103 protein-coding genes, 2 tRNA genes and 1 other RNA gene (1 of these 106 cut by a window edge) are annotated in these 113452 nt (G+C 70.1%); 59 read left to right on the forward strand and 47 right to left on the reverse strand.

Annotation, left to right across the window (positions count from 1 at the left end):
• Window positions 1-56 precede the first annotated feature (56 nt).
• Window positions 57-728, forward strand: coding sequence for a response regulator transcription factor (locus tag LXM50_RS03885; protein ID WP_233309954.1), 672 nt, complete (start codon window positions 57-59; stop codon window positions 726-728).
• A 35-nt stretch (window positions 729-763) separates the two neighbouring features.
• Here LXM50_RS03885 and LXM50_RS03890 read toward each other — a convergent pair whose 3' ends face one another.
• Window positions 764-1249: a Dps family protein gene (locus LXM50_RS03890; protein ID WP_233309955.1), complete on the reverse strand. Its 486-nt coding sequence runs from the start codon at window positions 1247-1249 to the stop codon at window positions 764-766.
• A 206-nt stretch (window positions 1250-1455) separates the two neighbouring features.
• Between LXM50_RS03890 and LXM50_RS03895 the strand changes: the two genes are divergently transcribed.
• The 3 genes from LXM50_RS03895 to LXM50_RS03905 all read left to right on the forward strand — a co-directional run bounded on the left by LXM50_RS03895 (window position 1456) and on the right by LXM50_RS03905 (window position 4253).
• Window positions 1456-3561 carry an acyltransferase family protein gene (locus tag LXM50_RS03895; protein ID WP_233309956.1) on the forward strand — a complete coding sequence of 702 codons (2106 nt, stop codon included), beginning with the start codon at window positions 1456-1458 and terminating at the stop codon, window positions 3559-3561.
• A 40-nt stretch (window positions 3562-3601) separates the two neighbouring features.
• Window positions 3602-4132, forward strand: coding sequence for a gamma carbonic anhydrase family protein (locus LXM50_RS03900; RefSeq protein ID WP_233309957.1), 531 nt, complete (start codon window positions 3602-3604; stop codon window positions 4130-4132).
• A 47-nt stretch (window positions 4133-4179) separates the two neighbouring features.
• A tRNA-Ile gene (locus LXM50_RS03905) sits at window positions 4180-4253 on the forward strand.
• A gap of 41 nt (window positions 4254-4294) precedes the next feature.
• Here LXM50_RS03905 and LXM50_RS03910 read toward each other — a convergent pair.
• Window positions 4295-4501, reverse strand: coding sequence for a CsbD family protein (locus LXM50_RS03910; RefSeq protein ID WP_233309958.1), 207 nt, complete (start codon window positions 4499-4501; stop codon window positions 4295-4297).
• A 152-nt stretch (window positions 4502-4653) separates the two neighbouring features.
• Between LXM50_RS03910 and LXM50_RS03915 the strand changes: the two genes are divergently transcribed.
• Window positions 4654-4971: a helix-turn-helix transcriptional regulator gene (locus tag LXM50_RS03915; protein ID WP_233309959.1), complete on the forward strand. Its 318-nt coding sequence runs from the start codon at window positions 4654-4656 to the stop codon at window positions 4969-4971.
• Window positions 4968-5492, forward strand: a complete 525-nt coding sequence (locus LXM50_RS03920; protein ID WP_233309960.1) for an SRPBCC domain-containing protein — start codon at window positions 4968-4970, stop codon at window positions 5490-5492. The genes LXM50_RS03915 and LXM50_RS03920 overlap by 4 nt, the downstream gene beginning before the upstream one ends.
• 39 nt (window positions 5493-5531) lie before the next feature.
• Here the strand turns inward: LXM50_RS03920 and LXM50_RS03925 are convergent, their stop codons facing one another.
• Together LXM50_RS03925 and LXM50_RS03930 are read right to left on the reverse strand one after the other, a co-directional pair.
• Window positions 5532-6809 (reverse strand): alpha/beta fold hydrolase, encoded by a 1278-nt coding sequence (locus tag LXM50_RS03925; protein WP_233309961.1) that lies wholly within the window; start codon window positions 6807-6809, stop codon window positions 5532-5534.
• Window positions 6809-8809 carry a DUF262 domain-containing protein gene (locus LXM50_RS03930; RefSeq protein WP_233309962.1) on the reverse strand — a complete coding sequence of 667 codons (2001 nt, stop codon included), beginning with the start codon at window positions 8807-8809 and terminating at the stop codon, window positions 6809-6811. Before LXM50_RS03930 ends, LXM50_RS03925 begins: the two co-directional genes overlap by 1 nt.
• Before the next feature lie 174 nt (window positions 8810-8983).
• On the opposite strand from LXM50_RS03930, the gene LXM50_RS03935 reads away from it, so the two are divergent.
• Entirely contained in the window at window positions 8984-9757 is a 774-nt protein-coding gene (locus LXM50_RS03935) for a hypothetical protein (protein ID WP_233309963.1), read from the forward strand.
• 188 nt (window positions 9758-9945) lie between these two features.
• Entirely contained in the window at window positions 9946-10449 is a 504-nt protein-coding gene (locus tag LXM50_RS03940; protein ID WP_233309964.1) for a DUF3145 domain-containing protein, read from the forward strand.
• A gap of 264 nt (window positions 10450-10713) precedes the next feature.
• Here LXM50_RS03940 and LXM50_RS03945 read toward each other — a convergent pair whose 3' ends face one another.
• The 8 genes from LXM50_RS03945 to LXM50_RS03980 all read right to left on the reverse strand — a co-directional run bounded on the left by LXM50_RS03945 (window position 10714) and on the right by LXM50_RS03980 (window position 20726).
• Entirely contained in the window at window positions 10714-11955 is a 1242-nt protein-coding gene (locus LXM50_RS03945) for a beta-ketoacyl synthase (protein WP_233309965.1), read from the reverse strand.
• Window positions 11956-12076: 121 nt separating this feature from the next.
• Window positions 12077-12325, reverse strand: coding sequence for an acyl carrier protein (locus LXM50_RS03950; RefSeq protein WP_045270633.1), 249 nt, complete (start codon window positions 12323-12325; stop codon window positions 12077-12079).
• Between the two features lie 62 nt (window positions 12326-12387).
• A complete protein-coding gene (locus tag LXM50_RS03955) occupies window positions 12388-13386 on the reverse strand; it encodes a beta-ketoacyl-ACP synthase III (protein ID WP_233309966.1) in 999 nt (332 codons plus the stop codon).
• On the reverse strand, window positions 13383-14318 hold the full coding sequence (locus LXM50_RS03960) for an ACP S-malonyltransferase (protein WP_233309967.1): 936 nt from the start codon (window positions 14316-14318) through the stop codon (window positions 13383-13385). Before LXM50_RS03960 ends, LXM50_RS03955 begins: the two co-directional genes overlap by 4 nt.
• Before the next feature lie 112 nt (window positions 14319-14430).
• Window positions 14431-15657, reverse strand: coding sequence for a CdaR family transcriptional regulator (locus tag LXM50_RS03965; protein ID WP_233309968.1), 1227 nt, complete (start codon window positions 15655-15657; stop codon window positions 14431-14433).
• A gap of 13 nt (window positions 15658-15670) precedes the next feature.
• Window positions 15671-18394: a pyruvate dehydrogenase (acetyl-transferring), homodimeric type gene (gene aceE / locus LXM50_RS03970; RefSeq protein WP_233309969.1), complete on the reverse strand. Its 2724-nt coding sequence runs from the start codon at window positions 18392-18394 to the stop codon at window positions 15671-15673.
• Between the two features lie 122 nt (window positions 18395-18516).
• On the reverse strand, window positions 18517-19278 hold the full coding sequence (locus LXM50_RS03975) for an IclR family transcriptional regulator (RefSeq protein ID WP_233309970.1): 762 nt from the start codon (window positions 19276-19278) through the stop codon (window positions 18517-18519).
• A 14-nt stretch (window positions 19279-19292) separates the two neighbouring features.
• Window positions 19293-20726, reverse strand: a complete 1434-nt coding sequence (locus LXM50_RS03980; protein WP_233309971.1) for an aromatic amino acid lyase — start codon at window positions 20724-20726, stop codon at window positions 19293-19295.
• A gap of 122 nt (window positions 20727-20848) precedes the next feature.
• On the opposite strand from LXM50_RS03980, the gene LXM50_RS03985 reads away from it, so the two are divergent.
• Window positions 20849-22177 (forward strand): MFS transporter, encoded by a 1329-nt coding sequence (locus LXM50_RS03985; protein WP_233309972.1) that lies wholly within the window; start codon window positions 20849-20851, stop codon window positions 22175-22177.
• A gap of 36 nt (window positions 22178-22213) precedes the next feature.
• Here LXM50_RS03985 and LXM50_RS03990 read toward each other — a convergent pair.
• Window positions 22214-22286, reverse strand: a tRNA-Val gene (locus LXM50_RS03990).
• A gap of 41 nt (window positions 22287-22327) precedes the next feature.
• Here LXM50_RS03990 and LXM50_RS03995 point away from each other — a divergent pair.
• Window positions 22328-23458, forward strand: coding sequence for an aminotransferase class V-fold PLP-dependent enzyme (locus LXM50_RS03995; protein WP_233309973.1), 1131 nt, complete (start codon window positions 22328-22330; stop codon window positions 23456-23458).
• A 27-nt stretch (window positions 23459-23485) separates the two neighbouring features.
• On the opposite strand, the gene LXM50_RS04000 is transcribed toward LXM50_RS03995, so the two are convergent.
• Window positions 23486-25720, reverse strand: coding sequence for a heavy metal translocating P-type ATPase (locus tag LXM50_RS04000; protein WP_374107797.1), 2235 nt, complete (start codon window positions 25718-25720; stop codon window positions 23486-23488).
• A gap of 55 nt (window positions 25721-25775) precedes the next feature.
• Between LXM50_RS04000 and LXM50_RS04005 the strand changes: the two genes are divergently transcribed.
• On the forward strand, window positions 25776-26180 hold the full coding sequence (locus tag LXM50_RS04005; RefSeq protein ID WP_233309974.1) for a YchJ family protein: 405 nt from the start codon (window positions 25776-25778) through the stop codon (window positions 26178-26180).
• A gap of 49 nt (window positions 26181-26229) precedes the next feature.
• Window positions 26230-26982, forward strand: a complete 753-nt coding sequence (locus LXM50_RS04010; protein WP_233309975.1) for a zinc ribbon domain-containing protein — start codon at window positions 26230-26232, stop codon at window positions 26980-26982.
• A gap of 29 nt (window positions 26983-27011) precedes the next feature.
• On the opposite strand, the gene LXM50_RS04015 is transcribed toward LXM50_RS04010, so the two are convergent.
• Entirely contained in the window at window positions 27012-27851 is an 840-nt protein-coding gene (locus LXM50_RS04015) for an aldo/keto reductase (protein WP_233309976.1), read from the reverse strand.
• A gap of 145 nt (window positions 27852-27996) precedes the next feature.
• Here LXM50_RS04015 and LXM50_RS04020 point away from each other — a divergent pair, with 145 nt between their 5' ends.
• Window positions 27997-29727 (forward strand): bifunctional 3'-5' exonuclease/DNA polymerase, encoded by a 1731-nt coding sequence (locus LXM50_RS04020; protein WP_233309977.1) that lies wholly within the window; start codon window positions 27997-27999, stop codon window positions 29725-29727.
• Window positions 29728-29739: 12 nt separating this feature from the next.
• Window positions 29740-30111, forward strand: an RNA gene (rnpB, locus tag LXM50_RS04025) — RNase P RNA component class A.
• Between the two features lie 61 nt (window positions 30112-30172).
• On the opposite strand, the gene ppgK is transcribed toward rnpB, so the two are convergent.
• Window positions 30173-30916 (reverse strand): polyphosphate--glucose phosphotransferase, encoded by a 744-nt coding sequence (ppgK, locus tag LXM50_RS04030; protein WP_233309978.1) that lies wholly within the window; start codon window positions 30914-30916, stop codon window positions 30173-30175.
• 65 nt (window positions 30917-30981) lie between these two features.
• On the opposite strand from ppgK, the gene LXM50_RS04035 reads away from it, so the two are divergent.
• Genes LXM50_RS04035 through LXM50_RS04050 form a run of 4 tightly spaced genes read left to right on the forward strand, consistent with a single transcriptional unit; the run spans window position 30982 to window position 36493 of the window.
• The gene (locus LXM50_RS04035; protein WP_233309979.1) at window positions 30982-31185 is read left to right on the forward strand and encodes an SPOR domain-containing protein; all 204 of its coding nucleotides are present in this window, start codon (window positions 30982-30984) and stop codon (window positions 31183-31185) included.
• Between the two features lie 5 nt (window positions 31186-31190).
• Entirely contained in the window at window positions 31191-32528 is a 1338-nt protein-coding gene (locus LXM50_RS04040) for a glutamine synthetase family protein (protein ID WP_233309980.1), read from the forward strand.
• Window positions 32529-32540: 12 nt separating this feature from the next.
• A complete protein-coding gene (locus LXM50_RS04045; RefSeq protein WP_233309981.1) occupies window positions 32541-35522 on the forward strand; it encodes a bifunctional [glutamine synthetase] adenylyltransferase/[glutamine synthetase]-adenylyl-L-tyrosine phosphorylase in 2982 nt (993 codons plus the stop codon).
• A gap of 47 nt (window positions 35523-35569) precedes the next feature.
• A complete protein-coding gene (locus LXM50_RS04050; protein WP_233309982.1) occupies window positions 35570-36493 on the forward strand; it encodes a diacylglycerol kinase family protein in 924 nt (307 codons plus the stop codon).
• A gap of 56 nt (window positions 36494-36549) precedes the next feature.
• Here LXM50_RS04050 and LXM50_RS04055 read toward each other — a convergent pair whose 3' ends face one another.
• Window positions 36550-37155 (reverse strand): TetR/AcrR family transcriptional regulator, encoded by a 606-nt coding sequence (locus tag LXM50_RS04055; RefSeq protein ID WP_233309983.1) that lies wholly within the window; start codon window positions 37153-37155, stop codon window positions 36550-36552.
• 120 nt (window positions 37156-37275) lie between these two features.
• Between LXM50_RS04055 and LXM50_RS04060 the strand changes: the two genes are divergently transcribed.
• Genes LXM50_RS04060 through LXM50_RS04070 form a run of 3 tightly spaced genes read left to right on the forward strand, consistent with a single transcriptional unit; the run spans window position 37276 to window position 42088 of the window.
• Entirely contained in the window at window positions 37276-38745 is a 1470-nt protein-coding gene (locus LXM50_RS04060; RefSeq protein WP_233309984.1) for an MFS transporter, read from the forward strand.
• Entirely contained in the window at window positions 38742-39683 is a 942-nt protein-coding gene (locus LXM50_RS04065) for an alpha/beta hydrolase (RefSeq protein ID WP_233309985.1), read from the forward strand. The genes LXM50_RS04060 and LXM50_RS04065 overlap by 4 nt, the downstream gene beginning before the upstream one ends.
• Before the next feature lie 59 nt (window positions 39684-39742).
• Complete coding sequence (locus LXM50_RS04070; RefSeq protein ID WP_233309986.1) at window positions 39743-42088, forward strand: alpha-L-rhamnosidase; 2346 nt, start codon at window positions 39743-39745, stop codon at window positions 42086-42088.
• Here the strand turns inward: LXM50_RS04070 and LXM50_RS04075 are convergent.
• Together LXM50_RS04075 and glnA are read right to left on the reverse strand one after the other, a co-directional pair.
• On the reverse strand, window positions 42085-42285 hold the full coding sequence (locus LXM50_RS04075; protein WP_233309987.1) for a hypothetical protein: 201 nt from the start codon (window positions 42283-42285) through the stop codon (window positions 42085-42087). The genes LXM50_RS04070 and LXM50_RS04075 overlap by 4 nt on opposite strands.
• Window positions 42286-42340: 55 nt before the next feature.
• Window positions 42341-43765, reverse strand: coding sequence for a type I glutamate--ammonia ligase (glnA, locus tag LXM50_RS04080; protein WP_233309988.1), 1425 nt, complete (start codon window positions 43763-43765; stop codon window positions 42341-42343).
• Window positions 43766-43931: 166 nt separating this feature from the next.
• Here glnA and LXM50_RS04085 point away from each other — a divergent pair, with 166 nt between their 5' ends.
• A complete protein-coding gene (locus LXM50_RS04085; RefSeq protein WP_233309989.1) occupies window positions 43932-44360 on the forward strand; it encodes an RDD family protein in 429 nt (142 codons plus the stop codon).
• Between the two features lie 37 nt (window positions 44361-44397).
• Window positions 44398-44874: a GNAT family N-acetyltransferase gene (locus tag LXM50_RS04090; RefSeq protein WP_233309990.1), complete on the forward strand. Its 477-nt coding sequence runs from the start codon at window positions 44398-44400 to the stop codon at window positions 44872-44874.
• Window positions 44875-44879: 5 nt separating this feature from the next.
• Here the strand turns inward: LXM50_RS04090 and LXM50_RS04095 are convergent, their stop codons facing one another.
• Complete coding sequence (locus tag LXM50_RS04095) at window positions 44880-45371, reverse strand: RimK/LysX family protein (RefSeq protein WP_267920543.1); 492 nt, start codon at window positions 45369-45371, stop codon at window positions 44880-44882.
• A 17-nt stretch (window positions 45372-45388) separates the two neighbouring features.
• Here LXM50_RS04095 and LXM50_RS04100 point away from each other — a divergent pair, with 17 nt between their 5' ends.
• Window positions 45389-46585, forward strand: a complete 1197-nt coding sequence (locus LXM50_RS04100; RefSeq protein WP_233309992.1) for a RimK family alpha-L-glutamate ligase — start codon at window positions 45389-45391, stop codon at window positions 46583-46585.
• Between the two features lie 69 nt (window positions 46586-46654).
• On the opposite strand, the gene LXM50_RS04105 is transcribed toward LXM50_RS04100, so the two are convergent.
• Window positions 46655-47365: a DUF4191 domain-containing protein gene (locus LXM50_RS04105; protein WP_233309993.1), complete on the reverse strand. Its 711-nt coding sequence runs from the start codon at window positions 47363-47365 to the stop codon at window positions 46655-46657.
• Window positions 47366-47521: 156 nt separating this feature from the next.
• Here LXM50_RS04105 and LXM50_RS04110 point away from each other — a divergent pair, with 156 nt between their 5' ends.
• Window positions 47522-49150, forward strand: coding sequence for a hypothetical protein (locus tag LXM50_RS04110; protein WP_233309994.1), 1629 nt, complete (start codon window positions 47522-47524; stop codon window positions 49148-49150).
• 6 nt (window positions 49151-49156) lie between these two features.
• Here LXM50_RS04110 and sucB read toward each other — a convergent pair whose 3' ends face one another.
• The 3 genes from sucB to LXM50_RS04125 form a co-directional block, all read right to left on the reverse strand.
• Complete coding sequence (gene sucB / locus LXM50_RS04115) at window positions 49157-50467, reverse strand: 2-oxoglutarate dehydrogenase, E2 component, dihydrolipoamide succinyltransferase (protein ID WP_233309995.1); 1311 nt, start codon at window positions 50465-50467, stop codon at window positions 49157-49159.
• A gap of 97 nt (window positions 50468-50564) precedes the next feature.
• Window positions 50565-51938, reverse strand: coding sequence for a dihydrolipoyl dehydrogenase (lpdA, locus tag LXM50_RS04120; protein ID WP_233309996.1), 1374 nt, complete (start codon window positions 51936-51938; stop codon window positions 50565-50567).
• Window positions 51935-53413: a leucyl aminopeptidase gene (locus LXM50_RS04125; RefSeq protein ID WP_233309997.1), complete on the reverse strand. Its 1479-nt coding sequence runs from the start codon at window positions 53411-53413 to the stop codon at window positions 51935-51937. The genes lpdA and LXM50_RS04125 overlap by 4 nt, the downstream gene beginning before the upstream one ends.
• A gap of 110 nt (window positions 53414-53523) precedes the next feature.
• Between LXM50_RS04125 and LXM50_RS04130 the strand changes: the two genes are divergently transcribed.
• From LXM50_RS04130 to LXM50_RS04140, 3 genes are all read left to right on the forward strand, one after another.
• The gene (locus tag LXM50_RS04130; protein WP_233309998.1) at window positions 53524-54459 is read left to right on the forward strand and encodes a proteasome assembly chaperone family protein; all 936 of its coding nucleotides are present in this window, start codon (window positions 53524-53526) and stop codon (window positions 54457-54459) included.
• A gap of 226 nt (window positions 54460-54685) precedes the next feature.
• Window positions 54686-55924, forward strand: a complete 1239-nt coding sequence (locus tag LXM50_RS04135) for an RNA polymerase sigma factor (RefSeq protein ID WP_233309999.1) — start codon at window positions 54686-54688, stop codon at window positions 55922-55924.
• A complete protein-coding gene (locus tag LXM50_RS04140; RefSeq protein ID WP_233310000.1) occupies window positions 55921-56625 on the forward strand; it encodes a coenzyme F420-0:L-glutamate ligase in 705 nt (234 codons plus the stop codon). The genes LXM50_RS04135 and LXM50_RS04140 overlap by 4 nt, the downstream gene beginning before the upstream one ends.
• Window positions 56626-56692: 67 nt before the next feature.
• On the opposite strand, the gene LXM50_RS04145 is transcribed toward LXM50_RS04140, so the two are convergent.
• The gene (locus LXM50_RS04145; RefSeq protein WP_233310001.1) at window positions 56693-57715 is read right to left on the reverse strand and encodes a sugar-transfer associated ATP-grasp domain-containing protein; all 1023 of its coding nucleotides are present in this window, start codon (window positions 57713-57715) and stop codon (window positions 56693-56695) included.
• A 117-nt stretch (window positions 57716-57832) separates the two neighbouring features.
• On the opposite strand from LXM50_RS04145, the gene LXM50_RS04150 reads away from it, so the two are divergent.
• Both LXM50_RS04150 and LXM50_RS04155 read left to right on the forward strand, forming a co-directional pair.
• Window positions 57833-58555: an alanine racemase gene (locus LXM50_RS04150; RefSeq protein WP_233310002.1), complete on the forward strand. Its 723-nt coding sequence runs from the start codon at window positions 57833-57835 to the stop codon at window positions 58553-58555.
• Entirely contained in the window at window positions 58543-59592 is a 1050-nt protein-coding gene (locus LXM50_RS04155) for an alanine racemase (RefSeq protein ID WP_233310003.1), read from the forward strand. The genes LXM50_RS04150 and LXM50_RS04155 overlap by 13 nt, the downstream gene beginning before the upstream one ends.
• A gap of 83 nt (window positions 59593-59675) precedes the next feature.
• On the opposite strand, the gene LXM50_RS04160 is transcribed toward LXM50_RS04155, so the two are convergent.
• Window positions 59676-59888 (reverse strand): hypothetical protein, encoded by a 213-nt coding sequence (locus LXM50_RS04160; RefSeq protein ID WP_233310004.1) that lies wholly within the window; start codon window positions 59886-59888, stop codon window positions 59676-59678.
• A 182-nt stretch (window positions 59889-60070) separates the two neighbouring features.
• Here LXM50_RS04160 and LXM50_RS04165 point away from each other — a divergent pair, with 182 nt between their 5' ends.
• Genes LXM50_RS04165 through LXM50_RS04175 form a run of 3 tightly spaced genes read left to right on the forward strand, consistent with a single transcriptional unit; the run spans window position 60071 to window position 63606 of the window.
• The gene (locus LXM50_RS04165; protein WP_374107798.1) at window positions 60071-62206 is read left to right on the forward strand and encodes a type IIA DNA topoisomerase subunit B; all 2136 of its coding nucleotides are present in this window, start codon (window positions 60071-60073) and stop codon (window positions 62204-62206) included.
• Entirely contained in the window at window positions 62206-62682 is a 477-nt protein-coding gene (locus tag LXM50_RS04170; RefSeq protein WP_233310005.1) for a GNAT family N-acetyltransferase, read from the forward strand. Before LXM50_RS04165 ends, LXM50_RS04170 begins: the two co-directional genes overlap by 1 nt.
• A gap of 12 nt (window positions 62683-62694) precedes the next feature.
• On the forward strand, window positions 62695-63606 hold the full coding sequence (locus LXM50_RS04175; RefSeq protein ID WP_233310006.1) for an arginase family protein: 912 nt from the start codon (window positions 62695-62697) through the stop codon (window positions 63604-63606).
• Window positions 63607-63609: 3 nt separating this feature from the next.
• Here LXM50_RS04175 and LXM50_RS04180 read toward each other — a convergent pair whose 3' ends face one another.
• Complete coding sequence (locus LXM50_RS04180) at window positions 63610-64839, reverse strand: glycosyltransferase (protein WP_233310007.1); 1230 nt, start codon at window positions 64837-64839, stop codon at window positions 63610-63612.
• 84 nt (window positions 64840-64923) lie between these two features.
• On the opposite strand from LXM50_RS04180, the gene LXM50_RS04185 reads away from it, so the two are divergent.
• From LXM50_RS04185 to LXM50_RS04200, 4 genes are read left to right on the forward strand one after another with little or no spacing between them, the layout of a single operon-like run.
• A complete protein-coding gene (locus tag LXM50_RS04185) occupies window positions 64924-65931 on the forward strand; it encodes an NAD(P)-dependent oxidoreductase (RefSeq protein ID WP_233310008.1) in 1008 nt (335 codons plus the stop codon).
• Window positions 65928-66728, forward strand: a complete 801-nt coding sequence (locus LXM50_RS04190) for an MBL fold metallo-hydrolase (protein WP_233310009.1) — start codon at window positions 65928-65930, stop codon at window positions 66726-66728. The genes LXM50_RS04185 and LXM50_RS04190 overlap by 4 nt, the downstream gene beginning before the upstream one ends.
• Complete coding sequence (locus tag LXM50_RS04195) at window positions 66725-68047, forward strand: F390 synthetase-related protein (protein WP_233310010.1); 1323 nt, start codon at window positions 66725-66727, stop codon at window positions 68045-68047. Before LXM50_RS04190 ends, LXM50_RS04195 begins: the two co-directional genes overlap by 4 nt.
• Window positions 68034-68966 (forward strand): 3-oxoacyl-ACP synthase III family protein, encoded by a 933-nt coding sequence (locus LXM50_RS04200; RefSeq protein ID WP_233310011.1) that lies wholly within the window; start codon window positions 68034-68036, stop codon window positions 68964-68966. Before LXM50_RS04195 ends, LXM50_RS04200 begins: the two co-directional genes overlap by 14 nt.
• A gap of 19 nt (window positions 68967-68985) precedes the next feature.
• Here the strand turns inward: LXM50_RS04200 and LXM50_RS04205 are convergent, their stop codons facing one another.
• Window positions 68986-71433: a DNA topoisomerase (ATP-hydrolyzing) subunit A gene (locus LXM50_RS04205; RefSeq protein ID WP_233310012.1), complete on the reverse strand. Its 2448-nt coding sequence runs from the start codon at window positions 71431-71433 to the stop codon at window positions 68986-68988.
• Between the two features lie 81 nt (window positions 71434-71514).
• Here LXM50_RS04205 and LXM50_RS04210 point away from each other — a divergent pair, with 81 nt between their 5' ends.
• A complete protein-coding gene (locus LXM50_RS04210; protein ID WP_233310013.1) occupies window positions 71515-72642 on the forward strand; it encodes an alkaline phosphatase family protein in 1128 nt (375 codons plus the stop codon).
• A gap of 35 nt (window positions 72643-72677) precedes the next feature.
• On the opposite strand, the gene sepH is transcribed toward LXM50_RS04210, so the two are convergent.
• On the reverse strand, window positions 72678-73742 hold the full coding sequence (gene sepH / locus LXM50_RS04215) for a septation protein SepH (protein WP_233310014.1): 1065 nt from the start codon (window positions 73740-73742) through the stop codon (window positions 72678-72680).
• 197 nt (window positions 73743-73939) lie between these two features.
• On the opposite strand from sepH, the gene LXM50_RS04220 reads away from it, so the two are divergent.
• Complete coding sequence (locus LXM50_RS04220) at window positions 73940-74233, forward strand: DUF4193 domain-containing protein (RefSeq protein ID WP_233310015.1); 294 nt, start codon at window positions 73940-73942, stop codon at window positions 74231-74233.
• Window positions 74234-74293: 60 nt separating this feature from the next.
• Here LXM50_RS04220 and LXM50_RS04225 read toward each other — a convergent pair whose 3' ends face one another.
• Window positions 74294-74791, reverse strand: coding sequence for a DUF3093 domain-containing protein (locus LXM50_RS04225; protein WP_233310016.1), 498 nt, complete (start codon window positions 74789-74791; stop codon window positions 74294-74296).
• Window positions 74792-74803: 12 nt separating this feature from the next.
• Between LXM50_RS04225 and dut the strand changes: the two genes are divergently transcribed.
• The 4 genes from dut to acnA all read left to right on the forward strand — a co-directional run bounded on the left by dut (window position 74804) and on the right by acnA (window position 79632).
• A complete protein-coding gene (dut, locus tag LXM50_RS04230) occupies window positions 74804-75259 on the forward strand; it encodes a dUTP diphosphatase (protein WP_233310017.1) in 456 nt (151 codons plus the stop codon).
• Window positions 75256-75864 carry a DUF3710 domain-containing protein gene (locus LXM50_RS04235; RefSeq protein ID WP_233310018.1) on the forward strand — a complete coding sequence of 203 codons (609 nt, stop codon included), beginning with the start codon at window positions 75256-75258 and terminating at the stop codon, window positions 75862-75864. The genes dut and LXM50_RS04235 overlap by 4 nt, the downstream gene beginning before the upstream one ends.
• Window positions 75861-76637 (forward strand): DUF3159 domain-containing protein, encoded by a 777-nt coding sequence (locus LXM50_RS04240; RefSeq protein WP_233310019.1) that lies wholly within the window; start codon window positions 75861-75863, stop codon window positions 76635-76637. The genes LXM50_RS04235 and LXM50_RS04240 overlap by 4 nt, the downstream gene beginning before the upstream one ends.
• Before the next feature lie 175 nt (window positions 76638-76812).
• On the forward strand, window positions 76813-79632 hold the full coding sequence (gene acnA, locus LXM50_RS04245; protein WP_308192505.1) for an aconitate hydratase AcnA: 2820 nt from the start codon (window positions 76813-76815) through the stop codon (window positions 79630-79632).
• A 188-nt stretch (window positions 79633-79820) separates the two neighbouring features.
• Here acnA and LXM50_RS04250 read toward each other — a convergent pair whose 3' ends face one another.
• Together LXM50_RS04250 and LXM50_RS04255 are read right to left on the reverse strand one after the other, a co-directional pair.
• The gene (locus LXM50_RS04250) at window positions 79821-81116 is read right to left on the reverse strand and encodes a serine hydrolase (protein ID WP_233310021.1); all 1296 of its coding nucleotides are present in this window, start codon (window positions 81114-81116) and stop codon (window positions 79821-79823) included.
• A gap of 141 nt (window positions 81117-81257) precedes the next feature.
• Window positions 81258-82427 carry a citrate synthase gene (locus LXM50_RS04255; RefSeq protein WP_233310022.1) on the reverse strand — a complete coding sequence of 390 codons (1170 nt, stop codon included), beginning with the start codon at window positions 82425-82427 and terminating at the stop codon, window positions 81258-81260.
• Between the two features lie 102 nt (window positions 82428-82529).
• Between LXM50_RS04255 and LXM50_RS04260 the strand changes: the two genes are divergently transcribed.
• Both LXM50_RS04260 and dxs read left to right on the forward strand, forming a co-directional pair.
• Window positions 82530-83840, forward strand: a complete 1311-nt coding sequence (locus LXM50_RS04260) for a citrate/2-methylcitrate synthase (RefSeq protein ID WP_233310023.1) — start codon at window positions 82530-82532, stop codon at window positions 83838-83840.
• Between the two features lie 61 nt (window positions 83841-83901).
• Complete coding sequence (gene dxs / locus LXM50_RS04265) at window positions 83902-85884, forward strand: 1-deoxy-D-xylulose-5-phosphate synthase (RefSeq protein ID WP_233310024.1); 1983 nt, start codon at window positions 83902-83904, stop codon at window positions 85882-85884.
• Here the strand turns inward: dxs and LXM50_RS04270 are convergent.
• The 7 genes from LXM50_RS04270 to LXM50_RS04300 all read right to left on the reverse strand — a co-directional run bounded on the left by LXM50_RS04270 (window position 85881) and on the right by LXM50_RS04300 (window position 91816).
• Window positions 85881-86450, reverse strand: a complete 570-nt coding sequence (locus LXM50_RS04270; protein ID WP_233310025.1) for a hypothetical protein — start codon at window positions 86448-86450, stop codon at window positions 85881-85883. The genes dxs and LXM50_RS04270 overlap by 4 nt on opposite strands.
• Window positions 86447-86953: a hypothetical protein gene (locus LXM50_RS04275; protein WP_233310026.1), complete on the reverse strand. Its 507-nt coding sequence runs from the start codon at window positions 86951-86953 to the stop codon at window positions 86447-86449. Before LXM50_RS04275 ends, LXM50_RS04270 begins: the two co-directional genes overlap by 4 nt.
• A 62-nt stretch (window positions 86954-87015) precedes the next feature.
• On the reverse strand, window positions 87016-87549 hold the full coding sequence (locus LXM50_RS04280; RefSeq protein WP_233310027.1) for a hypothetical protein: 534 nt from the start codon (window positions 87547-87549) through the stop codon (window positions 87016-87018).
• A gap of 44 nt (window positions 87550-87593) precedes the next feature.
• A complete protein-coding gene (locus LXM50_RS04285) occupies window positions 87594-88286 on the reverse strand; it encodes a TetR family transcriptional regulator (protein ID WP_233310028.1) in 693 nt (230 codons plus the stop codon).
• Between the two features lie 62 nt (window positions 88287-88348).
• Complete coding sequence (locus LXM50_RS04290; RefSeq protein ID WP_233310029.1) at window positions 88349-89611, reverse strand: LCP family protein; 1263 nt, start codon at window positions 89609-89611, stop codon at window positions 88349-88351.
• An 82-nt stretch (window positions 89612-89693) separates the two neighbouring features.
• Window positions 89694-91220 (reverse strand): glycerol-3-phosphate dehydrogenase/oxidase, encoded by a 1527-nt coding sequence (locus tag LXM50_RS04295; RefSeq protein WP_233310030.1) that lies wholly within the window; start codon window positions 91218-91220, stop codon window positions 89694-89696.
• A complete protein-coding gene (locus LXM50_RS04300) occupies window positions 91217-91816 on the reverse strand; it encodes a TetR/AcrR family transcriptional regulator (RefSeq protein ID WP_233310031.1) in 600 nt (199 codons plus the stop codon). Before LXM50_RS04300 ends, LXM50_RS04295 begins: the two co-directional genes overlap by 4 nt.
• A 20-nt stretch (window positions 91817-91836) precedes the next feature.
• Between LXM50_RS04300 and LXM50_RS04305 the strand changes: the two genes are divergently transcribed.
• Genes LXM50_RS04305 through LXM50_RS04315 form a run of 3 tightly spaced genes read left to right on the forward strand, consistent with a single transcriptional unit; the run spans window position 91837 to window position 96023 of the window.
• Window positions 91837-93495: an FAD-binding oxidoreductase gene (locus tag LXM50_RS04305; protein WP_233310032.1), complete on the forward strand. Its 1659-nt coding sequence runs from the start codon at window positions 91837-91839 to the stop codon at window positions 93493-93495.
• Between the two features lie 3 nt (window positions 93496-93498).
• Entirely contained in the window at window positions 93499-94401 is a 903-nt protein-coding gene (locus LXM50_RS04310) for a diacylglycerol kinase family protein (protein ID WP_233310033.1), read from the forward strand.
• Window positions 94398-96023, forward strand: coding sequence for a GMC oxidoreductase (locus LXM50_RS04315; protein ID WP_233310034.1), 1626 nt, complete (start codon window positions 94398-94400; stop codon window positions 96021-96023). Before LXM50_RS04310 ends, LXM50_RS04315 begins: the two co-directional genes overlap by 4 nt.
• 62 nt (window positions 96024-96085) lie before the next feature.
• Here the strand turns inward: LXM50_RS04315 and LXM50_RS04320 are convergent, their stop codons facing one another.
• The 4 genes from LXM50_RS04320 to LXM50_RS04335 form a co-directional block, all read right to left on the reverse strand.
• The gene (locus LXM50_RS04320) at window positions 96086-98230 is read right to left on the reverse strand and encodes a 3-hydroxyacyl-CoA dehydrogenase NAD-binding domain-containing protein (RefSeq protein WP_233310090.1); all 2145 of its coding nucleotides are present in this window, start codon (window positions 98228-98230) and stop codon (window positions 96086-96088) included.
• 8 nt (window positions 98231-98238) lie between these two features.
• Window positions 98239-99444, reverse strand: coding sequence for a thiolase family protein (locus LXM50_RS04325; RefSeq protein ID WP_233310035.1), 1206 nt, complete (start codon window positions 99442-99444; stop codon window positions 98239-98241).
• Window positions 99445-99620: 176 nt separating this feature from the next.
• Window positions 99621-100817 carry an HRDC domain-containing protein gene (locus tag LXM50_RS04330; protein ID WP_233310036.1) on the reverse strand — a complete coding sequence of 399 codons (1197 nt, stop codon included), beginning with the start codon at window positions 100815-100817 and terminating at the stop codon, window positions 99621-99623.
• Window positions 100810-101391 carry a DUF3000 domain-containing protein gene (locus LXM50_RS04335; RefSeq protein ID WP_233310037.1) on the reverse strand — a complete coding sequence of 194 codons (582 nt, stop codon included), beginning with the start codon at window positions 101389-101391 and terminating at the stop codon, window positions 100810-100812. Before LXM50_RS04335 ends, LXM50_RS04330 begins: the two co-directional genes overlap by 8 nt.
• A gap of 25 nt (window positions 101392-101416) precedes the next feature.
• On the opposite strand from LXM50_RS04335, the gene LXM50_RS04340 reads away from it, so the two are divergent.
• Window positions 101417-102577 (forward strand): S9 family peptidase, encoded by a 1161-nt coding sequence (locus tag LXM50_RS04340; protein ID WP_233310038.1) that lies wholly within the window; start codon window positions 101417-101419, stop codon window positions 102575-102577.
• Window positions 102578-102686: 109 nt separating this feature from the next.
• On the opposite strand, the gene LXM50_RS04345 is transcribed toward LXM50_RS04340, so the two are convergent.
• Both LXM50_RS04345 and LXM50_RS04350 read right to left on the reverse strand, forming a co-directional pair.
• Window positions 102687-103136 carry a SufE family protein gene (locus LXM50_RS04345; protein ID WP_233310039.1) on the reverse strand — a complete coding sequence of 150 codons (450 nt, stop codon included), beginning with the start codon at window positions 103134-103136 and terminating at the stop codon, window positions 102687-102689.
• 19 nt (window positions 103137-103155) lie between these two features.
• Window positions 103156-104049 carry a sulfurtransferase gene (locus LXM50_RS04350; protein WP_233310040.1) on the reverse strand — a complete coding sequence of 298 codons (894 nt, stop codon included), beginning with the start codon at window positions 104047-104049 and terminating at the stop codon, window positions 103156-103158.
• A 178-nt stretch (window positions 104050-104227) separates the two neighbouring features.
• Here LXM50_RS04350 and zapE point away from each other — a divergent pair, with 178 nt between their 5' ends.
• The 3 genes from zapE to LXM50_RS04365 all read left to right on the forward strand — a co-directional run bounded on the left by zapE (window position 104228) and on the right by LXM50_RS04365 (window position 107264).
• Window positions 104228-105280: a cell division protein ZapE gene (zapE, locus tag LXM50_RS04355; protein WP_233310041.1), complete on the forward strand. Its 1053-nt coding sequence runs from the start codon at window positions 104228-104230 to the stop codon at window positions 105278-105280.
• A gap of 131 nt (window positions 105281-105411) precedes the next feature.
• Window positions 105412-106647: an ammonium transporter gene (locus LXM50_RS04360; protein ID WP_233310042.1), complete on the forward strand. Its 1236-nt coding sequence runs from the start codon at window positions 105412-105414 to the stop codon at window positions 106645-106647.
• A gap of 41 nt (window positions 106648-106688) precedes the next feature.
• Complete coding sequence (locus LXM50_RS04365; RefSeq protein WP_374107799.1) at window positions 106689-107264, forward strand: type II toxin-antitoxin system PemK/MazF family toxin; 576 nt, start codon at window positions 106689-106691, stop codon at window positions 107262-107264.
• A gap of 19 nt (window positions 107265-107283) precedes the next feature.
• On the opposite strand, the gene LXM50_RS04370 is transcribed toward LXM50_RS04365, so the two are convergent.
• On the reverse strand, window positions 107284-107685 hold the full coding sequence (locus LXM50_RS04370; protein WP_233310043.1) for a hypothetical protein: 402 nt from the start codon (window positions 107683-107685) through the stop codon (window positions 107284-107286).
• 4 nt (window positions 107686-107689) lie between these two features.
• Window positions 107690-108433 (reverse strand): CDP-alcohol phosphatidyltransferase family protein, encoded by a 744-nt coding sequence (locus LXM50_RS04375; protein WP_233310044.1) that lies wholly within the window; start codon window positions 108431-108433, stop codon window positions 107690-107692.
• Between the two features lie 29 nt (window positions 108434-108462).
• Between LXM50_RS04375 and LXM50_RS04380 the strand changes: the two genes are divergently transcribed.
• The 7 genes in view from LXM50_RS04380 to LXM50_RS04410 are tightly spaced (each overlapping or abutting the next) and all read left to right on the forward strand, a layout consistent with a single transcriptional unit that may run on beyond the window.
• Window positions 108463-109485: a zinc-binding alcohol dehydrogenase gene (locus LXM50_RS04380; protein ID WP_233310045.1), complete on the forward strand. Its 1023-nt coding sequence runs from the start codon at window positions 108463-108465 to the stop codon at window positions 109483-109485.
• Window positions 109482-109877, forward strand: a complete 396-nt coding sequence (locus tag LXM50_RS04385; RefSeq protein WP_233310046.1) for a 6-carboxytetrahydropterin synthase — start codon at window positions 109482-109484, stop codon at window positions 109875-109877. Before LXM50_RS04380 ends, LXM50_RS04385 begins: the two co-directional genes overlap by 4 nt.
• Window positions 109874-110896 carry a glycosyltransferase family 4 protein gene (locus LXM50_RS04390; protein ID WP_233310047.1) on the forward strand — a complete coding sequence of 341 codons (1023 nt, stop codon included), beginning with the start codon at window positions 109874-109876 and terminating at the stop codon, window positions 110894-110896. Before LXM50_RS04385 ends, LXM50_RS04390 begins: the two co-directional genes overlap by 4 nt.
• Window positions 110893-111708, forward strand: a complete 816-nt coding sequence (locus LXM50_RS04395; protein ID WP_233310048.1) for an SAM-dependent methyltransferase — start codon at window positions 110893-110895, stop codon at window positions 111706-111708. The genes LXM50_RS04390 and LXM50_RS04395 overlap by 4 nt, the downstream gene beginning before the upstream one ends.
• A complete protein-coding gene (locus LXM50_RS04400) occupies window positions 111696-112661 on the forward strand; it encodes a lysylphosphatidylglycerol synthase transmembrane domain-containing protein (RefSeq protein WP_233310049.1) in 966 nt (321 codons plus the stop codon). Before LXM50_RS04395 ends, LXM50_RS04400 begins: the two co-directional genes overlap by 13 nt.
• On the forward strand, window positions 112658-113410 hold the full coding sequence (locus LXM50_RS04405) for a RibD family protein (RefSeq protein ID WP_233310050.1): 753 nt from the start codon (window positions 112658-112660) through the stop codon (window positions 113408-113410). Before LXM50_RS04400 ends, LXM50_RS04405 begins: the two co-directional genes overlap by 4 nt.
• Window positions 113407-113452: the beginning of a CDP-alcohol phosphatidyltransferase gene (locus tag LXM50_RS04410; RefSeq protein ID WP_233310051.1), read on the forward strand. The gene runs 1628 nt beyond the window's last position; only the first 46 of its 1674 coding nucleotides appear in the window; the start codon lies at window positions 113407-113409; the stop codon falls past the right edge of the window. Before LXM50_RS04405 ends, LXM50_RS04410 begins: the two co-directional genes overlap by 4 nt.

Consider the following 113452-nt stretch of genomic DNA (forward strand, 5'->3'; position numbering starts at 1 on the left):
AGGGCCTCTGGCGGCCGCGCCGAGGACGGTAGCGCTCGCGCTCTAGTCTGAAGGGCGTGACCGATCAGCAGACCCCGCTGCGGGTGATCCTCTTCGAGGACTCGATCCTGCTGCGCGAAGGGCTCGTCCGCCTGTTCGCCGAGGCCGGATTCGAGACGGTCGGCGCCTACGCCGACGCCGAGGACGTGGTGGCCCGCACTCGTGCGGCCGTCGCGACCGTCGCCGTGCTGGACGTGCGCATGCCGCCGTCGTTCCGGGATGAGGGGATCCGTGCGGCGCTGGCGCTGCGAGCGGCTCTCCCGCAGGTGGGCATCCTCGTGCTCAGCCAGTACGTCGAGGGGGTCTACGCGCGGGAGCTGCTCGGTGCCGGGGACGGGGGAGTCGGCTACCTGCTCAAGGACAGGGTCACCTCCCTCGAGGAGCTCTCCTCCGCGGTCCGGCAGGTCAGCCGGGGCGGGACGGTGCTGGATCCGCGTGTCGTGCAGCAGCTGATGCGCACCGGTCCGGATCCGGTCGGCCGTCTCACGCCGCGCGAGCGCGAGGTCCTCGAGGCGATGGCCGAGGGGCGCAGCAACGCGTCGATCGCGGCGAGCATGGGCATCGGTGTGGGCGCGGTGGAGAAGAACGTGTCCGCGATCTTCTCCAAGCTCGGGCTCGAAGAGTCCGGCACGGACCACCGTCGCGTGCTGGCGGTGCTCGCCTACCTGCAGAACGACCCCCGTCCCTGAGCGGGGCGGGGGTCGTTCTCTGCGTGCGTCGTGTGTCAGGCGGCGACGTGCGACACGAGGAACCAGCGGTCCTTCTCCAGGCCGCGCTGGATCTCGATCGCGACGTCCTGGCTGGTGAGGTCGATCTCGTCGAGGCCCTCGACGGCGGCCTTCACGTTCACGAGGATCGCGTCGATATCGGCGATCACGGCACGAACGAGGTCGTCGGAACGGGTGAAGCCGGCGGGGACCTGGGTGGCGCCCGCCTTCTCGGCCACGACCGTGGCGCGTGCGTCGATCGGGAGGCCGAGGGCGACGATGCGCTCCGCGGCGGTGTCGGCGAAGTCCCCGGCGTGGTCGACGATCACGTCGAGCAGCTCGTGCACGCCGACGAAGTTCGCGCCGCGCACGTGCCAGTGCGCCTGCTTGCCGTTCACGGTGAGGGCCTGCAGGCCCAGCACGACCGGGGTCAGGAACTGGGCGGCGCCGGCCGCGACGGTCGGGTCGACGGAGGTTGCGGTGATGGTCTCGGCGTTGCTCATGATGGTCTCCTCGGTGATCATTCGGATCCGTGCGTACTGATGTCTTGGCCCCAACGCTACTCGGCTCAGTTTGTTCCGCAAGCAAGCTGAGGCAACGCTAACCCGCAGGTCACGCGCTGTTTCGGCAAGGCTTGCCTTCCTCGTGGATCTCCGCCTGCCCCGCGTGGAGGACGGGAGGTCACAGCGATCCGGGATACCTTCGTCAGGTGGCAACAGCTGGCATCTCCTCCCGTGCGGCCCTGCGCCGTACTCGCACGTCCGCCGCGCAGAAGGTCGGATCCAACTTCATCCCGCACGTGCAGGGACTGCGCGCGATCGCCGTGCTCGCTGTCGTGCTGTACCACTTCTGGCCGGGACGGCTGAGCGGCGGCTACGTCGGCGTCGACATCTTCTTCGTCATCTCCGGCTTCCTGATCACCGCTCATCTCGCGAGAGAGCTGAACGCCACCGGACGGGTCAACCTCGGCCAGTTCTGGGCGCGCCGCGCACGCCGCCTGCTGCCTGCCTCGCTGCTCGTCCTGCTGTTCTGCGCGATCGTGGCGGCGATCCCGGTGCTGTCGCCGTTGTCTCAGCTGCCTGCGGAGCTGCAGGAGATCGTCGCCTCCACGTTCTACGTCGAGAACTGGTTCCTCGCGCTGAACTCGGCGGACTACCTCGCGCATTCGGGCGACCCGACGATGGTGCAGCACTACTGGTCGTTGTCTCTCGAGGAGCAGTTCTACGTGCTTTGGCCGCTGATCATGCTGCTCGCGGCATGGATCGCGGTGAAGTACTTCCGCGGGTCGCGGCTGCGTGCCGCGGCGATCGCGATCGGCATCGTCTCGGTGGCTTCCTTCGTGTTCTGCGTGTGGTTCACGATCACGAACCCGGCCCCCGCCTACTTCGTCACGTTCGGCCGGATGTGGCAGTTCGGCGTCGGAGCCGTGCTCGCCCTCGTGCCGCGCCTGCGCATCAGCAACGCGATCGGCAGCTTCGTCCTCGGCTGGGGCGGCATCATCGTTCTGCTCGTCGTGATCTACCGCTTCGACGCACAGACGCCGTTCCCCGGCTACATGGCCGCGATCCCCACGCTGGCGGCGGCGGCGATCATCGCCGCCTCGAACACGGAGCGATGGTGGTACCCGACGCGCATCCTGGCGATCCCGCCGATGCGCTTCACGGGTGACATCTCGTACAGCCTGTACCTGTGGCACTGGCCGCTCATCATCATCGCGCCGTCGCTGCCGTTCTGGGGCCTCACGATCTATCACCGCATCGCCCTGGTCGGCATCTGCTTCGTGCTCGCCTGGCTCACCAAGAAGTTCGTCGAGGATCCGACGCGCACCTGGAAGCCGCTGACGTCGCGCAAGCCCCGGCTCTCACTGTGGGCGGCCCTCGCCGCGATGGTGATCGTCGCAGGAACCGCGGGCGCCGGCTGGGCCGCGAATGCGGGCACCTATCAGCAGGGCGTCCAGGCCATCGCCGAGCTCCGCGCCAACCCGCCCGCCTGCTTCGGCGCGGCGGCCGTCCTCGACGACTCCTGCGCCGGAAAGAAGACCGATGAGATCCTGCCCGCCCCCGGCTTCGCGGGTGTGGACCGCCCGGAGCAGTCGCAGTGCTTCGTGCAGCTCAACGACGCGCGCGCGGTCTCGTGCGAGTTCGGATCGAAGGATCCGAACGCGAAGCAGGTGGCCCTGATCGGCGACAGTCATGCCTATCAGCTGCTCACGACGTTCCAAGGCATCGCCGAGAAGGAGGGGTGGCACCTCACCACGTACTTCAAGGGCGCGTGCCCGTGGAACACCACGCCGCTGTCGACCGGCGGCGCGTTCGGCGACGCGTGCACGCAGTACCGCGCCGCGGTGGCGAAGGAGCTCGACAAGAAGCACTTCGATGCCATCTTCACCGCCGCACTGTCCACGACGCCGTACGCGGCGGGGGATCACGGATCCTCCTACGACGCGGCGGTGGCCGGATACCGCCAGGCGTGGGCCACGCAGACGTCGAAGGGCACGCCCGTCGTCACCGTCGTCGACAACCCGGTGTGGGAGACGGACCCGAACAAGTGCCTGCGCACCCGCGCGCAGAGCGCGTGCGACGGGGCGCGCTCCGACCTGCTGACCGAGAAGGACCCGCTTCGCGCGGCCGCGGACGGTCAGAAGGACGTCACGCTACTCGACTTCACGAAGGTCTTCTGCGATGACGAGAACTGCCGCGCGGTGGTCGGCGGGGCCAACATCTACCGCGATCAGGACCACATCACCGTGACCTTCGCGAACTCCCTCGCCCCGCAGTACACGGCGGCGCTGAAGAACGCGATGGGGATCGGCTGACCGGATCCGCGCGCGGGGACAGGGCGGATAGGGTCGCAGTATGAGCGACGACGCCACGGTCCTGTCCCTGCCCGGCCGCATCCCTGCGATCGATCCGACGGCGTTCCTCGCCGCCGGTGCGCGCGTGATCGGGTCTGTGACGATCGGCGAGGGATCCAGTGTCTGGTACAACGCCGTACTCCGCGCGGATTCGGCCGAGATCAGGATCGGTGCGGGCAGCAATGCGCAGGACAGCGTCTCGGTGCATGTCGACCCCGGGCACGGCGTCACCATCGGCGACGACGTCTCGATCGGCCACAATGCGGTCGTGCACGGTTGCACGATCGGCGACGGATCGCTGATCGGCATGGGCGCTGTCGTGCTGAACGGGGCCGTGATCGGATCCGAATGTCTCGTCGCCGGCGGTGCGCTGGTGCTGAGCGGCATGGAGGTTCCGGACGGTTCACTCGTCGCGGGCGTGCCGGCCAAGGTGCGCCGCGAACTCACCGCCGAGGAGCGGGAGGGGCTGCGTCAGAACGCCCGGGTCTACCGCGGGCACTCGGCGCTGCACCGGCAGGCGACCCCGCTCTGAGCCGCGTGCACCGGAGAGACGCCACGGCCCGGTAGTCTCGAAGATCCGGGGCGGTGGCCAAGCTGGTGAAGGCAGTGGGCTCATAACCCAACGATCGCGGGTTCAAGTCCCGCCCGCCCCACCGGATCCGTTCTCCGCACCCGGCGGGGCACCGCAGGTGGATCAGCGGTCCATCGCGTCCTTGATGTGCTCTCCGGCCCTCTTCAGGTCGTCCTTCAGGTTCTCGCCCGCCTGCTTGAGGTCGGCCTTGGCCTGATCCATCCGCCCCTCGTTCTCGAGCTTCTCGTTCCCGGTGACCTTGCCGGCCCCCTCCTTGAGCTTCCCCGTGACCTTCTCTGCGGCGTTCTTGGCCTGGTCTGCTGCGCTCATGTGCGCATCTCCTCTCGTCCGTGTCGTAGCACTCACGGTCGCAGGCCTGCTCCTGGATCGCGATGGGGTTGACGGACCCGGGTCGCGTCGCTATCGCGCGCACGCGTGTGCGTACCCTTGACGTTACGTACCGTATTCGGTACATTCGCAGGATGGATGCCGTGCTGCAAGCCCTCGCCGACCCGAGTCGTCGTGTCGTGCTGGGCATTCTGCGCGATCGCGAAGCGACAGCGGGTGAGCTCGCCGAGGCACTGCCGATCGCGCGGCCCGGAGTCTCGCGTCATCTCCGTGTGCTGCGGGAGGCGGGCCTGGTCGAGGTGCGCCAGGAGGCGCAGCGACGGATCTACCGCCTGCGCCCGGAAGCGCTGGTCGACCTCGACGAATGGCTCGGGGAGTACCGCGATCTCTGGGTGCAGCGCCTGGACGCGCTGCACACCGAGATCGCCCGAGGGAAGAAGGACAGGACATGATCGCGACCGGGACGATGTGGGATATCGACGACGCACAGGGCGCCATCCGCATCGAGGGCGTCTACGAGACCGACGTGGACGACCTCTGGCAGGCGTGCACGGATCCCGAGCGTCTGGCGCGCTGGATCGTCCAGGTGGCCGGGGACTTCCGCGTCGGGGGCATCCTGGACGCCACGTTCACGAGCACCTGGACCGGGGCCATGCGCATCGAGGTCTGCGAGGCTCCGCACCACCTCGTGGTCACACAGGAGCCCGGTACCGACGAGGAGACCGTGATCGAGGCCTGGCTGTCAGCCGAGGGCGTCCGGTCCCGCCTGGTCGTGGAGGAGCGCGGGCTCGGCGCCGGCGTGCTGCACTTCCATGCGGCGGGCTGGCAGGTGCACCTCGAGGATCTCGGGCGCTCCCTGCGGTCCGCGACCGGAGCCCATCCCTCCGGCTGGTCCTCGTCGGAGCCGGCGCCGGCGTGGAAGGAGCGCTGGCAGGCGCTGCTCCCCGACTACGAGGCGGTGCGCGCCGGCTGACGAGGCGCACACCGCTGCCCCGTGCAGGGGGGGGGCGGCTCAGCGCACCCGACGATCGTGCGCGAGGTCGACGAGATGCTCGAGCACGCGCCCGGCCCGCAGGCCGTTGTGCTCGTGCTCGCTCGTGACCCACAGCCGCAGATCCGGGAGGAGGGCGGCCGTCTCCAGCGAGTACTCGATCGGCACGTACGGATCGTTCACGTACACCGAGGCGGCGCCCCTGGCGCCGGACGCGGCCAGCGCCGCAGGGTCGTAGATCGCGGGCCACTCATGATCGGCGAGGGCCAGGGCGACCTCGCGCCACGGCTGGAAGGCCGGGACGGTCTCCGTCCAGTCGCGACGGATGTGCTCGCCGGTGAACAGCGTGACATCGTCGACGAAGTCTGCGGGCTCCATGCGCTCGGCGGACCAGCCCGTGACATGGCCGTTCGCATAGCTGGACTCGTGGAAGACGAAGTACAGCGGGTTGCGACCGCCGAACGGCATCGCGGCCGCGAGGTCGTAGCGGAAGGCGTTGCTCGACGGATCCAGCTCGAGCAGCTGCCAGAGCGTCTGCCAGCCGTCGTTGGTCCCCAGGGCCGACCCCACCGAACGCAGCCGCGACGGCGAGACGACCTCGCCGCCCGGCAGCACGATCTCGCCGTCCGACGCGCGCTCCACGAGGCGGCGCATGCGATCGCGGTGCTCGGGGAAGCGCCGGTAGTACCGCTCCGACGCATCGCGCATCTTGTCGTAGCAGAGCGCGTACACCTCGTCGGGGCCGCGGGTGACGGTGCTGAGCCCGCCGGTCAGGTAGGCGCGGTCGATCGACGCGGCATCCGTGGAGAGGTACGCGAGGGTCGTGAACCCGCCGAACGACTGCCCGAGGACGTTCCAGCGCTCCGCTCCGAGGTGCGCGCGCACGGCCTCGCAATCGCGCACGATTGCGTCCGCGCGCAGGTGCGTGAGGTACTCCGCGACGTCGTCGGTCCCGCGGGCGAGGATGCCGTCGCCGACCGGGGTCGAGCGGCCGGTCCCGCGCTGGTCGAGCATGACCACCCGATGGTGCGCGAGCGCCTGATCCAGCCAGGACGGCGCCGCGGGCGCATGCAGAGCGCGGGGCGCCTCGGAACCGGGGCCGCCCTGCAGGAAGACCAGGTAGGGGAGGTCTTCGCCGCCCTCGCGCGCGACGACGGACGCGAACACGTCGATCGTGCGGGTGTCGGAGGGGTCCGACCACACCAGGGGCACGGTGAGCGTGTGCTCCTCGACGGCGAGGTCCATCATCCGGCGGCGGATCACAGTGCTTTCGAAAGCAGGGGCGGCAGGGATCGTCATCACATCACATTCCCGATATAGGAGTACTTCACGAACACCTCCGCGGCCAGGCCCGACTCCTCCAGGAGGCCTTGCACCGCGCTCATCATGTACTTCGCGTCCCACCCCATGTACAGGAAGTGGTCCTCGTCGAGCTCGTCCCACGCGCCGTTCCACGCCTTCTCGTCGTAGATCGGTCCGCCATTGCGGTCGTTGAACGCGTCGAGGGCGTCGCGGGTGTCCGTCCAACCGCGCCGGAAAACCCGGTTGAACAGGTACTTCACGTCGGGGACCTCCCAGCGCTCGCCCCGGTACTCGACGTAGTCGAACTCCCGCTCCCACCCGGTCGGCCAGCCCCGCCGTCGTACGGCGTCGAGGATCGGCGTGAGTCCGTCGTCGTCGATGTCGACCACAGCGGGGCGGCGCCAGACCTGGACGAACGCGTCGGTGAGCGCAGCGGTGCGTTCTGCGATCGCCGCGGTGCCCCAGGCGTCGAGACCGGCCAGTGCGGTGTTCTCGTCGACCTTGCTGCGGCGATAGGCGTCGCGCTTGTCGGGGAAGGACGCGCCGTAGACGCGCTCGGCGAGAGGCTCCTCCAGCAGCGTCAGGTTGCCGAGCGTTCCGGCGAGGGCGCGGTGACTGTTCTGCTCGTCCTCGGAGTACTCGCTCCAGATGCGTGCGCCGTCGCCGGACCAGGAGTCGTGCGGTGCGGTCGGCACGATGTGCTCGACGTCGAAGCCGCGAGGATCCGCGACGCCCTCGATCCGGCCCAGCACGTACAGCGCGTGGGGGAGGTCGGTGAACTTCAGCGCCACTCGGATCCGCTCGTCCGATGGTGTGATCCGAGCGAAGGCGCGCAGCAGCTCCTCCGGCCCCTGGGTCCTGGCTCGGCACAGTCGGGCGATGAGGCGGTCGTTCGAGATGCCGACGACCGCACGGCGCAGCAGCAGCGACTGGATGCGCTCCAGCGTCCGCACCAGCTCGTCCTTCGAGATCGCGCCGAGTCGATGATCGCGGTACGCGCTGAGCACGAGCGGGTAGGTGGAGCGCCCGAAGGTGTTCACATAGGCGAGCTGTCGACGGATCTCCGGATCCTGCTCCTGCGACGGATCCAGCAGGATCCGGTAGATGTCCGAGAACTCCCGCCACACCTGCGCCTGCACGGGCAGGTCCTCCAGGCCCATGTGCGGGAACTCATGGCGGAAGGCGCTGTAGACGCCGTGCTCGCCGTCGACCGACACCTCGCGTCCCGTCGTCATGATGAGGAAGTGACGCCAGAACGCACCGATCGCCTCGCCGGTGTTGCGCTCGATCGGCAGCCAGAAGTCCTCCTCGACCTGCTGCTGCTGCGCGTGCGAGAGCCCCATCAGGATGTAGTTGTGGATCAGCTCGTGATCTCGCAGCGGTTCGCCGGTGGAGTTGAGGCTCTCGAAGATCTGCTGCGCGTTCGCGGCCTCGCCGAGGGTGATCGACACGTGCTCGAGCTTCTGCAGCCCCCGCCAGATCCGCGGCGCCTCGTCGGCGTGCACCTGAGAGCGGAAGAACGCGTAGTTGTCGTCGAACCGCGACTCCGGCTGGTCGATCCCGCGTCGGTCCAGCACGACGGACTCGAAGAGCCCGGCCCAGGCCTCGTGCGGGCGGAGCTTGGTGCGGTTCGGATCGTCGGGGCGCACCAGCACCCGTGCCAGCTCGGCAGCGAGCTCCTGATCGGTCTCGCGCACCGCGTGGTGCAGGGCCGCGATGAGCAGCATCAGCGTCGTGATGCGTTGCTGGCCGTCGATCAGGATCAGGTCGGCATCGGGGTGGGCGTGATCCTCGGCCGACAGGATCGAGCCGATGAAGTGCCGATGCGCGTCATCCTCGTCGCCCACGGCGCGGATGTCGGAGAGGAGCTTCTCACAGCCGCCGATGTCCCACCGGTACTGGCGCTGGTAGACGGGCACCACGATCGTGGTCGCGGGGGAGGAGAGCCACTCGATCGTAGAGACTGCGGTTGCTTCGACGTTGGTGGCCGTGCTCATGCTGCTGTGCTTCTCCTCGGATCGCGTGCTGCCCCGACCAGTCTATTCAGGGCCCGGTGGCTCCCGGATATTCACGGTCCGCTCTCCAAGGGCGTCGAAGGGGGCGCTGTTAGGCTGTCCTAAGAAGGGCCTGTTAAAACGTGCTGGCCCCTTATGAAAGGACATGACTCGCTCATGGCATACATCAAGTCCGCCGCCCTCGAGGACAAGGGCTTCGTCGTCCTCGACAGCTACAACCAGGAGCTCGACCCCAAGGAGTGGCTCGACATCGAGTACAACGACTGGAAGTCCTCCGGCGACACCCGCTTCGCCCCGCTCGCGTCCGCCAAGGGCGAGATCGAGTGCAACGGCTTCTGGAACCACGTGCCCCCGCGCACGGACAAGGACGGCGTCTGGATCGACGAGCAGACCGCCAAGGCCCCGAACCTCACCCGCCGCGCGCAGGAGCCGGGCGCGAACGTCGGGCGCTGCCGTGTCATCGAGCTGCAGCCCACGCCCTACGGCGAATGCCTCTACAACCTGCACCAGGACGACAACAACCGCCTCAACCCGGACGGCACCGGCTGGGTCGTCCGCGGCTTCTTCAACCTCACCGACGACAAGGACAGCTACTTCGTCCTCCGCGAGAACCGCACCGACCCGAGCGTCGAGTACCGGATCGCCCTCCCGGCGGGCGCGCAGCTGATCGTCGACACCCAGCGTCTGTGGCACGCGGCCACCCACAACGGCACCGAGCCGCGCTACTGCCTGATCACCTCGTGGACCTCGGGCCCCGAGCTCGATGCGTACATCGAGAAGTACAACGGCACCCAGGACGTGGAGAACTACGCCGTCGACCAGGCGATCCTGGACGCCGGCTACGAGGAGCAGGCGCGCCGTGACGCCGCCCGCGCCGCGTACTACGCCGCCAAGGGCCAGCAGGAGAAGATCGCGATGAGCGAGGCCTGAGCCTCCTCGTCCTATAGACGGTCCCCGGCGCTTCGGCGCCGGGGACCGTTTCCGTTTCGCAATGAGTTACACAGTTGTGATTTCGCTGAGGATCGGTGAGAATGGGCGCATAACCGCATAACCGCATACCCGCCATGCTTCGCGGACCAGGTCGTAGGGGAAGACGCACCTGATGAAACGGAGAGACCATGGCGACAGCACAAGCACGCGGAGTGGTGTACATCCACTCCGCACCGCGCGCGCTCTGCCCGCACCTCGAATGGGCGGTCGGACGCGCTATCGGGCGCGCCGTCAACTTCGAGTGGTCGGAGCAGCCCGTCCTCGACGGCGCCCGCCGTGCGGAGTTCTACTGGGACGGTCCCGTCGGCACCGGGGCCGCTCTCGCGACCGCGATCCGCGGCTGGGAGCACCTGCGGTTCGAGGTGACCGAGGATCCCACTCCGCGCAGCGACGGCGGCCGCTGGTTGCACACGCCCGACCTCGGGGTGCATTACGCACAGACCGACGCGGCAGGCAACATCGTCGTCGGAGAGGATCGGATCCGCTACGCGATGGAGATCGCCGCGGGCAGCCCGATCGAGCTGCAGCGCGAGCTCGACGTCGCGCTCGGCTCGGCATGGGATGAGGAGCTGGAGCCGTTCCGGCACGCGAGCGACGATGCCCGCGTGGTCTGGCTCCACAAAGTCGGATAGCCGCTGCGCTGGCGGGTCGGATAGCCGCTGCGCAGGTGGATCGAGAGGACTCGTGTGATCCGGTCCGACGGGTCGGATCACACGAAGGGACGGGGATCGGAGGAGGCGCGATTATCGGGGGTCGGAGAGCAAAGACCCGGAACCCGAGAAAGCGTATCCCCGGTCCTGGGCCGGAGAGACAACAGAACAGCACAACCGAAGAGAACGAGAATCGCCCCGACCGCTTCGAAGAGGAAGCGACCGGGGCGATTCTCGTCGGGCGGGTCAGCCGTCGTAGGAGCGGAACGCGACAACCGCGTTGTGCCCGCCGAAGCCGAACGAGTTGCTGATCGCGAGCTGCGGGCCGTCGCCGAGGGGCTGCGGCTCACCGGAGAGCTTGAACGGCACCGCCGGATCCGGCTCGGTCATGTTGATCGTCGGCGGAGCGACGCGGTCTCGCAGCGCGAGGATCGTGAAGACGGCCTCGAGCGCGCCGGTGCCGCCGAGCAGGTGACCGGTGGACGCCTTGGTCGCCGAGACCGGGATCTCGTCGATCCGGTCGCCGAAGACGCGCTTCAGCGCGCCGTACTCGTTCGGGTCGCCGACGGGCGTGGACGTGGCGTGCGCGTTGATGTGCGTGACCTCGTCGGGGGTCGCGCCGGCCTGCGCCAGCGCCTGCTCCACAGCGCGGGCCGCACCGTGGCCCTCGGGGTCGTTGCCGGTGATGTGGTACGAGTCTGCCGAGACGCCGCCGCCGACCACGTAGGCGTAGATCTTGGCGCCGCGCGCCTTGGCGTGCTCCTCGGTCTCCATGACCAGAGCAGCGCCGCCCTCGCCCATGACGAAGCCGTCACGGTCGATCGCGCCGGGGCGCGAGGCGTGCTCGGGGTCGTCGTTGCGGCGTGACAGCGCCTGAGCTGACGCGAAGGACGCCATGGTGATCGGGTGGATCGCGGACTCCGCGCCACCGGCGATGATGACGTCGGCGAGGTCGTCCTGCAGATGCTGGTACGCGTTCGCGATCGACTCGGTGCTCGAGGCGCAGGCGCTCACGACGGTGCGCGCGAAGGCCTTCGCACCGAAGTGCAGCGACAGGTTCCCGGCACCCGCGTTGGGCATGAGCATCGGCACGGTGAGCGGCATCACACGGCGCGGGCCCTTCTCCCGCAGCGTGTCCCAGGCATCCAGCAGCGTCCACAGGCCGCCGATGCCGGTGGCCCAGTCGATGCCGAGGCGCTCCGGGGCGATGTCGGGGGCTCCCGCATCGGCCCAGGCCTCTCGTGCGGCGATCATGCCGAACTGCACGGAAGGGTCCAGGCGCTTGGCCTCGTGCCGGGGAAGGACCTCCTCCGGGCGGACGGACGCCTCTGCGGCGAACGTCACCGGGATCTGGTAGGTCTCGATCCAGTCGTGCGTGAGGGTGTGCGTGCCGGAGACGCCGGCGAGCAGGTTCGCCCAGTTCTCCGGGGCGGTGCCGCCGAGGGCGGACGTGGCACCGATGCCGGTGACGACGATGCGCTTGGTCATGCGTATTCCTTCTCAGGGAGCGGGTGGGTGCTCGGGCCCTTCGATGAGCTCAGGGTCCGGTGAGGGGCGGAAGAGGAGGATGCCACGCCCCGCTGGAACGCGGGGGTGGCATCCGCGGGTGTCACTCCTGGCCGGCGACGATGAAGCTCACGGCGTCACCGACGGTCTTGAGGTTCTTGACCTCGTCGTCGGGGATGGTGACACCGAACTTCTCCTCGGCGTTGACGACGATCGTCATCATGGAGATCGAGTCGATGTCCAGGTCGTCGGTGAAGGACTTCTCCAGAGCGACCTCCGAGGCGTCGATGCCGGTCTCGTCGGTGATGAGCTCTGCAAGGCCAGCGAGGACCTCGTCGTTGCTGAAGGCCATGATTTCCTCTTTCTTTGGGATGGTTGGAACCGGTGAACAGTCTAGGAGTCGGCGGCGCCCGGTCAGGGGAGCACGACGACCTGCGCGCCGAACACCAGGCCGGCGCCGAAGCCGATCTGCAGGGCGAGGCCGCCGCTGAGCTCGGGGTGCTCCGCCAGCAGGCGGTGCGTGGCGAGCGGAATGGACGCGGCCGACGTGTTGCCGGTGGTCTCGATGTCGCGCGCGATCACGGTCGACTCGGGCAGCTTCAGCTGCTTGGCGAACTCGTCGACGATGCGCATGTTCGCCTGGTGGGGGATGAACGCGGCCAGATCCGATGCCTCGACACCGGCCTGCTGGAGCGCCTGCTTGGCGACCTTGGCCATCTCCCAGACGGCCCAGCGGAACACGGTCGGGCCCTCCTGGCGCAGGGTCGGCCAGGGCGCCTGCCCGTCGCGGAACTCCGTGAGGGTGTGGTTCATGCCGACCGCATCGGCCTTCGAGCCGTCGGAGCCCCACACCGTGGCCGAGATCCCCGGGGTGTCGCTCGGGCCGATCACGACCGCGCCGGCGCCGTCGCCGAGCAGGAACGAGATGCTCCGATCGGTGGGGTCGACGATGTCGGAGAGCTTCTCGGCGCCGATGACGAGCGCGTGCTTCGCGGCTCCGGCGCGGATCAGCGCATCCGCCTGGGCGACCGCATAGGCATAGCCGGCGCAGGCCGCGTTGATGTCATAGGCCGCCGCGGGGTTCGCGCCCACCCGGTCCGCCACGATCGCCGAGACGGACGGAGTCTGCTTCGGATTGCTGATGGTCGCGACGATGACCACGTCGATGTCGGAGGGAGCCACGCCGGACTTCTCGATGGCCTCGGTCGCCGCGGCGGTCGACAGGTCGATCGCATCCGTCTCCGGCACCGCGCGGGTGCGCGTGATGATGCCGGTACGCTGGCGGATCCATTCGTCGCTCGAGTCGATCGGACCGACGAGGTCGTCGTTCGGCACCGCGTTCTCACCGCGAGCCGCGCCCACGGAGTAGATGCGGGTGTAGGCGGGGCCCGTGGCCTGCTTGAGCGTGATCATGCTGCTTCTCCGTTGTCGTCGGTGCCGTTCAGCAGCGCGACCGCCGCGTCGAGGTCTTCCGGGGTCTTCACGGCGACCGCGGGGACGCCGCGCAACCCGCGCTTCGCGAGACCGGTGAGGGCACCGGCCGGGGCGAGCTCGATGAGGCCGGTGATGCCGTTGTCGGCGAAGGAGGCCATGCACAGGTCCCAGCGCACGGGAGAGGAGACCTGAGTGACGAGGTTCTCGAGGGCGGTCGTGCCCTCCGTGAGGGCGGATCCGTCCTTGTTGGTCCAGAGCGTCACGGCGGGGTGCGCAGCGTCGACACCGGCGACCGCGTCGCGCAGTGTGTCGACGGCCGAGGCCATGTAGTGCGTGTGGAAGGCTCCGGCGACCTGCAGCGCGATCACGCGGGAGCCGCGCACGGGCGCCTCGGCCAGCGCCGCGAGGGCGGGCAGGGCACCTGCGGCGACGATCTGCCCGCCGCCGTTGTAGTTGGCGGGGGTGAGGTCCAGGTCGGAGAGGAGTGCGAGCACCGCTTCCTCGTCGCCGCCGAGGACCGCGCTCATGCCGGTCGGGGTGCGAGCAGCGGCATCGGCCATCGCACGGCCGCGGATGCCGACGAGGCGCAACGCGGTCTCGGCGGGAATGACCCCGGCGTCCGCGACGGCGGCGAACTCGCCGACCGAGTGGCCTGCGATCCCGTCCGGGCCTCGGCCCGCACGCTCGCGCAGGGCCTTCGCGGCCACGAGCGAGGCGGCGACGATCAGGGGCTGTGCGATGCGGGTGTCGCGGATCGTGTCGGCGTCGGACACCGTGCCGTGCTGGATCAGGTCGACCTCTGCGGCCTCCGAGTACGCGGCGAGGTCGTCGGCGACACCGTCGAGCTCGAGCCAGGGGGAGAGGAAACCAGGGGTCTGGGAGCCCTGTCCAGGGCATGCGAAGACGATCACGTTCCCAGTCTGCCAACGATCAGCTGGATTCGGTGGCTCAACCCTCACAAGAATCCGCAGATCGGTTATCCGTGTCGTACAAGGCGCGCTCCACGGCGCTCGATCTGGCGGGTCACCGCGGGCGACGGGGACGCAGGCCGCGACGAACCGGATCCGCGGTGCCGATCGTGCCGAGCACGAGCGCCGTCTGCAGGATGAACGCCTCGCGCGGTCCCGTGGCATCCCAGCCGATGACCTCGCTGATCCGCTTCAGGCGGTAGCGCACGGTGTTCGGATGAACGAACAGCTCGCGAGCGGTCGCCTCGAGCGACCGGCCGTTGTCGAGATAGCTCCACAGGGTCGTCACGAGGTCGGTGGAGTGGTCGTGCAGCGGGCGGAACACGCGCTCGATGAGCGTCTGCTTGGCCAGGGGGTCTCCGGCGATCGCCCGCTCCGGCAGCAGCTCGTCCGCGTCCACGGGCCGTGGCGCGCCGCGCCAGGCACGGGCCACGGCGAATCCGGCCAGCGCGGCACGGGCGCTCTGGCCCGCGTCCACGAGCGCGGCGACCGCGGGACCGACCACCACGTGCCCCGGCCCGAAGGACGGTTCGAACGTGCGCGCGATCTCGGCGAAGGAGAACTCCTCGGGCTCGACGCCGTCGGCTCCGTCGTCACCGGTGGCAGGCTTGGCGCGCCCGACCACGAGCACGAGTCGCGACCCCTGCACGCCGATCAGCACGTCGACGGCCAGCTTGCGGGCGGTGCGGCGCACCTGATCCACGTCGAACTGCGGCGGCGTGGTGCCCACGATCACGCAGACCTCGCCGTGGCCGTGCCAGCCCAGGGCCGCGATGCGGCTCGGCAGCTCCTCGTCGGCTTCACCCGTGAGGATCGAATCCACGACGAGCGCCTCCAGGCGGGCGTCCCACAGGCCGCGGGCCTCGGCGGCGCGCGCGTACACGTCAGCGGCCGCGAACGCCACGTCGCGGGAGTACAACAGGATCGCGTCGCGCAGATGCTGACCGTTGCCGGCCACGCGTTCCTCGGTCACCTCGACCGTGACCCGGATGAGCTGCAGCGTCTGCTGCAGGCTCACGCTGCGCAGCAGCTCACGCGGTGCCGCGGCGAAGATGTCCGCGGCGATCCAGGGGGTCGACGTGGGGTCGTCGTACCACTGGATGAACGAGGTGATGCCCGCCTGGGCCACCAGCCCGACGGCGGAGCGTCGGGCCGGTGGCATCTCGGCGTACCACGGCAGTGAGTCCTCGAGACGCTGCAGGGTCGCCGTGGCGAGATCCCCGGAGATGCGGCGCAGCCACGCCAGCGTCTCCTCCTTGGTCATCTCGGGAGGTCTGCTCATCGTGCTGCGCGGGTCAGCTCTCGCCACCGGCGTTGCCGCTGGTGCCGGCGTTCACGTTGTACAGGTCGTACTTCGTGATCGCCTGAGCGACGACGGAGCGGTCGATGCGACCCTCGTCGGCCAGCGCCTGGAGGGCGCGGACGACCATGGACGGCCCGTCGATCTTGAAGAAGCGGCGAGCCGCGGCGCGGGTGTCGGCGAACCCGAACCCGTCGGCGCCGAGCGTGTAGTACGCGCCGGGAACCCACTGCCGGATCTGGTCCTGGACCGCGTGCATGTAGTCGCTCGTCGCGATGAACGGGCCCTGCGCATCCTTCAGCTTCTCGGTCAGGTAAGCCGTCTGCGGCTCCTGCTCCGGGTGCAGGAAGTTGTGCTCGTCGGCCGCGAGTCCGTCGCGGCGCAGCTCGGTCCACGAGGTGACCGACCACACGTCTGCGGACACGCCCCAGTCGGCGAGCAGCAGCTCCTGGGCCTCGATCGCCCACGGCACGCCCACGCCCGATGCCAGCAGCTGCACGCGCTGACCCTCCCCGGATCCGACGGAGATGCGGTGCAGACCCTTCCGGATCCCCTCCGCGTCCACGTCCTCGGGCTCCGCCGGCATCCGCATCGGCTCGTTGTACACCGTGAGGTAGTACATGACGTCGGGGTTCGGGTGGGTGCCGCCGTACATCTGCTCGATGCCGGCCTGCACGATGTGCGAGACCTCGTAGCCGTACGCCGCGTCGTAGACGAGAGTGGCCGGGTTGGTCGAGGCGAGCAGCGGCGAGTGGCCGTCCGCGTGCTGGGTGCCCTCGCCGGTCAGCGTGGTGCGCCCCGCGGTGGCGCCGATGATGAAGCCGCGGCCCATCTGGTCGCCGGCGGCCCAGAACGCGTCACCCGTGCGCTGGTAGCCGAACATCGAGTAGAAGATGTAGATCGGGATCAGCGGCTCGCCGTGCGTGGAGTAGGCGGTCGAGGTCGCGGTGAACGCGGCGACGGCGCCGGCCTCGTTGATGCCGACGTGCATGATCTGGCCCTGCGGGCTCTCCTTGTACGCGAGGAGCAGCTCCCGGTCGACCGAGGTGTAGTTCTGGCCGTTGGGGTTGTAGATCTTCGCGGTCGGGAAGTACGCGTCCATGCCGAAGGTGCGCGCCTCGTCGGGGATGATCGGGACGATCCGCTCGCCGAAGCCCTTGACCCGCATGAGGTCCTTGACCATGCGCACGAAGGCCATGGTCGTGGCGACCTCCTGGTTGCCGGAGCCCTTCTTCGGCAGCGCGTAGTCCTTGTCCTGAGGCAGCTCGAGCCCCACGTGGGTGCTGCGCCGTTCGGGCAGGAACCCGCCGAGGTCGTGACGGCGGTCCAGCATGTACTGGATCGTCTCGTCGTTCTGCCCCGGGTGGTAGTACGGGGGACGGTACGGGTCGGCCTCGAGCTGCGCATCCGTGATCGGGATGTGCATGGTGTCGCGGAACAGCTTGAGGTCGTCCAGCGTCATCTTCTTCATCTGGTGGGTCGCGTTGCGGCCCTCGAAGTGCGGACCCAGGCCGTAGCCCTTGACAGTCTTGGCGAGGATGACGGTCGGCTGGCCCTTGTGCTCCATGGCCGCCTTGTAAGCGGCGTACACCTTGCGGTAGTCGTGGCCGCCACGGCGCAGGTGCCAGATGTCTTCGTCGGAGTAGTCCTTGACGAGAGCGAGCGCACGCTCGTCCCGCCCGAAGAAGTTCTCCCGCACGTAGGCGCCCGACTCCGCCTTGAAGGTCTGGAAGTCGCCGTCCGGCGTGACGTTCATGAGGTTGAGCAGAGCGCCGTCGGTGTCGCGGGCGAGCAGATCGTCCCACTCCCGACCCCAGACCACCTTGATGACGTTCCAGCCTGCACCGCGGAAGAAGCTCTCCAGCTCCTGGACGATCTTGCCGTTGCCGCGCACCGGCCCGTCGAGGCGCTGCAGGTTGCAGTTGATGACGAAGGTGAGGTTGTCCAGGCCCTCGTTCGCCGCGACCTGGAGCTGACCTCGAGACTCGACCTCGTCCATCTCGCCGTCGCCGAGGAACGCCCACACGTGCGAGTCGTTCTGCTTGATGCCGCGGTTGGCGAGGTACTTGTTGGTCATCGCCTGGTAGATCGCGTTGATCGGGCCGAGGCCCATCGACACGGTCGGGAACTGCCAGAACTCCGGCATCATCCGCGGGTGCGGGTACGACGGCAGACCGTTCGGGGCGCCGGACTTCTCCTGGCGGAAGGCGTCGAGCTGCTGCTCGGTGATCCGGCCCTCGAGGAAGCCGCGGGCGTACGCGCCGGGGGAGGCGTGCCCCTGGTAGAAGATCTGGTCGCCACCGGACGGGTGGTCCTGGCCGCGGAAGAAGTGGTTGAAGCCGACCTCGTAGAGCGAGGCGGCCGAGGCGTAGGTGGAGATGTGCCCGCCGACGCCGATCCCGGGCCGCTGTGCGCGGTGCACCGTGACCGCGGCGTTCCAGCGGATCCAGTGACGATAGCGGCGCTCGAGCTCTTCATCTCCGGGGAAGTCCGGCTCGTTCTCCGGGGCGATCGTGTTGATGTAGTCCGTGGTCGGAACCATCGGCACGCCCAGGTGCAGGTCCTTCGAGCGCTTCAGCAGGCTGAGCATGATCTCGCGCCCGCGGCCGTGGCCCTTCGCGTCGACGAGTTCGTCGAGAGATTGCTGCCATTCGCTGGTCTCTTCGGGATCGCTGTCGAGCGGGCCCTGGGAGTACGGATCCTGGTCGTGAACAGTCACAGGAGGCCTTTCGTCTGTCTGGCAGGTCGTGCCAACGAAATCGGGATGCGGCGCCGGGGAGGCTTGTCGACTCCGCACAAAGGCGCGCGGATCTCAGCCTATCCCTCCTGGCGGCCGGCCGGTCACCGAGGGTCCGCGCCGGATGCCGCCGGTGCGGAGCGTTCGGAGCGGAGTGCCTCGGTCAGGTTCTGCGCGTGGTCGCGTACGAGTCCGCCCAGCGACTGAACGCGATCCTCGCCCATTCTGAAGCTGGGGCCGACGATGCTGATCGCCGCGACGATGGCGCCCTCGTTGTCGAGCACGGGGGCCGCGATGACGGTCGCATCGGGTGCGGACACCGCGCCGAGGGTCACGAAGCCGGCGTGCGGCGTCTCGCCGTCCAGGACGGCGCCGACCGCCGAGCCGTCCATCTGCACCGTGCGGCCCGCCCACCCGGCGAAGCCGACGTGACGGATCGGCTGGTCGCTCTGCACCTCGCGCAGATAAATGCAGCTGCGTCCGGGCCCGCGAACGGTCAGATAGCTCGACTCGCCGCTGCGTTCCGTCAGCCGTTGGAGCACTTCGCCGGAGCGCTCGAACAACTGCTCGGCGCTGGCGGGCTCGGCGTCGAAACGCGAGCGGGCGAAGCGATGACCCGCGACATAGCCACCGTCGGTGGCGCGCGCGACATACCCCCAGTGCTCGAGGGCGCGCAGCGAGCGCAACGTCGTGCTCGTGGGCAGCCCGCTCGCACGGGCGAGTTCGGTGAGCGGTTGCGGGCCGGACTCGACCACGATCGTCAGCAACTCGAGCGCCCTGTGCACGGAACGGGGGCCCGATCCCGAGTCGAGCGCATCGGCTCTCCCCTCCGCGGCAGGCGCCCCGGCCGGTCCGATCGTGCTCATCGATGCTCCTTCGTCTACTCGTGCGACTCACCGAGCCGAATACTATCCAGCAACGACGCCGTCTCGGCCAGCTCGTGGCTCAGATCGCGATCCTCGAGTCCGCCGTGGCTCTCCGGCAGCCCGAGCAGCTGGTCGTCCATGCCGGGAAGGCGACGAAGGGCGACCGCGAAACAGGCGAGCATAGTGCGATAGCCGTCAGTCGCATGCCGGAGGCGGCGCACCGCCTGAGGCGTGAACGGCGCGTGCTCCTCGGCCCCCAGCGAGAGATGCACGCCATGGCCCCCGTGGGCGGCGGCGAGATCGCGGATGTCGGCGAGCGCCGCGGCGGCGACGTACTCCAGCATCATCGCGCCTGTCGCGTCGGGCGTTCCGTCGCCGAGGAACTCGGCCTGACCGGTGTAGCGAGGGTCCATCAGCAGCCCGAGCCGTGCCAGCATCAGGCTCGAGTCCTGAGCGAGGGCACGCAGCACGGTGCCGCAGGCGAGCTCGAGGTCGACGGTGTAGAAGTTGCCGGTGTGCGCGATCTGCTGTTCCTGGGTGAACACGCGGGGGTTCTCGTGCGCGCTGTTCACTTCGGCCAGCGTCGCGTCCCGGCAGTGCTCCCAGGACAGCCGCACGGATCCGAGCGATTGCGGCAGCAGACGCATCGAGAACGGATCCTGTACGCGGGGGCCGGTGACGTCGCCGGACGGGGCGAGCCGCGTCGCCGTGTCCCGCATCGCGGCGTACCGGTCCGCGAATGCGGCCGTCGCGAAGTGCTCGGCCGTCGTCCCGAGCGCTCTCACCGCCGCGGCTCCGAGGACCGTCGCTGCATCGATCGCGCGATCGAGGTCCGCGAGCGTGAGTGCGGCATCGGCGAGCGTCAGCGCACTGCTGCTCATGAACGGGAGTCCGTCGGAGGCGGCGAAGGTGCCGGTGGAATCGTCTGAGGTGATCTGGAGCGCGACGGTCGCGAGCGCGCCGAGATCGCCCGTGCCGAGCGCGCCGCCGAAGGAGACGGACGGCGGATCTTCGCGGGTGGTCGCGGCGAGCAGGGCGTCGGCGAGTGCGGGACTGACGCCGGATCCGCCCTGCGCCAGCTGGTTGGCGCGGACGAGCAGCATCGCCCGGACGCGTCCGCCATCGACGGCGGGGCCGAACTGCAGCGCGTGGCTGCGCCAGAGGCGCAGGCATGATTCCCGGTCGCGCACGACGGCGACGCTGCGGCGGGCGCCGACTCCCGTGGAGAGTCCGTACACCGGGCGCGTCTCGGCGAGGCGCAGCAATGCGTCGTGGGCACGAGCGATGGCATCGACGGCTGTCGGCGAGTACTCCGCGCGCGCCGCGCCCTCGGCGACGCTGCGGATGTCGTCGAGCCGCAGCGGACGGTCGCCGAGCACGATCGTGGCATCAGCGGACGCCGGCCATGGCGCGGGGGCTCGATTCGGCTGCTCATCCGCGTCGTTCATGAGACTCCTTCCGGCGGAGCGCTTCGCACTCGGGTCTTGACATCCTGGCCGTCACCAAGTTTCATGTGGTGAACAAGAGCTATTTCACTACATGGCAACACAATGTGGCAAGGGAGCTGCTGATGAATTCCGCCATCACCGACGAGGCGCAGGAGCCGGTCCCCGAAGGGAAGGTCGCCCTCGACCAGATCCCGTTCGGACGGTTCCACCTCAAGGTCACGATGATGACCTTCGGCGCCAACTTCTCTGACGGCTATGCGCTGGGGATCATCGGCAGCGCGTTGCCGCTGCTGTCGCAGCAGTGGCACGTCGACGGCTTCTGGCAGGGCATGCTGGCGAGCTCGGCGCTGATCGGCCTGTTCTTCGGTTCGCTGATCCTCGGCCGGATCAGCGATCGGATCGGTCGCCAGCGCGTGTACGTCCTGAACTTCATCCTGATCGCCGCAGCTTCTCTGGCGCAGTTCTGGGCGCCGAACGTCGAGACGATCTTCGTGCTGCGCCTGTTGATCGGCTTCGGCCTGGGGGCTGACTACGCCGTGGGGCCGACGCTGCTGTCGGAGTTCGCACCGCGCAAGTCCCGGGGCCTCATGCTCTCCTCGCTCACGGTCCTGTGGACCGTGGGATATGTCATCGCGAATGTGATCGGCGCCTACGTGAACGTCGGCCCCGATACCTGGCGGTGGCTCCTCGCCTCGGGGTTCATCCCGGCGTTGTTCGTGCTGATCGTGCGCATCGGGTCGCCCGAGTCTCCGGGGTGGCTCATCAGCAGGGGGAGGGGCGACGAGGCCGCCGCGATCGCGGAGAAGTACCTCAAGACCGGCAACATCTTCATCCCGACCGCTCACGTGCAGGAGAAGAGCAGCTACCGCGAGCTCTTCAGCCCTGCGCTCCGGAAGAGCACCTGGTTCGGCATCCTCTTCTACAGCTGTCAGGTGCTCCCGTACTTCGCGATCTACACGTTCGTCTACACGATCCTCGAAGCGATGAAGGTGTCGGACGCCAACATGCAGAACCTGCTGATCAACATCTTCCTGCTTGCCGGAGGCGTCGCGGGCCTGTGGGCGATCGTGCGCTTCCCGCGGAAGGCGTTCACGTTCTGGACGTTCGTCATCATGACCGTCATGCTGGCTCTGCTCGGCCTGCTCGCGGAGGCGTCGCCGTGGCTGATGCTCATCCCGTTCGTCGTCTACTCCTTCGTGATGTCCGCCGCGTCGAACATCACCCAGGTGTACCCGCCCGAGCTCTTCCCGACGCATCTGCGGGGGAGCGGCGTCGGACTGCTCAACGCGACCAGCCGCATCGGCTCCGCGATCGGGACGTTCCTGCTGCCGATCAGCCTGGAGAAGTGGGGTGTGTCCGTGTCGATGTACTGGCTCGCCGGCGTTCTTGCTCTCGGCGCGCTGGTCACCTGGCTGTGGGCGCCGAAGACGGAGGGCAAGAGGCTCGTCTGATCGATGGGCGCATCGTCGGCGTCACGACGCTCACGGTGCGCCCAGAGAGACTCGAACTCCCGACCACATCGGTGTAAACGACGTGCTCTACCAACTGAGCTATAGGCGCGTTCCTCCAGCCTAGCGGGAGCCGTGTGCCAGGCTGGGCGCATGGCCCTTCCGCATGACGATGTCGATCCCGGTGGCCTGCTGGAGTACTCGGTGGTCTTCACGGACCGCTCCCTGAATCACATGTCGTCGCGGTTCGTGTCGGTGATGCAGAGCGTCCAATCGGATCTGCGCGCCGCCTACGCGGCGACCGCGACGGCTCTCGTCCCCGGCGGCGGCACCTACGCGATGGAGGCCGTCGCCCGCCAGCTCGCCACCGGGCGTCGCTGCCTCATCGTGCGCAACGGGCTGTTCTCCTACCGCTGGTCGCAGATCCTCGATGCCGGCGACGTCGCGCACAACACCGTCGTGTGCGCGGCTCGCCCGGAATCCGACGACGCACACGCCGCGTGGGCCTCCGCGCCGATCGACGAGGTCGTCGCGGCGATCCGCGCCCAGCGCAGCGAGGTCGTGTTCGCCCCGCATGTCGAGACCGCGGCTGGGATCCTGCTGCCCGACGACTATGTGCGCGCTCTCGCCGACGCGGTGCACGAGGTCGGAGGGCTGCTCGTCCTGGACTCGATCGCGTCGGGCGCCCTCTGGGTGGACATGGCGGCTCTCGGCGTGGACGTCCTGCTGAGCGCACCGCAGAAGGGGTGGAGCGGATCGCCCGGCGTCGGCTACGTCATGCTCAGCGACGCCGGTCGCGAGGCGGTGACCTCGCGCACGTCGTCGAGCTTCGCGATGGATCTGGCGAAATGGTTGTGGATCTCGGAGGAGTACGTGTCCGGCCGGGCGCCCTACCACGCCACCATGCCGACCGACACGCTGGTGCACAACGCCGTGCTCATGACCGAGACGCGCGAGCGGGGCTTCGAGGCGCTGCGGGCCGCCCAGTGGGATCTCGGCGGCCGGGTGCGCGCGCTGCTGGCCGAGCGCGGCCTGCCGTCGGTGGCTGCGGACGGGTTCGCCGCGCCGAGCGTCGCGGTCGTGCACGCCGCGGATCCGGGCCTGCGCACGGGTGCGCTGTTCCGCGAGCAGGGGCTGCAGATCGCGGCCGGGGTGCCGTTGCACTGCGGAGAGCCGGAATCGTTCTCGACGTTCCGGATCGGGCTGTTCGGTCTGGACAAGCTCGCCGACGTGGACGGCACGGTCGAGCGGCTCGCCGGCGCCCTCGACCGGATCGGGCTCTGAGTCCGACCCGATCTGGGCGCCCGGCGCTCAGCGTGAGCCCTGCTCGGGCGCTGCGGCGACGCTGTCGGGGCGCAGGTCCAGCCGACGCAGCAGCTGGGCGTTGAGGGCGACGACCACGGTCGAGACGGACATCAGGATCGCGCCGACCGACATCGGCAGCACGAAGCCGATCGGGGCGAGCACGCCCGCGGCGAGCGGCACGGCCGCGAGGTTGTAGCCGGCGGCCCACCACAGGTTCTGCCGCATCTTGCGATAGGCCGCCCGCGACAGCTCGATCGTCGCGACGACCGAGCGCGGGTCGGAGCTGGCCAGCACCACCCCGGCGGATCCGATCGCGACGTCGGTGCCGGCGCCGATCGCGATGCCGACGTCGGCCGTGGCCAGTGCCGGGGCGTCGTTGACTCCGTCGCCCACCATCGCCACCACGCGTCCCTCGGCCTGCAGCTCGGCGACGCGCGCCGACTTGTCCTCCGGACGCACCCCGGCGAAGTAGCGCTCGATCCCGAGCTCCGCCGCCACCGACGCGGCGACGGACTCGGCATCGCCGGTGATCATCACGACGTCGACGCCGCGCTGCTGCAGAGCCCGCACGGCGGCTCGGGATTCCTCCCGGATCGCGTCAGCCAGCTTGAGCCCGCCGGCGACCCGGCCGTCCACGAGCACGTGCAGGATGATCGCCCCCTCGGCGTGCCAGGCCGCAGCCTCGGGCAGCTCCGTCGCCCGCGTCCGCGTGAGCAGAGCCGGTCCGCCCACCTCGACGACGCGTCCGTCGACGACGGCGCGGACGCCGAGCGCCGGCTCCGAGTGGAACTCCGACACCGCACCGCGGGCGAGGCCGCGATTCTCGGCGGCGGTGCGGATCGCGGTTGCGAGCGGATGCTCGGAGTCGGACTCCGCGGACGCAGCCGCAGCCAGGACCTCGGCCTCCGTGAAGCCCGCCGACACGGCGACGCCGGTCACGGCGGGTGCGCCCTCCGTGAGCGTGCCGGTCTTGTCGAACAGCACGGCGTCCACCTGTCGCATCCGCTCGAGCGCCATCCGGTCCTTCACCAGGATCCCGCCGCGCGCCGCACGTTCCGTCGCGATCGAGACGACGAGCGGGATCGCCAGGCCCAGCGCGTGCGGGCAGGCGATCACGAGCACCGTGATGACCCGGACGACGGCATCGTCGGGGAGACCGATCGCCGTCCACACCACCGTGGTCACGACGCCGGCGAGGAGTGCGAACCAGAACAGCCAGCCCGCGGCGCGGTCCGCCAGACGCTGCGCCCTGGACGAGGACGACTGTGCTTCGGCGACGAGTCGGCCGATGCCGGCGAGGGCCGTATCCGCTCCCACGGCCGTCACCCTGGCGCGGAGCGCCGAGTCCGTCGCGATCGTGCCGGCGACCACCTGTTCGCCCACGGTGCGGGGCACCGCGCGGGACTCGCCCGTGATCATGGATTCGTCGACGTTCGCGGATCCGTCCACGACCACGGCATCCGCCGGGACGCGACCGCCCGGGCGGACCAGGACGACGTCGCCGACGCGGAGGTCCGCCGGTGACACGAGCGCAACATCGTCGCCGGTCAGGCGCTCCGCCTCGTCGGGCAGGAGCGCGGCCAGCGAGTCCAGGGCGGACGTCGTCTGGGCGAGCGAGCGCATCTCGATCCAGTGGCCGAGCAGCATGATCACGATGAGGAGCGCGAGCTCCCACCAGAAGTCGAGCTCGTGGTCGAGGAGCCCGAGCGCCGCGCCCCACGAGGCGAGGAAGGCCACCGTGATCGCGAGCGCGATGAGCAGCATCATCCCGGGGCGGCGTGCGCGGAGTTCGGAGACCGCGCCGGTCAGGAACGGCAGTCCTCCCCAGACGTACAGCACCGTCCCGATCGCCGGGGGGATCGCCTGCAGCGCGAACGCGTCGGGCATGTGATAGCCGACGAGCATCGCGAACATGGGGGAGAACGCGACGACCGGCACGGCCAGCACGAGCATGATCCAGAACAGGCGACGGAACCGGGCGACGTGATCACCGTGACCGCCATGCCCGCCGTGGCCGGAATGGTCGGCATGGCCCGCATGCCCGCCGTGGTTCGGATGGCCGGCATGACCCGACGCCTCGGCATGTCCGCGTCCGTGCGCGTGAGCCGCGTGCGCGTCATGCATCCGGGTGTGACCCGCCGCGGTGTGCGCGGGGTGCTCCGCTTCGTGAGCGTGCGTCGCGGTGCCGTCCGCGTGATGGCCGCCGTGCTGAGTTCGTTCGTCCATGATGAGCTCAACCATATACCCCCCTGGGGTATTCCGAAGGTGCGCCTCGCAACGCAATAGGCTGGAGCCGATGAGTGGCGAACCAGTGACCGCCGGTGCTGCGCGCCGCTGCCCCTGCGGCAGCGGCGATGTCTTCGACGCCTGCTGCGGACCGATCCTCGCGGGACGGGCGGCGCCCACCGCGGAGCGCCTCATGCGCTCGCGCTACACCGCGTTCACCGTCGGTGACGCGGGGTATCTGCAGCGGTCCTGGCATCCGACGACCCGTCCGGTGCGCCTGCACATCGACCCGGATCTGCGCTGGCTGCACCTCGACATCCTCGCCAAGGAGGGCGGCGGTCCGTTCGACACGGAGGGCGTTGTGGAGTTCGAGGCGATCCACCGGGATGCGAGCGGTCGTGGCGTGCTGCACGAACGCAGCCGATTCGTGCGCGAGGACGGGTGCTGGTTCTACGTCGACGGCGAGGTGTCCTGAGACGGGACGCGCGCGCGGGCGGATTCCGGTCTGGCGTAGATTTGGACGCGTGAAAGCCAACCCCGCGCACCAGATCGTGCTCCTCGACATCGCCGACATCGACCGCCGCATCGCGCAGGCCGATTACGCGCGCACGCATCCGGTGCAGGGAGAGCGGATCAACGAGCTCTCCGCGCAGCGGCAGGGGCAGCTGCGCGAGCTGACGGTGCTGTCCGGCGCGCGCGACGACGTGCAGACGGAGCTGAAGCGCCTGGAATCGGATGTCGCGCTCGCCGCGCAGCGCCGCGACCGCGACGCCGGGCGGCTCGCCGCCACGCAGAACCCGAAGGATGCGGTGGCGCTCGAGCAGGAGATCGCGAGCCTCGGACGCAGGATCAGCGACCTGGTGGACGCAGAGCTCGAGCTCATGGGTCGGCTCGAGGATGCCGAGGCCGCCGTCTCCGCACAGCAGGCGCTCATCGACGAGACCGTGGCCGAGGGGACGCGACTGACCGCCGAGGCCAAGGCTCTCATCGCCGCTGCCACGACCGAGGGCGAGCAGCTCGCCCGCGACCGTGTCGCGCTCGTCGACTCGGTGTCCCCGTCGCTCATGGCCGAATACCAGCGCCGCGCGGGACGCACCGCGGGTGCCGCCCTGCTGCGCCGAGCCACCTGCGAAGGGTGCCGCATGGTGCTCTCCGGCACTGACCTGAACACCATCCGCCAGGCGGCGGACGACGACGTGGTCTCGTGCCCGGAGTGCGGGTGCATCCTGATCCGCACCGAGGAGTCGGGCCTGAAGAGCTCCGCGCCGGTGGACTGAGGCGGCGGCTCGTCTCGGCCGCGAAGGCCTCAGAACTCCTCGTGCGTGGCGGGGTCCGCGCCCCACAGGCGCCCGTCCGGTGCACCGAGGCTCGTGATCGCGGCGATCTCGGCGGCGCTCAGCCGCACCTGAGCGGCGGCGAGGTTCAGGGCCTGGTGCACGACGGTCGCGGCCTTGGGGATCGCGACGACCCCGCGTGCCGCGTGCCAAGCCAGCACGGCCTGCGCCGGCGTGATGCCGTGCGCGGTCGCGACGGTGCTGATCGCCGGATCCTCGAGCGCCTCGCCGGCGCGGCCGAGCGGGCTCCACGCCTCCGTGATGATGCCGTGGGCGCGGTGATAGGCGAGCGCCTCCTCCTGCGGGAAGCGCGGGTGCAGCTCGATCTGGTTGACGACGGGACGCACCCCCGTCGCGTCCTCGATGCGCTCCAGATGCTCGGGCAGGAAGTTCGAGACGCCGATCTGGCGCACCAGGCCCCGTTCGCGCGCCTCGATGAGCGCCTGCCAGGCCTCGACATACGCGTCCACCCGCGGCAGCGGCCAGTGGATGAGGAACAGATCGATCGCGTCGACGCCGAGGCGGAACCGGCTCTCCTCGATGGCGTCGAGAGCCTTGGCACGCGCGTGGTGGCGTCCGGCCAGCTTCGAGGTGACGATGAGCTCTGCGCGATCGACGGCAGCCCCCGAGATGCCCCAGCCGACGGCACCCTCGTTCTCGTAGTTGAAGGCCGAGTCGATCAGCCGGTAGCCGTTCTCGATGCCGCTGCGGACCGCGTCCGCGCCGGCCTCTCCACGGAAGCCGTAGGTGCCGAGGCCCTGGGCGGGCAGGGCGAATCCGTTGTGGGCGATGAAGGGGGACGCATCGGACATGGGGGACTCCTCTCCGGTGACTCCACGCTAACCGCCGTCGGGGTCCGGGTGCGCGGGTGCTGATACACGCCGACACACCCGGGGATCCGGCCTGTCGCGTCGACGATGCCGTGCACGGTCGTTCCGAAGGCGTAGATTCGAAGACATGATCGAATCGGCGGTTCCGCACACGGTCGTGCTGGGACGGTCCGCGCGACGCGACAGCTGGACGATGGTGCGGCTCGACGAGCGAGGCTCGGAGCTGGGCCGGAACGACGTCGCCGCAGCCGCGCTGAACGCCGAGGTCGCTGACCTCGAGGGAAGGGCCCATCCGCGCTGGGTGGTGCGGCATCTGCGCGAGGTGTATCCGCCGCTGCTCGCCGCCGGAGTCAGGATCCGCCGCGCGCACGATCTCCTGCTCTGTCACGCGATCCTTCGCGACACGGCGAGTCTCGCGGATCCGGTCCCACCCTCGTCGCGCTGGATCCGATCCGATCCGCTGGCGACGACGATCGCGATGCCCGCCCTGTTCGACCTGCACGAGGTCGCTCCACCGGAATCCGGCGACCCGTTCGCGGAGGTCGACGAGCTCCTCGCCGAGTACGCACGCCAGCGCGCCGCTCTGGGGCGCGCACCGGACGGCCGCCTGGCCCTGCTGTGCGCCGCCGAGTCGACCGGTGCCCTGGTCGCGGAGGAGATGACGGCCGCCGGCCTGCCGTGGAGCACCGCGGTGCACGAAGGGCTGCTCGCCGACTCGCTCGGTCCGCGACCGGTGCTCGGCGCGCGGCCTGCGCGGATGGCCGAGCTCGCGGCCCTGATCGGCGAGACCCTGGAGGACGCCGCGGTCAACCCCGACAGTCCGCCCCGCCTGCTGAAGGCGCTGCGGCGGTCCGGGATCCTGGTCGAATCGACCTCGCGCTGGGAGCTCGGCGAGATCGAGCACCCCGTCGTCGAACCGCTCCTGGCCTACAAGAAGCTCGCGCGGCTGTACACGGCCAACGGCTGGGCCTGGCTTGCCGAGTGGGTGCACGAGGGACGCTTCCGACCCGTCTACCTCACCGGCGGCGTGGTCACGGGCCGCTGGGCGTCGAGCGGCGGGGGAGCCCTGCAGATCCCGCGGAGCCTGCGCCCCGCGGTGCGCGCCGACGAGGGCTGGACGCTGATCTGCGCGGACGTGGCGCAGCTGGAGCCGCGGGTCCTGGCGGCGATGTCGAAGGACCGGGCGATGGCCGCGGCCGCGCGCGGCGCCGACCTGTACGAGGGCGTCGTGCGTTCGGGGGCGGTGCAGACGCGGCAGGAGGCGAAGTACGCCGTCCTCGGGGCCATGTACGGCGCCACCACAGGGCCCAGCGGTCAGCTCGGCCCGCGGCTGCGCACCGTCTTCCCCCGGGCGATGGCGCTCGTGGACGGCGCGGCGAAGACGGGGGAGGACGGGGGCGTCGTCTCGACGCTCCTCGGTCGCAGCTCACCCCGACCGGATGCGCACTGGACCGCGGCGCAGTCGCGCGCGAGCGATCCCGACGCGGACGGGGCCGACGAGCGTCTGGCGCGCAGCAGAGCCAGGGACCGGGGCCGGTTCACGCGCAACTTCGTGGTGCAGGGCACCGCGGCGGAGTGGTCCCTGCTCTGGCTCGCCGAGATCCGGCACCGCCTGACCGCGCTGCCCGATGCCCCGGAGCCCGCGCCGGGGTCGGGGCCGGTGTTCTCGCGGCGCGCGCACCTGGCGTTCTTCCTGCATGACGAGGTGATCGTCCACGCGCCGCAGACGCAGGCCGACGAGGCCGCGCGCGTGGTGCAGGATGCGGCGGACGCGGCGACCCGCCGGCTGTTCCCCGGATTCGAGATCGACATCCCTCTCGACCTGCGGATCGCCGTGGATGCGGGCAAGGACTCCTAGACTGGATCCGAACGGGTCGGCTGGACGGTCGCGTGGCGGGAGACCGCACCGAGGAACGTCCGGGCTCCACAGGGCAGGGCGGTGGGTAACACCCACCCGGAGCAATCCGCGAGACAGTGCCACAGAGAGAAGACCGCCGCGGTCCGCAGGGCCGAGGTAAGGGTGAAAGGGTGGTGTAAGAGACCACCGGGGGCCGTGGTGACACGGCTCGCCAGGTAAACCTCGCCCGGAGCAAGGCCAGACAGGGGATGATGACGCGGCTCGCCGAGTCCCCGGGTAGGCCGCTGGAGCGGCGCGGCAACGCGTCGCCGAGAGAGATGACCGTCGAAGGGAACCCCGAGAGGGGCCCCGGCACAGAACCCGGCGTACAGGCCGGCCCGTTCCTCTCACGAAGAAGGCCCGGATCCGCAGCTCAGCGGATCCGGGCCTTTCGGCGTAGGGGAGGTCAGTCGCCGGCGAGCGAGGCCGCGCCGATGATGCCGGACGAGTTGCGATGGATCGCCGCGACGATCGGGGTCTTCAGCTCCAGCAGCGGGATGAACTTGTCCGGGTGCTTGGAGACACCGCCGCCCACGACGAACAGGTCGGGGCTGAACAGGAACTCGACGTGCGAGAAGAAGTCCTGCAGGCGAGCAGACCACGCCTCCCAGCCCAGCTCGTCGCGCTCCATGGCCGAGTAGGCGGCCCACTTCTCGATCGACTCGCCGCGGAAGTTCAGGTGGCCGAGCTCGGTGTTCGGCACCAGCACTCCGTCGTACAGGAACGCGGATCCGATGCCGGTTCCCAGCGTCGCGAGGATCGTGAGCCCCCTGGCATCGCGCGCCGCGCCATGGCGGCTCTCGGCGACACCGGCGGCGTCCGCGTCGTTCACGAAGTGGATCTCGCGGCCCAGCCCGTCCTCGAAGAAGCGCTCGGCCTCGAAGCCGATCCATTCCTTGGAGATGTTCGCGGCGGAGAGGGTCTTGCCGTACTTGACGATCGCCGGGAAGGCCACGCCGAGGGGCAGGGTGGAATCCTGCACGCCCAGCGTCGTGAGCACCTCCTTGACGGCGACGAGGACGTCGGCCGGCGCCGCGCCCTTCGGGGTGGGGACCCGGATGCGGTCCGAGTCGAGGGTCCCGTGCTCGAGGTCGACGATCCCGGCCTTGATGCCGGTTCCGCCGATGTCCACGCCGATCGCTTTTGCCATGCGCAACAGCCTAGCGAGAGGCGGGCGCGCCAGTAGGATCGTGACAAAGCCCAGGAGGAGCAGCGATGTCCGGCGAGAGCAAGTACTGGTTCAACAGCAGCACCGGCGAGGTCGAATACGGTCTGGAATCGCCGTCGATCGACCGGATCGGCCCGTTCGACACCGCCGAGGAGGCCGCCCGCGCCCCTGAGGTGCTCCAGGAGCGTGCCAAGGCCTGGGCCGACGAGGACGCGGCCGAGGACAACTGGGGCGCGGACGGCGCTCGATGAGCGGGATGGACAAGCAGCGGGACTTCGTGCTGCGCACCATCGAGGAGCGCGGCGTCAAGTTCATCCGGCTCTGGTTCACCGACGTGATCGGCACCCTGAAGTCGGTGGCGATCGCGCCCGCCGAGGTCGAGGGCGCGTTCGCCGAAGGCATCGGATTCGACGGCTCCGCGATCGAGGGACTCACGCGCACGTTCGAGTCGGATCTGCTCGCGCAGCCGGATCCGACGACCTTCCAGATCCTGCCCTGGCGCGGAGAGATCGATCCCACAGCGAGGATGTTCTGCGATCTGACGACGCCCGACGGGCGTCCGGCCGTCGCCGACCCGCGGCACGTGCTCAAGCGCACCCTGGCCAAGGCGGCGGATGCGGGGTTCACGTTCTACACGCACCCCGAGATCGAGTTCTACCTGCTGAAGTCTTCGCAGTACGGGCCGGAGGGTCCGGTGCCGGTCGACTCGGCGGGCTACTTCGACAACGTGCCCGGAGGCACCGCACACGACTTCCGTCGGCGCTCGGTGCGGATGCTCGAGGACCTCGGCATCTCGGTCGAGTACAGCCACCACGAGGGCGGGCCCGGCCAGAACGAGATCGATCTCCGCTACGCGGACGCGCTCACCACGGCGGACAACATCATGACCTTCCGCACCGTGGTGAAGGAGGTCGCGATCGAGCAGGGCGTGTACGCCACGTTCATGCCGAAGCCGCTCAGCAATCACCCCGGCAGCGGCATGCACACGCACATGTCGCTGTTCGAGGGCGACATGAACGCCTTCTACGAGGAGGGCGCCAAGTATCAGCTCTCCCGCACGGGGCGTCAGTTCATCGCCGGACTCCTGCGGCACGCGAACGAGATCGCGGCGGTGACGAACCAGTTCGTGAACTCGTACAAGCGACTCTGGGGCGGGGACGAGGCGCCCAGCTTCGTGACGTGGGGTCACGCCAACCGCTCCGCCCTCATCCGCGTGCCGATGTACAAGCCGAACAAGGGGCAGTCCACGCGCATCGAGTACCGCGCCCTGGACTCCGCAGCGAACCCCTACCTCGCGTACGCGCTCATGCTCGCGGCCGGGCTCAAGGGCATCGAGGAGGGCTACGAGCTCCCGCCTGAGGCCGAGGACAACGTCTGGTCGCTGAGCGACACCGAGCGCCGCGCGCTGGGGTATGCGTCGCTGCCGGCGAGCCTCGACCACGCGCTCGAGCTGATGGAGGAGTCGGAGCTCGTCGCCGAGACCCTCGGCGAGCAGGTGTTCACGTACGTGCTGCTGAACAAGCGCAAGGAGTGGGAGGCGTACCGCGGTCAGGTCACGCCGTTCGAGCTCAAGAGCAACCTCGAACTGCTCTGATCGGGGGTCGCGGTGCCCCGTTTCGACGATTCGCTCTCGCTGTCCGCGCTCGCCCGGCTGGGGTTCGTCGGGCTTTCCGCCGCGTCCGCCGGGCTGCGTGAACTGGGTGAGATCACCGGGCTCGCGCCGTCGTCGCTGATCGAACCGCTGCGCAGCGCCGACCCCGACGAGGCGCTGGCCGGGCTCATCCGCGTCGCGCGCCGGGATCCGTCCGCGGTGGACGCCGTGCTGTCGGACGCGGCGTCGCGCGCTCGCGCCTGGGCGGTGTTCGGCGCCTCGCCCGGTCTCAGCCGGTTCTTCGAGCGCCGTCCCGAGGAGCTCGCGCTGCTGCGTGAGGATCGGTCGGTACTGCCGACTGCCGATCAGCTGCGAGACGTGCTCCTGTCGGCCGTGGACGCGGCGGACGGATTCGCCGCGACCGGAGACGCCACGGCCAGGATCCGGCTGCGTATCGCGTACCGGCGGGCGGTCGCGGGTATCGCCGCGTGGGATCTGACCGCGTCGGATCCTGTGACGGCGGTGGCGGCCGTCTCCGCGGCGCTCGCGGATGCGGCGTCCGCGGCGCTGGAGGCCGCGCTCGCGATCGCCCGCACCGCGGTCGCCGCCGACTCGGATGACGTGCGCCGGGAGGTCGCCCTGACGCGCCTGGCGATCATCGGAATGGGCAAGACCGGCGCGCGCGAGCTGAACTACGTCAGTGACGTGGACGTGATCTACGTCGCCGGCACCGCGGACGAGGAGCGACTGAGCGAGCCCAGGGCGATCGACATCGCCACGCGCCTGGCGCGCGAGACGATGCAGGTCATCGTCGGGATCGAGGCGGAGCCGCCGCTCTGGGAGGTCGATGCGGCATTGCGCCCTGAGGGCAAGCAGGGTGCGCTCGTGCGCTCTCTGAGCTCCCACGTCGCCTACTACGACCGCTGGGCCAAGAGCTGGGAGTTCCAGGCTCTGCTCAAAGCGCGGGCGATCGCCGGCGACCCCGCGCTGGGCGCCGCGTACATCGAAGCCGTGCAGCCGAAGGTGTGGTCGAGCGCCGCCCGCGAGGACTTCGTCGGCAGCGTGCAGCGCATGCGCGAGCGCGTCACCGAGCACATCGCTGCGGAGGACGTGCCGTATCAGCTCAAGCTCGGGCCGGGCGGCCTGCGCGACATCGAGTTCACCGTGCAGCTGCTGCAGCTCGTACACGGCCTCACGGATCCGCAGATCCGCACCAGGGGCACCCTGGAGTCGCTCGACGCGCTCGTCGCCGGTGGCTACATCGGCCGGGCCGAGGCCGGACTGTTCGCGCACGACTACCGGGTGCTGCGACTGATCGAGCACCGGCTGCAGCTGCGTGAGATGCAGCGCACCCACCTGGTGCCGCGCGAGGAGGAGGCGCTGCGCGTGCTGGGGCGTGCCACGGGCCTCGCCGAGACCGCCGACGGCATCAGGAAGGTGTGGGAGGACGTGCGCCGCGAGGTGCGGGACCTGCACACCCGGCTCTTCTATCGTCCGCTGCTGAGCGCGGTCGCCTCGCTGCCGGAGGAGGAGCGCACGCTCTCCACGGACCAGGCGCACGACCGTCTCGCGGCGATCGGCTTCCGCGATCCTGCAGGGGCGCTCCGCCACATCGGCGCGCTCACGACCGGGCTCAGCCGCAAGGCGACGATCCAGAAGCACCTCATGCCGGTCATGGTGCGCTGGTTCGCCGACGGCACGGATCCCGACTACGGCCTCATCGCGTTCCGGCGGATCAGCGAGCGACTCGGTGACACCCCGTGGTTCCTGCGGATGCTGCGCGACTCGTCGGGGGCCGCGGAACGGCTCACCCGGCTGCTGTCGTCGTCGCGGTACGTCGGCGAGCTGATGGAGTGGATTCCGGAGTCGGTCGCCTGGCTGGAGAGCACCGAGCAGCTGCGGCCGCGCGCGCGGCAGGCGCTCGACGAGGAGGCCAGGGCGATCCAGACCCGGCACGACACGATCCTCGACGCGATGCGCTCGGTGCGCGCACTGCGCCGCCGCGAGCTGCTGCGCACCGCCATGGGCGCCGTGCTGGACGTGCTGACGATCGACGACGTCGCCATGGCGCTCACAGCGATCACCGACGCCACGATCCAGGCCGCGCTGCGGGCCGTGCGCCGGGATGTCGTGCCCGACGAGGACGACGTCCTGGACTTCTCCGTCATCGGGATGGGACGCTTCGGCGGTGCGGAGCTCGGGTTCGGATCCGACGCGGATGTGCTGTTCGTGTACGACGCGAACGGCGTCGATCCGCAACGCGCTCAGCAGCTCGCGGCGCGCATCGTCGCCGGGCTCAGGGAGCATCTGACGGATCACCGGCTGCCCCTCGAGCTCGACGCCGATCTGCGCCCCGAGGGCCGCAACGGCCCGCTCGTGCGCACGCTCGACGCGTATGCGGCGTACTACCGCCGCTGGTCGCTGTCCTGGGAGGCGCAGGCGCTGCTGCGCGCCCGCGGCGTCGCGGGCAGCCACAAGCTCATCGAGCGCTTCCTCGAGCTCGCCGACAGCGTGCGCTACCCGGAAGCGCTGGATCTCACGTCGCTGCGGGAGATCAAGCGGATCAAGGCGCGCGTCGAGGGCGAACGCCTGCCGCAGGGTGTCGATCCCCGTCGTCACCTCAAGCTCGGTCCCGGCACGCTCAGCGACGTGGAGTGGCTGATCCAGATCGTGCAGCTGCAGCACGCGCACGCCGTGCCGGCACTGCGGACGACCTCCACGCTCGCGGCGCTCGACGTCGCGATCGAGTCCGGTTTCGTGCCTGCCGCGGCGGGGGAGCGGCTGCGGGAGGCGTGGCGACTGTCCAGCAGGCTGCGGTCCGCGATGACGCTGCTCACCGGGCAGACGAAGGACGTGCTGCCGGCCGATCCCCGCGAGCTCGACGGCGTGGGCCGGATCCTCGGCTACCCCGACCGCTCGGCGGGCGCCGTCGAGGAGGAGTACCTGCGCGTCACGCGGCGGGCCAGAAAGGACTTCGAGACGCTGTTCTACGGCTGACGGGTGCCGCGCGCCGTGTTCGGACGCGGTGCGGCGAGGATGGTCTCATGACGATGATCGGCGTGGTCCGCAATCCGGTGAAGCTCGAATCGGAGGACGAGGTGCGCACGGCGGTCGCCGAGTGCATCCCAGATGCGGACATCCGGTTCTTCGAGACGACCGAGGACGATCCGGGACGGACGATGGCGCAGGAGGCGGTCGACGCCGGTTGCGAGCTCGTCTTCGCGGCGGGCGGGGACGGCACGGTCCGTGCGGTGGCCGAGGTGCTCGCCGGCACCGGCGCCGCGCTCGGGATCCTGCCGCAGGGCACCGGCAATCTGCTCGCGCGGAATCTGGGCGTGCCGTTGGACGGAGTGCAGGTCGCGGTCGCTCACGCGCTCGGCGCGGAGGCGCGCCGCATCGACGTCGGCACGATCGAGGTGACCGAGGGCGATGCCGCAGGGGAGCACGTGTTCGTCGTGATGGCGGGCCTCGGCCTCGACGCGCGCATGCTCGAGGAGACCGACGACGAGCTCAAGGCGAAGGCCGGATGGCTGGCGTACGTGAAGGCGCTGGCCGCCGCAGCCGCCGTGACGGAGCTCGTGTCCGTCGAGCTCGCCCTCGACGACGAGAGCGCCGACCGGGCGCGGATCCACACCCTCATGATCGGCAACTGCGGCACGATCCAGGGCGGGATCACTCTGCTCCCGGACGCCGTGCCGGACGACGGGCAACTGGATCTCCTTCTCGTCAGCGCGGAGGGCGTGGCGGACTGGTTCGAGACGGTGCGCACGGTGGTCTGGGACAACGGCCTGCGGCGGCTCCTGGGCGGCGAGACGACGAGCACGGACGTGGTGCGGCACGCCTCTGCGCAGCGCATCAGCGTCGAGCTGAGCCGACCGCAGCCGTTTCAGATCGACGGGGAAGAGCGTGGCCAGGTGCGCTCGTTCACGGCAGGCATCCGTCCCGGCGCCCTGCTGGTCCGCGCCTGAGCCTGATCGCCGCTGGCGGACCTCGGGCCGCTCGGGGCAGGCGCAGCGGTCGTGCCTCAGATCTCGACCGTCAGGAAGCGCTGGATCTCCTCGCGCACGAGCGCGACCATGTCCACGCCGTCCCGGTTCAGCAGCCACTGGGTCTGGACGCCGTCCGTCAGGGCGATGAGCGTGCGCGCGGCGGATTCCGGATCCACACCCGCCACCACGTCGCCACGTGCCTGCAGCGCGGTGAAGGTGTCGCGGAGGAAGGCGACGGCGAACTCGTAGCGCTCCCGCAGGTACTCGTGCAGCGGATGGTCGGGAGAAGTGGCCTCGGCTGCGAGCGTCACCTGGAGCTCGACCATCCGCTGTGCGCCCTGGTTGTAACGGGCCGCCTCGATCCAGTGCCGCAGCACTTCGAGGGGATCCTCCGATGACGACATCTGCCGGATCGCCTGCTCGTCCCGCCAGCCCAGCACCGCATGCAGGAGGTCGAGCTTGGTCGGGAAGTAGTGCCGCACGCCGGCGTGGGTGAGCCCCGCCTTCGCGGCGACCTCGCGCAGGCCGCCGGTGCGGTAGCCCGCGGTCGCGAACACCTCGAGGGCGGCCTCCAGGATGGCCACACGACGCGCCTCGCCCTTCGGATAGCGCCGTGGAGCGGGGGAGGGATCGGTGGTCACGGATTCGAGGCTACCTCAGCGGATCCGGGTCATGGAAGAAAAACCACCCAACTGGATGGTTTTCTGTTAGTGTCGTCGCCAGCCGAGCCGATCGAGCTCGCACGATCCCCTGGAGCCACCATGGTCAACGCCGACCCGACGCTCGTCCCCGGCAACCCCGACCCGACGCTCGTCCCCGGCAACCCCGACACGCCGGATCCCGCTCCCGCGCCGGGGACTTCGGCGCTGTACCGGCGCGGGGCGCACTTCCGCCGCTATCGCGTGAGCTATCTGATGGCCGGGCTGTCGATCGCGGCGATCTGGGGTGCGGTGGGCGGCATCCTGCTTCCGCTGCATGTGCAGCAGATCGAGTTCGGACAGTTCTTCACCGGCGCGGACGCGGGCGTGGATCTGCAGTCCCTCACCGCCCTCAAGTACGCGGTGGATGCAGGGAGCACGGTTCCTACCGCGGACCAGGGCCGCCTGCTCGGTCTGCTCGCCGAGTTCGAATCGGCACGGGCGCTCGGCCTGTCATCGATCGCTGTCGTGTCGTCGATCCTGACCATGCTCATCCAGCCCATTGCAGGCATCCTCTCGGATCGCACGCGCTCGCGCTGGGGACGGCGTGCTCCCTGGATCATCGCGGGCGCGGTGATCGGAGCCGCGCTGCTCGTGGCGATGCGGTTCTCACCGACGATCGGGCTGCTGCTGGTGACCTATTCCGTCGCCCAGCTGGGATTGAACCTCGCATCGGGGCCGCTGAATGCGACGGTGGCCGACAGGGTGCCGTCCGGACAGCGCGGGTCGATGTCGGCGTTGTCCGGGTTCTCCTCGCTCATCGGTGGGGCGATCGGCTCGATCGTGGCAGGAGCCCTGTTCGCGATCATCGGTCTCGATGCGTACTTCCCCTTCGTCGTGGCCGTGATCGTGTTCACCGTGCTCTTCGTCCTGCTCGCTCGGGATCGATCCTCACGGGACCTCGTCGTACCCCCGATGACTCTCAGACAGGTGCTGGCCTCGTTCACGGTCGCGCTCAGGGACCGGGACTTCCGTTGGCTGTGGATCGCGAAGGTCGCGCTGCTGTTCGGCGGCGGAGTGTCCGGCGCGTTCGGCATCTACATGCTGCAGAGCTACATCCGGCCGGGGCTCTCTGCCGCCGAGGCCGCGCAGATCTCGCCCTTGCTCGCAATGGCGGGGATCCCCGGCACCGTGGTCGCGCTGCTCGTCGCCGGGTGGTGGTCGGACCGGGTCGGGCGCCGCAAGCCGTTCGTCATCGGCGCGACGTTCCTGATCGCCGGGTCGATGCTCATACCGCTGCTCAGTCCGACCCTGCCCGCCCTGTTCATCCAGGGGGTCGTTGCGGGGGTGGGGGTCGGCACGTTCCTGACGGTGGACCAGGCCATGTTCATCGACCTGCTGCCGGACCGCGATGCCGCCGCCCGCGATCTCGGGGTCAGCACGCTGGGCGGCAACCTCGGACAGGCGCTCGGCCCGCTGCTCGCGGGTGTGGTCGTCGCGGTGACGGGCGGCTACACGGCGCTCTGGATCGTAGCGATCATCATCGTGGTGGTGGCCGCGCTGCTCGTCTTCCCGATCCGGCGGGTGCGATGAGCGGGCTCCGGCCTCCGCTGCGTCCCACCGTGGCGAACCAGCTGCTCGCACGGATGCTGCTGCGCACCGCAGCCCGGTTCATGCCGGAGGAGAGCACGACCAGCGAAGAACTCATCGCCCTGGATCCGGAACTCGGGGCGGTGATCACGGAGGACGTCGCGGTGCCGGGTCCGCGCGGGCCGATCCCGGTGCGCCTCTACCGTCGGGACGACGCGGAGCCGGGAGCGGGCTTCGTCTGGGTGCACGGCGGCGCCTGGATGTTCGGCACGCTCGACTCCCCGGAGGCGCACGCCGTCGCGATGTCGATCGCGGCGCGCGGGATCGCGGTCGCATCGGTCGACTACCGCAAGGCGCGCGGGCGCACGCGCTTCCCTGTCCTCTCCGACGACGTGCTCGCCGCCTGGCAGTGGGTGCATGCCCATGTCGATCGATGGGGAACGATGCAGGAGAGGCTGCACCTGGGAGGTGCGAGCGCGGGCGCGAATCTCGCCACGGGCGTGGTGCGGCGACTCGTCGCCGCGGGGGAGCAGCCGCCGACGACCCTGGTCGCTGCGTACCCCCTGCTGCACTTCGTCCTGCCCCCGCTTCCGGACGATCTCGTGGCGGCCCTCGAGAGCACGCCTCCGCCGTTCCGTTTCACCCCGCGCATGGTCAGCCTTCTGAACCTCAACTGGGCGGGCGTCCGATATCACGACGATCCGGTCGCCTTCCCGGCGCTCGGCCCCGTGGACCGCATGCCGCCCACGTTCGTGATGGACGCGGAGTCCGACGAACTGCGGGCATCGTCGGCGGCGTTCGCGGTGACGCTGCGCGCGGCCGGCGTCGAGACCAGTTACGAGACCGTGCCGGAGACCTTTCATGGCTATCTGGCCCAACCGGGGACGCCAGGCGCCCAGGACGGCCTTCGCCGGATCGTCCAGTGGATCGACCAGCACTGATGACCCGCCCTGCACCGACCTCCGTCGGACGCGTCGAACGACCCACAGAAGGACAGCACATGACCACCCCACCCACCGCCCTCATGATCACGCCTGACCGGCCGATCGGTGGCGCCCCCTCCGTCCGCCGGGTGTTCGAGCTCGACAGGGAACACGGAGCGGTGCTGCGTGCCGAGGTGCTCGCGACCGCGCTCGGCGTGTGCGAGGTGCGGGTGAACGGCATGCTCGTCTCGACCGACCTGCTGACGCCGGGCTGGAGCAGCTACGAGTGGCGGCTGCGGTACGCGCAGTGGGATGCGACACCCCTGATCGCCGAGCTGACGGAGGACCGGGCGGTGATCGAGGCGGTCATCGGATCGGGCTGGTACTCCGGGCATCTCGGATGGGACGGCAGCAGCGAGGTGTACGGCGCGGAGCGCGCTGCGCTCGTCGAACTGCGGATCCTGTTCGCGGACGGTCACGTCCAGACGGTCGGGACCGATGAGACCTGGACCTCGCTGCCCACCGAGACGACCGCCGATGACCTCTACGACGGGCAGCGGATCGATCGCCGCGTCGAGATGGGGGACCGCTTCACCGCGGCTCCGGTGCACGAAGAGGGCGGAGTGAGGGTCGTGCCCTTCGATGCCGCCCGCCTCACCGCGTACACCTCTGCGCCGGTACGCCGCCAGGAGGAGATCGTGCCGATCCGGGTCTGGCGGTCGCCGGCAGGCGCTCTGCTCGCGGACTTCGGGCAGAATCTCGTCGGATGGACCCGGCTGTCTGTGCGCGGGATCGCGGGCCAGGAGATCACCGTACGCCACGCCGAGGTGCTCGACGAGGAGGAGCTGGGCACCCGGCCGCTGCGTCGGGCGCGCGCGACCGACGTCTTCGTGCTATCCGGCGCCGACGACGTCTTCGAACCCACGCTCACGTTCCACGGATTCCGGTACGCGGAGGTCTCCGGATGGTCCGGGGCCGATGACGACCTCTTCGTGGCGCTCCGGGCGGTCGTGATCGGATCCGATCTGATCCGAACCGGAACCTTCTCCAGCTCGCATCCGCTCCTGAACCGCCTGCACGAGAACGTCGTCTGGGGCATGCGCGGCAACTTCGTGGACGTGCCCACCGACTGCCCGCAGCGGGATGAGCGGCTGGGGTGGACGGGCGACCTCGCCGCCTTCGCGGAGACCGCGGTCTATCTCTACGACACGGAGGCGTTCCTCGCCGACTGGCTGCGCGATCTCGCCGTCGAGCAGGAGCACGCCGACGGCCGCATCCCCATCGTCGTGCCGGACAACCTGAAGTACGAGGAGATCGGCGCGATGGCCGCGGCCGTGGGGTCGAGCCTCGTCATCGCACTCTGGAACGATGCGGCGTGTTGGGTGCCCTGGGCGATGTATGAGGCCTACGGAGATGCGAGCGTGCTCGCGGACCAGTACGTCTCGATGGCAGGCCACGTCCGCCGTGTGGGTGCAGCGCTGTCTCCGCGGGGCCTGCTGGAAGGCGGCTTCCAGCTCGGCGACTGGCTGGATCCGACGGCGCCGCCGGACGCGCCGTACATGGCGAAGGCGGATCCCGCCGTCGTCGCGACCGCGTGCGTGCACCGTTCCGTCGTGATCGCGCGCGATGCCGCGCGCGTCCTCGGCCGGAACGATGACGCGGCGGAGTTCGACGCCTTGGCGACGCGCATCGGGGAGTCCTTCGTCGACCACTGGGTGAGCGATGGCCGGATCCACAGCGATGCGCCGACCGTGTACGCGCTTGCGATCGTCTTCGGGCTGGTGGACGGGGCCGACCGCGCCGCCGCGGGCGACCGGCTGGCGGAACTCGTGGCGGAGGCCGGGCATGTGATTACGACGGGTTTCGCCGGAACGCCGTTCATCCTCACGGCGCTGTCGGAGGCGGGCCACCTGGAGACCGCGTATCGACTGCTGCTGCAGGAGAAGTGCCCCTCATGGCTGTACCCGGTGACGATGGGTGCGACGACGGTATGGGAGCGATGGGACTCGATGCTGCCGGACGGATCCATCAATCCGGGTGAGATGACGAGCTTCAACCACTACGCGTTCGGTGCGGTCGCGACCTGGCTGCATCGTGTCGTCGCGGGTCTTGCGCCCGCTGCGCCGGGCCACTCCCGCGTGCGCATCGCGCCGCGGCCTCCCGCGACCGGGCTGACCTTCGCCGAGACCGCGCTCGACTCGCGCCACGGAAGGATCGCGACCGGGTGGAGCCTGGATGACGGCGTGCTGCGGGTGGTGGCGGCGATTCCCGAGGGTGTGACCGCGGAGGTCTCTCTCCCGTCGGGCTTCGCGGCCGAGGTCGGTGCGGGCGTTCATGAGTGGAGCGAGCCGTTCCCCGGACTCGCGGCTCGGAACTCTGCGCAAGTGCTGTCGGGGGCTTCGGCGGGAGAGCCGGACGCCTAGGCCCGCTCGTCGGCCGTTCTCGCATCCGCGGCGGGGAATCCCGAGAGGACGTGCAGGCCCACGATCGTGGCCGCTTCGATGACGACCAGGATCGTCAGCAGGATCCGCTTCAGGGTTCGGGCGACGGAGACGGCCTCCGGGCGCCCGAAGATGAGTTCGCGCGTCGAGGCCGTCGAGCGGCGCGTCCGTCCGTGCACGGAGGAAGCCCGTCACGGCATGCCGTGACGGGCTTCCTCCCAAGACTCTGCGGGCTCAGACGCCGAAGTAGAGCTCGTACTCGTACGGGTGCGGGCGCTGGGCCATCGGCAGGATCTCGTTGTTGTACTTGTAGGAGATCCAGGTCTCGATGAGCTCCTCGGTGAACACGCCGCCCTCGAGCAGGAAGGCGTGGTCGGCGCGGAGCGCCTCGAGCGAGTCCAGCAGGGAGTTCGGCACCTGCGGGATGTTCTTGGCCTCCTCCGGGGGGAGCTCGTAGAGGTCCTTGTCGATCGGCTCGAGCGGCTCGATGCGGTTGCGGATGCCGTCCAGGCCCGCCATGAGCTGCGCGGCGAAGGCGAGGTACGGGTTGCCCGAGGCGTCCGGAACGCGGAACTCGATGCGCTTGGCCTTCGGGTTGGAGCCCGTGAGCGGGATGCGGATCGCGGCCGAGCGGTTGCCGGCGGAGTAGGCCAGGTTGACCGGCGCCTCGAAGTGCTTCACCAGACGGTGGTAGCTGTTCAGGGTCGGGTTGGTGAAGGCGAGCACCGCGTGCGCGTGCTTGAGGAGGCCGCCGATGTACCACCGGGCGGTGTCGCTGAGCTGGCCGTAGCCGTTCTCGTCGAAGAACAGCGGCTTGCCGTCCAGCCAGAGCGACTGGTGGGTGTGCATGCCGGATCCGTTGTCGCCGAACAGCGGCTTCGGCATGAACGTGACCGTCTTGCCCCACTCCTCGGCGGTGTTCTTGATGATGTACTTGAACTTCAGGATGTCGTCGGCCGCGTGCACCATCGTGTCGAAGCGGTAGTTGATCTCCTGCTGACCGGCGGTGCCGACCTCGTGGTGCGAACGCTCCAGGTGGAAGCCCGAGTCGATCAGGTTCAGCGTCATGTCGTCGCGCAGGTCGGCGGTCTTGTCGACCGGCGCCACGGGGAAGTAGCCGCCCTTGAAGGGCGTCTTGTTGCCGAGGTTGCCGCCCTCCTCCTCACGACCGCTGTTCCACGCGGCCTCCTCGGAGTCGACCTTGTAGAAGCTCTCGCCCGCGGAGACCGAGTAGCGCACGTCGTCGAAGATGTAGAACTCGGCCTCGGGGGCGAAGTAGGCGGTGTCGGCGATGCCGGTCGAGGCGAGGTACTTCTCGGCCTTCTTCGCGACCTGGCGCGGGTCCTTGCTGTAGATCTCGCCCGTGCGCGGGTTGTAGATGTCGAAGACCATGACGAGCGTGCTGGCCTCGCGGAAGGGGTCGACGTACGCCGTGGTCACGTCGGGGATGAGCTGCATGTCGGACTCGTGGATCGACGCGAAGCCGCGGATCGAGGAGCCGTCGAACAGCTGGCCGTTGGCGAAGAAGTCCTCGTCGACCGTCGCGGCGGGGATGTTGAAGTGCTGCTGCACACCGGGCAGGTCGGTGAAGCGGATGTCGAGGAACTTGACGTCGTTGTCGCGGATGTACGCGAGCACGTCGGCGGGGGTGGTGAACATGCATCAACTCCTGGAGGAACGGGTGCGGTCGAGCGACCTGCAAGCAGGTTACGAGCAGGGGATGACGCGGTCGTGTCTGGAATGTTTCCGGCGTGTTACGGGTCGGCGCTGCCTCGCCGGCGTCCTGAGGACGGATCCGGGATCGCGTCTCGCCTAGGCTGGAGGGATGTCCGACACCGCCCAGACCTACCCCGGCGAACGCCTCGGCCTCCCCAAGACCGGCACCGGCAGCGTCGGACGGATCGGCCGGCGCATCGCGGCTCTCGCGATCGACTACGCGGCGGCGTCGATCATCGCCAGTGCGTTCCTCGGGTTCCAGCAGTTCGCGTTCCCCAAGGAGGCGGGCATCACGCAGTTCGCGCCGATGATCGTGTTCGCGGTGCTCCAGATCGTGTTCATCCCCACCATCGGCGGCAGCCCGGGGCACCGCATCGTGGGTCTGCGCCTGGTCATGGCGAACGGCGCCTGGGTGGGTCTCTGGCGCCCGATCGTGCGCACGCTGCTGCTCGTCTTCGTCATCCCGGCGGTGATCTTCGACGCCGACCAGCGCGGGCTGCACGACAAGGCCGTCGGCACGGTGCTCATCCGGGCCTGATCCTCCGCGGGACCCGAGGACATGCGAGGATGCGGGCATGCCTGCCGTGACCGTGCGCCGCATGACCGCCGCCGAGTGCGAGCTCTGGCTCGACGAACTCGCGAACGAGTACGCGCAGGAACAGGTGCATTCCGGGCGCTGGGCATCCGCCGGCGCGGTCGAGCGTGCCAGGACGGAGAACGCCGAGCTGCTGCCCGACGGCGCTGACACGGAGCGCATGCTGGTGCTGCGCGGCGTCGATGAAGCGGGCGCGCCGATCGGGCGGGCCTGGATCGCGCTGGATCACCCGAGGGGCGCCCCCGGCGTGGCCTTCCTCTACGACATCGAGGTGCTCGAGGAACGCCGCGGTGAGGGCCTCGGGCGTGCCCTGCTGAACGCGGTCGAGGCCGAGGCGCTGGCGCACGGCGCGCAGGCGCTCGAGCTGAACGTCTTCGGTGGCAACCGCACAGCGATCGCGCTCTACGGATCCGCGGGCTACGAGGTGATCACGCAGCAGATGCGCAAGGCCCTGTAGGAGGCTCAGGCGGCGGTGTGGCCGCGGTTGAGGCGGCGGAACGTCTTCGGGGCCTTGCCCCCGAGGAAGGAGCGCGCAGGCTCGATCGTGAAGCCCTGGCGAAGCGCCTCTCGGCCGATCAGCATCCGGAACCCCATCTCGCTGCGGTTGCTCAGGGTGACCTCGGCGGTCACGCGCCGCCCCACCAGCACCATGTCCAGCAGCACGACCAGACGGCTCTGGGCATGCCCGGAGGACGACCGCACATCGCGGCGGTCGAACACCGGCAGCTCCACGGGGACGAGTTCGTGCGCTCCCTGCCACGGGCGCACGTCGAAGCGCACCCACGGGACGCCGTCGCGCTCGAACTCGCGGATGTGCTGCGCGTGCAGCGAGGAGCTGCGCGCTCCGGTGTCCACCTTCGCCTTGATCCAGGGGATCCCGACGTCGGGGAGGGACACCCACTCCCGCCACCCGATAAGGGTGCTTGAATGAGTAGGTCGGTCCACAACACACATCCTGGCAGGAAATCACCGTGAAGCTCGCCGTGCTCTCGCGCGCCCCGCAGTCTTACTCCACCCAGCGCCTCCGCGCCGCCGCAACGCAGCGCGGACATCAGATCAAGGTTCTGAACACCCTGCGCTTCGCGATCGACCTCACCGCCGATGAACCGGATCTGCATTTCCGCGGACGACGGCTGAGCGACTACGACGCGATCCTGCCGCGCATCGGCAACTCGATCACCTATTTCGGCACGGCCGTGGTCCGTCAGTTCGAGCAGATGGACGTCTACACGCCGAACACCGCGAACGGCATCTCGAGCGCACGCGACAAGCTCCGCGCGAACCAGATCCTGTCCCGGCACAACATCGCCATGCCGCCCACGGCATTCGTGCGCAACCGTGCCGACGTGCGTCCGGCGATCGAGCGGGTCGGCGGGGCTCCCGTTGTCATCAAGCTGCTCGAGGGCACGCAGGGGATCGGCGTCATCCTCGCGCCTCAGGTCAAGGTCGCCGAGGCGATCATCGAGACGCTGCACTCCACCAAGCAGAACGTCCTGATCCAGAAGTTCATCTCGGAGAGCCGTGGCAGGGACATCCGCGCGCTCGTGGTCGGCGATCGCGTGGTCGCGGCGATGCGGCGCGTCGCGAACGGCGACGAGTTCCGCTCCAACGTGCATCGTGGTGGCACCGTGGAGGCGGTGCAGCTCGACCCCGTCTACGAGCAGACCGCCGTGCGCGCCGCGCAGATCATGGGCCTCCGGGTTGCGGGGGTCGACATGCTCGAAGGCGAGGACGGGCCTCTGGTCATGGAGGTGAACTCCTCACCGGGGCTGCAGGGCATCGAGGCGGCCACGGGCCTGGACGTGGCCGGCGCGATCATCGACTTCATCGCGAACCAGGTGAACTTCCCCGAGATCGACGTGCGTCAGCGTCTGAGCGTCTCCACCGGATACGGTGTGGCCGAGCTCGTCATCCACGCCGGCGCGGAGCAGGTCGGCAAGCAGCTCGGCGAGCTGGGCCTGTGGGACCGCGACATCACCGTCCTCACCCTGCACCGCGGCGTCACGGTGATCCCGAACCCGCGCAAGCACGTCGTGCTCGAGGACGAGGACCGGCTGCTGTGCTTCGGCAAGCTCGACGAGATGCGCTCGATGATCCCGGAGCGCCGTCGCCGTCGCGCCAAGGTCCGCAAGCTCCCGAAGGAGCACATGCCGGATACCTCCGCCTGAGCGGATCCGCGCCACGGACGACGAGCGCCCGGCCCCGTGGGGGACCGGGCGCTCGTGGCGTTCGGGGGATCAGCGCGGACGCGGTGCGCGCGACTTGAGCGGATCGATGCCCTTGGGGATCGGCAGCGAGGCCACGGACTGGGAGACCGACTCCATGCGCTTGATGACGGCGGCCATGGTCGCGTTGTCGATGGCCTTCGGGAGCTTCTTGATGGTCTTCGAGAGCTTGTCGATCGAGACCTCGTCCTCGCCGTGACCGACGTAGAACACGTTCACGGGCACGCCCTGCGCCACCCGCATGGCCTTGGTCTTCTCATCCTTGACGAGCTTGGTGAGGCGCCCGCGAGAGCCTTCGGCGACCACCACGATGCCACCGCGGCCGATCGCGCGGTACACGGCGTCCTGCGACTTCGGGTTCACGCCGACCGGGATCTCGGATCCCTGCCAGCTGCGACCCAGCGACGTGCTGATGACATGTCCGGCGGCGCCGGGCATGCCGTCGATCTTGCGGTACATCGCGGTCGTGGAGAGGCGCGTCATCAGGAACATCGCACCCAGCACGCCCAGCAGCAGGCCGGTGATGCCCCACAGGATGAGGCTCCAGATCTGGAACGGCGGGATGACGTAGCCGACGATCAGGCCGATGAGGACGCCGGCGACCAGGAGCGCGATCTGCGCCCAGGGCAGCCACGGGTAGATCTCCCGGGTGAAGCGGAAGAGCGAGCGCAGCTGCGAGAAGAAGCCGGGCTGCTTCTCCGTCGCGGAGGGACTTTTTGCCATACCCTCCAGCCTACCGATTCCGCGGACCCGTGACGGCCCTGATGGACACGCGCTGGGCGAACAGATTCGTCCTGCACAGGACGATCGCGACCCCGATAGTGCACCGATTGCGCGAAGGACCCCGCACGGCCGATGCGGGAGCGCTGGGATGGCCGGATGACGGAACGAAGCAGGAGCATCGCCGTGACGGGCGCGCATCGTGCCGTCCGCGCACTCGCAGACGGCGAGGGTCCGTTCGACGGCGAACTCGTCACGCGCGGGAACGGCATGGCCGTGCGGGTCGATGCGGCGCAGTTGCGCGGCTGGGCCGGATGGGCGTTCGCCGGCGCCGAGCACGTCGCCGCGCCGCTCGACCTCGCGCTGAGCACGGACGGGCAGGATGTGCTGCTGCCATGGTGCGTGCGTACCGTGCGTGCCCATCTCGCGCAGGCGACGGACGCGGGCGGGCTCGCGCACGGCGAAGCGGTGACCCTCGCGGTCAGCGTGCTGCGCGGCGTGCTCGAGCTGGAGGGCGAACAGGACGACCCCGCCGACGTGGCGCGGGCCGATGCCGGCGCGGACCGCGACGCCGACGTGGCGCTGTACGGCGGCTGGTGGCTCACCGATGAGGCGCGCCCGCTGTTCGCGATCGGATCGACGGACGCGCTGGACGCCGGCGGAACGCCGCGCGAGACCGGGGAACGACTGCTGCGCGATCTGGAGGCGCGGGTCGAGGACCGAGCGCTGCGCCGCGTCCTGACGCGCCTCGGCGACGCCTTGGATGAGCCGCGCCGCCTGCGCGCCGAGGCCGCGCGTTGGGAGCGCGAACTGCTCGAGATCGCCGCGCCGCGCCCGCTGCGCCTGGATGTCGACGGCGCCGCCGATCCGAGCGTCGAGGCCCCGGGCGAAGGCATCCCGGGGAGGGCCCTGTCGCGGGCAGATCTGCGCGAGGGCGAGCATCGGCCGCTGCGGAGAGAGCTGCGCGGCGCCGCTCGGTCGGGCGGGCGCCGGGCGCCTGCAGCACGGGAACGTCGGGGCGCCGCGCTGACCCGACGGCTCGGAGGCGAGCGAGGACCTGGTGCGTCCGCGCCCGTCTCCGTGTCGACGGTGATTCGACGTCTGCGCGATGCGCGGGCACATATGGGGGAGCGGGTCGGACGCCGGGCGTCCATCCGGGGCCGGGCGCATGAGCGCTCGCGCGGCGTTGCAGCACCGTCGGAGCGGTCGATCGGGCGCAAGCGATGGAAGGGCCCTGTCCTCGTCGCGGTGTCCGCGGCTGCCGTCATCGCGGTGGTCGGCGCACTGTGGCCGTCCGGCACCGGCAGCGCCGACGCGGCCGACGGCACGCCCGGCTCGACGTCGACGTGGGTCTCGGCGAGCGCATCGCCGTACCCACCCGTCCCGACTCCTGCGGAGAGCGTCGACACTCCTGCGGAGACCGGCGACGGGGGAGCGACACCGGGCGCCTCCGGGCGCACGCCGGCCCCGCCGGCCCCGGGTGCATCGTCGCGGTCCGATCCACGGGCTGCTGCTGAAGAGCTGATCGCCGCGGCCAGGAGCTGCCAGGAACGGCCGCAGCCGGAATGCGCGGAGGTGTGGGACGGCGGCGCGGCCGGGGCCCGACCACTGCGCGCGGTGGACGGGTCGCCGGTGCTGATCGAGGACTACGGTGACATCGCCGCCATCCGGAACTCCTCCGACGACGGTGCGCAGATGGTGGTGATCATCCGTCGGAACGCCGAATGGCGGATCCGCGATGTGTACGACATCGCGAATCCGCCATCCGAGGGGACCGGAGCCCCGTGACCGTGGTCAGGCGCCGAGCTGAGCGGCGAAGTCCGCTGCCTCCAGGCGGGCCTTCATCGACGACAGGAACCGTGCGGCGTCCGCGCCGTCGACCGTGCGGTGGTCGTACGACAGAGCGAGGTAGACGTAGGACCGCACGGCGATGGCCTGCTGGCCGTCGACGGTGATCACGCCGGGGCGCTTCGCGACGATGCCCGTGCCGAGGATCGCGGACTGCGGCAGGAACACCACAGGGGTGTCGAACAGCGCGCCGCGCGAGCCCGTGTTGGTCAGCGTGAAGGTGCCGCCGGCCAGCTCGTCGGGCTTCAGCTTGTTGTCGCGGGTGCGCGCCGCGAGATCGGCGATCTCGTGAGCGATCTGGGCGATGTTCTTCGATCCGGCATCGCGCAGCACCGGCGTGAGGAGGCCGCGCTCGGTGTCCACCGCGATGGAGATGTTCTCCGCCGCCGGGTACACGATGTCGGTGCCGTCGACGGTGGCGTTCACGATCGGGAACTCCTGCAGCGCCTCAGCGGCGGCCAGGGCGAAGAAGGGGAGGAACGACAGCTTGTCGCCGGTCTTCTGCTGGAACGAGCCCTTGACCTCGTCGCGGTAAGCGGCGAGCTTCGTGACGTCGACCTCGACCACGGTGGTCAGCTGAGCGGTCTGCTGCATCGACGCGACGGCACGCTCCGCGAGCACCTTGCGCAGGCGCGACATCGGCTGCGTGGTCCCGCGCAGCGGCGAGATCTCGCGAGCCTTCGCCGGTGCGGCGGCCGCGGCGGGGGCGGCCGGGGCCGCAGAGGCGTTCAGCACGTCCTCCTTGCGGATGCGTCCGCCGACGCCGGTGCCGGCGATCGATGCCAGGTCGACGCCCTTCTCGGCCGCAAGACGACGCACGAGCGGCGTCACGTACACCGAGTCGGAGCCGGCCTCTGCGGCCGCAGGGGCGGCCGGTGCCGCGACAGGAGCCGCAGCAGGTGCCGGAGCCGCAGCGGGTGCAGGCGCCGCAACGGGAGCGGGTGCCGGGGCAGCGGCGGGAGCCGGTGCTGCTGCGGCAGCCGGTGCCGGGGCGGCAGCGGGCGCCGGGGCGGCCGGAGCGCCGCTGCCGATACGGGCGAGCACGGCGCCGACGGCGATGGTGTCGTCCTCGCCGACGAGGATCTCCTCGATCACGCCGCTGATCGGCGAGGGGATCTCGGTGTCGACCTTGTCGGTCGAGATCTCGAGCAGGCCCTCGTCGGCCTGGACGGTGTCGCCCACCTGCTTGAGCCAACGGGTCACAGTGCCCTCGGTGACGCTTTCGCCGAGGGCGGGAAGGACCACGGGTGTGCTCATGACGGAGTCTCCTTAGGGAAGTTCGTGATGGTGTTCAGCTTAGTGGGCATGAGGGGGTTCAGCCCAGCATTGATTTCCACGATGCGCAATAAAAGTTTCACATCGCGTGAAGTGGCTTGCCTGCAAGGGCGAGGAACGCCTCGCCGAGAGCCTCGCTCTGCGTCGGATGGGCGTGGATCAGCGGGGCGATGTCCTCGGGGTGCGCCTCCCAGCTCACCGCGAGCTGACCCTCCGTGATGAGCTCTCCGACGCGGTCGCCCAGCAGGTGCACGCCCAGGACGGGGCCGTCCTTCTGCCGCACGACCTTGACGAGTCCGCCCGTGCCGATGATCTCGCTCTTGCCGTTGCCGGCGAGGTTGTACTCGTAGGAGACGACCGCATCGGCGCCGAGCGCGTCGATCGCGGCCGCCTCGGTGACGCCGACCGAGGCGACCTCCGGGCTGCAGTACGTGACGCGGGGGATCTGCGCCTCGGGGATGACCGCAGGATTCAGTCCCGCGATCCGCTCGGCGGCGGCGATGCCCTGAAGGAAGCCGCGGTGCGCGAGCTGCAGCCCTGGCACGATGTCACCGACCGCCCACACGTGGTCCACGTTCGTGCGCAGCTCTGCGTCTGCGAGCACGAAGTCGCGCTCCATCGCGATGCCGGCCTCCTCGAAGCCGAGTCCGGCCGTCGCGGGGCCGCGTCCGACGGCGACGAGCAGATAATCGGCCTCGTAGGAGGTGCCGTTCTCCAGGGTGACCGTGACGGCCTCGTCGGTCTGCGTCGCGTTCGCGAACCGCACGCCCAGCGAGTAGGCGATCCCGCGTCGGCGGAACGCGCGCTCGAGTCCCTTGCTCAGGGCGATGTCCTCGTTCGGGGCGAGGTGCTCGAGCGCCTCGACGATCGTCACCTCGGCACCGAACGAGCGCCAGACGCTCGCGAATTCGACGCCGATCACCCCGCCGCCGAGGATCACGACGCGCTGCGGCACCTCTTCGAGCGCGAGTGCCTGCTCACTGGTGAGGATGCGGCCGCCGATCTCGAGGCCCGGCAGGGACCGGCTGTAGGAGCCGGTTGCGAGGATCACATCGGACCCGGTGTACACATCGTCCCCGACCGCGATCGAGCGGTCCGGACGCAGAGAGCCCTCGCCGCTGACGACGGTGATGCCGCGCGCCTTGACCAGACCCTCGAGCCCCTTGTACTTCTTGGCGACGATGCCCTCGCGATAGGCGCGGACCCCGGCCGGATCGATCCCCTCGAAGGAGGCGCCGACACCGTACTTCGCCGCGTCGCGGACGTTCTCGGCGACCTCGGCGGAGTGCAGCAGCGCCTTCGTGGGGATGCACCCGCGATGCAGGCACGTGCCGCCGACCTTGTCCTTCTCGATCAGGGCGACGGACTTGCCGAGCTCCGCGGCGCGGAGGGCCGCGGCGTATCCGCCGCTGCCGCCACCGAGGATCACGAGGTCGAAGGTGTGGGTGGTCATGCGCGTGCTCCGTTCGCGCGCGCCTCGGCGAAGGCGATCAGCGTGCGCACGATCGCGCCCGTGGCGCCCTTGTCGGTGAAGCCGTACGGGGCTCCCTTGTGCTCGGAGGAGCCGGCGATGTCGAGGTGGGCCCACGGGATGCGCGGGGCATCTGCCTCGTCGGAGGTGCGTCCGACCATGCGGCGCAGGAACAGGCCGGCGAAGAGCGAGCCGCCTGCCGGGTCGCCGATCTTCGCGTTCACCAGGTCGGCGATCGGCGATTTCAGCTCGTCCTCCATGTGCTCGGGAAGCGGCATCGGCCATGCGGCTTCACCCGAGGCGGACGCCGCAGCGAGGACCTCCTGCACGGTCTCGTCGTCGCCGAAGACGCCGGTGTGGCGCATGCCGAGGGCCACGATGATCGCGCCGGTCAGCGTCGCGACATCGAGGATGACGTCGGGCTTCTCCCGGCTCGCGGCGACCAGGCCGTCGGCGAGGACCAGGCGCCCTTCCGCATCCGTGTTCAGCACTTCGACGGTCTGCCCATCGGCGAAGCGCAGCACGTCGCCCGGGCGGATGGCCGAGCCGGAGGGCATGTTGTCTGCGATGCACAGCCAGGCGGTCATGCGCATCGGCAGGCCCAGGGCGGCGACGGCCTTGGTCGCGGCGAGGATGCTGGCTGCCCCTGCCATGTCCGTCTTCATGCCGACCATGCTGGCCGGCGGCTTGAGCGACAGTCCTCCGGTGTCGAAGGTGATGCCCTTGCCGACGAGGGCGATGTGCCCGGTCGCGTCGGCAGGGGAGTAGTCGAGCCGCACGAGGCGCGGCGGGCGATCGGATCCTTGGCCGACGCCGAGGATGCCGCCGAAGCCGCCGGCGGCGAGGGCGGTCTCGTCGAGCACTTCGACGGTCACATCGAGCCCGGCGACCTCCGCAACGGCGCGCTCCGCCAGATCCGCCGGCCCCAGCCACTCGGCCGGGGTGGTGACCAGATCCCTGGTCAGTGCGACGGCCTCCGCGAGGGCCGTCGCGTGGGCGGCGTCCTCGGGCGAGAGCTCCGCGTGCAGCACGATCGTCCCCGCGCGCTTCGGCTGCTCGCCGGAGCGGTAGTCGTCGAAGCGGTACCCGCCGAGCAGCGCGCCCTCGGCCGCGGCCGTCGCGAACCCGCCGACGGCGTCGCCGAGTCGCACCGAGACGCGGTCGAACCCGGTGAGCGTGCGCAGTGCGGCGCCGACGGCCTCGCGCACGGCGTCCGCATCCGGGGCGGACCCTGCACTCACGACAGCGACCGGCACGTCCGCGACCTCGGGAGCGGGAATGCGCGTATAGGCGCCCGCCTTCCCGGTGAAGCCGACCGCGGTCAGCGCGGCATGGGTGGAGGAGAACGGGGAAAGGTCTTCCGGGGTGTCCGTGAGACCGGCGACGACGAGCACGACCGCATCAGCGTTCGCGTCCGCCGGAGCGCCTGTGTGCAGCTCGAGCGCAGGTGACGTCATGGGTTCCATCCTAGGTTCGGCGCGGTGCGCGACGAGAGGATGCGCCCTCCGCGTGTTCGCTGTCAGCGCTCAGCGGATCCGGGCGGCGGGGTGACTCGTAGCATGGAGGCATGCCCATCTCCGGAGAGATCCACGAACGCGTCGCCTACCCCGGCGGCGTGCCGTCCGGCCTGCCGCTCGTCATCCTGCTGACCGGCTTCACGGACGCGGGATCCGCGGTGTCCGGGCTCATCGACCACCTCGTCGAGACGACGGATCCGCAGCCGGTGCTGGTCTTCGACAACGACCTGCTGCTGGACTACCGCGCGCGCCGCCCGGTGCTCACCTTCGACCAGGACCACATCGCGGAGCTGAAGCCCGCCCGCCTCGAGCTGTCCCTGGCGCACGACGCACTGGGACGGCCGTTCCTGCTGCTGGCGGGCTACGAACCCGACTTCGCATGGAACGCGTTCGCCGACGTGGTCCTCGACTTCGCCGCCGAGTACGACGTCTCCACTGTCACCTGGGTCCATTCCATCGCGATGCCCGTGCCGCACACCCGACCGATCGGGGTCACCGCGAGCGGCAACAGGGCCGAGCTCACGGCGGCGCATTCGGTGTGGCGCCCGCGCACCCAGGTGCCCGGCACAGCGGGGCATCTGCTGGAGTACCGCTTCGTTCAGGCGGAGCGCAGCGTCGCGAGCTTCGTTCTGCTCGTGCCGCACTATCTCGCCGACACCGAGTATCCGGATGCGGTCCTCACCGCCGCCGAGAAGGTCATGGCGGCGACGGGGCTGGTGCTGCTCACCGATGCGCTGCGGGAGAAGCGCGCGGAGTATCTGGAGCGGGTCGACGAGCAGGTGCGCGACAACGAAGAGCTCGGCCAGATGGTGCAGACCCTGGAGCACAGGTACGACGCCTACATGTCCGGTCTCGAGCTGGAGGACGAGGCGCCCGCCCGTTTCGACGAGGGATCGCTCCCCAGCGCCGATGAGCTCGCTGCAGAACTGGAGCGCTTCCTGGCCACGCGGCCCGGCGGGGACGAGGACAAGAACGGCCGGATCTGAGCCGATTCCGGGAGTGTCCCGAGAGGTTCGACGCGGAATGCGGGATCCGGTGTCGGCGACCGCAGAGTGTGCGATACTTATCTGACGACCCGTTGTCAATACCCACTCCGCAAGGTCTGGGGACTTGACAAGGGTCTTACTAGTGCCCGCAAGGGCACGGGCCGATCAAGCCGACAGGCTGAACGAACACAGGGCGCCCGCGCAGCGCTCCGTTGAGAGGCGAGACGTGACGACTGCCACGAAGAAGAACACCCGCACGAAGACCGAGGCCGCTGAGCCCGAGGAGGTCGCGGCGGCAGCCGCCGACGCCGCGGAGCAGGCCGCTCCGACGAAGGCGGCGGCGAAGAAGCCGGCCGCGAAGAAGCCCGCCAGGGCGAAGAAGGATGCCGTCGACGAGGCCGCCTCCGAGGAGGCCCCCGCGGATGCGGATGACGGCGACGAGGAGGAGGGCGCCAAGCCCGCCTTCAGCGAGCCGCTGCCCACCGGCGCGATCCGGATCAGTTCGACCGATGAGGACGACGTCCCCGTCTACTCGACGCAGATCACCGGCGCCACCGCCGACCCGGTCAAGGACTACCTGAAGCAGATCGGAAAGGTCGCGCTGCTGAACGCGGCCGAAGAGGTCGAGCTCGCGATGCGGATCGAGGCGGGTCTGTTCGCCGAGGAGAAGCTCTCCGTGATGTCGGCGGCCGAGAAGACCGGTCAGCTCGGACTCGACCTGCAGTGGGTCGCCCGCGACGGTCAGCGCGCCAAGAGCCACCTGCTCGGCGCTAACCTGCGCCTCGTGGTGTCGCTCGCCAAGCGCTACACGGGCCGCGGCATGCAGTTCCTGGATCTCATCCAGGAGGGCAACCTGGGCCTCATCCGCGCCGTCGAGAAGTTCGATTACACCAAGGGCTTCAAGTTCTCGACCTACGCGACCTGGTGGATCCGTCAGGCCATCACCCGCGCCATGGCCGACCAGGCCCGCACGATCCGCATCCCGGTGCACATGGTCGAGGTCATCAACAAGCTCGCCCGCGTGCAGCGTCAGATGCTGCAGGACCTCGGTCGCGAACCCACGCCCGAAGAGCTGAGCCGCGAGCTCGACATGACCCCCGAGAAGGTCATCGAGGTGCAGAAGTACGGCCGTGAGCCCATCTCGCTGCACACCCCGCTCGGCGAGGACGGCGACAGCGAGTTCGGCGACCTCATCGAGGACACCGAGGCCGTGGTCCCCGCGGACGCGGTCGGCTTCACGATGCTGCAGCGCCAGCTGGAGCAGCTGCTCGACTCCCTGTCCGAGCGCGAGGCGGGTGTGATCCGCATGCGCTTCGGCCTCGGCGACGGCCAGCCGAAGACGCTCGACCAGATCGGCGACACGTTCGGCGTGACCCGCGAGCGGATCCGCCAGATCGAGTCGAAGACGATGGCCAAGCTGCGTCACCCGAGCCGTTCGCAGTCGCTGCGGGACTACCTCGAGTGAGTGCGGCGGCGAAGCCCAACGACGGTAAGAACCTCGACATCTCGGTCGAGGGGACTCGCTGGCTGCGTATCCCGATCCGCACGAAGGTGGTCATGCCCGGCGACGTGCTCGCCGACATCGTCACCGAGTACGCCGCGGGTGAGGTGCAGAAGGGCGACCTGCTCTTCATCACAGAGAAGATCGTCGGCATCACCCAGGGGCGCTCGTTCCTGCTCGAGGAGATCCAGCCGCGCAAGCTCGCGTTCTTCCTGTCGAAGTACGTGACGCGCACGCCCTACGGCATCGGACTCGGCATGCCCGAGACCATGGAGATGGCTCTGCGCGAGTGCGGCACGCCGCGGATCCTGTTCGCGGCCGCGGTCTCCGCCGTCACCAAGGCGTTCGGACGCCGCGGCGACTTCTACCGGATCGCCGGGGAGAAGGCGCGGGCGATCGACGGGCCGACCGAGGGCACGATGCCGCCCTACGACCGCTCGGTCGTGCTGGGGCCGGCGCGCCCCCGCGAGGTGGCGCACGAGATGCAGCGGCTGATCGGCGGGGTGTGCGACGTGGCCGTCGTCGACATCAACGACCTCGGCGGCAACATCCTCGGTTCCACGCTCGAGAAGACTGCGGAGAAGCGCCTCGTCGCGATCCTCAAGGACAACCCGCTCGGCCAGGGCACGGAGTCGACCCCGATGGGCATCATCCGCGCAGCCTGACCGTGTGAACCACGAAGAAGCCCGCCTCGTCGTCGTGACAGGGCGGGCTTCTTCGTGCGAAAGGCGCTCAGAACCTGATGGCCGCCTGGTAGCGCGGCTTGTGCCCGGTGCGGATGCCCGAGACGCTCGGCTTGTTCTCGTAGACGCCGGCGCCCCAGTTGCCCTCGACGAGCACGGGGCCGTCCGGGCCGACGACGATGTCCCAGCCGACGTACTGCACCTGGGGCACGACGCGCGCGACCTGGTCGACGAACGCCTTGACCTCGTCGATCAGCGGCAGCTGGAAGTCGGCGATGCGGAAGCCCGAGTCGGGATGCAGCTCGTGCACGTGCCCGTGGGAGTCGTAGCCGGCGCTCACCGCGTGGCCGTCGTCGTCCAGCATCGTGTAGAAGCCGCCGAACGACATCTGGTCGCTGACCTCGCCGCGCCCGAACTTCTGCGCCATCGCGAGGATGTGCGTCTTCTCGCCGTCGAAGAAGGCGGTGACGCGGGTCGTGTTGACCGTGCCGGGGCAGACCGCGGCGAGGTCGGGGTGCTGCCGGATGACCTCCTCGACGAGCAGACGGCCCTGGCCCAGCAGGTCGGCGTGGAAGGCATCCCAGTCGGAGACGTCGGCGGCGTGGTAGCGGAACACGCCGGAACCGGCCTGTCCCATCGGCGTCTTCACGATGACGGTGCCCAGACGCTGCACGAAGTCGCGCAGCTCGTCGGCGTTGCCGGGCTTCACGACCATCCACTCGCGACGGAGGAAGTCCGAGAACTTCTCGTCGAACTCGATCTTGTCGTGGAAGAGGTGCCGGTAATCGGGGTGCGCGTAGCGCTCCGAGATCTGGTTCGACACGGGGTGCGTCATGTAGGTCGCGCGCTCTGCGCGGTTCAGGATCGCGAAGTCGTAGTCGATGTAGTCCTGGAAGCCCACGTTGTGGCGGCCGGCCGACCACAGCATGTCCACCACCACGGCGGGGACGGCCTTGCCGTGCTGCGCGGACGCCTCCTTGGCGCGCTCGATCACCGAGCCGACGTTGATGCGACGGGCGCGCTCGGCGAGATAGCCGAGACGGGACTTGAGGCCGAGGCCGTTCGAGGGCATGCGTACTCCGGGGAGATCGGACGGGGAACCGGTCCAGTCTAGGCGGCCCGCCTCCGAGAACCCCGGGGCGAGGGCGCTGGACGGGGCCGGCAGGATCCGCCCGGGTAGGCTGGGAGGGTGAACGAGCCGCTCCCCGACACTCTTCCGCAGAGTGCGATGCTGCGTTCGCTGATCTCGCGGTCGGCGCTCGAGGACGGGGCCGCCGCCGCGGTCGCCGCCGGGGGAGCGGGCATCGCGGATCTTCGCCACGATGCGTGGGGGCACGGCCTCCTCGACGTCGCTCGGGTTGTGACGGCGGCAGGCGCGCGCGGCGTGCGCGTGGACGGGCCGCACGACGTCGCGCTGCTGCGAGCGGAAGGCATCGAGGCGACCTGCACCGAGACGCCGGAGCTGGATCCGCGTGTGCTGTACGGTCTGCCGGATGCGAGCGGAGCGCTGCCGGGCCGACCGGTGATGCGCGTGGCAGGGCGCGTGCTCTCGACCAAGGACATCGCGGCGGGCGGCGGTGTGTCCTACGGCTACATCCATCGCGCCTCCGAGGATTCGCGCCTCGCGCTCGTCACCGGCGGCTATGCACAGGGCGTTGTTCGTGCCCTCGGCAGCCGCGCGTCGATCGAGATCGACGGTGTGGTGCACCCGATCGTCGGCCGGATCGCCATGGACGTCTGCGTGGCGGACATCGGAGGGACGGACGTCGCCGTGGGGGCCGAGGCGACGTACTTCGGCGGAGAAGGCCCCTTGTCGGCGGGGGTCGCCGACTGGGCTCGGATCACCGGGATGCGCATCGACGAGCTGGTGGCCGTGGCCGGGCAGAGGACGGAGCGGGCATGGGAGGCATGACCGGTCCCGTGCTGCGGGTGGACCAGGCCGTGCTGCAGGCGAACATCGCGGCCGTGACCGCGCGGGTCGCGCCGTCCACGCTGATGATGGTGCTCAAGGACGACGGCTACGGCCTCGGCGCCGCCTGGGCGGCGCGTGTCGCGGCGAACGCGGGGGTCGGGTGGTTCGGCACCTACGACATCCCCACCGCGCTCCGGCTGCGCGACGAGGTCGGTCCGGTGCCACGGCTGTTCGCCTGGGCCACCTCGGTCGATGCGGAGATCGACGCGGCGCTGCGGGCCGACGTGGACCTCGGCGTGGGGACGCTCGACTATCTGCGCCGAGTGATCGCGCGGGCGGCGGAGCTCGGCGCCGTCGCGCGCATCCATCTCAAGGTCGACACGGGACTGCACCGCAACGGGCTTTCGGCCGAGGAGTGGGACGAGGGAGTCGGGTCGGCGCTGCGGGCGCAGAACGACGGGCGACTGCTGCTGGTGGGCGCGTGGAGCCACCTCGCGGAGGCGAGCGACGACGAGGACGACGCTGCGCAGGCACGATTCCTCGCGGCTGTGCGCCGCGCCGGCGAACTCGGTGCGGACCTGCCCCACCGGCACCTCACGGCCTCGGCCGCCACCTGGGCCCGCCCGGAGCTGCGCGGCACGCTGGTCCGCGTGGGCGCCTTCTGCTTCGGCGTGCGCTCCGCCGACGGGCCGGACCTGCCGGGGATCGCGCCCGCGGCCGAGCTCGTCGCGCCGGTGCTGCGCATCGACGGGGATGAGGTCGTCGTGGGTGTCGGATCCTTCGACGGGCTGCCGAGCATCCTCGCCGGACGCGTGCAGGTGGGCACACCGGCCGGCGCCCGGACGCTCCTGGCTGTCGGCCCTGACACGGTGCGCGTCGCGGGCTGGGATGCCGCCGCGGTCGGCGACGAGGTGGTCCTGTTCGGCCGGGGTGCGCACGGCGAAGCGACCCCGACCACCCTCGCCGAGGCGATCGGCACCGTGGGCGAGGAGATCCTGTGCCGGCTCACCGCTCACGTGCGGCGCGAAGAGCACTGAGCCTTCCGTCTCGGATCGGCGCGTCCACCGACATGAAAACGCCCGATGTCCGAGGACACCGGGCGCTTCTGTCTGTGAGCGGGTCAGCTGTCGAGCAGACGCGACGTCTCGTCGTGCCAGCTCGTCGCCACCGCGCGGAGCTTTTCCTCGTATTTGCGCCCGTGGTGAGCGCAGAACAGCAGCTCGCTGCCGTTGACCTCGGCGGCGATGTATGCCTGGGCTCCGCAGGAGTCGCATCGGTCCATCGCCGTGAGGCGGGGGATGACGGTGCTATCCCGTTCGGTCGTCGCGTTCATCTCGATGCCTCCTCGTTGTTCGGGTCCGCTGTTGGAGTGTGCTCAATACAACCACGCAGAGCTGGGAGTCATGCCCGCGAGACGGCGTGTTTCGCTCACCGCGTACGCGCTCGATGACGAGCGGGTGACGGTGAGGAGTGTCGTCGGGGCGACGTCCGCTCTCCTCGATACGATGGGGGATTGTGACAGCCGAGTATTCCGCCCATCATCTCCAGGTCCTCGAGGGTCTCGAGGCCGTCCGCAAGCGGCCTGGAATGTACATCGGCTCGAACGGCTCCCCGGGGCTCATGCACTGCCTCTGGGAGATCATCGACAACTCGGTGGACGAGGCTGTCGCGGGCAACGGCACGAAGATCGACATCCTCCTGCACCCCGACGGCAGCGTCGAGGTGCACGACCGCGGGCGAGGCATCCCGGTCGACGTCGAGCCGCGCACAGGTCTCACGGGCGTCGAGGTCGTCTTCACGAAGCTTCACGCGGGCGGCAAGTTCGGCGGCGGCTCGTACGCCGCCTCGGGCGGTCTGCACGGCGTCGGCGCCTCGGTCGTGAACGCCCTGTCCGAGCGACTCGACGTCGAGGTCGACCGCGGCGGGAAGGTCTACGCGATGTCGTTCCGGCGCGGCGAGCCGGGCATCTTCAAGGATTCGGGCGAGAAGCGGCCGGACGCCCCGTTCACGCCGTTCCAGGACAACAGCGAGCTGCGCGTGATCGGCAAGGCGCCGAGGGGCGTGACCGGCACCCGCATCCGCTACTGGGCGGACCGGCAGATCTTCACCAAGGACGCCGCGTTCCAGCTCGCCGAGCTGGAGACCCGCGCGCGGCAGACCGCCTTCCTCGTGCCGGGTCTCGAGCTCGTGGTCCGGGACGAGCGCGCGGTGACCGGCGCCGTCGCCACGGACGGTACGGAGGCCGAATCCGGACCCGGCTCGGCAGCGGCGGTGAACGAGACCTCGTACCACTACGAGGGGGGCATCGCCGAGTTCGTCGAGTACCTCGCCACCGACGCGCCGGTGACGGACACCTGGCGCGTGCAGGGCGAGGGCACGTTCAAGGAGACCGTGCCGGTGCTGCAGGCGGACGGCCACATGATCGCGACCGAGGTGGAACGCGTCTGCGCGGTCGACATCGCGCTGCGCTGGGGAACGGGCTACGAAACCAGCACCCGCTCGTTCGTGAACATCATCGCGACGCCCAAGGGCGGAACGCACCAGCAGGGCTTCGAACAGGAGCTGCTCAAGGTCCTGCGTGCGCAGGTCGAGCAGAACGCCCGCCGCCTGAAGGCCGGCAGCGACAAGATCGAGAAGGACGACGTGCTCGCGGGCCTCACCGCCGTGCTGACCGTGAACGTACCCGAGCCGCAGTTCGAAGGCCAGACGAAGGAAGTGCTGGGCACGCCCGCCGTGCGCACGATCGTCGCCCAGGTGGTCCGCAAGGCGCTCGGCGAGCGCTTCGCATCGACCAAGCGCGACGACAAGAACCAGGCCTCGATGCTGCTGGACAAGATCGTGGCCGAGATGAAGGCGCGCGTCTCGGCTCGGGCGCACAAGGAGACCCAGCGCCGCAAGAACGCACTGGAGTCCTCCTCGCTGCCGGCCAAGCTCGTGGACTGCCGATCCACCGACGTCGCACAGACCGAGCTGTTCATCGTGGAGGGCGACTCCGCGCTCGGCACGGCCAAGCACGCCCGCACGAGCGAGTACCAGGCGCTCCTGCCGATCCGCGGCAAGATCCTGAACGTGCAGAAGGCGTCGGTCAGCGACATGCTGTCGAACCTGGAGTGCGCCTCGATCATCCAGGTGATCGGCGCCGGATCCGGCCGCTCCTTCGACCTCTCGACCGCGCGCTACGGCAAGGTCATCCTGATGAGCGACGCCGACGTCGACGGCGCGCACATCCGGACGCTGCTGCTCACGCTCTTCTACCGCTACATGCGACCACTGATCGAGGACGGGCGGGTCTTCGCGGCCGTGCCGCCGCTGCACCGCGTCATCGTGATGAACCCCGGATCCAAGCCGAACGAGACGATCTACACCTACAGCGAGGGCGAGCTGCATTCCCTGCTCGCGAAGCTGCGCAAGCAGAACAAGCGCTGGCATGAGCCGATCCAGCGGTACAAGGGGCTCGGCGAGATGGATGCCGAGCAGCTCGCCTCCACCACGATGGATCGCTCCGGGCGTCTGCTGCGACGTGTGCGCATGGAGGATGCGGAGGCGGCGGGTCGCGTGTTCGAACTGCTGATGGGAAACGAGGTGGCTCCGCGACGCGAGTTCATCATCGACTCCTCCGATCGCCTCGCCCGCGAGGCCATCGACGCCTGATGTCCGCGCTCGCACCGGGCGTGTCGCTGCGCCCCGCGAATCCCGGCGACATCGACGCGATCGCGGCGCTCAAGGAGCGGGTGCTGCGTCAGGATCTCGAACCGCTGGTCGGCTGGGACCCGGAACGCTCCCGCGACCGCGTCGTAGAGCACTTCTCTCCGGCGCACACCTGGACGATCGCCGTCGACGGCGAGGACGCGGGCACGATCACACTGCGCCCCGATCAGGAGGCGCTGTGGCTGGAGATGTTCTATCTCGACGCGCGGCACCAGGGTCGCGGCATCGGATCCTCGGTCCTCCGCTCCGTGCTGACGGACGCCCCCGCCGACCGGCCGCTGCGGCTTCAGGTGCTGGTCGGATCCGCCGCGCTGCGTCTGTACGAGCGGCACGGCTTCGTCGTCGAGCAGAACGACGGCATCGACATCTGGATGCGCCGCGATCCGCGCGCGGCTGCCGAGACCGCGGCGGCTCCTTGACAGACTGAGACGATGGTCGCCGTCGTCTCCGCCCCCACGAACCTCGGACTGCGTCCGCCCGTACGCGGCGGCGTGCCCGGCACCGCGAAGGCCCCGGACGCCCTGCGAGAGGCCGGTCTGCACCGGCGGCTGCACGCCGCCGGAGCGGTCGATGCCGGTGTCGTGCTGCCCGGACGCTATGTGGACGATGACGGACGGCGCCCGGCGGGCACGGTGCGCAACCAGGCGGCGATCATCGATCACGCCCGGAGGCTCGCCCATCGGCTGTTCGAGATCCGGGAAGCGGGCCAGACACCACTCGTGCTCGGCGGCGACTGCAGCCTCGCGATCGCCGCCGGTCTGGCGTCGCGGGTGACCGGCGGCGGGGGCCTGGTCCACATCGACGGCCACACCGACTTCCGGCATCCGGGCAACAGCACGGGCGTGGGCAGCGTCGCGGGGGAGGACCTGGCGATCGCGATCGGCCGTCATTCGCCGGAGCTCGCCGAGATCGACGGACTCGGACCGTACTACGACGCCGATCGCGTCGCGCACATCGGGCACCGCTATGAGGACGCGTTCGTCGAGGAGGTGCGCGAGGCGATCGCCCTCGTCATCCCCGCCGATGAGGTGATCCTGCACGGTGCGGCGCGGGCGGCGTCCCGCGTGCGGGCGGTCGAGGGGCTCGAGCGCCGGTACTGGATCCAGGTCGACGTCGACGTGCTGGACCCCGTGCACATGCCCGCCGTGGACAGCCCCGACCCCGGCGGCCTCGCCCCGGATGAGCTGATCGGCCTGCTGCGTGCCCTCGCGCCGCACGCCTGGGGCGCTTCCGTGACGGTGTTCGATCCGGATCTGGACCCGGACGGCGTCCACGCGGCGACGCTCGCGGACGTGATCGCCGAGGGCTTCGCCGAACTCGGGACGGCGCCCGGCGAGGAGTGACGGTCAGCGCGAAGCCCGGGCGGTCACCGCGGCGCGATAGGCGCGGAGCAGTCCCTCGCGGTGGGCGCTCTGGGCCACGCGCGGGCGGTGGGCGATCGCGGCCGCGCTCATGTCCGCGACCTGGGCGGGGTCGTCCCGCAACGCGGCGAGCGCCTCGGCGAGCCCCGCGGCATCGGGCCGGGGCGCGACGAGATGACCGTCTCGCGGCAGGGCCTCGGACAGATCCGGATCCGCCACGATCACCGGCAGACCGGCGGCCACGGCCTCGAGCAGCACCATCGGCTGGTTGTCGAAGTCGAAGGAGCTGGACACGAGCACATGCGCCGTGCGCATCGCGGCGAGCACCTCGGTCTGCGGCACGGATCCGCGCACGTCCACCCGCCCGGATCCGATCCGGGACGCGGCGCGCGCGACCGCCCGGCGTGAGATGCCGTCACCCAGCATCACGGCCTCGATCCCCGGCGTGCGGGACACGGCGTCGAGGAACACCTGGGGACGCTTCTCCGGTGACAGCCGTCCGCACCACAGCACCCGCAGGTCCTCGCCCGGTTCCGGCCGCCGTTCGGCGGGCGTCCCGATCGTGTCGAGCACGGTCGCCTCGAGCCCGTTCGAGAGCACGTCCAGCGGCGTCTGCACGCCCTGCCTCACGAGCTTGGCGGCGAAGTGCGCGGAGGGAACGATCACACGATCGGCGCGCTGAGCCTGGCTCACCATGAGCCGCCACATGCGCCGAGCCGTGCGGGTGCGGGCGTAGGGAGCGCTCGCGTCGAGGTCGAGCGGTCGCGTCCCGGGCGCCGGGCCGAGGCCGCGGCGATGCAGACCGGCGAGCAGCGCTGTCGTGATCCCCGGCAGCGGGAGCACCGATCGCGTGTACACGTCGATGCGCCCGTGCATGGTCTGGACGAGCGGGATGCGAAGCGACCCAGCGGCGCGGTACGCGGCGAGAGCGGCGAACATCTCGGTGTGCACGTGCACGACGTCGAAGCCGGAGAGGTCGTGTTCGAGCTGGGCGGTCGCATCGCGCAGGGGCCAGGTGAACGGGTAGCCATCGGGGGCGAAGCCGCGCGCCGTCGGCAGCCGCACGACGCCTGGGCCGGGGGAGGGCTCCGCGAGCGGGGCGAACACGACGACATCGTGTCCCGCGCCCAGGAGCTCCTCGCGATGGGCCTTGATCGCGGTCTGCACGCCGCCGAGCGTCGGCAGGTAATAGTCCGTGACCATCGCGATGCGCACCGTCTCACTCTAGGGCGGACCCGGAGCCGCATCGCATGCGCGGACCTCCCCGTCGGCGCCGCCGTCGTGCCATAGCATCGGGGCATGTCAGCGTCCGCCCGACCCGTCCTCGTCACCGGCGCCGGCGGGTTCCTCGGCGGATACGTCGTGCGCGAGCTCAGGGCGCACCACATCCCGGTCCTGGCCTCGGGGCGCAATGCGGATGCGCTCGCTCGGGTGGCGGCGCCGGAGGAGACCCTGGTCTCGTCCCTGGCAGAGCTCCCGGATGCGGCGAGCGAGGTCGACGCGGTCGTGCACTGCGCCGCGCTGTCGTCACCCTGGGGGCGCCCGCGAGACTTCATCACCGCCAACGTCGAGGGGACGGCGGCGGCCCTGAGGTTCGCCGAGAAAAGCGGGGCACGCCGGTTCGTCTTCGTGTCGTCGCCGAGCGTCTACGCCGCCGCGCGCGACCGGATCGGCATCCGCGAGGAGGAGGTCGACCCCGGCAACCGCCTGAACGACTACATCCGCTCGAAGCTCGCCGCTGAGGCGCTGCTGCGCGAGGCCCAGCGGACGGGCCGGATCCGGGAACTCGTGATCCTGCGTCCGCGCGGGTTGATCGGCGCCGGGGATCCGAGTCTCGTGCCGCGGCTGCTCGCCGTGCACCGTCGCATCGGTGTGCCGCTCTTCGACGACGGGCGCAACCTCGTCGATGTGACGGCCGTGGAGAACGTGGCGAGCGCGCTCCGGCTCGCGCTGAGCGAAGGCGATCCGGCCGGAGGCGTCTACAACATCAGCAACGGCGAGCCGCGGCCGTTCCGTGAGCTGCTGGAGGGGCTGCTGTACCGGCTCGGTGAGACCGCCCGGTTCCGTCGGCTCTCCCGCCGCGGCGCCTGGACGCTCGCGGCAGCTCTCGAGGGGATCTGTCGTGTGCTGCCCGCCCGCCCCGAGCCTCCACTGACCCGCTACACGCTGTCGACCATCGCGTACGCGCAGACCCTCGATATCTCCCGGGCTCGCGCGGAGCTCGGCTATGCGCCGGAGGTGTCGCTCGACGATGCGCTCGACCGCGCCGTGGCCGACCTGCTCGCGCGGACGGACACGGTCGCATGACGCACCGACTGCGACACTACGTCTGCGGGAGTACCGTGCACGACATCGGCATCCTGTTCCGCGACGCCGGACGCGACGTGCGAAGCTTCCCGTCCGGCGCGTTCCTGTACGAGCCCGGGGACGGGCGTCGGATACTCGTCGACACGGGCTACGCCCCGCAGCCGTGGCACACGGGCTGGCGCGGCGCCGTGTACCGCCGCGTCCTGCCCCCGACGATGACTGCCCAGGATGACATCGCGCAACAGCTCGCGGATGACGGCGTCGCTCCGGAGAGCGTCACACACGTCGTGCTCACCCACCTCCACCCGGACCACATCGGCGGGGTCGTGCGGTTCCCCTCGGCGCGCATCGTGACCACCGCCGGACAGCTCGAGACGCTGCGGCGGGCGCGGCTGCGGGACGCGATCCTTCCCGGCCTGCTGCCGGCCTGGTTCCCCGGTCCGGATCCGCTCGTCCTCGACCGGAGCGACTTCGTTTCGACGGAGGTAGCGGGCGTGCCATTGGACGTCGCGGATCCGTTCCCCGGTGCGGGGCTGAGGCTCGTGGACCTGCCCGGGCATGCGCAGGGGCATCTCGGCGTGCTGGTCGACGATCGGGTGCTGCTCGCCGGAGACGCCGCGTGGGGTTCGGATCTGCTCGCAGAGGAGCCGCGCATGCGCGCGGTGCCGCGTGCGCTGCAGCACGACGGCGACGCCTATCGGGACACGGCACGCCGGCTGGTCGCGCTCTCTCGCGCCGGCATCAGGGTGGTCTGCAGCCACGATCCGGTCGGCGACCGAGAGCTGCTCCCGCGATGAGCCGGTTGCGGATCCTCGCCGAGTTCGCCGCCACGCGCTGGTTGCGACCGCTGCGCACGCGCGCCTCGGTCGAGCGCCGGCAGCGTCGCCTGCTGCGGCGTCATCTGCGGTTCCTCCGCCGCCGCTCCGCATACTTCGGTCCACTCCTCGCGGGTGGCTCCGCTGGTTTTCCGGAGCTGCCGCTGATGGACAAGAGCATCATGATGGATCGCTTCGACGAGCTGAACACGGTCGGCGTCCATCGTGAGGAGGCGATGCGGATCGCCCTGGCGAGCGAGCGCTCCCGCGACTTCGCCGCTGATGTCCAGGGCTGCTCGGTCGGGCTGTCCAGCGGAACGAGTGGACACCGCGGGCTATTCCTCGTGAGCCGCGCGGAGCGGGAGGCCTGGGCGGGGACGATGCTCGCGCGCACGCTGCCGCGCGGGCGCATCCTCGGACATCGCATCGCACTGTTCCTGCGGGCCGACAACACGCTGTACGAGGCGGTCGGATCCCGTGCCGTCTCGTTCTCCTACTTCGACGTGTTCGCAGAGATGGGGGAGAACCTCGAGCGTCTCGGCCGTTACGCGCCCACGATCCTGGTCGCGCCTCCGTCGGTGCTGCTGGCGATCGCCCGGGCGGCCGAGAGCGGCGCGATCGCCGTGCGCCCGGAGAAGGTCTACGCGGTCGCCGAGGTGCTCGAGATCGCCGATGAGCGCAGGATCGCGGTCGGTCTCGGACAGAAGCGGATCCACCAGCTCTACCAGTGCACGGAGGGCTTCCTCGCACACACCTGCGAAGAAGGCGTGCTGCATCTCAACGAGGACGGCGTGCTCATCGAGCGGGAACAGCTGGGCGACGGCCGGTTCGCGCCCATCGTGACGGACCTGCGCCGCCGGGCGCAGCCCATCGTGCGCTACCGCCTCGGCGACGTGCTCCGGGAGCGCGACGCGCCCTGCCCGTGCGGGAGCGCCCTGACTGCGCTGGCCCGGATCGAGGGCCGCGAGGGCGACACCCTGCGGCTGCCAGGTCGGGACGGGGGCGTCGTCGAGGTGTTCGCCGATCTGGTGTCGCGTGCCCTGGTGTACGCGGACGGCGTGGCGGAGTACCGCATCGTGCAGACCGGCCGTCGAGTGCTCGAGGTCGGCATCGAGGTTGCGGCGGACACACCGCTCGCGCTCGTGCGGGCGAACGTCGCGGCTGAGCTGGGATCATTGGCGGACCGTCTCGGTGCGGAGCGCGCCGAACTGCGTTTCGTGTCGTACGCGCCGGAGCCGGGACGGAAGCTGCGCCGCGTCGAGCGGCGCTGGAGGGGGGATCTGAACGATGCGGAGCTGTGAGATCGCGGGGTGGGGCAGCGTGCTGCCGAGCCGGACGGTGCGGTTCGGCGAGAGCGTGCGCTACCGGATCGAAGACGACGTGTCGCACCTCGACATGCTCGCGAGCGCGGCGTTGCGCGCCGTCGACCACGCCGGTCTGACGACCGATGACATCGACCTCGTGCTCGGAGCGTCGGCCGCCGGTGTGCAGCCGATCCCGTGCACGGCGGCGCTCGTGTGGGAGCGCCTCACCTCGGCTGGTCATGCGGCCGCCTTCGACGTGAACTCGACGTGCACGAGTTTCGTCACCGCCCTGGACATCGCGTCCCGCTATCTGGAGGGCGGCGACCACCAGACCGTGCTCGTCGTAGCAGGCGACGTCGCCTCGCGGTTCCTCAACCCGCGCCAGCAGGAGAGCTTCGAGCTGTTCAGCGATGCCGCGGTGGCCGTCGTGCTGCGTCGCGCCACCGTGCCGGACCGAGGCGTGGTCGCCAGCCAGCAGCAGACCTGGCCCGCGCACGCACACGACACCGAGCTGCGCGGCGGGCTGTCGCATTCTCCTGCACAGCAGTACGCGGGGGCGGATCCGGCCGACTACCTGTTCGACATGGACGGCCGGCGGGCGCTGCTCGGCATGATGCGCGTTCTGCCCGACTTCTTCGAGCGGTTCCTGCGCAGGGCGGGTCTCGACCACGGCGACATCGCCCTGTGGATCCCGCATCAGGCCTCGGCGGCGCTCGGTCCGATGCTCGACCGGATCGGCGTACCCGAGGACCGTCGCGTCGACGAGGTCGAGGCGTTCGGCAACATGGTCTCCGCGTCGGTGCCGTTCATGCTGACCCGGGCGCTGGAATCCGGTCGCGTGGGTGCCGGTGACACCGTCGTGCTGTGCGGCACGGCCGCCGGCCTCACGGCCAACGCGCTCGCGCTGCGGCTCTAGACGACGCTGGGCCCGGCGCTCATGCGCCGAGCATGCCGCCGATCGACCCGATCACGCCATCGATGCTCTGTCCCGAACCGTCGCGCTTGGCACCGGCCTCGGGCAGAGCACGCGCCGATCCGTCCGGTCCGACCGCGAGCGCGGGCTCGGCGCCCACCCAGGCGAGGGTCAGTCGGTCCTCGCCCTTCAGGAACGCGTGCGCGCGCACGCCGCCGGTGGCGCGTCCCTTGCCAGGGAACTCGGCGAACCGGGACGACTTCGCGCGGCCCGCATCGGTGCCCGCGATCATGCCGGTCGCGCCGGACACGGTCACGACGATGGCCTCCGCTTCGGAGGCCAGCACGGAGAAGGCGATCACCTCGGCCTTGGCGCCGAGCTTGATCCCGGCCATGCCGCCTGCGGGTGCGCCCTGGGGGCGCACGCCCGCCGCGGCGAAGTGCAGCAGCTGGGCATCGCTGGTGACGAACACGAGCTCGGCGTCGTCGGGGGCCGGGCCCGCACCCACGACCGCGTCGCCGGGCTTCAAACCGATGATCTCCAGTTCGGGTTTCACCGCGAGCGACGACGGCACGACTCGCTTCACGACTCCCGTGCGCGTACCGAGCGCGATCGGTGTGTCGTCGTCGAAGCGCACGAGCGAGAGGATCCGCTCGCTCTTGTCGAGCAGCCCGATGTAGTCGCGCAGCGGCACGCCCGCTGCCAGATGCACCGAGGCGGACGGCATGGAGGGCAGATCCATCGCGGTGAAGCGCAGCACGCGTCCCGCCGTGGTGACCGCGCCGATCTCGGTGCGGGTCGTCGTGCTCAGCGTCGCGAGGATCGCGTCGTGCTTGCTGCGGCGGGAGGCGGGGGAGAGCTCCTGACCGGGCTCGAGATCCACCCGCACGGCTCGGCCGGTGGTCGACAGCACCACCATGGTCGGCGCATCGGCGATCTGCGTGTCCACCGGACCCTTGGCCGCACGGGCTTTGGGCGGTGCGGCGTTCAGCAGCATGGTGCGCCGCGGGGTGCCGTACGCCTCGGCCGCCGCATCGAGCTCGGTCGAGACCTGGGCGCGCAGCAGAGCCTCGCTGCCGAGCAGTTCCTGCAGCGCCGCGATCTCGGCGAGGAGGGCGTCGCGCTCGGTCTCCAGCTCCAGGCGGGAGAACTTGGTGAGGCGCCGCAGCCGCAGTTCGAGGATGTACTCGGCCTGTCGCTCGCTGAGGTCGAACACGCTCTGAAGGCGGGTGCGAGCCTGCTCCGAGTCGTCGGAGGAGCGGATGACCTGGATGACCTCGTCGATGTCGAGGATCGCGATGAGGAGACCCTCGACCAGGTGCAGGCGCTCTTCCCGGCGGGCCAGACGGTACCGGCTGCGTCGCGTGACGACCTCGAGGCGGTGCCGCACGTAGACGCTGAGGAGCTCCTTGAGCCCGAGTGTGCGCGGCTGCCCGTCGACGAGGGCGACGTTGTTGATGCTGAACGAATCCTCGATCGGCGTCAGGCGGTACAGCTGCTCGAGCACGGCGTTCGGGTCGAATCCCGTCTTGATGCCGATCTGGATCCGCATGCCGTGATTGCGGTCCGTCAGATCGTTGACGTCGCTGATGCCCTGGAGCTTCTTCGCCTGCACCGCGTCGCGGATCTTCTCGATCACGCGTTCGGGGCCGACCATGTAGGGCAGCTCCGTGACGACGATGCCGGTGCGGCGCGGCCCGAGAGGTTCGATGGAGACCTTGCCTCGGACCTTGAACGCACCGCGGCCGTTCGCATAGGCGTCGCGGACGCCGTCGAGGCCCATCACGATGCCACCCGAGGGGAAATCGGGCCCCGGGACGAACTCCATGAGCTCCTCGGTCGTGGCGTCCGGGTGCTCGAGCAGATGGATGGCCGCAGCCACGACCTCGATGAGGTTGTGCGGCGCCATGTTGGTGGCCATGCCGACCGCGATGCCGCTCGCACCGTTGACGAGCAGGTTCGGGAACGCGGCAGGCAGCACGGAGGGCTGCTGGAACTGGCCGTCGTAGTTCGGGACGAAGTCGACGACGTCCTCGTCCAGGCTCTCGGTGAGGGCGAGGGAGGAAGGCGCGAGGCGAGCCTCGGTGTAACGGGAGGCGGCGGGGCCGTCGTCCAGGGAGCCGAAGTTGCCGTGACCGTCCACGAGAGGCAGGCGCAGCGCGAAGGGCTGGGCGAGACGGACCAGCGCGTCGTAGATCGCCGAGTCGCCGTGCGGGTGCAGCTTGCCCATGACGTCGCCGACGACGCGGGCGCTCTTGACGTGTCCGCGCTCGGGCCGCAGACCCATCTCGGCCATCTGGAACAGGATCCGGCGCTGCACCGGCTTCAGCCCGTCGCGGGCGTCCGGCAGGGCGCGGGAGTAGATGACCGAATAGGCGTACTCCAGGAAGGATCCCTGCATCTCGCTCGAGAGATCGATGTCCTGGATGCGCTCTTCGATCGGCTCGGGCGGCGTGGTCGTGCGGGGCATGGGCTTCCTGCGGGTGTCGGGCGGCGGCGGAGCGGTTCTCGACGCCGGGGCCGTGCCGGGCTCTGTGCGAGACTGACACGGATGACCCTCATGCTACCGGCGATCCCGCCCTCCACCCGGAGCATCACCGGGGTGGCGCACGACCTGTTCGGCGCTCTCGACGGCCGTGACGGCGCCCTGCCGGCGGCACGGTCGGTGGTGCTCGTCGTCATGGACGGGCTGGGCGCGATCCCGCTGCGAGGGCACGCCGGCCACGCCCGACGCCTGTCGGGAGCGATGACGAAGAAGGACGTGCTCTCCAGCGTCTTCCCGTCCACGACAGCGGCGGCCCTCACCAGTCTGCTCACCGGGGTGGATCCCGGCCGGCACGGTCTCGTCGGGTACGAGGTCAGGGATCCGCGCACGGGCGTGCTCGTGAACCAGCTCGCAGGCTGGGAGAAGGCGCGCGTGGATCCGACCGAATGGCAGAGCGCGCCCACCGTCTTCGAGACCGCGACCGGATCCGGTCGTCCGGCGTTCGCCGTGGGCCTGGCCGAGTATGCGGGCAGCGGCTTCTCCGCCGCGACTCTGCGCGGCGCCGAGTTCCGCTCCGCGCGCACCGCGGCCGAGCGCGTCGCACTGGCGTTGAGCCTCGCCGAGGATCACGAGGGGGCACTCGTGTACTGCTACCTCCCGGAGGTGGACAAGGCCGGGCACAAGCACGGCGTGGCATCGGCGGAGTGGGTCCGCGCGCTCGAGGAGCTGGACGCGGCGATCCCGGCCGCGGTGCCCGACGGCGTGGGCGTGCTCGTCACCGCCGACCACGGCATGGTCGACGTGCCCCGGACCAGGCACCTCGTCCTCGACGAGCGCAGTCGTCTGCACGACGGGGTGGCGGCGATCGCGGGGGAGCCGCGCATGCTGCATGTCTACGTCGAGGATCCGGCGCGACTCGAGGCGATCGCGACGGAATGGGCGGCGGGGGTCGAAGGCGCCGCAGATGTGCTCACGCGCGCGCAGGCGATCGACAGCGGCCTGTTCGGATCCGCTCCGACCGCTGACGCGCAGGCGCGGATCGGCGATCTCGTGGTGCCCGCGCGGGGCCTCTGGGCGCTCTACGACGGCACCGCCGAGGACCAGCGTTCGCAGGGCATGATCGGCCAGCACGGCTCGCTCAGCCCGGAGGAGCTGCGCGTGCCGCTGCTCCGGTTCGGCGCGTTCGCACGCTGACCGACTCGAGTCCGATCCGTGGATCGGGTCGGTGATCAGTCCTCGCTGCGGGCCCCGAACACGATCTCGTCCCACGACGGCATCTCGCGGCGGCGCCGGCGCGGCGCGGAATCGCCGTCGATCGAGACAGGGGCGGTCGACTGCTCGGGCTCGGATTCCGGCTCGTATCCCGGCTCGAGCGCTTCGAAAAGAGCCAGCGGCCGCGACTCCTCCGGCTCCTCCTCGACCGTCGGCCGGGCCTCGCGCTGACCGCGCCGGCGACGCAGGGCCTCCAGCAGGTCGGCCGTGTCGGACGGCGTCGCGGGGGCGAACGAAGCGCTGCGCGTCGCCGCCTCCTGCGCGTTGGACGAGGTCTGCGGGTGGCGCGCCGACCGCGGCTCCGGAGCGTCGGCCGCGCCGTCCTCCTCCGTCACGGTGGACTCGACGGGCGCCGGCACGAGGCGGGGACCGAACGCGCCCGAATCGAATCGGGTCTCGTCCTTGTACGGCGACGGGCGCTCCTTGTCCAAGGCGCGCAGGCGGGGGATCAGGCCCTCCGGCAGGGCGCCCTGCCGGGACAGCTGCGTGGCGTCGGCATTCAACGGGGCCAGCGCGCTGCGGCGCGGATCGAAGCTCCATCGCGCATCGTGCTCGACGTCGTTGGCGGTGAACTCGAGCTTGATCACCCAGCCCGTGTCGTCCTTCCAGCTCGCCCAGCGCTCGTCACCGGCAGCCAGTTCCGCGAGCTTGGCGCGGATCGCGACGCCGAAGGTGGGCTGCGCATCGGGCTCGACCTCGCTGCCGATCAGCACGGGTACCGCGAGAGCCTGGCCGACGACGTGCTCGCGTTCGGCGAGCACGGGGCTCTCGAAGCGCTGCACGACCTCGAGGTCGACTCCCAGGAGTTCGGCGACCTCCGTGGCCGACATGCCGGCGCGGATGTGCGACTGGATCTCGCGGGGACTCGCCGCCAGCGGCGGCGCTTTCTCCTCGCGGCCCGCCTTGGCCCGGCGCAGTTCGGCGCGCAGCACCTCGTCGATCGGGAGGGCGAATCGCTCTCCCGACTCGGTGGCGAGGACGAGGACGTCGTCTTCCGCGCCGACGATCGTGACGTGTTCCATGGCTTCAGCCCCTCAGAATGAGTGTCGGTTCATGGTGTCATGCGGTGTGCGCGCCGCCGGGAATATCGCGGGCGCGCCGCCAGTTCTGATGCCCTGAGAGAGTGGCATTTGCGATTTGGACGCGCGTCATGCAAACTATGGGCCGCCGAACACCCCCGGCGCCCGCCACTCGCAGGATGAAAGTGGAGATCCACCCCATGGCAACCGATTACGACGCCCCGCGCAAGAGCGAAGACGAGAGCGAGTCGATCGAGGCTCTCAAGGAGCGCGTCCCCGACAAGCTGTCGGGGTCGATCGACGTCGAGGATTCGGACAACCCGGGCGGATTCGACCTTCCGGGAGCCGACCTCTCCGACGTCGAGCTCGACGTCGTGGTGCTGCCCCCGCAGGAGGACGAGTTCACCTGTGTCAGCTGCTTCCTCGTGAAGCACCGTTCGCAGCTCGACCACGAGGACAAGGCAGGCCCGATCTGCAAGGAATGCGCGGCCTGATTCCTCTTCGCTGCTCGCGCCCGGACCCTCTCGGTTCCGGGCGCGTTCTGCGTTCTGGGATCAGGCCTGCGGGTTCGCGGATGCGCGAGCCGCGTCGATCGCGGCGGCCAGGCGGTCCGGCGTCCGGGACGAGATCGTCCAGCTCGGAGCGGGATCCGCGGGATCGGTGTTGGGCACGATCACCACGCCGTCGATGCCGCCGCGGATCAGATGCCAGCCGCGGGCGGGAAGGCCGGGGCCGCGCGCCTGACGTGCGTCCTCACCGGTGCGGACCTCGGGCTCGCCCAGCCAGGAGGCGTCGATCCACGCGCGACCCGCGCGCAGGACGTTCCGCTCCACGGCGACGCTCGGCGATCCTGCGATCATCAGGGCGATGATCGCGAGTGTCGCGATGGCTCCGATGACGAGCGCGATACCCGATCCGGCGGGGACGAAGACGAGTGCCAGCATCGGGCCGCCGAGGGCCGCGGCGAGGAACAGCCACAGACTCGGTGCGAGACGTTCGCGGTAGCGGATGGCCCTCGAGGAGGGCCCGGCATCGCGTGCTGCGTTCTGCATTAGCCTCTTTCCGTGACCGAATCCGTGGACGTTCCCATTATCGCGCCCCAGCTCCCTGTCTACGCCCACCCCGGCGACGCCGGAGCGGACCTCGTCTCGACCGAGGCGCTACGACTCGAGCCCGGTCAGCGCGCGCTGGTCGGCACCGGCGTGCGGATCGCGCTGCCCGAGGGCTTCGCCGCGTTCGTCGTGCCCCGCAGCGGTCTCGCGGCCAAGCACGGCATCACCGTCGTCAACGCCCCGGGCACGGTGGACGCCGGCTATCGCGGCGAGATCAAGGTGAGCCTGCTGAACACCGACAGCAATGCGGCGTACGATGTCGCGGTCGGTGATCGGATCGCTCAGCTGATCGTCATGCCCGTCACCCGAGCCCGGTTCATCCCGGTCGACGCGCTGGACGATTCGGTGCGCGGAGCAGGCGGATTCGGATCCACCGGCTATCAGACCCAGAGCCAGGAGAACGCATGAGCGACGACAGCACGTCCGGGATCGAGCCCGTGGAGGACGCCTCGCAGGCTCCCGTCCGCGATCGCGCGGTCGACGGCCCGTTCGACGAGAGCGAGGCCAACCCGGTCCGTCCCTACATCGACCTCGGCGCCATCAAGATCCTTCCGCGTGAGGGGCTGAACCTCCGCCTCGAGGTGGAGGAGCAGACCCAGCGCATCGTGGCCGTGGGGCTCGACTACGCCGATTCGACCCTGCAGGTGCAGCCGTTCGCCGCGCCCCGCTCGAGCGGCCTCTGGGACGAGACGCGCGCGCAGATCCAGGAGCAGATCTCCCAGCAGGGCGGCACCGTCACCGAGCGCGAGGGCGCCCTGGGCTCCGAGCTGCTGGCAGAGATCCCCGCGGTCGCCGGCGACACCGCCGTCACGCGGCTCGCCCGGTTCGTGGGCGTCGACGGCCCGCGCTGGTTCCTGCGCGGCGTGATCGGCGGAGCCGCGGCATCCGACGAGTCCGCAGCGGCCGCCGTCGAGGACCTGTTCCGTTCGATCGTGGTGGTGCGCGGTGGAGCGCCGATGCCCCCGCGCGACCTCATCCCGCTGCGCATGCCCGCGGCCCCCGGCACGGCGTGACCACGTCGCGGCCGGAGGAGCCGGAGCGCGCCTCCGAGGGCGCTCCGGGGGAGCGGTACGCACCGCCCCCGGCGCCCGACGCCGCGCAGAGCCTCGGGGCTGCCCTCGGCGGAGCGGCGCAGCGTCTGGGCATCGACCCGAACTCCGGTGCCAGCACCGGGCACGTCGTGTGGAGCGCGATGGGCGGGTGGCGCGGGGTGTTCGAGTCCGTCCTGCCCAGCGCGGCGTTCCTCGTCATCTACACCCTGAGGCCGGATCCGCTCTGGCTGTCGCTGGTCGTGTCGGTCGGTCTCGCCGCAGTCTTCTCGGTGATCCGCCTGCTGCAGCGCTCGCCCGCCGCCTCGGCCCTCGGCGGCCTCGTCGCCGTCGCCGTCGCCGCGGGACTCGCCCTGTGGACAGGCCGCGGCCAGGACAACTTCGTCCCCGGCTTTTTCACGAACGCCGCGTACGGCGTTGTGCTGCTCGTCTCGGCCCTCGTCGGATGGGCGCTCATCGGGCTCGCTGCGGGATTCCTCATGGGCGACGTGCGCGGCTGGAGAGCCGACAAGCGCAAGCGCCGGGCGTTCTTCTGGATCACGATCGCCTGGGCCGCGCTGTTCTTCGCCCGCCTGGGCGTGCAGCTGCCGCTGTACTTCTCCGGCAACGTGCAGGCGCTCGGCACGCTCAAGCTGATCATGGGGCTCCCGCTGTTCGCTCCGATGGTCGCGGTGACGTGGTTGCTGGTACGTGCGCTGTACCCGCCGAAGCACGAGGACGACACGCCTCAGGAGTGACTCGGCGCCACGCTCGCCGTGCTAGATTTATCTTGACGTCAAGATAAATCAGCACCTTTCGCTCACCTGTCCGCGAGAGCAGACTGGTAAGGCCCGCCTTGCTAGCCGCGCGGGGGAGCGGGCGAGCAAGATGGTGTCGACTGTCGCTTCCATCCGAACAGAAGGAGACGGATCCGTGTCCACGGTGAACAGCTTCGGTGCCAAGAGCACCCTGACGGTCGGCAGCACCGACTACGAGATCTTCCGGATCGACACGGTCCCCGGATACGAGAAGCTCCCGTTCAGCCTCAAGGTCCTCCTGGAGAACCTGCTTCGCACCGAAGACGGCGCGAACGTCACGAAGGCGCAGATCGAGGCACTCGGTTCCTGGGATCCGGCGGCTCAGCCCGACACCGAGATCCAGTTCACACCGGCGCGCGTGGTGATGCAGGACTTCACCGGCGTGCCCTGCATCGTCGACCTCGCCACCATGCGCGAGGCGGTCACGGCTCTTGGCGGCGACCCGAACAAGATCAACCCGCTCTCGCCGGCCGAGATGGTCATCGACCACTCCGTCATCGCCGACCTGTTCGGCCGCCCCGACGCCATCGAGCGCAACGTCGAGATCGAGTACGAGCGCAACGGCGAGCGTTACCAGTTCCTGCGCTGGGGCCAGACCGCCTTCGACGACTTCAAGGTCGTCCCCCCGGGCACCGGAATCGTGCACCAGGTGAACATCGAGCACCTCGCCAAGGTCATCTACGACCGCTCCGTGAACGGCGTGCTCCGCGCCTACCCCGACACCTGCGTCGGCACCGACTCGCACACCACCATGGTCAACGGCCTCGGTGTGCTGGGCTGGGGCGTCGGCGGCATCGAGGCCGAGGCGGCCATGCTCGGCCAGCCCGTGTCGATGCTGATCCCGCGCGTCGTCGGCTTCAAGCTGACGGGCGAGATCCCCGCCGGCGTGACCGCGACCGATGTCGTGCTGACGATCACCGACATGCTCCGCAAGCACGGCGTGGTCGGCAAGTTCGTCGAGTTCTACGGCGCCGGCGTCGCCTCGGTGCCCCTCGCGAACCGCGCGACGATCGGCAACATGTCGCCGGAGTTCGGCTCCACCGCTGCGATCTTCCCGATCGACGACGTCACCCTCGACTACCTGCGTCTGACCGGTCGCGACGAGCAGGCCGTGGCCCTCGTCGAGGCCTACGCCAAGCAGCAGTCGCTCTGGCACGACGCCGCGAACGAGCCCAGCTTCAGCGAGTACCTCGAGCTCGACCTCTCCACGGTCGTGCCCTCGATCGCCGGACCGAAGCGCCCGCAGGACCGCATCCTCCTGTCCGAGTCGAAGGCACAGTTCGAGAAGGACATCCTGAACTACGTCACGGGTCCGATCGACATCAACGACTCCGGATCCTTCCCGGCGTCGGACCCGGGATCCGTCCCGGGTGAAGAGGTCGAGACCAACGAGATCCCCACGCTGTCCTCGGGGTCCCCGAAGGCCGCGTCCAAGCCGGTCAAGGTCAAGACGCCGGACGGGCAGAAGTACATCCTCGACAACGGCGCCGTGACGCTGGCCGCGATCACCTCGTGCACCAACACCTCGAACCCGTCCGTCATGATCGCCGCCGGCCTTCTCGCCCGCAACGCCCTCGCCAAGGGCCTGAAGCAGAAGCCGTGGGTCAAGACCACGCTCGGCCCGGGCTCGAAGGTCGTCACCGACTACTACGAGAAGTCGGGTCTCGACAAGGACCTCGAGGGCCTCGGCTTCTACACGGTCGGCTACGGCTGCACGATCTGCATCGGAAACTCGGGCCCGCTGATCGACGAGGTCTCGGCCGCGATCAACGAGCACGACCTCGCCGTCACCGCGGTGCTCTCCGGCAACCGCAACTTCGAGGGCCGGATCAGCCCCGACGTGAAGATGAACTACCTCGCCAGCCCGCCGCTGGTCGTCGCCTACGCCCTTGCCGGGTCGATGAACTTCGACTTCGACACCCAGGCGCTGGGCACCGACGGCGAGGGCAACGACGTGTTCCTCAAGGACGTCTGGCCCGACCCCGCCGAGGTGCAGCAGATCATCGATTCGTCGATCTCGCGCGACCAGTTCATCAAGCAGTACGCCACGGTGTTCGACGGCGACGAGCGCTGGACGAGCCTGCCCACGCCGACCGGTCCGGTCTTCGAGTGGGACGCCGACTCGACCTACGTGCGCAAGGCGCCGTACTTCGACGGCATGGAGGCGACCCCGGCACCCGTGTCCGACATCAGCGGCGCCCGCGTGCTGGCCACCCTCGGCGACTCGGTCACCACCGACCACATCTCGCCGGCCGGCAACATCAAGGCGGGCACGCCCGCCGCGCAGTACCTCACCGAGCACGGCGTCGCGCAGAAGGACTTCAACTCCTACGGCTCTCGCCGCGGCAACCACGAGGTCATGATCCGCGGCACGTTCGCCAACATCCGTCTGAAGAACGCGCTGGTCAAGGCGGTCAACGACGGACAGCAGATCGAGGGCGGTTACACCCGCGACTTCACCCAGGCCGGTGGCCCGCAGGCGTACATCTTCGACGCCTCGACGAACTACCAGGCCCAGGGCACCCCGCTGGTGATCTTCGGCGGCAAGGAGTACGGATCCGGATCCTCCCGTGACTGGGCGGCGAAGGGCACCAACCTCCTCGGCGTGAAGGCTGTCATCACCGAGAGCTTCGAGCGCATCCACCGCTCGAACCTCATCGGCATGGGCGTCGTACCGCTGCAGTTCCCTGCGGGCGAGTCCTGGGAGTCGCTGGGGCTCGACGGCACCGAGATCGTCTCGATCGCGGGCCTCGAGGAGCTCAACGAGGGCACCACGCCGAAGACGGTCCGCGTGACCGCGGCGCCGAGCGAGTTCTCGGCCGAGGGCAAGCAGACGATCGAGTTCGACGCGGTCGTCCGCATCGACACCCCGGGTGAGGCCGACTACTACCGCAACGGCGGCATCCTGCAGTACGTGCTGCGTTCGCTGGTCTGATCTACGACGAGAGGCGGGGCCGGTTCCTTCGGGAGCCGGCCCCGCCTCTCATGTCAGGCGCGTGGCGCGCGTCCGCCGCTGGCATCCGTGCTGCGACGTCTGCAGGACGCCGTGACGGATGCAGGCGCTGATCGCGGATTCCGTCCTGCAGACGTCGCCTGGTCCTGCAGGCGTCGCAGGACGTCTCCTCAGTTCTTCTTCGCGGGAAGTGTCGGCGGTGGGTCGTCCGGCGCGAGTTCCGTGGCGATCTGCCGGAACAGCCGGTCACTCGCGTTGTCGTAGACGCCGTTCGCGTCGAACGCGCCGGGCAGGAACGTCGTCGCCACCGCGATCGCGATCTTCTTCGAGGGCAGATACGCCTCGGTGGCGCTGTAGCCGCTGAGCAGCGGGTTCTGCAGCTGCCAGGATCCGGATCTCACCACTCCGAGTCCGTAGTTGTAGCCGTTCACCTGGGTGAAGCAGGATCCGGCGCAGACGGGGAGCGGTGTGCCGAAACCGATCAACGTCGAATCGGTCATCTCGTGGAAGCTCTTCGGTGAGAGCAGCTTGCCGGTGCCGACGGCGACCGCGGTCGTCGCCATGTCGGTGATCGTGGTCGTCTCGGCCGCTCCGATCGGCGTGCCCCAGGCGGGGTTCCAGAACGTCGACTCCTCCGTGAACGGCATCGACGGGGGAATACCGAGGGCTACGCGGCGCTCGGAGCTGTAGGCATGCAGCACCGGTTCCGGCACGGTCGCGGTACTGTACGCCGCCGTCTGCGTCAGACCCATCGGGCCGAGGACCTTCTTCTGCAGCAGCTGGTCGAGGGGAGCTCCTCCGATCATGGAGAGGATGTGGCCGAGGATCATGAAGTTGGTGTGCGCGTAGCTCCAGTTGGTGCCGGGCTCGAATTGCAGAGGGCGATTGAACGCGTCCTTCAATCGCTCGTCGAACGTGAACTCGTGGAACGGGTCGGCGTTGTAGGCCGCGGTCCACTCCGGATCCGTCTCGAAGTCGGGATATCCGGTGGTCTGGTTCGTCAGCATCCTGAGCGTGACCTTGTTCGCCTCGGGCAGGCCGGGCATCCACTTGTCGACCGTGTCGTCGAGGGTGATCTTCCCCTCGTCGACGTACTCCAGCAACAATGTGGAGACGTACTCGAACGCCACCGCGCCGTTGCGGAAATGCATGTCGGTGGTGGCGGGGACGCCGGTCATCGAGTCCCCGTACGCCTGCATGGCCACGACCTTGCCGTCGACCGTGACCCGCACGATCACCGCCTTGAGACTGTCGGCCTTCATGGCCTCTCGGACGATCGCGTCGACCCGTGCGTTCTGGACGTCCGGATGTGCGGACGACGCGATCGCGGCGGGAGCGGCCCCGCCCGCCGGCCGCCATACGATCCAGGCGATGACCACGAGCAATGCGATGACAGCAGCGGCTGCAATGACGACGATCGTCCTTCGCCGCGCGGTGCCGCGGGATGCCGGTGTCTGCGCGTTCACGTTCGTCTCCTCGGATCCACGATCGCGGAATGTCCAAGCGCACCGGGGGCCGTTCGGGTCCGGTCCTTCGGGCGCACGGGGACGATCACTCGCGTCCCCGTGCTCGCCTGCCGCTGAGCATAGACCCGGGGTCGGTGGCGATCAACGAGAGTGTGACGGCGCTCCGATGTAGCGGGAGGAGGGGCGGAGGATCTTGCCGTCCTGCACCTGCTCGCAGGCGTGCGCGCCCCAGCCGATCAGGCGTGCCGATGCGAACGTCGGAGTGAACAGCTCGCGCGGAATCCCGCACGCCTCCATGACGACCGCGGCGTAGAGCTCGACGTTCGTGCGCAGGGCGCGGCCCGGCTTGAGCTCGTCCAGCACCTGCAGCACGGTCTGCTCCACCGTCACCGCGAGGTCGACGCGGTCCGACGCGAGTCCGTCGACGCGCAGCCGCTGAGCGACCCCGCGCAGCAGGCGCGAGCGGGGATCCTCCGTGCGGTACACCGCGTGCCCGAACCCCATGATCCGCCCGCCGTTCTGCACGCGCTCGCGCACCCAGGCGTCCGCACGATCGGGTGTCCCGATCTCGTCCAGCATGTCGAGCGTGCGCGCGGGTGCGCCTCCGTGCAGTGGTCCCGACAGCGCGCCGAGTGCACCGCCGACGCACGAGGCGAGGTCGGCGCCGGTGGACGCGATGACCCGCGCCGTGAACGTCGACGCGTTGAACCCGTGGTCGATCGCCGCGGTCAGATACGTGGCGAGGGCAATGGAGAGGCGGGCGTCGGGTGCGGCGCCCGTGAGCATGCGCAAGTAGTCGGAGACGGGGTCGAGCTCCGCGTCCGGCGCGATCGGATCCTGTTCCTGGCCCCACCGGTGCAATGCCGCGATCAGGGACGGCGCGACGGCGGCGAGACGGATCGTGTCGTCGACGCGCTCCTCGTCGGTCTCGTCGTAGAGGGCGCGCCGTCCGTCCGCGGCGGAGACGAGAGCGAGCCCGGTGCGCAATTGGGCCATGGGATCCAGACCCGAGGCCGCGATCGCCGTCAGCGGTCCGTGCAGGTGTTCGGGGATCGTTCGCGCCGCGGTCGTACGGGCGCGGAAAGCTGCGGCGTCGGCGTCGTCCTGAGGCAAAGCGCCGAGTGCGACCAGCCTCCAGGCGTCCTCGAATCGGGCTTCGGCGGCCAGCTCCACACCCGAGACGCCCCGGTACTGGAAGAAGCCCTCCTCGCCGCGGACGTCGCCGATCGTGGTCTCGGCGACGACGACGTTGGTGAGTCCTCGCGGGACATCGATGAGATGCGTGTCGTTGCGATCGATGGTGATGGCCATGTCGGCTCCTCTCTGGCGAGTCGCGGATGGCGGCTCTTCGCTCACGATCTCTAATGGATCCGGATATCGTCAATGTTGATCGGATCAATGAAGGAGCTCGCGATGGACGTACTCACGGCGGCGCAGACGGCGGCGCGTCTCGGTGTGCGGACGGAGACGCTCTACGCGTATGTCTCTCGGGGCCTGATCGCGCGCGAGCGCGGGGCGCACGGCTCGTTGTTCGACCCGCTCGAGGTCGAGCGCTTCGCCCGTACCCGCCGCCGTGCGACCTCGCCCTCGCACGGCGCGGCTCGCGCGGCCGGCGCGGACGGGAGCCCGCTGGCTGTCATCGATACGGACATCGCGCTGATCGAGGACGGAGAGCTCTGGATCCGCGGCGTGCCGATCGACGAGCTGGTCGCGGGGGAGGGCCAGCCGCCGAGATTCGACGCGATCGTGCGGTGGCTCTTCGCGCGCACGGACCTGCCGCAGTGGGACGCGTTGCGGCTGGAAGGGTCCGGGAGCGCAGCTCCGAGCCGCGTGGTTGCCGCCCTTCCGCCCGCTGCCGGGGCATTCAGCCGACTGCTCGCGGCGGTCGCGACTCTCGCGGCGGAGGATCCGGAGCGATACGACCTCCGTGCGGAGACCGTGGCACGCGTCGCGACGCGTCTCGTCGCCGGGCTCGTGGATGCGCTCCCGCTGCTCGGCGTCGGTCAGGAGAACGACAGCGCGGCGTCGACCAGTGGGACGATGGGCGGATCGGTGGCAGCGCGGCTCTGGCCTCGCCTCACGAGGCTTCCCCCGACGCCTGATCGCGTACGAGTGCTGGACGCTGCGCTCGTGCTCCTGGTCGATCACGACATGGCGGCCTCGACTCTCGCCGCGCGGGCCGCGGCGTCGGCGCGAGCCCATCCCTACGCCGTCGTGGCGGCCGGGTTCGGCGCCCTCGACTCCGCTCTGCACGGAGCGGTGAGCGCGGCGGTCCACGCACTGCTCCGACAAGTGCGGGACGGGGTGGATCCGGCAGCCGCGCTGGCGACCGCGACGCGCTTGGGCGGAGCGGGGATCCCCGGCTTCGGACAGCTGCTGTACCCGGACGGAGATCCCCGGGCGCGGCTGTTGCTTCGGCTCATGCGCGAGACGGCGGATCCGCAGGCTGAGACGGCACTGGGGCTGGCCGAGCAGCTGATCTCCGTCGTGCAGGCCAGGACGGGCCTCCACCCCACGGTCGATCTCGCGCTGGCCGTGATGGCACTGGCCTGGGACATGCCCGCCGACTCCGGAGAGACGGTCTTCGCAGTCGCGCGCTCAGCAGGCTGGTGTGCGCACGCGCAGGACGAGTACGGGCGGTCCCCGCTGCGGTTGCGGCCGATCGGACACTACGTCGGTCCGGATGCGGCGGATCTCCAGCGGCCCGGGAGCAATGCTCGGTAGTCTTGGTCGGTGCTGCGGGCCTCGGCTCGCTGTTCCCGTTTCGTTTCAGGAGGCAGACACGGTGGCGATCCTTCCCGGCATCTCCGGTCCCCGCGACCTCGACCGGCTCACCCCCGAACAGCTCGCGGAGCTGGCAGCGGAGGTCCGTTCGTTCCTGATCGAAAACGTCGCCCGCACGGGTGGCCACCTCGGGCCGAACCTCGGCGTCGTCGAGCTCACCATCGCGCTGCACCGGGTGTTCTCCTCACCAGATGACCCGATCATCTTCGACACCGGGCATCAGTCGTACGTGCACAAGCTCCTCACGGGGCGTCAGGACTTCTCGGCGCTGCGCTCGCGCGGCGGGCTGGCCGGCTACCCACAGCGGTCCGAGAGCCCGCACGACGTCGTGGAGTCCTCGCACGCCTCGAGCTCGCTGAGCTGGGCAGACGGGATCTCCCGCGCCTTCACCGCGACGGGTCGCGGGGACCGTCACGTCGTCGCGGTCGTCGGCGACGGCGCGCTCACCGGCGGCATGACGTGGGAGGCGCTCAACAACATCTCCGATGACAACGAGCGCAACCTGGTCATCGTCGTGAACGACAACGGGCGCTCCTACGCGCCGACGATCGGCGGTATGGCCCGCTACATGAACCGGGTGCGCACGGCGGGCGTGTACCGCGACCTGCATCGCAAGTCGGACCGATTCTTCCGGGCGTTCGGTCCGGTCGGGCGCGCGTTCTACCGCGGCGTGCGCGGAGGAACGCACGGCTTCCTCTCGCGCTTCTCGAACAACGAGGAGTTGTACTCCAACCTCGACATCAAATACCTCGGTCCCATCGACGGGCATGACATCCCCTCTCTCCTTGAGACGCTGCAGCTCGCGAAGGACTACGGCGCCCCGGTCATCGTGCACGTCATCACCGAGAAGGGCCGGGGGTACCAGCCCGCGCTCGACGACGAGGCGGATCAGTTCCACGCGGTCAACAAGATCGACCCGAAGACCGGCGCCCCCCTCGCGGCGAGCGGCATCGGATGGACCGACGTGTTCGCCGACGCACTGGTCGACGTCGGTTCGCGCGCCCCGAAGGTCATCGCGATGACGGCGGCGATGCTGCGGCCCACGGGTCTCGCTCCGTTCGCAGAGCGGTTCCCCGACCGCGTCTACGATGTCGGCATCGCCGAGCAGCACGCCGTGACGTCCGCGGCGGGCCTCGCGTACGGCGGTCTGCATCCGGTGGTCGCGCTCTACGCCACGTTCATGGGCCGCGCGTTCGACCAGGTGCTGATGGACGTCGGGCTGCACCGTGCCGGGGTGACGTTCGTGCTGGACCGGGCGGGCGTCACCGGGCCCGATGGCCCGAGCCACCACGGTCTGTGGGACCTGTCCATGCTGCAGATCGTGCCGGGGATCCGCATCGCGGCGCCCCGTGACGCCGAGCGCCTGCGCGAGGAGCTGGAGGAGGCGGTGGCCGTCGACGACGCGCCGACCGTGATCCGCTTCCCCAAGGGTGCGGTGACCCCCGAGATCCCGGCGCTCGAGCGCCTGCACGACGGCGTGGACGTGCTCTCCCGCGATGAGGACGAGGATGTGCTGCTCATCGGGATCGGCCCGTTCGCGACTCTCGCTCTCGACGTGGCGGACCGGCTCAAGGCGCAGGGGATCGGGGCGACCGTGATCGACCCGCGCTGGGCGATCCCGGTGCAGCCCTCGGTCGTCGAGCTCGCGGCCCGGCACCGCCTCGTCATCACCCTCGAGGACGGCATCCGTGTCGGCGGGGTCGGCACACGCGTGCGTCAGGTTCTCCGCGAGGCGGGCATCGACACAGCCGTCGACGAGCTGGGCCTGCCCGACGAGTACATCGACCACGCCAGCCGCGACCAGATCCTCGAGGATGCCGGGCTGACCGCGGGCAAGATCGCGCAGGACGTCGTCGCCCAGGTGCTCGGCACGCGCGTGCCGATCGCCCGCCCCACGGGCGAGGTTCCGCTGCACACGGGCACGGTCGAGATCGTGGCCGGGCGCACGGTCGACGCGGACGCCGAGGAGCGTCGTCGACGCTAGGACGGATCCGAGCGCGCCGCGGTGGTTCGGACGTCATCGCGCAGCGCCTTGTGCGACGTGAGCCACCAGCCGCTTGCGGCGGCGACGGCGGTCGCGCTCGAGGCGATCACTACGAGGGGCGGGTACCACCAGCCGCTCAGGGCTCCGATCCCGAGGGCGACGCCGGCGCCCACGACCGCGCCGAGTGCGAGTTGGGCGCACAGATGCACCGCACGGTGCCGAACACGCGCGAGACCGCGTCCGACCAGACCGGCGAGCGGTGTGACGACGAGCGCCACGAGCCCGGAGAGCATGCCGCAGACGACGAGCGCAATCAGCAGGACGGGGAGCCCCGCGAAGAGACCGACGATGCGGGCGGACCAGATCGATCCGGCGTCGTCCCCCGACCAGAGAGCGACCCAGCCGTCCGTGAGCGTCGACGCGAGCTCCGGGACGATGACGATCAGCGCCACCAGTGCGAGGAAGACGAGCCAGGTCCAGACTCCGCCGCGTGCCAATTCCTCCCCGGTGAACGCCATGGGCCGTTGCGGGGTGCGGGGCGAGCGCGGGACCTGGGAGTCCGTCATGATGCGGACCTCGGGAACCGCCACGCGCAGGGCGCCGCCATGCCGCGATCGGCGTTCAGCGCCCGCGCCGCGGTGAATCTCCAGGCGAGGGGGAACGCGATCGTCGCCGCAACCGCGCTGCTAAGAACCACCGGAACGGCGAGCGCGGACAAGCCGACGATCCCGAGGGCGAACAGCGCGCCGAAGGAACCTGTGGCGCCGACAGCCAGACCGAGCACCGCATTGACGGTGATGTGCACCGCAGGATGTGCTGACCGTTCCCACGTCCGATTGAGCGCATGTGCAGGCAGCACGAAGAGGAAGAACGCGGGGACGCTGGCGACTGCGCCCGCGAGTGAGAGGGCGATTGCTCCGATGAGCCGGGACGAGACGTCCGAGATCGAGCAAGGCACGGAGGAAACTTCGGTAGGACAGCCAATGCCCAGCACCGCGAACAGCAGAACCGGCAGCAGTAGTAGCGTCAATCCCCAGGCGAGTAGCGCACCGTTGATGAACTCCTCCATGGTGAACGCCATGGGCCTCGCGGGCGTCCGCGGAGAAGGCGCGTCGGTACCGATGCTCATCATCATCGGGGAGCCGCCTGAGGATGGGGATGCCGGCGACGGAACCAGGGCTGCGGAGTCAGCCCGCGGTCCTTCCGCAGCGCGAGCGACGCCGTCCTCGCCCAGGCGAGCGTGATCGCGACCGACCCCGAGGCCCAGCCGGCGACGGCGATCACGGTCAGAACGCCTGCGAAGCTCAGATGCAGCGTGGTGATCACGGCTGCCGTCACCGCACCCGAGAAGACGATGCCGAACCCGGCCCATGCGATGACATGCGTTCGGAAGTCCGCCACCCGGACGATCGCACGTCCGAGGAGCAGCGCCGGCATCACTCCGATCAGGAGCGCGAGGAGCGAGATCGGCACGGCGTAGAACTGGACCAGGATGGTGAGGCCCACGCCTCTCCCGAGGGCGGAAAACAACGAATCCGCTTGGTCGAGTCTGTCGACGAACGCGGCGACGGTGCCCGCCAGCACGCACGCGATGAGGAACAGCACGAGGTGCAGCCCGAGAGCACGGAAGGCGCCCGCGATGAACTCCTCCGGGGTGAACGCCATCGGCTTCTTCGGTCTCCGCGGCCACGCCGGAAGCTCTTCGGCGTTCATGGCCGCACGTCCGCGATCTGGTCGAGGAGGTCGCGGGTCACACCGCGGACACCGGGGACGCGCAGGAACGGGAGTGCGACGGCAAACAGTCTGAGTCCGGTATCGAGGAGGCGGGTGGTCTTCGCCTGGTCGGGAGACTCGTCATAGGTCCACCGGAGGATGAGCGCGAGATACATCGGGAAGATCGCCTCGGGCAGACGCTCGGCGATATCGTCCGGCACACGATGCGACGCGCCTTCGACGACTTCGCGGAGCAGGCCGATCGTCATCTCGCGCGCGGGAGAGGACTCCACGGACAGGGGGTTGATCGGGGAGTCGGGGGAGACCATCGCGCTGAGGAAGCCCGGTGCGACGGCGCGGTAGGCGCCGACCGTTTCCAGGCCGGTCTCGAGGAAGATGCGCAGACGATCGACGAGGCCGGTCACACCCTCGAGCCTTGGGCGCGCTACTGCTCCGTGATCCCGCTGCTGCTGGTCGTAGAGCTCCTGGACCAGGTGCTCCTTGGAAGGGAAGTAGTAGTAGGCGTTCCCGACCGATACGCCTGCCTCCTTGGCGATCAGTCGGATGGTGGTGTCCGGGTAGCCGCGCTCGACGAATGAGGCCATGGCAGCCGCGCGGATCCGCGCTCTTGTCGCTTCGGCCTTCGGGGTGAGCGGCTTCGACGTCGCGTCCGACTCTGAACTGAACATGTTCAAAGAATAGCGCGGACCCCGTGGAACGTCTACCCGGGCCGGGCGTGGCCGGCGCTCGGTCAGTACACTCGGCCCTCCGTGCACGTCGCGGTGTCGGCCGTATTGCCCATCACCTGCGAAGGCAATGTGACGGCGTCGGTCGTCGTAGGGACTGCGGAAGCGGCAGGAGCCAGAGGATCAGCGGCATCGGCCTCCGCGGGAGCCGCGGTGCCGGCTTCCTCGGTCGACTGACCTTGGGTGGCCGCTGTGAATGTGAAGGTCTTGTTCTGCTCGAGAGCGGTCAGCACCTGCTGTGCGGCGGCCTCGTCCGGAACCAGCCGGTTCGGATTCGACGGCGCGGGATAGACGGGGTACTGGATGAACGCGTACTCCTGGGTGGGTACGCTCTTGATCGCGAGGCCCAATTGCACGAGCGTGAGCGGGTTCTCCAACGTGGTGCTGGGGTCGATCGCGCTGATGCCGGCGTGCGCCAGCCGAAGCAGCTTCGCGGGATCGGTGAGCGTCTGCTCGTCGCTGATCCGCCGCACCAGGCTCGAGAGGTACTGCTGCTGGTTGCCGATTCGCGCGAGGTCACTACCGTCCGCCGTCGAGTAGCGCGCGCGAAGAAAGGCGAGAGCCTGCGCGCCCTGAAGCGTATGCCGTCCCGCGGTCAGATCGATGCCGGAGTCCGCGTCCCGCATGTCGCTGGCGACGCAGATCTCCACGCCGCCGATCGCATTGGTGACGTCGATCACGCCACCCCAGTTGATCGATGCGGCGTAGCCGACCTTCAGCCCTGTCAGCGCGGTGATCGCCTTCGCGGAGCAGTTCACTCCGCCCCGTTCGAACGCGGCATTGATCATCTCGCCCGAGACCGCTGGTGACACCGTGCCGTCATCCTTCCGACACTCGGGGATTTCGACGAGGAGGTCGCGCGGGAAGCTGATCACCGTGATGTGCCGTGGCTCCGCGGAGATGTGCACGAGCATGAGGACGTCGCTGCGCGTGCCCTCGACGTCCGGATCCGAGCATCGATTCTGGAACATCGCGGCGTATTGCGGCTCGCAGTTGTCGGTTCCGGCGAGCAGGATGTTCGCGGCGACGTTCGGGAACCCGCCCAGTCCGGGTGCGGCTGCTTCTGCCGGTGCGTCCTCGAGCGCGAAGCTGCCCGACGCGAAGTTGCCGGCGAGGTCCTGGACGATCCAGACGCCGGTCGCGACCGCAGCGATGGCGACGGTGGTCGCGCAAACGGCGAGAAGGCGCAGGAACTGTCCCCAGGCGCCCGGACGCGGAAGCTGGCCGTGCTGGGCGACGGTCCGCCGACCGGATCTGGTTCCTCCCACACGATCCCCCTGATCTGCGCCTCGGACGATGCAGACGACCCGTCATGCACCACCTGTTGCTGCCCGAGCCTAGCGGGCGATGTCAGGCGGAGTCGGCGAGCGTCTCGGCCACGAGGCGCGACACCTGGTCGTGGGCGAGGGAGCGGTCATCGTCCACGAGGCCGATGCGGGTTCGCCTGTCCAGCACGTCGTCGGTGGTCAGCGCGCCTTCGGCCCGCACCGCGAACTCGACCTCGGCGCGTGTCACGTCGATACCCGCGGCGATGCGCTCCCGCGGGGCCGTGCAGCGCGCGCGGGCCAGCACCAGCCCGGCCTCCGCTCCGTAACGCCAGTGCAGATCGTCCGAGGGGCGCGAAGGAGCCGCAATCGCGCCGACGAGAGGCAGCGTGGCGGTGCGGCACGGCCCCGCGGGGAGACCTGCGATCGCGACTGCTCGATCGACCGCATCCTCTGCCATGCGGCGATAGGTGGTGAGCTTTCCGCCGAGGACGTTCACGAAACCGCCCTCGGAGACGGCGACGAGATGGCGTCGAGAGATGTCCGCAGTGGAGGTTCCACCGGTGTCGACGAGCGGACGCAGCCCCGCGTATGCACCGCGGACCTGGTCGCGCCGGATCGGCGTGGCGAGGGCGCGGTTGAGGACCTCGAGCAGGAACGCGATCTCCGGCTCCGTGGGGACGGCGACCGAGGGCACCGGCCCCGGCGCGTCTTCATCGGTGAGACCGACCACGACGCGGCCGAGCTGCTGCGGCAGAGCGAACACGAAGCGGCTGATGGATCCGGGATGCGGCACGGTGAGGGCTGCCGCGGGGTCCCCCAACGCTGCGGCGTCGAGCACGAGATGCGTGCCCCGGCTCGGCCGCATGCGGATGGCGTCATCGAGATCTCCGGCCCAGACGCCCGTGGCGTTCACCACGGCACGGGCGCGGATCTCGAACCTCTCGCCGCTGAGGGCGTCCTCGACGTGGGCACCGTTCTGGCGGAGCGTGAGTGCGCGCACCCGCGTGAGGATCCGGGCGCCGAGGCATGCGGCTGTCCGCGCGACGGCGACGACGAGCCGGGCGTCATCGACGAGCTGACCGTCGGCGGCGAGCACGGCGCCCTGCAGCCGCTCCGCCTGCAGGGTCGGCACCAACCGAGCCGCGGTGCGCGCTGTGATGAGGTGAGGCGCGGGCAGGACGGCCTGCGGCGTGCCCGCCCGCAGCCGCAGCAGATCCCCGAGTGCGAACCCCACGGCGCCTGTCAAGCGCTGCTTCGGGCTGGCGGCGGGGGAGAACGGCAGCAGCTGAGCCATCGGGCGGATGAGATGAGGGGCGATCCGCGTCATCAGCAGGTGGCGCTCGACCGCGCTCTCCCGCGCCGTGGCGATGTCGCCGGTCGCGAGGTAGCGCAGCCCGCCGTGCACGAGCTTCGAACTGAACCGGCTGGTGCCGAACGCGAGGTCCTCGGCCTCGATGAGCACGACCGACAGTCCGCGGCTCACCGCGTCCAGGGCGACTCCGGCGCCGGTGATCCCGCCCCCGACGACGAGCAGGTCGACACGGTCCTCGGCAGTGCGGAGCAGTTCCTCGCTCCGGCGCCGCGCGTTCAGTCGCGAGGAACCGCTCATGGCCGCAGCAGCCCGTCGATGGCGGTGCGCAGCTCGCGTTCGAAGGAGAGCTCGTCGATGAGTTCGCTCACCGTGCCGTGGGAGAGCAGTGCGGACTGCGCGATCAGCAGCAGCATCACCGCCATCGCCTGCGGATCATCGCGGCGGACGGATCCATCATCCTGGGCCGCAGAGATGGAGACCGCGATCCAGGCGAGGATCGCACGCTGGCTGGATCCGACGCGCTCCAGGCTGTAGCGCGTGAACGCCTCGGGCTCATCCGTCAGCAGGTGCCGGTAGACCGGGTCCCCGCGGAACAGCGTGGAGAACCGGAGCACGTCCTCGATGATCTCGGCGCGGGTCGTCGCAGGCTCGGGGAACTGGTCGAGGATGCTCGCCACACGGCGCAACAGGGCGGCGCGAACCACATCGTCGGCATCCGACCAGTGACGATAGATCGTCGGGCGACTCACTCGCGCGCGGCGGGCGAGCTCGGCGATCGTCACGCCGTGCACGCCTCGCGACGCGATGAGCGCCTCGGCGGACTCGAGGATCCGGGTCTGCGTCGGGTCCCAGCTCGGCAGGGGGACATCGAACGCGGGTTGACGTTTTGTCATGATCTGTCACACTGTAACGCATGACGAACCCGAGCGGCAGAGACGCCGACGATCCGATCGACGAGACGGCGCCGATGCGCTGGAATGGCTGGGGAGACCCCGAACGGGCCGAGGGTCTGCCTTTCGCTGTGCGTTCCCTGCTGCCGCTGCTGCTCGGGCGCATCCGTCGCCCCGGCTCGGCGATCGCCCTCGCCGACGTCCGGCTGATCCGTTCCGCCTTCACGTCCGACGACGTCGAGGCGTTCGCCGAGGTGCTCGGCGCCGACAACGTCCGGACGGATGCGGAGTCCCGCATTCGGCACGCCGGGGGGCGTTCCACCCCCGACCTGCTGCGCCGCCGTGAGGAGGACCAGGCCGCGCCCGACGCGGTGCTGCGCCCGCACGACCACGACCAGGTCGTCGCGTGTCTGCGCCTGGCCGCGGAGCGCGACATCGCCGTGATCCCGTACGGCGGCGGGACGAGCGTCGTCGGCGCCCTCGACCCCGAGCGCGGTGCGCACAGGTGCCTCGTGAGCCTGGATCTCGGCCGGATGACCGGCCTGCTGCGTTACGACGCCGTGAGCGCGGAGGCGGTGCTCGCCGCCGGAACGACCGGGCCGGAGGCGGAACGGCTCCTCGCGGGTCACGGCATGGAGCTGGGGCACTACCCGCAGAGCTTCCGCTACGCGACGATCGGCGGATTCGCCGCCGCGCGCTCATCGGGACAGAACTCGGCCGGTCACGGCCGGTTCGACACGATGGTCACCGGCATCAGGGTCGCGACCCCGACGGGCGACATCGAGCTGGGGCGGTCGCCGGGCAGCGCCGCAGGCCCGGACCTCATCCGCCTCTTCCTCGGATCCGAGGGCATCTACGGCGTCATCACCGAGGTGACCGTGCGCGTGCACCCCGTGCCGTCCGGGCGCGTGATGGAATCGTGGACGTTCCCCGACTTCGCGACCGGTGCCGCGGCGTTGCGAACCGTGGCGCAGGGCGGCGGTGGCCCCACCGTGATGCGCCTGTCCGATGAGGCCGAGACCAGCGTGAGCCTCGCTCAGGTCGGGAAGATCGGCAAAGCGCTCGCGAAGGGCACGAGCGCGGTCACCGTCTTCGAGGGGGACGACGTGGCGGCGCGTCGAGCGCGCACGGCTGCGCTGCTGCACGCGGCCGGCGGCACGTCGCTGGGCGAGGGAGCATCGGAGGACTGGCTGCGCACCCGTTTCGACGGACCGTACCTGCGCGATGCCCTGCTCGATGCGGGTGTGTTCTGCGAGACGCTCGAGACGGCGACGACGTGGTCCCGGCTCGTGGGCCTGCGCGATGCGGTGACGACGGCGCTCAAGACCGGATTCGCCGAGGCAGGACGCAAGTCCTTCGTGATGTGCCATGTCTCGCACGTGTACCCCACGGGGGCATCGCTGTACTTCACCGTGCTCGCTCCGCTCGGCACCGATGCGCTGGACGCATGGGCCGGCATCAAGCACCGGGCCGGCGACGCCATCATGGCCGCGGGCGGCACGATCAGCCACCACCACGCGGTGGGGCGCGATCACTCGCCCTGGCTCGCGGACGAGATCGGTCAGACGGGCATCCGGATCCTCGCGGCTGTCAAACGCGAGCTCGATCCCGCGGGGATCATGAATCCCGGCGCCGTGCTCGGCGCGGCGGCGCCGGTTCCCGTGTCACCCGCGGGAGCCTGAGGCATGCCGAGGATCGCGCTGATCGTGAACCCGCGCTCCGGCAAGGGGCGCGGCGCCTCCGCGGCGGATGCGGCCGTCGCCGCGCTGCGGGACGCGGGTGCCGAGGTCGTCGTGCACATCGGATCCTCGCCCGCGGACACGCGCCGTCTGATCGGGGTCGCCGTCGCGACACGTCCGGAGGCGCTCGTCGTGGTCGGCGGAGACGGCACCGTGTCGGAGATCCTGCCCGAGCTTGCAGGCACGGAGATGCCGATGGTGCTCGTTCCCGCCGGCACGGGCAACGACCTCGCTCGCGCCCTGGGAGTGCCGAGACACGACCCGGCCGGTGCCGCGCTGCTCGCGCTGCACGGAGTTCCTCGTCGCATCGACGTCGGCGAGATCGTGGCAGCCGGCCGGACCACGCCGTTCCTCACGGTGGCGGCGCTCGGCTTCGATGCCAAGGTCAGTGATCGCACGAACCTGCTGCGCTGGCCCCGCGGTGCCGCGCGCTACTACCTGGCGATCCTGATCGAGGTCGCCCGCCTGCGGCCGACCCGGTTCCGGCTGGCCTGCGAGGGCGAGGATCCGAGAGACGCCCCCGGCACACTGGTCGCCGTGGGCAACACCGCCAGCTACGGCGGCGGCATGCCGATCTGCCCCGACGCGCGCCTCGACGACGGCCTGCTGGACGTGGTGCATGTCGCGCCGATGCGGCGGATCCGATTGCTCGCGCTGTTCCCCCTGCTGCTGCGCGGGCGGCATCTGACGCGGCCGGAGGTGGCGCACCGCCTGGTGCGCGAGATCACCGTCTCATCGCCGGATCTCGTGGTCTACGCCGACGGAGAGCGGATCGCGGAGAAGGCGTGCACCATCCGGGTGCGCCCCGCGTCACTGACCGTGATGGTCGCGAAGGGAGTCACCGCATGACCGGCTTCGATGAAGACGTCGTCGTGATCGGGTCCGGGTTCGGCGGTTCGGTCGCTGCGCTCCGGCTCGTGGAGAAGGGCTACCGGGTCCGTGTGTACGAGGCGGGTCGACGCTTCGAGGACGACGACTTCGCGAGGACGAACTGGGACGTCCGCCGCTACCTGTGGGCTCCCGCCTTCGGGTGCTTCGGCGTACAGCGGATCCACCGGCTGCCGCACGTCATGATCCTCGCCGGCGCCGGTGTCGGCGGCGGATCCCTGAACTACGCGAACACGCTCTACCAGCCTGGCGATGGCTTCTTCGACGACCCGCAGTGGTCCGGTATCGCGCCATGGCAGGACGAGCTCGCGCCGCACTACGCCACGGCCAAGCGCATGCTCGGTGTCGTGGAGCACTACCCGCACACCGGCCCGGTCGAACGGATCATGGCAGGTGCAGCCGAGGATCTGGGCGTCGCGAAGACATTCCGCCGAGCGCCGGTCGGCGTGTACTTCGGCGCGCCGGGCGAGACCGTGCCGGATCCGTTCTTCGGCGGCGAAGGCCCCGCACGCACCGGCTGCACGTTGTGCGGGAACTGCATGGTGGGCTGCCGCGTCGGCGCGAAGAACACCCTCATGAAGAACTACCTCGCGCTCGCGGAGCGTCGTGGCGCGGTGATCGAGCCGCTGCGCACGGTCGTCGAGGTCCGCGAGCTCGCCGGAGGAGGCTTCTCGGTCACCACTCGCCCCAGCGGCGGGTGGGGTCGGGGCCGACGGCGCACCGTGACCGCGGAGCGGGTCGTGCTGGCGGCGGGCACCTGGGGGACGCAGCAGCTGCTGCACCGGATGAAGGCCTCGGGCGCGCTGCCGCGGATCCCGGATGCGCTCGGCCGGCTCACCCGCACCAACTCGGAGGCGCTGGACGGCGCGGTCTCGACCGCGGTGCCGGAAAAGGCCGGCTTCGCCCACGGCGTGGCCATCACGACGTCGTTCCACGTCGACGATCGCACGCACGTGGAGAACGTGCGGTACGGCCCCGGATCCAACCTCATGGGGGCGCTCGCGACCGTGCTCGTACCGGGCGACGTGCCGCTGCATCGCCGCCTGGGCGCGCTCCTCGGAGCCGTCGCGGGTCATCCGATCCGACAGTTCCGACTCGGGACGCTGCGTCGCTGGAGCGAGCGCGGCATCATCGCGCTCGTCATGCAGACCGCCGACAACTCGCTCACGCTCTCCCTGCGCCGTCGGTTCGGGCGCGACGTGCTGACCAGCGCCCAGGGGCATGGCGCCCCGAACCCGAGCCACCTGCCCGAGGCGCACCGTGCGGCGCAGGCGATCGCGACCCGCATGACGCAGGAGACGGGCGTGCCTGCATCCGCACGGGGATCCTGGCCCGAGGTCTTCGGTATCCCGCTCACCGCACACTTCCTCGGCGGGGCGGTGCTGTCGGATGCGCCTGAGCACGGCGTCGTGGACCCCTTCCACCGGGTGTGGGGGCATCCCGGGCTCTCGGTCGTGGACGGATCCGCCGTCCCGGCGAACCCGGGTGTCAATCCGTCCCTCACGATCACGGCCCTGGCCGAACGTGCCATGTCGTACTGGCCGCGACGGGGCGAGCCGGATCCGAGGCCGGAACAGGCCTGACGCACGAAGAAGGCCGCCTCCCTCGGGAGACGGCCTTCGTCGTGCAGCTCTGTCGCGCCGCGTCAGGCGTTCGCGATCCCGCGGATCGCCGGCGTGTGGAACGTCGCGTTGAACACGCGCTCCGATGCGCCCTCGCGGTCGAGGTACGGCGATGCGCCGCCGTCGATGAACGGCCAGCCCGCGCCGAGGATGAGGCACAGGTCGATGTCCTCGACCTCCGGCACCACGCCCTCGTCCAGCATGAGCTTGATCTCCTGCGCGAGCCCGTCCTGCACCCGGCGGAGGATCTCGGCGGCCGGGGTCGGCGTGGAACCCGCGGCCTGCTTCACGAGCTTGTCCGCGGCCTTGGTGAAGCCCGTCACCTGCCCGCCCTTGTCCTTCTCGACGACCTCGGGCAGATCCGCCAGCGCGTGGAAGTTCTCGTTCGCGTAGAAGCGGTCCGGGAACGCGTGCACCATGGTGTCCTGCACGTGCGCGGCGACCTTCCAGCCGACCAGGTCGATGAGCTGGAACGGGCCCATCGGCAGTCCGAGCGGGCCGAACGCCTTCTCGACGTCCGCGACGGGCGTTCCCTCGTAGACGGCACGGGCGGCTTCGCCCATGACCTTGGCGAGAAGGCGGTTCACGACGAAGCCGGGGGCGTCGGCGGTCAGGACCGCGTTCTTGCCCAGGCCCTTCGCGACCACGAACGCGGTCGACAGCGCCGCTTCGGTGGTCGTCGGCGTCTTCACGATCTCGATGAGCGGCATGACCGCGACCGGGTTGAAGAAGTGGAAGCCGACCAGACGCTCGGGATGAGCGAGCTGGGATCCGATCTCCTCGACCGACAGCGACGAGGTGTTGGTCGCGAGGATCGCGTCCTCGGCGACGATCTTCTCGATCTCGCCGAACACCGCCTGCTTCACGCCGACCTCCTCGAACACGGCCTCGATCACGAAGTCGCAGTCGGCGTAGAGGCTCTTGTCGGTCGTGCCGGTGACGAGGGCGCGCAGCTTGTTCGCGGTGTCGGCGTCCAGCCGGCCCTTCGCCTCGAGCTTGCCGATCTCCTCGTGGATGTAGGCGACGCCCTTGTCGACGCGCGCCTGGTCGAGGTCGGTGATGAGCACGGGCACCTGCAGCTTGCGCACGAAGAGCAGCGCGAACTGGCTGGCCATCAGGCCCGCGCCGATGATGCCGACCTTCGTGACCTTCTTCGCGAGGGCTTTGTCGGGAGCCCCGACGGGACGCTTGGCGCGCTTCTGCACGAGGTCGAAGGCGTACATCGACGCCGCGAACTGGTCGCCGGTGACGAGGTCGGCGAGGGCCTCGTCCTCCCGTGCGAAACCTTCCTCCCTGGTTCCGCTCTTCGCCTTGTCGAGCAGGTCGAGAGCAGCGTAGGGCGAGCGGGGCACGGTGCCGATCTTGGACTCGAGCATGCCGCGGGCCATCTTGATGGCGATCGGCCACTTGGTGAGGCGCTCGATCTTGCCGGGCTCGTTCTTGCGCTCGACCTTCTTGCCGCCGAGCACCGCGTCGGCCCAGCGCAGCGAGTCCTCGAGGAAGTTCGCCGCGGGGAAGATCGCGTCCATCATGCCGAGCTCGAACGCCTGCTGCGGCTTGAGCATGCGGTTCTGCTTGAGCGGGTTCGAGATGACGACCTCGAGCGCGTTCTCGATGCCGATGAGGTTCGGCAGCAGGTACGCGCCGCCCCAGCCCGGGATGATCCCGAGGAACACCTCGGGCAGCGCGAGGGCCGCCGCCGAGGCGTCGACCGTGCGGTAGGTCGAGTTGAGCGCGATCTCGACGCCACCACCGAGGGCGAGGCCGTTCACGAACGCGAACGACGGCACGCCGAGCGTGCTGAGCGATCCCAGCACCTTGTGTCCGAGCTGCGCGATGAGGCGCGCGTTGTCGCGGGATCCGACCCTGCTGATGTCGGAGAGGTCGGCGCCGGCCGCGAGGATGTACTGCTTGCCGGTGATGCCCACCGCGGCGATCTCGCCGGCGGCAGCGCGGGCGCGGAGTCCGGCGAGCGTCTCGCCGAGCTCCGTGAGCGTCGCGGGGCCGAGCGTGTTCGGACGGGTGTGGTCGCGCCCGTTGTCGAGCGTGATGAGCGCGAGCACCTTGCCGGACGGCAGGCGCACGTCGCGCACGGGGGAGTGCGTGACGACCTCGCCCTCGGTGAGGGCCATGATGGACGAGAAATCGATGGCGTCGTAGTTCGTCATTCCTGCACTCACTTCCGCTTCTTGCCGTCGAAGTAGGGGTTCTCCCAGATGACCGAGCCGCCCTGGCCGAGTCCCACGCACATCGCGGTGAGGCCGTAGCGGACGTCGGGACGCTCGGCGAACTGCGCGGCGAGTTGGATCATCAGGCGCACGCCGCTGGCGGCGAGCGGGTGCCCGAGCGCGATCGCGCCGCCCCACTGGTTGACCCGGGGGTCGTCATCGGCGATGCCGAAGTGGTCGAGCAGCGAGATGACCTGGATCGCGAACGCCTCGTTCAGCTCGAACAGGCCGATGTCGTCGATCGTCAGGCCGGCCTTCTTGAGGGCCTTCTCGGTGGAGGGGATCGGGCCGATGCCCATGATCTCCGGCTGCACGCCCGCGAAGGCGAAGGAGACCATGCGCATCTTCGGCGTCAGGCCTAGCTCCTTCACGGCTCCGCCGCCGGCGAGCAGCGACATCGTCGCGCCGTCGGTGAGCGGCGAGGAGGTGCCGGCGGTGACGCGGCCGTGCGGACGGAACGGCGTCTTGAGCGCCGCGAGGTCCTCCATCGTGGTCTGCGGGCGACGGCCCTCGTCCTCGGTGGCGAGGCCCCAGGCGCCGTCGGCGCCCTTGATCGCGACCGGAACGAGGTCGGGCTGGATCTTGCCGGCGTCGTAGGCGGCCTGCACCTTGTGCTGGCTCAGCATGCCGAAGCGGTCGGAGCGCTCCTTGGTGAGGTGCGGGAAGCGGTCGAAGATGCGCTCGGCGGTCACACCCATGTTCAGGGCGCCGGGGTCGACCATCCGCTCAGCGACGAACCGCGGGTTGGGGTCGGCGTTGCCGCCGATCGGGTGGTGCCCCATGTGCTCGACGCCGCCCGCGAGGGCGAGGTCGTACATGCCGACGCCGATCGACGCACCCATCGTGGTGACGCTGGTCATGGCGCCCGCGCACATGCGCTCGACGGCGAGGCCGGGAACGGTCTGGGGGAGTCCGGCGAGGATCGCGACCGAGCGTCCGAGGGTGAGGCCCTGGTCGCCCGTCTGCGAGGTCGCCGCGATGGCGACGTCGTCGATCCGGTCCAGCGGGACGTCCGCGTTCCGCTCCATCAGGCCGATCGTGGCCTTGACGGCCAGGTCGTCCGCGCGGGTGTTCCAGTACATGCCCTTCTCGCCGGCGCGCCCGAAGGGGGTGCGCACTCCATCGACGAAGAAGACGTCCGAGATCTCGGCCACTCTGCCTCCATTGTTCCGCCGGGAGCCAACGCTCGCCGGACTTACAGTTTCGCACGTCCTGAGGAACGCGGTTCCCGAATTCGTGAGACCGAGTCTCAACTCGTTCCGCGCGATCGGGTGTGTGCTCTCAGCCTAGGAGCGGTGGGGGAACGGAGGATGAATCGGTTGGGCTGAACCTACGAAGCGGTTCCGGAGGGCTCGTCGGTCGTTTGCGCGGCTTCCACAAAAGCATCCGCGATCCGCTGTGCGGTTTCCTCAATCTGCCACCGTCGGGCATCACGTGCGGCGAGGGCGGAACCGATCGATGCGGCATCCGTCTCCGTCGGCGGCTCCCACGCGATCCTGCGCAGTGTGTCAGGGGTGAGCAGGTTCTCCGTGGGCATCCCGAGCTCTTCGGCGCGGGCTTCGACGGCGGCCCTGGCGGACTTCAGCCGGGCGTCCGCCTCGGGGTTGCGGTCGGACCAGGCGCGTGGCGGCGGGGGAGCGTCGCTGGGGACGCGCTCACGCGGCAGATCGGTGCGCTCGCGGCCGCGCTCGATCGCCGCCCACCAGCGATCCAGCTGGCTACGGCTCGCTCGCCCGGTGAACGCCGAAACCGCGGCGAGGGCGCCCTTGCTCTGCGGGTTGGCCTGCACCGCGGCGATGAGCGCGCGGTCGGGGACGAGACGACCCGGCGAGACGTCGGATTCCCGGGCGAAGTCCTCCCGGGCCTGCCACAGCTCGCGGGCGACGGCGAGGTTCTTCGCGCCGCGGACCTGATGCAGTCCGCTCAGGCGTCGCCAGGGCTCCTCACGCGGCGGCTTGGGCCGGCGCACTCGGGTGGCCTCGAACTCCTCGGCGGCGTACGCCGTCTTGTCGGCCGCCGCGAGCTCGGCCGCGATGAAGTCGCGGACGTCCACCAGATGCAGCACATCGAGCTCGGCGTATTCGAGCCAGGCGTTCTGCAGCGGCCGGGTCGACCAGTCCGCTGCCGAGTGCTCCTTGGCCAGCACGATGCCCAGGGCGCGCTCGACCACAGCCGCGAGGCCGACGCGCTCATAGCCGAGCAGCCTCGCTGCGAGCTCGGTGTCGAACACGCTCGCGGGCTCCAGGCCGAGTTCATGCAGAGAGGGCAGGTCCTGGCTCGCGGCGTGGAACACCCACTCCTCGGCGCCGATGGCCTCCTGCAGGGGAGCGAACGAGGTGATCGCGATCGGATCGAACAGGAACGCTCCGGCGTCGCGGCGGAACGCCTGCACGAGATAGGCGCGCTGCGAGTAGCGGAAGCCGGAGGCGCGTTCCACGTCGACGGCGACGGGCCCGCGTCCTGCAGCGAGCGTCCGGGCCGCGGCGGCGAAGTCCTCGTCGTTGTCGATGACGACGTAGTCAGTCACGGATGGTTCTCCTGGCGCCGAACACGGCGATGTCCTCTGAGCCGGGCGGCAGTCCCGCCAGCATCCCGACCAGTTCCGCCCAAGCCTCGGCGTGCGGGGCGAGCGGACCGGTCGGCGACCACGACGCGCGGAGTTCGATCTGCGCGCCGTCCCCTTCCGCGGCCAGGCCGCCGAAGCCCTTGGACAGGGTCTTCGTCGACGTTCCGGACGCGGAGTGATGCGTCGCGCCGTGGGAGGCGAGCGCGTCGATCAGCCAAGACCACGCTACATCGGCGAGCAGCGGATCCGTGCCGATCTCGGGCTCGAGAGGCGCCTGCGCGAAGGCCACGATGCGCCAGGGCCCGCCCCAGGCGTCCGGCTCCGACTCGTCGTGCAGCAGCACGAGGCGACCGGTGCCGTACAGCGAGTCGCCGTTCTCGTCGGGGCGTACATCGGCCGCGAGCGCGAGCGCATCGGGCGCGAGGCCGGACGGCGCGGCGATCTCGTGCACGACGATGTCGGCGCGGAATCGCAGCGCGCGCAGCTGCTCTGCGGCATGCGCGAAGTCGCCGTCGGATCCGGGATGAGCGCTCACGCGGACAGACTAGAGTCAGGAGGCGATGAAGAGTCTCAGGCACGCCGCGACGGTCGGCGCGATCGCGCTGGCGGGCGCCGCGGCTCTCGGCGCGGCGATCGGCGGAGCCCTCGTGCTGCGCATCGCCCGCGAGGTGATCACGCCCGCACCGCGCAAGAACGACACCGACGTGCTCTCGATCGACACGGGTGCGCAGACGATCGAGCTCTCACGGACGCCGGACACCGAGCTGCCAGGGCGCTACGGCCTCTATGTCGACGGCACCCCCGGATACGTCAAGCTCGGCGCCGTGCTGCACGCGGACGCCGGCAGCGTGCGTCGAAAGCTGCTGACTCAGATCGAGCCGGGTGCCGAGGTCGGGCGCCGCGCGGGATTCAGCGGTTACTACTACCTCGCACCGGGGGAGCTGCACCTGCCCTACGAATCGGTGCTGATCGGTACGCCGGCAGGGCCCTGCCCGGCCTGGATCTTCCCGGCGGAGTCGACCACCTGGGTGATCCAGGTCCACGGCCGGGGTGCCACCAGGTCCGAGTGCCTGCGCGCCGTGCCCGTGCTGCATGCCGCAGGGCTGCCGGTGCTCGTCACCTCCTACCGCAACGACGGGGAGGGTCCGCGCACGCGACCGGGTTCCTATGGTCTCGGGGCGACGGAATGGCGCGATGTCGACACCGCGATCGCCTACGCGCTCCGTCACGGCGCGGAGCGGATCCTGCTCATGGGGTGGTCGATGGGTGGCGCGATCGCGCTGCAGACGCTGGTGAGCTCCGACCACGGCGGCGCGGTGGTCGGCATGATCCTGGATTCCCCGGTCGTCGACTGGCGCACGGTGCTGCGCTTCCAGGCGAAGGCGATGAAGCTGCCGGATCCGCTGCCGCAGCTCGCGATGGACGCCCTGGAGCAACCCTGGTCGGCACGGCTCAGTGGCGCCGACCAGGCGATCGCATTCGACGCGCTGGACATGGTCGCCCGCTCCGCCGAGATCGACGTGCCGATCCTCCTGCTGCACAGCGACGACGACGGCTTCGTGCCCTCAGACGCCTCGCACGCCCTGGCGAAGGCGCGGCCGGACCTGGTGACCATGCCGCCGTTCACCGGCGCGCGCCACACAAAGCTGTGGAACTACGACCAGAACCGCTGGACCGACGCGATCACCGATTGGCTCGGCGAGCAGGGGTTCGCGGACTGATCCGGCCGGATCGTCGGGCGCCTTTCCTCCTGCTGCGCTCGCTCGGAAACCGGGCTGTGTCGGTTCCCGAGCGCGGGGCGCTGCGACGAGATGAACGAAGCCGTGCGGATCAGGCGGCCGCGAGGCGCGCGCGCACCTGGCGCTTGGCGCGCATCAGCATCCCGGTCATGCCGGAGATGCGCAACGGCGAGACCACGCGGGTGAGGCCGATCGACTGCGGGAAGTCGTCCGGGATCGCCAGCACGGCCTCCGGGCTGAGACCGGCGATGCCCTGCGCCAGGATGCTCGCGAAGCCGCGCGTGGTCGGCGCCTCCGCGGGCGCGGTTGCGTGCATCGTCACGGCGCCGTCCGCCAGCTCCAGGTAGATGTAGACGGGCGACTGGCACTCGGCCACGCGCTCGGTCATCTCCGGGTGCGCGGCGACCTCATCGGAGACCGCGGGCAGCTCGTTCGAGAACTCGAGCAGGAGCTGCAGCCGGTCCGCCTCGGGGAGTTCCAGGAACGCGTCCCGGATCTCTGCGAGCGCATCGGGGAGGGCGAAGTCGGCGGTGTCAGTCATCACCGCCATCCTCCCACGCTCAGAGCGATCCGGGCTCCTCGCCGGTGACGATCGGGACCCGCACGGCGCTGCCCCATTCGGTCCAGGATCCGTCGTAGTTGCGGACGTTCTCGAACCCGAGCAGGTGCTTCAGCACGAACCAGGTGTGGGCGGAGCGCTCGCCGATCCGGCAGTACGCCACCACGTCGTCGCCGGCCTCTAGCCCCGCCCCGTCGAGATAGATGGCCTCGAGTTCGGCGCGGGGCTTGAAACCGCCGTCCTCGGCGACGGCCTTGGCCCACGGCACGTTCTGCGCGGTGGGGATGTGGCCGGCGCGCAGCGCGCCCTCCTCGGGGTAGGCGGGCGCGGACGTGCGGGAGCCGTTGTACTCCTCCGGCGAGCGCACGTCGATGAGCGGGTTGCCGAGGTGCGCCAGCACGTCGTCCTTGTAGGCGCGCAGCACGGAGTCGTCGCGCTCGACGATCGGGTACTCGGTTGCGGCGCGTCCGGGGAGATCCGTGGTGATCTCGCGGCCCTCGGAGATCCAGCGGTCACGGCCGCCGTCGAGCAGCCGCACGTCCTCGTGGCCGAACAGCGAGAACACCCAGAGCGCGTAGGCGGCCCACCAGTTGTTCTTGTCGCCGTAGATGACGACGGTGTCGTCGCGGGAGATGCCCTTGCGGCTCAGCAGCGCGGCGAACCCGGCGCCGTCGACGTAGTCGCGCACGACCGGGTCGTTCAGCTCGGTGTGCCAGTCGACCTTCACCGCACCGGGGATGTGCCCCGTCTCGTACAGCAGCACATCCTCGTCGGACTCCACGACGACCAGACCGGGTTCACCGAGGCGTGCGGCCAGCCATTCGGTGGTGACGAGCCGGCCGGGCTCGGCGTAGTCGGCGAACGTTGCGGACGTGGTGTCGAAGTCGACGGTCACAGGGTGCTCCCTCGGAGACGGTGGTGCGGGGCGACAGAGTCCGTGAACGGTGCGTCGCGCGCGATGACGCGCGGTGAAACCGGTGACGGCGACGGCGTAGGGTTGATCCGTCACCTCGACACTAGAACCCCGTGCGCCCCTGCGCATCCGCAGGGTAAGACTTCGACACAGGATCCGCATGACCGATCAGGCCGCCACCTCCGGCGTCGTCCATCTCATCGACCGCCAGCCGCAGATGACCGGCACCGAACTGCTGACGGGCCTGGTGCCGCCGCCGCAGTTCGACGGGGCGACCTTCGACAGCTACCGGTCGGATCCTGCGTTCCCCTCGCAGGAGGAGGCGAAGCAGCACCTCGTCGCGTTCGCCACGGGGGCGCAGCCGGTCAAGCGCGGCGGTCTGTTCCGTCGCGCACCCAAGCTGCCCGAGACCAAACCCGGCGTCTATCTCGATGGCGGCTTCGGCGTCGGCAAGACCCACCTCCTCGCCTCGATCTACCACGCGATGCCCGCGCGGAGGAAGTACTTCGGGTCCTTCATCGAGTACACCGCGCTCGTCGGCGCACTCGGCTACCGCAACACCGTCGACCTGCTCCGCGGGTCTGACCTGCTCTGCATCGACGAGTTCGAGCTCGACGATCCGGGCGACACCATGGTGATGACGCGCCTGCTCGGCGAGCTCGTGGGCAGCGGAACGAAGCTCGCCGCCACCTCCAACACCCCGCCGAACGCGCTCGGTGAAGGCCGCTTCGCCGCGCAGGACTTCCTCCGCGAGATCCACGCGATGTCGGACAGCTTCGAGACGATCCGCATCGACGGTGTCGACTTCCGCCAGCGCGCGCTGGACGGACACGCCCTGGCCCTGACCGGCGATGAGTACGCCGCGCAGGTCGCCGCGCTGAGCGCCGGGCACCGCGTCTCGGACGACGCGTTCGACGACATCGTCAAGCACCTCGCTCAGGTGCACCCGTCGCGCTACATCCGCCTGATCGCGGGCGTCGAGGCGCTCGGGATCCGCGATGTGCGTCAGCTCACCGACCAGTCGGAGGCGCTGCGCTTCGTGGCGTTCGTCGACCGCGCGTACGACGCGCAGATCCCGATCCTCGCGTCCGGGCGACCGCTGGACGAGGTGTTCAGCGAGGAGATGCTCGGCGGGGGCTACCGCAAGAAGTACCTGCGCGCTATCTCCCGCCTCAACGCGCTCTCGCACGCCGAGCGCCCCGACGGGGCCTGAGCGCGACTCGCGAAACACGCTGTTCACACAGCGGCGGATCCTGTAACACCGCCGCAACATCCGCCTCGCTCTGGCGAAACACGGCGCCGCCACACTGAAACGCACGACGCGATCAGGTGGAGGCGCACAGCATGGAAGCAACAGGGAACATCTCCTGGGGAGTGACGGCGACGGCGCTGGTGCTGCTCATGACGCCGGGCGTGGCGTTCTTCTACGGCGGCCTGGTGAAGGCCAAGAGCGTCATCAGCATGATGATGATGAGCTTCGGCGCCATCGGGCTCGTCGCCGTGCTGTGGATCCTCTACGGCTCCTCGATGGCGAGCGTCTCATCGCCCACCCAGTTCGCGGGCGATCCGTTCGCCGACTTCGGTCTCGCGTCGCTCGCGAGCGGCAAGGGATCCAACATCGCGCTGCTGACCGTCGGCTACGGCGCGACCTTCGCGATCATTACCGTCGCCCTCATCTCCGGAGCGATCGCCGACCGTGCCAAGTTCGGTCCGTGGCTCATCTTCGTCGGGGTGTTCGCGACCGTCGGCTACTTCCCGATCGCCGCATGGGTATGGGGCGGCGGCTGGATCATGCACCTCGGTGCGATGCTGTTCGGCAAGGACAGCGGCATCGAGTTCATCGACTACGCCGGCGGCACGGCGGTGCACATCAACGCCGGTGCCGCGGCGTTCGCGCTCGCGCTCGTGCTGGGCAAGCGGATCGGATTCCAGAAGGGCATCCAGAAGCCGCACAACGTGCCGCTCACGCTCCTCGGCGCAGCGCTCCTGTGGTTCGGGTGGTTCGGCTTCAACGCCGGCGCGCAGTGGACCACGAAGGGCATGGACGGCGTCGGCCTGATCACGATCAACACCTTCGGGGCGGCGGCCGCGGGCATCCTCGGGTGGATCCTGATCGAGCGGATCCGCGGAGGAAAGGCCACCTCGATCGGCGCGGCCAGCGGTGCGGTGGCCGGTCTGGTGGCGATCACGCCGGCCTGCGCCAACCTGACACCGGGATGGGCGCTGCTGCTCGGCGCTCTGACCGGAGCCGTGTGCGCCCTGGCCGTCGAACTGAAGTTCCGCCTCGGTTTCGACGACTCGCTGGACGTGGTCGGTCTGCACCTGGTCGGCGGCTTCATCGGCACGATCTACCTCGGCTTCTTCGCGACCGGGCAGGGCCTGTTCACAGGCGGCGACCTCCGGCTGCTCGTGGTGCAGGTGCTGGCCTCCGGTGGCGTGCTGATCTACTCCTTCGTCGTGGCGCTGATCATCGGCCTCGCCATCGAGAAGACCATCGGATTCCGTGTCACCAGTGAGGACGAGATCGCCGGCGTCGACCTCGTGGTGCACGGCGAGGAGGGCTACGCGCTCACCTCCTGAGGCCCGCGGGGATGCGGGACAGGCGCGGATAGGGTGTCGTTGTGACCACCAATGGCAACGGCATCCTGTCCGCGCTCTTCGCCGTCGTGACGGCGATCGCCAAGGCATTCACGAGCTCCTCGACCCGGGGCGCCGCAGCCCGCGGTCCAGCGGCGCCCGCGGTGGGCACGGCGACCCTGGAACCCACTCCCGGCCACGGGGGCGCCACAGAGACGATCGAACTGGACCCCCGGTCCGTGCGCGGTCTGCGGGTCTCCTACGCGCCCCAGCGCGACGGCGCGCCCGACGCAGGGGAGATCGTCTGGACCTGGGTGCCGTATGCGGAGCGCGACGGCCGCGGCAAGGACCGGCCGGTGCTCGTCATCGCGACCCAGTCCGCCGAAAGGGTCTACGCGGTCAAACTCACGAGCAAGTCGCACGACGGGGATCGCGACTTTCTCTCGCTCGGATCCGGTCCTTGGGATGGACAGGGCCGGGAGAGCTGGGTCGACATCGATCAGCTCTACAGCGTGCACGTCTCGGGCGTGCGGCGCGAGGCCGCCGCACTCGACCGCGGCCGTTTCGAGCGCGTGGCGAGCGTGCTCGAGCGCCGGTTCGGCTGGACGGCGGTCGCCTGAGGGGCGGTCGAGCCCGCGCTCAGCGACGCGCCGGCGAACCACGGCGCAGCACGAGCACGGTCGTCACCGCGAGCACCACGATGCCGATCGACTCCACGACGACCGTCTGCGGCACGAGCGTGAAAGTCCAGACCTCGGTGATCCCGAAGAGCCCGACGGTGAGCGCCAGCAGGAGTGCTCCGAGCGTCGCGATGAGGAACAGCAGCGACAGCACGGTCGCGGCCTGCAGGAGCCTGTCGCGGAGCAGCACCATGCCGACGGCGAGCACGACGGCGGCCACAGCGTTGAGCACGAACATCACGCCGAGGACGCCGCCGACCCCGTCGAAGACGAGGAAGAGGTGTATTCCGCCGGTGGCGAGGAGGACGAGCGCGCTGAGGATCCGCATGACCCGCAGCGCCGCGGTGGTGGTCGACGTCATCGTGCTACCTGCTTCCGTCTCGAGCCGAGGCCTTCTGGGGTGACACGAGGTGCGCGCCCGCGCGGTTCATCCGGACCAGCCAGAACACGTCGCGGCCGAACGACTCGAGCAGGAGCAGGAGCGCGCCGGCCGCCGCGGCGACGCCGATCAAGGGTGGCAGCACCTGCGCCGCGATGACGGCGAGCACGACCCCGCAGGTCGCGGCGACGACCTTGCGCCAATACCGGTAGGGCAGCGTGCGTCCGAGGAACGGCAGCGCCCATGCCGCCGCGACGAAGGCGTACCGCATGAGGCCGATTGCGAGCACCCACCCGCCCACGAACCTCGCGTCGTACACGCTCAGCACGAGAAGCAGGAACGCATCCACCTCCATGTCGAACCGCGCGCCGAGCTCGCTCACACTGCCGGTACGGCGCGCGACGAAGCCGTCCACCCCGTCGAGCGCGAGTGCTACGGCCACGATCGTCACGAGCAGCGCGGAGAGGACGGCGTCCGTGAGCGATGTCACGACGAGGCCCGTCGCGATCCCCACGAGGATCGAGCGGGCGGCCGTGACGGCGTTGGCAGCGCCGAAGCGGATGCTGCCGCGCCGTCGGAGGCCGCGGGAGACCAGCAGCGACGACACGACCAGGTAGCCGAGCGCGGCCGCCCATCCCGCCATCGACAGCGGTTGCGAAGCGCCCAGCACGAGCAGCGTGAGGACTCCTGCAGCCCCCCAGAGCCAGGGCGTGAGCTGAACCTTTCGCATCGGGCCTCCGTGTTACTTTCATGGTAGTCATGGGTGACACGACGCAGCAGGCGGTCGAGGTTCACGCGGATCGCGCAGCGACGGCGACCGTGTGGTGGATGACGGGCCCTGGCCGCGGCGAGTTCCGCAGCGAATCAGCGCAACCCCCCGCGCCGGGCGAGGTCGCGGTGCGCACCCTGTGGACGGGGATCAGCCGGGGCACGGAGTCGCTCGTCGCGCGCGGTGCGGTCCCGACCTCCGAACACGAGCGGATGCGCGCGCCCTTCCAGGCGGGAGCGTTCCCGTTCCCCGTCAAGTACGGCTACCTCAACGTCGGGGTGGTCGAAGAGGGCACGGAGGCGCTGATAGGCCGAACGGTGTTCGCCCTTTTCCCGCACCAGTCGCGGTACGTCGCACCCGCAGAGGCCGTGATGCCGGTGCCCGACAGCGTGCCCGCTCGGCGCGCCGTGCTGGCGGGGGCGGTGGAGACCGCGGTGAACGTGCTCTGGGACGCGGCTCCCGCCATCGGCGACCGCGTGCTCGTCGTCGGCGCGGGGATGATCGGCTGCGCGATCGCGCGCCTGGTCCGAGGCATCCCCGGCGTCGACGTCACCGTGGCCGATGTCGACCAGGGCAAGGCGGACGTCGTCGAGGCGCTCGGCGCGCGGTTCGTCCACGCCGCGGCCCCGCTCGGCGAGGCGGACATCGTGATCGAAGCCAGCGGATCCGCGGCCGGACTTCAGCTCGCGCTGCGGAGTGCACCCACCGACGGCGAGGTCGTCGTGGCGAGCTGGTACGGCGCGGAACCGGTGCCGCTCGAGCTGGGTGCGGACTTCCATTCGCGCCGTCTGCGGATCCGGTCGAGCCAGGTCGGCGCCGTCGCGGCGCTCCGTCGAGGCCGGCGAAGCACACGGGATCGACTGGCGCTCGCGCTCCGTCTTCTGGAGGACCCCGCCTTCGACCTGCTGCTCGGCCCCAGCGTCTCCTGGCGCGGGCTGCCCGACGTGACCGCGAGGCTCGCCGACGGCACCGCGGCCGGGCTCTGCCAGACGATCGATTGGAGCACGCCATGACCTTCGCCGTGACCGTCCGCGACCACCTGATGATCGCCCACAGCCTGCACGGCGAGGTGTTCGGCCCCGCGCAGCGGCTGCACGGCGCGACCTATGTCGTCGATGCCTCGTTCCGCGCCGCGGAACTCGATCCGAACGGCATCGTCGTGGACATCGGGCGGGCCTCGGTCGCGCTTCGCGAGATCGTCGGCGAACTCTCGTATCGAAACCTCGACGACGAGCCCGATCTGAAGGGCGTCAACACCACGACGGAGCGGCTGTGCCAGATCATCGGCGACCGGCTCGCAGAGCGGGTGCGTGACGGCGATCTCGGCGATGCCAGGCTGACCGGCATCGCGGTCACTCTGCACGAGTCGCACATCGCCTGGGCGTCGTACGAGGTGACGATGTGACGGGCCGCGCTGTCGCCTTCCTCGTTCCGGAGGGCATCGACGATCCCGCCCGCGTGAGCGGCGGGAACGTGTACGACCGGCGCGTGCGCGACGGATTGGGCGCCCACGGCTGGCACGTCACGACCGTCGAGACGCGGGACTCTTCGGATGCGGCGGCCGCGCTCCGCGAGGTGCCGCGCGGCGCGACGGTGCTCGTGGACGGGCTCGTCGCCCTCGGCGCACCGGGGGCGCTCGTCGAGGCGACGACCCGGATCCGGGTGGTGGTGCTGGCGCACATGGTCGCGGCGGCCTTTCCGGATGCGACGGCGGAGACCGCCGTGGACGAGTGTCGCGCTCTGAACGCCGCCGATCATGTGATCGTGACGAGCCGGTGGACGGCGGAGGAGCTCCTCCGCCGTGGACTGGCGGCTTCCGATCGGGTGGCGATCGCGCCGCCCGGAGTCGACATGCCGTCGGCGTCGTCCGCGACGGGGAGCAAGGAACCGGCTGGGCTGGACATTCTCTGCGTCGGCGTCGTGGCGCCGCACAAGGGACAGGACGTGCTGCTCGCGGCGCTCGACCAGCTGGAGGGGAGCTGGACGTGCCGGATCGTCGGATCCTGGCGACCGTTCGGCGCCTTCGCCTCGTCGGTGGCCCGCGATGCCCGGCGCTTCTCCGGCAGGGTGCGGCTCACCGGCGTCCTCGACGGAGCGGAGCTCGCTGCCGAGTACCGCCGCAGTGCGCTGCTCGTGGCGCCGTCGCGCGTGGAGAGCTCGGGCATGGCGATCGCCGAGGCCCGCGGGCACGGCGTGCCCGTCCTGGCCGCGGCGGTGGGCGGCATTCCCGACACCGTGGCCGGAGGCGGTGCCATCCTCGTCCCGCCCGATGACCCCGCCGCCCTCGCCGCCGCCCTCGACGGCTGGATGACGGATCCGGCGCTGCGTCTGCGGCTGCGCGCCGAGGCCCGCTCCGCGCGCGCCGGCCTGCCGACCTGGTCCGCGACCGTGGCCGCCGTGTCCCGAGCGCTGGAGCCGTCATGAGCTCCGTCTCGACCGCCACCCCGTCATGGCTCGCGCTGCGGGCCTCCGCGGACGACGCCGCGCGCTCGACGGAGCTCGCCGGCCTGCTCGCGCGTCTGCTCCCGCCCGGACCGGCCGTCCTGCACGACCTCGGGGCCGGCACCGGCGGCATGACGAGGTGGCTCGCGCCGAGGCTGCCCGGACCGCAGGAGTGGGTGCTGCGCGACGGTGATCCGGGGATCCTGGACCACCTCGATCTCGATGCCGTCGCCGATGACGCGGGGCGGCCGATCCGCGTCATCGCGGCCGTCGAGGTCCTCGCGGCGCTCGACGTCCGCGCGTTTGTCGGCGCCGCTGCCGTGACGGCGTCCGCTCTGCTCGACGTCGTCACCCGCGAGGAGGCTGGTCGCGTCGTCGACGCGTGCGTCGCGGCCGGCGTCCCCGCGCTGTTCAGCCTCTCGGTGACCGGAGTTGTGGTGCTTGATCCTCCCGATCCGCTCGACGACGCCATCGGTGACGCCTTCAACGCGCACCAGCGACGGGATTCCGACGGGCGGCGGCTGCTGGGCCCTGATGCCGCCCCGGTGCTGGCGCGGCTGTTCGCCGAGGCCGGGTGGCGCGTGCGAACGAGTTCGACGCCGTGGCATCTCGGTCCCTCGAACGCGCCTCTGGCTGCCGCCTGGCTCGAGGGCTGGATCGACGCTGCGGTCGAGCAGCGTCCCGAGTTCGCGGAGGATGCCGCGGCCTATCTGGCCCGCAGACGAGAGCAACTCGCCGGGGGAGCCCTGCGCGTCACCGTCTCGCACCAGGATGTGCTCGCATGTCCGCGGTGAGCCCCGTATCGGAGGGCATCGCCGAAGGCACGCCCATCGCGGCGGAGCAGCAGCGTGGTCGTCGACCGATCCGCCTCGCCCTCCGTATCGGCGTCGGGATCGCGATCCTCGTCGCGACGGCGCTGGTGGTCGGCCTCGGCCCCTTCCTGCGCGGGATCGCCGCCATCTCGCCGTTTCCTGTACTGGCGGCACTCGTGCTCGCGGTCATCGCGACAGTGGCGGCCGCATGGCGCTGGCGGACGGTAGCGACCGGGTACGGGCTGACGCTGCGCGGGCGGGCGGCGTTCGCCGCCTACTACCGGTCGCAGTTCCTCAACGCAGTGCTGCCGGCCGGCGTTCTCGGCGACGTGCATCGCGCCTGGGCGCACGGACGCGACCAGGGCGGCCTCGGCATCGCAGCGCGCGCCGTGGCCGTCGAGCGGATCCTCGGGCAGACCGTCCAGCTGGTGCTGACGCTCGTCATCCTGCTGCCCCTGGGGCTCGGATCGCCGCTCGCGCCTCTCGTCCGGGGTGCGGGAGCGATCGTGGTCGCGGTGGTCGTCATGACGGCGGCCGCAGCGCTCCTGCCACGTCTGCGGCGGCTCCTGCGGCAGGAGTACGCCCTGCTCCGCCCTGTGCTGGCGCGCCCGGCGGCGTTGATCTCGATCATCGCGTCATCGGTCGTGGTGGTGTCGTCGCACGTCGCGCTCTTCATCGTGGCGTCCCTCGCCGTCGGACTGCCGTTCGGCGGCGGGCTCCTGGCCGTCGGGCTCGTCGTGCTCGCGGCATCGGCGGTTCCGCTCAACGTCGGCGGGTGGGGCCCGAGGGAAGCCGTGGCGGGTGCGGCGTGCGCCTTCGTCGGCCTCGGCGCGTCGGCCGGCGTGGCGGCCTCGGCGGCGTTCGGCGCCCTGGCTCTCATCGGGGTCCTGCCCGGCGCGGTCGTGCTTCTCGTCGAGCGGAGGAGAACGCGATGAGCGAGCGGCCGTACGTGACGCTCAGCTGCGCGATGTCGATCGACGGATACCTCGACGGCGCCTCGCCGCGCCGCCTCGCGATGTCGAACGAGGCCGACTTCGACCGGGTCGACGAGGTGCGCTCCCGCAACGACGCGATCATGGTCGGCGCCTCGACCGTGCGCCGAGACGATCCGCGGCTGCTGGTGCGCGACGCCGGGCGGCGGGCACGACGGCTGTCCTCGGGACGCTCCGCGTCCCCGGCGAAGGTGACGGTGACGGCGTCGGGAGACCTTCCTCCTGACGCGGCGTTCTTCACCGCCGGGGATGTGCCGCGGCTCGTCTACACCCCGTCTGACGGCGCGCCGGGCCTCCGTGCGCGACTCGGCGAGCGGGCCACGGTGGTCGGACTCGGGGCGCAGGTCACCATGGCCGCGCTCCTCGAGGACCTCGGTGAGCGCCGGGCGGTCCGCCGGCTCATGGTCGAGGGCGGCGGCGCCGTGCTCACGCAGTTCCTCCAAGCCGACCTCGTCGACGAGCTGCAGCTCGTGATCGCACCGTTCTTCGTCGGCGAACCGGGCGCGCCGCGCGCCGCGGCGGCTGGTCCCTATCCGTGGACGGCCTCGCGTCGAGCCCGTCTCGCGGACACACGGCAGATCGGCGACGTGGTGCTGCTGCGCTACGCCCTGTCGGACCGCTGCGATGTCCCTTCGGATCGAGGTCGACCCGCCATCGCCGATGGCGCCGAAGTCTCCCCGGAACGACGATGAGCATGCCCCTCCGGCACCGGAGCGCACGCGGATCCGGCCTCT

Source organism: Microbacterium sp. Au-Mic1 (assembly GCF_021341785.1).
GTDB lineage: Bacteria > Actinomycetota > Actinomycetes > Actinomycetales > Microbacteriaceae > Microbacterium.

Excerpts from the sequence above, each read along its gene's own strand:
- LXM50_RS03890 (WP_233309955.1), bottom strand. The coding sequence starts at position 1,249 with ATGAGCAACGCCGAGACCATCACCGCAACCTCCGTCGACCCGACCGTC.
- LXM50_RS03900 (WP_233309957.1), top strand. The coding sequence starts at position 3,602 with ATGAGCGACGACGCCACGGTCCTGTCCCTGCCCGGCCGCATCCCTGCG.
- LXM50_RS03910 (WP_233309958.1), bottom strand. The coding sequence starts at position 4,501 with ATGAGCGCAGCAGACCAGGCCAAGAACGCCGCAGAGAAGGTCACGGGG.
- LXM50_RS03915 (WP_233309959.1), top strand. The coding sequence starts at position 4,654 with ATGGATGCCGTGCTGCAAGCCCTCGCCGACCCGAGTCGTCGTGTCGTG.
- LXM50_RS03920 (WP_233309960.1), top strand. The coding sequence starts at position 4,968 with ATGATCGCGACCGGGACGATGTGGGATATCGACGACGCACAGGGCGCC.
- LXM50_RS03925 (WP_233309961.1), bottom strand. The coding sequence starts at position 6,809 with ATGACGATCCCTGCCGCCCCTGCTTTCGAAAGCACTGTGATCCGCCGC.
- LXM50_RS03930 (WP_233309962.1), bottom strand. The coding sequence starts at position 8,809 with ATGAGCACGGCCACCAACGTCGAAGCAACCGCAGTCTCTACGATCGAG.
- LXM50_RS03935 (WP_233309963.1), top strand. The coding sequence starts at position 8,984 with ATGGCATACATCAAGTCCGCCGCCCTCGAGGACAAGGGCTTCGTCGTC.
- LXM50_RS03940 (WP_233309964.1), top strand. The coding sequence starts at position 9,946 with ATGGCGACAGCACAAGCACGCGGAGTGGTGTACATCCACTCCGCACCG.
- LXM50_RS03945 (WP_233309965.1), bottom strand. The coding sequence starts at position 11,955 with ATGACCAAGCGCATCGTCGTCACCGGCATCGGTGCCACGTCCGCCCTC.
- LXM50_RS03950 (WP_045270633.1), bottom strand. The coding sequence starts at position 12,325 with ATGGCCTTCAGCAACGACGAGGTCCTCGCTGGCCTTGCAGAGCTCATC.
- LXM50_RS03955 (WP_233309966.1), bottom strand. The coding sequence starts at position 13,386 with ATGATCACGCTCAAGCAGGCCACGGGCCCCGCCTACACCCGCATCTAC.
- LXM50_RS03965 (WP_233309968.1), bottom strand. The coding sequence starts at position 15,657 with ATGAGCAGACCTCCCGAGATGACCAAGGAGGAGACGCTGGCGTGGCTG.
- LXM50_RS03975 (WP_233309970.1), bottom strand. The coding sequence starts at position 19,278 with ATGAGCACGATCGGACCGGCCGGGGCGCCTGCCGCGGAGGGGAGAGCC.
- LXM50_RS03980 (WP_233309971.1), bottom strand. The coding sequence starts at position 20,726 with ATGAACGACGCGGATGAGCAGCCGAATCGAGCCCCCGCGCCATGGCCG.
- LXM50_RS03985 (WP_233309972.1), top strand. The coding sequence starts at position 20,849 with ATGAATTCCGCCATCACCGACGAGGCGCAGGAGCCGGTCCCCGAAGGG.
- LXM50_RS03995 (WP_233309973.1), top strand. The coding sequence starts at position 22,328 with ATGGCCCTTCCGCATGACGATGTCGATCCCGGTGGCCTGCTGGAGTAC.
- LXM50_RS04000 (WP_374107797.1), bottom strand. The coding sequence starts at position 25,720 with ATGGTTGAGCTCATCATGGACGAACGAACTCAGCACGGCGGCCATCAC.
- LXM50_RS04005 (WP_233309974.1), top strand. The coding sequence starts at position 25,776 with ATGAGTGGCGAACCAGTGACCGCCGGTGCTGCGCGCCGCTGCCCCTGC.
- LXM50_RS04015 (WP_233309976.1), bottom strand. The coding sequence starts at position 27,851 with ATGTCCGATGCGTCCCCCTTCATCGCCCACAACGGATTCGCCCTGCCC.
- LXM50_RS04020 (WP_233309977.1), top strand. The coding sequence starts at position 27,997 with ATGATCGAATCGGCGGTTCCGCACACGGTCGTGCTGGGACGGTCCGCG.
- ppgK (WP_233309978.1), bottom strand. The coding sequence starts at position 30,916 with ATGGCAAAAGCGATCGGCGTGGACATCGGCGGAACCGGCATCAAGGCC.
- LXM50_RS04035 (WP_233309979.1), top strand. The coding sequence starts at position 30,982 with ATGTCCGGCGAGAGCAAGTACTGGTTCAACAGCAGCACCGGCGAGGTC.
- LXM50_RS04040 (WP_233309980.1), top strand. The coding sequence starts at position 31,191 with ATGGACAAGCAGCGGGACTTCGTGCTGCGCACCATCGAGGAGCGCGGC.
- LXM50_RS04050 (WP_233309982.1), top strand. The coding sequence starts at position 35,570 with ATGACGATGATCGGCGTGGTCCGCAATCCGGTGAAGCTCGAATCGGAG.
- LXM50_RS04060 (WP_233309984.1), top strand. The coding sequence starts at position 37,276 with ATGGTCAACGCCGACCCGACGCTCGTCCCCGGCAACCCCGACCCGACG.
- LXM50_RS04065 (WP_233309985.1), top strand. The coding sequence starts at position 38,742 with ATGAGCGGGCTCCGGCCTCCGCTGCGTCCCACCGTGGCGAACCAGCTG.
- LXM50_RS04070 (WP_233309986.1), top strand. The coding sequence starts at position 39,743 with ATGACCACCCCACCCACCGCCCTCATGATCACGCCTGACCGGCCGATC.
- glnA (WP_233309988.1), bottom strand. The coding sequence starts at position 43,765 with ATGTTCACCACCCCCGCCGACGTGCTCGCGTACATCCGCGACAACGAC.
- LXM50_RS04085 (WP_233309989.1), top strand. The coding sequence starts at position 43,932 with ATGTCCGACACCGCCCAGACCTACCCCGGCGAACGCCTCGGCCTCCCC.
- LXM50_RS04090 (WP_233309990.1), top strand. The coding sequence starts at position 44,398 with ATGCCTGCCGTGACCGTGCGCCGCATGACCGCCGCCGAGTGCGAGCTC.
- LXM50_RS04095 (WP_267920543.1), bottom strand. The coding sequence starts at position 45,371 with ATGTGTGTTGTGGACCGACCTACTCATTCAAGCACCCTTATCGGGTGG.
- LXM50_RS04105 (WP_233309993.1), bottom strand. The coding sequence starts at position 47,365 with ATGGCAAAAAGTCCCTCCGCGACGGAGAAGCAGCCCGGCTTCTTCTCG.
- LXM50_RS04110 (WP_233309994.1), top strand. The coding sequence starts at position 47,522 with ATGACGGAACGAAGCAGGAGCATCGCCGTGACGGGCGCGCATCGTGCC.
- sucB (WP_233309995.1), bottom strand. The coding sequence starts at position 50,467 with ATGAGCACACCCGTGGTCCTTCCCGCCCTCGGCGAAAGCGTCACCGAG.
- lpdA (WP_233309996.1), bottom strand. The coding sequence starts at position 51,938 with ATGACCACCCACACCTTCGACCTCGTGATCCTCGGTGGCGGCAGCGGC.
- LXM50_RS04125 (WP_233309997.1), bottom strand. The coding sequence starts at position 53,413 with ATGACGTCACCTGCGCTCGAGCTGCACACAGGCGCTCCGGCGGACGCG.
- LXM50_RS04130 (WP_233309998.1), top strand. The coding sequence starts at position 53,524 with ATGCCCATCTCCGGAGAGATCCACGAACGCGTCGCCTACCCCGGCGGC.
- LXM50_RS04145 (WP_233310001.1), bottom strand. The coding sequence starts at position 57,715 with ATGCCCTCGAACGGCCTCGGCCTCAAGTCCCGTCTCGGCTATCTCGCC.
- LXM50_RS04155 (WP_233310003.1), top strand. The coding sequence starts at position 58,543 with ATGGGAGGCATGACCGGTCCCGTGCTGCGGGTGGACCAGGCCGTGCTG.
- LXM50_RS04160 (WP_233310004.1), bottom strand. The coding sequence starts at position 59,888 with ATGAACGCGACGACCGAACGGGATAGCACCGTCATCCCCCGCCTCACG.
- LXM50_RS04170 (WP_233310005.1), top strand. The coding sequence starts at position 62,206 with ATGTCCGCGCTCGCACCGGGCGTGTCGCTGCGCCCCGCGAATCCCGGC.
- LXM50_RS04175 (WP_233310006.1), top strand. The coding sequence starts at position 62,695 with ATGGTCGCCGTCGTCTCCGCCCCCACGAACCTCGGACTGCGTCCGCCC.
- LXM50_RS04185 (WP_233310008.1), top strand. The coding sequence starts at position 64,924 with ATGTCAGCGTCCGCCCGACCCGTCCTCGTCACCGGCGCCGGCGGGTTC.
- LXM50_RS04190 (WP_233310009.1), top strand. The coding sequence starts at position 65,928 with ATGACGCACCGACTGCGACACTACGTCTGCGGGAGTACCGTGCACGAC.
- LXM50_RS04195 (WP_233310010.1), top strand. The coding sequence starts at position 66,725 with ATGAGCCGGTTGCGGATCCTCGCCGAGTTCGCCGCCACGCGCTGGTTG.
- LXM50_RS04200 (WP_233310011.1), top strand. The coding sequence starts at position 68,034 with ATGCGGAGCTGTGAGATCGCGGGGTGGGGCAGCGTGCTGCCGAGCCGG.
- LXM50_RS04205 (WP_233310012.1), bottom strand. The coding sequence starts at position 71,433 with ATGCCCCGCACGACCACGCCGCCCGAGCCGATCGAAGAGCGCATCCAG.
- LXM50_RS04210 (WP_233310013.1), top strand. The coding sequence starts at position 71,515 with ATGACCCTCATGCTACCGGCGATCCCGCCCTCCACCCGGAGCATCACC.
- sepH (WP_233310014.1), bottom strand. The coding sequence starts at position 73,742 with ATGGAACACGTCACGATCGTCGGCGCGGAAGACGACGTCCTCGTCCTC.
- LXM50_RS04220 (WP_233310015.1), top strand. The coding sequence starts at position 73,940 with ATGGCAACCGATTACGACGCCCCGCGCAAGAGCGAAGACGAGAGCGAG.
- LXM50_RS04225 (WP_233310016.1), bottom strand. The coding sequence starts at position 74,791 with ATGCAGAACGCAGCACGCGATGCCGGGCCCTCCTCGAGGGCCATCCGC.
- LXM50_RS04235 (WP_233310018.1), top strand. The coding sequence starts at position 75,256 with ATGAGCGACGACAGCACGTCCGGGATCGAGCCCGTGGAGGACGCCTCG.
- LXM50_RS04255 (WP_233310022.1), bottom strand. The coding sequence starts at position 82,427 with ATGGCCATCACCATCGATCGCAACGACACGCATCTCATCGATGTCCCG.
- LXM50_RS04260 (WP_233310023.1), top strand. The coding sequence starts at position 82,530 with ATGGACGTACTCACGGCGGCGCAGACGGCGGCGCGTCTCGGTGTGCGG.
- LXM50_RS04270 (WP_233310025.1), bottom strand. The coding sequence starts at position 86,450 with ATGACGGACTCCCAGGTCCCGCGCTCGCCCCGCACCCCGCAACGGCCC.
- LXM50_RS04275 (WP_233310026.1), bottom strand. The coding sequence starts at position 86,953 with ATGGAGGAGTTCATCAACGGTGCGCTACTCGCCTGGGGATTGACGCTA.
- LXM50_RS04280 (WP_233310027.1), bottom strand. The coding sequence starts at position 87,549 with ATGGCGTTCACCCCGGAGGAGTTCATCGCGGGCGCCTTCCGTGCTCTC.
- LXM50_RS04285 (WP_233310028.1), bottom strand. The coding sequence starts at position 88,286 with ATGTTCAGTTCAGAGTCGGACGCGACGTCGAAGCCGCTCACCCCGAAG.
- LXM50_RS04295 (WP_233310030.1), bottom strand. The coding sequence starts at position 91,220 with ATGAGCGGTTCCTCGCGACTGAACGCGCGGCGCCGGAGCGAGGAACTG.
- LXM50_RS04300 (WP_233310031.1), bottom strand. The coding sequence starts at position 91,816 with ATGACAAAACGTCAACCCGCGTTCGATGTCCCCCTGCCGAGCTGGGAC.
- LXM50_RS04305 (WP_233310032.1), top strand. The coding sequence starts at position 91,837 with ATGACGAACCCGAGCGGCAGAGACGCCGACGATCCGATCGACGAGACG.
- LXM50_RS04310 (WP_233310033.1), top strand. The coding sequence starts at position 93,499 with ATGCCGAGGATCGCGCTGATCGTGAACCCGCGCTCCGGCAAGGGGCGC.
- LXM50_RS04315 (WP_233310034.1), top strand. The coding sequence starts at position 94,398 with ATGACCGGCTTCGATGAAGACGTCGTCGTGATCGGGTCCGGGTTCGGC.
- LXM50_RS04320 (WP_233310090.1), bottom strand. The coding sequence starts at position 98,230 with ATGACGAACTACGACGCCATCGATTTCTCGTCCATCATGGCCCTCACC.
- LXM50_RS04340 (WP_233310038.1), top strand. The coding sequence starts at position 101,417 with ATGAAGAGTCTCAGGCACGCCGCGACGGTCGGCGCGATCGCGCTGGCG.
- LXM50_RS04345 (WP_233310039.1), bottom strand. The coding sequence starts at position 103,136 with ATGACTGACACCGCCGACTTCGCCCTCCCCGATGCGCTCGCAGAGATC.
- zapE (WP_233310041.1), top strand. The coding sequence starts at position 104,228 with ATGACCGATCAGGCCGCCACCTCCGGCGTCGTCCATCTCATCGACCGC.
- LXM50_RS04360 (WP_233310042.1), top strand. The coding sequence starts at position 105,412 with ATGGAAGCAACAGGGAACATCTCCTGGGGAGTGACGGCGACGGCGCTG.
- LXM50_RS04370 (WP_233310043.1), bottom strand. The coding sequence starts at position 107,685 with ATGACGTCGACCACCACCGCGGCGCTGCGGGTCATGCGGATCCTCAGC.
- LXM50_RS04375 (WP_233310044.1), bottom strand. The coding sequence starts at position 108,433 with ATGCGAAAGGTTCAGCTCACGCCCTGGCTCTGGGGGGCTGCAGGAGTC.
- LXM50_RS04380 (WP_233310045.1), top strand. The coding sequence starts at position 108,463 with ATGGGTGACACGACGCAGCAGGCGGTCGAGGTTCACGCGGATCGCGCA.
- LXM50_RS04385 (WP_233310046.1), top strand. The coding sequence starts at position 109,482 with ATGACCTTCGCCGTGACCGTCCGCGACCACCTGATGATCGCCCACAGC.
- LXM50_RS04395 (WP_233310048.1), top strand. The coding sequence starts at position 110,893 with ATGAGCTCCGTCTCGACCGCCACCCCGTCATGGCTCGCGCTGCGGGCC.
- LXM50_RS04400 (WP_233310049.1), top strand. The coding sequence starts at position 111,696 with ATGTCCGCGGTGAGCCCCGTATCGGAGGGCATCGCCGAAGGCACGCCC.
- LXM50_RS04405 (WP_233310050.1), top strand. The coding sequence starts at position 112,658 with ATGAGCGAGCGGCCGTACGTGACGCTCAGCTGCGCGATGTCGATCGAC.